The organism is Streptomyces sp. NPDC055243, assembly GCF_044544025.1.
Taxonomy (GTDB): Bacteria; Actinomycetota; Actinomycetes; order Streptomycetales; family Streptomycetaceae; genus Streptomyces.
In genome coordinates this window covers 110,497-221,704 of record NZ_JBITWR010000005.1, presented here as the reverse complement: position 1 = coordinate 221,704, position 111,208 = coordinate 110,497, and the positions used below count along the sequence as shown (strand labels likewise).

The window sequence follows — 111,208 nt, the reverse complement described above, 5'->3', positions numbered from 1 at the left end:
ACATGTCGAAGCCTGACGAGCTGCTCGTTGACGTCGCCGCCCTGGTGGAATCCGGGCAGAGCAACCAGATGTCCCTGACCGTTGTCACCGGTGGTGCTGTCATCACCGGCCGCCTTGCTCCCGAAGCGGTGTGGAGGCAGCGGGTGTCGGAAGTACTGACGGACTCGGACCGCCTGGCAGACTTCTCCGCCGTCTTCGACGCCCCCGCGAAGAGGGACGGGCCACCCACGTATCTGCACTTCCATGTCGCCCGGATCCTGCAGGGAACCGTGGGGATCCCCGAGACGGGCGGGATGTACCGCGTGGCGATCGAAGACATCAACGCCTGGACCGTGGGCGACTTCAGCTACTCCGACCACTGAACAGCTACTCAGCAAGAACCCACTGCACGCAGTGTGGGCCCGACCGGCTCGCGCCGGTCGGGCCCACACTGCTGCTGTCCAGGTACCGGCTCGTACCTATTTCCTCCGTTTCAGACGGATACAGGAGTGCCAAGCATCGCGGAGACTTGCTGTACCGAGTTGAGCATGCGTACGGGTGCGGCCGGTGCTGCCGTGGGGAGGGCGCGGCAAGTGAAGCCGAGCTGAGCCATGGCCCGAAGGACTTCGGCGGCCCTGAAGTCACGCCGGTCCTGGCGGGTGATGATCTGGCCGACTTGCTTGACGGGGTAGTGGCGGCGACCGATGATCACCGAATCGCCACCGGCCCGTTCAGGCTTGAACCCCTTCATCGATTCCAGTACGCCGCTCTTGGTGAGGTCGAAGGGGAAGCGGGCGATGACACAACGCATGTGACCTCACAGGGAGAAGGAGCGAACGGTCCGACCTGGGAAAGGCAGCTCAGCGGGAGCAGGCAAGGACGCCCAAGGCGCTTCCCTGCCCCTCGACCACCGGCAGCGCCCCGAGCGGGCGGGAGCACGACACGTGCTCGGCGCCGGAGGCAGCAGTCACGGGTGAGATGGACGGCCAGTGATCGCCGATGATGTCGCGCAGGAGCACACGGTCCGTGTAGGCGGAGTCCTCGTGGACGGCGGTGAGTTCGCTCCGGATGACCAGGCCGGTGCGCCGGCCGTCCTGATCGCAGACGACTAGCCGGCCCGTGCGGGCGGCGGTCATGACGGAAAGCGCCAGCTCGACACTCATGTCGTCACAGACCTGCGGTCCGGCCGCGTCCCTGGCCTCGACCCTCGTGTCGTGCACGGGGTCGGCGCTCGTCGGGCGGGGCTGCATCTGAACCAGCGTCAAAAGGTGCCTCCTGCAGAGATGGGTCAGCTTCCTGATCACGAAGGTTCTAGGCCGCCGCATCGATGACGGGCCGGCGTACGGGTGCGCGCCGGGCCGCCGAACCGGGGCGGCGCCGGCCTCGGGACGAGGAGGCGCTGCGCCTGGGGCGTTCGGCCACCGGTGCGGTGATGACGACCGGGATGCCGGACGGGGTCTGGGCTCCGGTGATCCGGCTCAGCGCCTCCTCGCCCGCACGGACTTGCGTGGTCTGCGGCCGGATTCCGGCATCCGACATGAGGCGGACCATGCCGCGGCGCTGGTTCGGTGTCACCAGGGTGACAACGCTGCCGGACTCGCCCGCGCGGGCCGTACGGCCGCCGCGGTGGAGGTAGTCCTTGTGGTCGGTGGGCGGGTCGACGTTCACGACTAATTCGCCGGCAACGGGTCGCCCCAATCCAGGGGACCCAGATGCGGCCTTCGCCGTCTACGCGGAGCTGGCACGTCCGGCGCAGGGAGAGCAGGATACGGCCGAACCAACTGCGGTCATACACCGACATGAGCTCCGTCAGCTCCACCGTCGTGCGTCCCGGGTTCCCCTGCACCAGGGTGAGCACCCGGCGGCGCTGGGAGTGGGTGATGCCGTCCGCGCCGACCTGCCGAGCGGCCGCCGCCGACGAGGCCGAACGCGGTGTTCGATCGCTACCGCGACCCGGCCTCGCCATCATCGTGTGCGTGCTGGCGGTGAAGCTTGAGCATTCGCGCGCTTCGGCGGCGGAGACGGCTGTCCGCCGGGGCCCGGTGGCGTAAGCTCCCGGGCCCCGGCGGAGTGCCGGGTGCCTACAGCGCGGGGTAGGCGTTCTTCATGAGCTCCTGGAACTGGGCGGAGAACCAGTGGCCGGAGAGCGGCGCGTTGGGCAGCGCCCCGGACATGTTGTTGTTGTTGCGGGGGTTACCGGTGTACGTCGGGTCGCACATGCGGTCGAAGCCCTTGCCCTCGTCGTTGTCGATGGCGGTGCTCGAACCGTCGGACTCCCCCGGCGGCTTCATCCACACATAGGCGTCGATGCCGGTGGCGGGGTTGGCCTGCGGCCGCTCACCGAGGCCGGCGCCGGACTGGTTGCACCAGTTGCCCAGGTGGATGCGGCGGTCGTAGCGCCCGCCGTCCACGTAGGTGTTGACGTCGGTGGTGGCGCCGGGTCCGGTGGGCCGGGCCGTGCCGCCCCATCCGTTGCGGGAGGTGTCGATCAGCATGCCGAGGTTCTGGTCGAAGCCGAGCGAGACCAACTTGGTCCGCATGGCCTGCGCGTAGGACAGCTCGTCGGTGTAGCGGTTCCAGTCCACCCACTTGGACTCGCGCACCGACTTGCCCGCGACGGTGTCACCGATGGCGAAGTTGTTCTCCTTGAGTGCGCTGTAGTTGGCCGTGTTCACGATAAAGCCGTGGACGTCGGACAGCTTCGCTCCGTTGCCGGAGGCGGTCGTCTTGAACAGTTCGGCGGAGGGGCCGAAGTTGTCGTCCCAGCCCAGCCAGCCGTGGTGGCCCGCGTCGATGTAGTTGTAGACGTTCTTGATGTCGCCGAGCTTGTCGAGGGCGTAGCCCACGCCCTTCTGGTAGTTGCCGTTGGCCTTCATCACGTCGCAGTTGGGCGTGGCCGTGGGGCGGCCGGAGACGTTGGTGACGAGGTTGGGCAGCGAGTCGATCTCGATCGTGGTGACGATGCGCAGGGCCGCGTACTTGGGGTCGGCGAGGATCGCGGCGATCGGGTCGATGAAGTCCGTCTTGTACTTGTCGATCTCCGTCGGGCCGAGTTCACCGTTGGAGGCCAGGGCGGAGCAGTCGCGGCCCGGCAGGTCGTAGACGACGAGCTGGACGACTTGTTCGCCGCTGCCCTTCTGGGCCAGGGCCGCGTCGAGGTGGTCACGCAGTCCCATGCCGTCGCCCACGCCGTTGATGGCGGCGATGCGGTCGAGCCAGACGCCGGTGGGCTGATTCGCGATGCGGGAGCCGCCCGTTTCGGCCTTGGCCTTGGCGGACCACTCGGGGTTCACGTACACCTTGGCGCCGGCGTAGGGATTGTCCACGCGGTCACCGGGTTCGGTCGGGTCCGTGGGATCGGTCGGGTCGGTGGGGTCGGTGTCCCCGTTGCAAGTGACGCCGTTGAGCTTGAAGGTGGCGGGCAGCGCGTTGCTGCCGCTGTAGGAGGCGTTGAAACCGAACGAGGCGGAGGCCCCGGTGGCGAGCGTGCCGTTGTAGGAGGCGTTCTTGGCGGTGACGGCGGCGCCGGACTGGGAGAGGTCCGCGTTCCAGCCGTTGGTGACCTTCTGGTTGCCCGCGTAGGACCAGGTGAGGTTCCAGCTGTTCACCGCGGCGCCGTTGTTGGTGACGGTGACGGCGGTGGTGAAGCCGCTGTCCCACTGGTTTTGCACCTTGTAGTCGACGGTGCAGGCGGCGGCCGCGGCACCGGCGTCGTCGGGCATCGCGGTGGCGGTGCCGACACAGGCGGCGCCGGTGAGGGCGAGGGCGGTGAGCACGGCGGTGCCGGCTCTCGATCTGAAACGGCTCATGGGTTGCGGTGTCCCTTTCCTGAGATGAGGAGGGTCGTACGTGCAGACGTGGTCGCACGTACAGGGGTGGTCGTACGTGAAGGGGTGGTCGTAGGTGAAAGAGCGGCCGTGCGGTGCGGGGCGGTCATCCGTTCACCGCGCGCAGGTGATCGCGCAGGCCGGCTCCGAACGCGGTCGGTGTGCCGTCGTAGGAGCTGATGAGGGACGGACCGGAGGAGCAGTCCCAGGTGTTCCAGGTCCAGCCGAGGTAGGACAGCTTGCGGTCGTCGAACCACTTCATGACGCGGTCGATGAACCCGTGCGAGCAGGTGTTCTCGCCGATCTCCCCGGCGACCAGCGGCACTTGGGCCGCGACGGGCGCGAGCGTGGAGTCCCAGCAGCTCTCGGTGGAGCAGGTGTTGAAGTTGTAGACGTGCCAGGCCGCGGCGAGATTGCCGGTCGGGTCCACGGGCCGGTGGGCGAGCCACTGGCCCAGATCGTTGGAGTAGGCCAGGCCGCCCGCCAGGATCACGTTCTGGGCGCCCGTGGAACGGACGGAGTCGACCAGGTCCTGCATGCCGGCGACTTCGTAGCCGATGCCGGGGCAGGTGCCGCCGTCCTTCCAGCAGGCCCACGCGTCGGCGAGGTTCGAGGTCGCGCGGTCCGGATAGGGCTCGTTGAACAGATCGAAGACGACCGTGGGATCGTCCTTGTAGGCGCCTGCGACCGAGGACCAGAAGCCGGGTGCGTAGCGGGCGTCGGGCATCGGTTTCTGGCAGGTGGCGTGGATGTCGCTGCAGCCGGCCGAGTTCCCGGTGTACTGGCCGTAGGACCAGTGCATCTCCAGGATCGGCGTCATGCCGTGGGCCTTGACCTTGGTGACCAGCTCCTTGATGGCGCTTTGGTAGTGGGCGCCGGCGTATTCGGGCTTGATGTTGTCCAGGCCCAGCCAGCACTCCTCGTTGAGCGGGATGCGGACGGCGTTGGCCTTCCAGTCGGCGATGGCCGCGACGGAGGCGTCGTCGACGGGGCCGTCGAAGATCCCGTGGCCCTGTACGCACATGAACTCGGCGCCGGAGCGGTTCACGCCCAGGATCCGGCGGGTGGCGCCGGAGGCGTCGACGAGCTTGTTCCCGGAGACCTTCAGCTCCGGGGCCTTGCCCTCCCCGCCCGGATCCGTCGGATCGGTGGGGTCCGTAGGGTCGGTCGGGTCGGTGACATCGGTGTTGCAGGTCGTGCCGTTGAGCTTGAAGGCCGTGGGCGCGGTGTTGGCGCCCGACCGCGATCCGATGAACCCGGCGGAGACGCTTGCGCCGGAGGCAAGCGCACCGTTCCAGGACTCGTTGGCCGCGGTCACGGTCGCGTCGGACTGGGACCACTTGGCGGACCAGCCCTGCGTGACCTTCTGTCCGTCGGCGAAGGCGAAGGACAGGCTCCAGCCGTCCTTGGCCGCACCGTTGTTGGTGACCTTCACGGCGGCCTGGAAGCCGCTGTCCCACTGTCCGGTGACGGAGTACTCCACCGTGCAGGCGGGGGCGGCCGCGGACGCGGCGTCGGTCAGGGGGACGAGCGTGGCCGCCGAGACGGCGCACGCGAGCAGGGTTGCTCGTAACGCATGACGCGGGGGGTGGCGCATGAGCGACTCCTTGCAGCTCGGGCGCGACCGGCACATGGCCGGCGCGTCGACTGGTGGAACCGCTCCCACTGGTTGCTGGTGGACTGTAGAGAAGGAACTGCCGTCAAGCAACAGAGGAGTTCCGAATTGCCCTTGTCGAATTAATTCGACTCTTCAAGCCTCTTGACCCTCAATTCCCCCGTCCCCATCCTTGGGAGCGCTCCCACTGGTTCACAGGTTGTGACGCCACATCACAACCCCGCCCCTCGCTCTCCGACACGCAAGGAGGAATCAGGGCCATGCCACACAGACGGGCCCGGCGGCTGTGGACCGCTGTCGCGGCCACCCTGGCACTACCGCTCGCCACCCTGACCGCGCTGCCAACTCCCGCCGATGCGGCGGCAGTTGAGTGCAGCGTCGACTACAAGACCAACGACTGGGGCTCCGGCTTCACCGCCGATCTGACCATCACCAACCGCGGCAGCGCGGCGATCGACGGCTGGTCTCTGACCTACAGCTACAGCGGCAACCAGAAACTGGCCAACGGCTGGAATGCGGCCTGGTCGCAGTCCGGAAAGTCGATCACTGCGAAAAGCCTCGCGTACAACGCGAAGATCGCACCCGGTGCCGCCGCCACGACAGGCGCGCAATTCACCTACAGCGGCGCGAATTCAGCGCCCACCGATTTCGCCGTCAACGGCTCTACATGCGCGGGCGCCCATCAGCCGCCGATCACGGTACTCACCAGCCCGAAGGCCGGTGCGGTCTACTCGGCCGGCGACGCCGTCCCGCTCGCCGCCACCGCCGCGGCGGCCGACGGAGCCGGCATCGACAAGGTCGAGTTCTACGACGACACCACCCTGCTCGGCACGGACACCACCGCGCCGTACGCACTCAACGCGGACAGCCTGACGACCGGGACGCACTCCTTGTACGCGAAGGCCTACGACAGCCAGGGCGCATCCGGCGAGTCGACCCCCGTCGGCATCACGGTCGCGGCGGGCCCCGCCCTGGTCGCCACCCCTTCCCAACTCGGCATCCAGCAGGGCAAGTCCGGCACCTTCGACGTGAAGCTGTCCACACAGCCCGCGTCGAACGTCACCGTCTCCACGGCCCGCGCCAGCGGCAACACGGGCCTGTCCGTCTCCTCCGGCGCGAGCCTTACCTTCACCCCCTCGAACTGGAACACGGCGCAGAAGGTGACCATCGCGGCCGACGCCTCCGGCACGGGCGCGGCCACCTTCTCCGTGACGGCCCCGGGCCACACCAAAGCCGCGGTCACCGTCACCCAGCTCGCCGCGTCCAAGACGTACGACGCCCGCTTCCTCGACCTCTACGGGAAGATCACCAACCCGGCGAACGGCTACTTCTCGCCGGAGGGCGTGCCCTACCACTCCGTCGAGACGCTGATCGTCGAGGCGCCGGACCACGGCCACGAGACCACCTCGGAGGCCTACAGCTACCTCCTGTGGCTCCAGGCGATGTACGGCAAGGTCAGCGGCGACTGGTCGAAGTTCAACGGGGCGTGGGAAATCATGGAGAAGTACATGATCCCCACCCACGCGGACCAGCCGACGAACTCCTCCTACAACGCCTCCAAGCCCGCGACGTACGCGCCCGAGCACGACCTGCCCTCCCAGTATCCGGCCAAGCTCGACCCCTCGGTCTCCGTGGGCAGCGACCCCATCGCCGGGGAGCTCAAGAGCGCCTACGGCACGGATGACATCTACGGCATGCACTGGCTGCAGGACGTCGACAACGTCTACGGCTACGGCAACGAACCCGGCAAGTGCGAGGCGGGCCCGACTGCCACCGGCCCCTCCTACATCAACACCTTCCAGCGCGGCGCGCAGGAGTCGGTGTGGGAGACGGTGCCGCAGCCCACGTGCGACGCCTTCAAGTACGGCGGCAAGAACGGCTATCTGGACCTGTTCACCGGCGACTCCTCCTACGCCAAGCAGTGGAAGTTCACCAACGCCCCGGACGCCGACGCCCGTGCGGTGCAGGCCGCCTACTGGGCGAACGAGTGGGCCAAGCAGCAGGGCAAGGGCTCCGACGTCTCGGCGACCGTCGGCAAGGCCGCCAAGATGGGCGACTACCTGCGCTACTCGATGTACGACAAGTACTTCAAGAAGGTCGGCAACTGCACCGGGCCGACCAGCTGCCCGGCCGGCACCGGCAAGGACGCCTCGCACTACCTGATGTCCTGGTACTACGCCTGGGGCGGCGCCACCGACACCTCGGCGGGCTGGTCCTGGCGCATCGGCTCCAGCCACACGCACGGCGGATACCAGAACCCGCTCGCCGCCTACGCACTCTCCTCGGCGGCCGACCTGAAGCCCAAGTCGGCCACGGGACAGGCGGACTGGGCCAAATCGCTCGACCGGCAGCTGGAGTTCTACCGCTGGCTGCAGTCGGACGAGGGCGCCATCGCCGGCGGCGCGACCAACAGCTGGGGCGGCAGCTACGGCACCCCGCCGTCCGGCACGCCGACGTTCTACGGCATGCACTACGAGGAGGCGCCGGTCTACCACGACCCGCCGTCCAACCAGTGGTTCGGCTTCCAGGCGTGGTCGATGGAGCGCGTGGCCGAGTACTACCAGCAGACGGGCGACGCCGACGCCAAGACGGTCCTGGACAAGTGGGTCGACTGGGCGCTGTCCAAGACGACCGTCAACCCCGACGGCACGTTCCGCATCCCCTCGACGCTCCAGTGGTCGGGCAAGCCCGACACCTGGAACGCCTCGAACCCCGGAGCCAACACGGGCCTGCACGTCACGGTCGCCGACTACACCAACGACGTCGGTGTGGCCGCGGCCTACGCCAAGACCCTGACGTACTACGCCGACAAGTCCGGTGACACACAGGCCAAGACGGTGGCCAAAGCGCTGCTCGACGGCATGTGGGAGCACCACCAGGACGCGCTGGGCATCGCCGTGCCCGAGACCCGGGCCGACTACAGCCGCTTCGACGACCCGGTCTACGTGCCGAGCGGCTGGACGGGCACCATGCCCAACGGAGACAAGATCGACTCCGCGGCCACCTTCTCCTCGCTGCGCTCCTTCTACCAGGACGACCCCAACTGGTCGAAGATCGAGGCCTACTTGGCGGGCGGCGCGGCGCCGACGTTCACCTACCACCGGTTCTGGGCCCAGGCGGACATCGCGCTCGCCATGGGTTCGTACGCGGAGCTGCTCGAATAGCGCCCCGCTGACGGCAGCTCCGCGCACACCGGGCCGGGCGGGCCCCCTCCCCGGGGTCCGCCCGGCCCTCAGCGATCAGATCCGCACCGACCGCTGTGCCGGCGCGGTTGCGGACGCCCCTCTCCGCCCTACCGGCCATCCGGCTCACTCCGGCTCATGGGGTCGGATCACCGGATGCCGATGGAGCGTTCGTGATGCGCAATGCTGTGGCCATGAGCGATGAATCCGAGGAGCTGGCGAAAGCTCTCATCGAGTTCCGGGAGGCCGAGGGGATCTCCGAACGGGAGCTTGCGCACCGCACGCGGTTGAGTCGTGCGACCATCAGGCTTCACGAGAGTGATCGCGGAGCCCTGCCCCTTCCCTTCGCGGCCCGCCGTTTCGAGGAAGTTCTCGGCTGGGCGCCGGGCAGCATCGCGACCCGGTCGCGCGAGACGACGGATCTCGAACTTCCGCCGGACTCCGGCGCTGTCGCCGAGTAGGCCGAGCAGCCAGGACCGGCGGCGGCGCGTCGTGCGGCGCGTCGTGCGGCGCGACGTCCGGCGCGACGTCCGGCGCGCCGAGGACGACCAGTCCCCTCGCGGGGCTCGGCCAGGATTTCCCGCCGCCGAGAGAGACGATCACAGGGAGCTGGACCGCCCGGCGATCCCACCGAACACGGCGGGCCGAGGTGGATCACCATGGGGCGGAGTACGGCATCGAGCCGGGTCAGCTTCGCCTCGTGCAGGTCGGCACTACGGAGCCCCTATACCGATCGGTGTACGGTGGAAGATGTAAACCGATCGGTATACCCGTGGGAGGTTCAAGCAATGAGTACGCCCCAGTTCATGCGTGCGGTGCGAATCACGGGGCACGGAGGGACGGAGGTTCTTGAACTGACGGATGTCCCCGTCCCCGCCCCTCAAGCCGGCGAGGTGCTCGTCCAGGTCGCCGCGGTGGCACTGAACAACACCGACCTGTGGACCCGGGAGGGCGCCTACGGTCTGCCGGGAGACCCGAAGGCGACATCGGGCTGGCGCGGCCCGATCGACTTCCCCCGCATCCAGGGCGCCGACGTGGCCGGCCAGGTCGTGGCCGTCGGGGCCGGAGTGGAGGGAAGGCTGGTCGGACGCCGCGTGGTTGTCGACCCCGCGATCTACGACAGCGAAGGGCCGGACGCCAACCCGGTGGGCCGGATGGGCAGCGAACGTGACGGCGGGTATGCCCAGTACGTGACAGCGTCGGCCGAGCGCGTCCACGACGTCACGGAATCACCTCTCACCGACGACCAGCTCGCGACGCTGCCGACCGCCTACGGCACGGCGCTGGGCATGATCGAACGAGGCCGGCTCGGGAGGGGCGAGACCGCCCTGGTCTCGGGAGCCTCCGGCGGCGTCGGTATCGCGCTGGTGCACATCGCCCGTGCGCGCGGCGCCCGGGTGGTCGCCATCAGCAGCGGAGCCAAGATCGATGCGGTGCGCGCGGCAGGCGCGCACGAGGTCATCGACCGCGCGGGGGACATCGCCGGGCAGCTCCGCGCCGCCGCCCCGGAGGGCATCGACGTCGCCCTCGACGTCGTGGCCGGCGAGCTGGTCGGCGAGGGGCTGCCGCTGCTGCGCGAAGGCGGCCGGTGGGTGATCGCCGGCGCACTCGGCGGATACGACGTGACCTTCGATGTGCGTCGCCTCTACCTGCACAACGCCCAGGTCATCGGGTCCGCGATGCACACGCCCGCCCACTTCGGTCTCCTCATGGACCTGGCGCGTCGGGGCGAGGTGCAACCGGTCATCGCCGCGACCTTCCCCCTGGAACAGGCCGCTCAGGCGCAGGAAGAACTCGCCCGCAGGGGGCACGTGGGCAAGATCGTCATGCACCCCTGAGTCTCCGTCCGGCGGGTCACGGGAGCAGCTACCAGCGGAAACTGGCCAGACTCAAGCCCCACCGACGTCCTAGCGTTCCCACAGCGTGGCGAAGTCCGGGCGCTTGAGAAGCAGTTCGCTCTCGGCAAGTGGGTCGGCCCGGTGCGGCGTCGCGTATGCCCGTCCGCGGCATTGCCGTCCAGTACAAGAGGAACAATGAGCAGCATGAGCATGGTGAAAGACGTCGATGCCCGCGGCATGCAGCACTGTGAGACGACGGCCCTGGGCGTGCTGCTGCGCCGTGAGGGACTCGACGTGTCCGAGCCCCTGCTGTTCGGCCTCGGCTCCGGGCTGTCCTTCATCTACTGGGACACCAAAGCGATGGGCTTTCCCTTCCTGGGAGGCCGGGTCAAGCCGTTCGAGCTGACCCGGAATCTGGCCAACGTACTGGGGCTCGAGCTGGTGGTCGCGGAGACCACCTCGCCGCGCAAGGCATGGCAGAACGTAACGGCCCCCCTCGACGCCGGCCGGCCGGTCGGCCTTCAGCTCGACAGCTACCACCTGGATTACTTCACCACCAAGGTGCACTTCGGCGGACACGTCGTCGCCATGTACGGCTACGACGACCAGAGCGCCTACCTGGTGGACACCGCCCCGCAGGGCGGGGCCGTGACGACCAGCCTCGAAGCCCTGGCCCGCGCCAGGGCCGAGCGCGGCCCCATGACCGCCAGACACCGCTCCTTCACCATCACGGCGCCCGGCAGCCTGCCGCCGCTCCAGGACCGGATCGTCCCCGCGATCAAGACCTGCGCCGACGCCTTCCTCCACCCGCCCATCGCCAACCTGGGCTACCGGGGCATCGAGAAGGCCGCCCAGCTCGTCCCGAGGTGGCTCCAGCGCAGCGACAATCCGCGGGAGGACCTGCCGCGGGCGGCCGTCCTCATGGAGAGGGCCGGCACCGGCGGCGCCCTGTTCCGCAACCTCTACCGCGACTTCCTCGCCGAGTGCGCCCAGTTGATCGACAGCAAGCACCTGCGCACCGGCCACAGCCTGTACGGCGAGGCCGCCGGCCTCTGGTCGCAGGTGGCCGCACTCGTCGCAACGGCAGGCGACTCCGGAGAGACGACGCACCTCGTGCAGGCCGGTTCACTCCTGCACGAACTCTCCCGCATTGAAGGCGAGGCCATGCAGGCGCTCAGCATGCTCTAGACGCTGCAACGCACCCCCACCACGGACGTGTTGGCCGAACTCGCGCAGCATCCGCATCCGCGTCGACGGGCTGCAGCTGTGCTCGGCGAGGGCTCGGCCCTGCGGCATACGCGGCACGGGAGCGGTGAGGCGTCGCCCTGTCGCGGCGCGGGTGCGGTGCCTTCGGGTGCCGGCCGGTCTCCTGTACGGCACCCGTTCCTCCGGCCAGTTCGCAACCAGCCACCCAGTTGGCCAGACAGTCCAGCGCCGCAGACGGCAGGATATCGGTCATGTGAACGAGGCGCCGCTGCCCGTGAGTTGAAGGCGCGCGGCAGAGCAGGGCACGCTGTGGCGCAGTGTTCGGGAGGGGCTTGGTGGGGGCACGGAACAGGGTCTGGTTACGGGGTGTCCTGGGCCTCGTGGTCCTTGCCGGCGCGTCAATGGTTCCGCCGGCGAACGCGGCCCCGGGGTCAGACTCCTACGGCTATGATCCCGACGCGCAGACCGTCCGCGGTAGTTCCAGCTTGCTCAGCGCCCCCGAGCTAGCCACAGGGACGCCGTATCGCAGCACGCTCTCGGGCAGCGAACCGGTCTACTTCCGCGTCGCGCTCGATGCGAAGTCACACACGTACGTGTCGGTGGTGGGCATCCCCGGTCCGGGGACCGAGCGCACGCCGACAAACTCGCTGCAGGTCACGCTCGTCGACGCTGACGGCAACCGCTGCGACCGTCAGGGCGCGGGGTTCGCGATTGGATCCGCGCAGCCGCTCGCCGCCTCCGCGAGCCGCATGATCGCGCCGACCAAGGGCGCGGCGGAGGCCAAGTGTCAGCGGGCCGGCCCGTATTTCGTGGCCGTCTCCCGCTACCGTCAGCGCGCCGGAGCTGCCCCGTGGGGGCTTGATCTGCGTGTCGACGCCGAGCCTCCGCTGAAGAAGTCGCGAGGCGACGGCCCCGCTGCGCGCAGCCCCCGTCCCTCCGCGCCGGACGGCAGCCCGACCCCAGTGGAGGGCGGGGCAGGATTCGCGGTCGCGGCACGGGTGCGCGAGGGCGCGGTGACCGGTGAGATCACCCCTGGGCAGTCCCGGTTCTACCGGGTTCCGGTCGACTGGGGGCAGCGGCTGACGGCTGACGCAGAGCTCGCCGGGCAGAAGAAGGGGCCGTACGTGGCGAACGGATTGTCGGTCACGGTGTACAACCCGGCACGGATGAAGGTGGAAGGCACCTCGACGAGCTACCACGGCCAGCCGGCCACCGCCGGCCTGGACGCGCTGCCGCCCGTGGCGTACGAGAACAGGAGCGACCGAGAACGCAAAACGGCAGCGATGCGGTTTCCCGGCTGGTACTTCGTGCAGGTGACCGCCTCCCCTGAACTCGCCCCCACGTGGGGCAGGAAGCCGCTGCGACTGACGGTGCACCTGGACATCGAGGGCTCGGCCCGCAAACGACCCGTTTACGCCGGCGACCCGGGCGTCTTCGAGGTCCCGGGCGGGCAGCCTCCTGCGCCGACGACTGGACGCCCCGCGGCAACCGAGACTGCCGACGGGGGCGGGAGGATGATGCTGGCGACCGGCTCGTTCACCGCTGGTGCGCTGCTCCTGGCCGTCTCTGCCGGCCGCGTGCTGCGCGCGCGGCGCCGGACGGCGTAGCGTTCAGGCCAGCCAGGCCCAGATGCCCAAACCGATCAGGAGCAGGCCGAGCACGGTGAGTATGCCCGTCCCGGATGGCACGCCGGCGGGGCGGAGCGCTTCGCTCGCGTCGGATGCGAGGGGCGGGGGCAGCGGCCGTGGCGGTGGAGTGACTGCGGCAGTCGGCGGGTGTGGCGGGGCGGTCACGGACTCAGGCCGCGAGGCGATCGGCACGGGTGCGCGTCGGCGTAGGTGCATGGTGTGGGAGGTCGGCTGCGGCGTCGCGGCGGAGGGCGGCGCCGGCTCGGTAATGATCGGGCCGGTGGGGCCGAAGCCGTTGGGCAGGGGCGGGAGTTGGTCGAATACCTCGATCGCGCTGTCGCTGTCCGGCTCAGGCAGCCGCGGTGCGATCGCGGCGAGGGCCTTGCGGGCCCGGGTCGCGCTGGCGAGGCGCAGCCGCGGATCTGGGTGCAGCAGCCGGGCAAGCACCTGCCACCACGGATCAGGAACCTGCTCGGGGGCGGCAGGTGGCGTGCCGCCGTCTTCGAAGGCCTCCGCGAGGGCGGGGGCATCCAGGTGTTCTCCCAGGAGCAGCTGGAGGGCGACCACACCCACGGCGAAGAGGTCGAACCGCGGGTCCGGCTCGGCACCGTCGTAGCTTTCGGGGGCAATATAGCCCGGGGTGCCGATGACCTGGTGGGCCTGGGTGATGCGGATGTCGCCGACCTGGTGCGCGAGACCGAAGTCGCCGATGCGCACCCGCGGTTCCTTCCACCCGGTGGCCTCCAGCAGGAGGTTGCCCGGTTTGATGTCCCGGTGCACGATCCGCTGCGCGTGGACGGCTTCGAGTCCGGCGAGCACCTGGTCGACGAGCGTGAGTACATAGCGGGGCGGCAGCGGCCCATAGTCACCGACCAGACTCGCCAGCGTGCCGCCATCCACGAGGTCCATGACGATCAAAACCCTGTCGTCGGCTGCGGCCCAGCCGGACGGCGTCACGACGTGGGGGTGCTCGATGCGCCGGGCGCCCTCGCGGACGAACCGGAGCAGATTGTGGGCCCGGGACTGCTGCAGCATCTTGGCCGCGACGTACCGCTGTTCACGGATGTCCCAGGCGCGATAGACGAGCCCGAAGGCGCCCCGTCCGAGTTCATCGACCAGCACATACCGCCCCGCGAACAGTGGGCTCCCAGTCATCCTCTCCCCCAACTCCCCTACGGCCGTTGCTCGGTCATACGCGGCGCACCACCCGGGATGCAACCCGCCTGAATCCTGTACCCGACCCCCACCCAACCACTTGAGTTTGCTGACGTAAATACATACGCTTCCAGTGCGCCTCACGGAGTCGGCCAACCACCCTTGAATTGACAGGATCTGGAGTCACGCATGCTCAGACGACACAGTGACATTCCCGTTCGCAATCCATCTCGCGGTACGGATGATGCCCAGCAATCCGCCCGTGAGGGACAGTGGCCCGCCCGTACGCGCAGGCTCACCCGCCGCGCAGGTCTCATCCGATTAGAGGGCCCCTTCGACGACGCCGACCTGCAACGCGTACGCGCCTCAGCACCGGCACGGCAGGTGACCCGTGACGGAGAAGTGATCCTGATCTGGCCGCCGGGGACCGCGAAGGTCACGCTTCACCTCACCGGTGTGATCACCGCGACCGGATACTTCGAGGGCGACGAGATCGCGGCACTCCAGGAGTTCCTTGCGGGCCGCACCGTCACGCACACAGGAGATCAACTCACCGTCTGGCCCACCGGAGTCCGCTCGGAGGATTCATGATTCGGTGCCTGCCGGGCCGCGGTGCCACGTGTCGCCCGGGAGGCGGGCCAGCGGGTGCCAGCCGGTCTCCCCACCCCGTACGGGCTGGGGTTCTCCCTACCCCGTACAGGCCCGCTGACCGCACCGGGCACAGACCAGCTGACCGGATGGTTCCGCTCCTCTTGATCGCGGAGGCTGAGCACGTCGCACCTGCCCCTTGATCGGAGAACCCGTGTTCAGCTCGAATTCCTCGCGCCGCACAGCGGCCCGTACCGCCGCGGTGGCCCTGGCCGCAGCGGCCTGCGCCGCCATGATGGCCCCCAGTGCCGAAGCCATCGTCAACGGGAAGGATTCCACGCAGCGTTACCCCGCCATGGTGTCGATCCCGGTGACCGGCGCGGACGACCCCACGTTCAAGGGGGTCTGCGGAGGTTCGCTGATCGATGCGCAGTGGGTGCTCACCGCTGCCCACTGCGTGGATCCGGCACTGGTCACCCTGGACGGCACCGTCCGGATCGGCAGTGAACACAGGACGTCCGGGGGCACGGTCCGGTCCATCGCGAAAACGGTGTCCCATCCTGGCTACCGCAACGGCGAGAACGCCGGCCCCAACCGCAACGACCTCGCTCTGATCCGCCTGAACCGCCCGGTCGCCGAGAAACCCATCCCCCTCGCCGGCAAGCCGGGGCGGCCCGGCACCCCCACCCGGATCCTGGGCTTCGGCACCACCGACGACACACCCGACCCCACCGGCTGGGTCTTCCCCGACCGCCTCCAGGAACTCGACACCCGCAGAGGCGCGCCTTCCCAGTGCGCACCCGGCTACGCCGACAGCACCCGCCTGTGCACCATCAGCCAGGTACCCCACGCCATGGCCTGCAACGGCGACTCGGGCGGCCCCCAAGTGCAGAAGAGCCCCAACGGGCGCTGGGAACTCATCGGCGTCACCTCGGGCCCCGGCGCCCCCGGCGTGCGCTGCAGTCAGGGCCCGGGGCTCTACACCAGCGCACCCGCCTACGCGAACTGGATCCACAAAACGACAAACCACCACCACTGAACCCGGACATTCCCGCGAACATCGGCGCCTACGCCATCAGAACCGGGGCCATCCCCGCGGGTGCGGGGATGGCCCCTGCTCAACGCCCGCCCTGGGACGACACCGTCAGACGCCTGCCAGCGGGGTCAGGGTGAAACCGCGGTATCCGTCCAGGGCGGCGGCGTCGCACTGTTTCCGGTAGCGGTCCAGGCCGCCTGTGTAAGCCAGGAACACCCGGGGCTTGCCCGGTACGTTCGCCCCTGTGTACCAGGAGGCGACGGCTGGGTAGAGCGTCAGATCGGCGAGGTCTGCGACGTGCGCGCACCACTCCTGCTCGGCGTCAGCGGTGGCGTCGATCTCGGTCAGGCCGCCCTCCCGCAGGTGCGCGATGCAGTCCGTGATCCACTCCACATGCTGCTCGATGGCCACCACCGCGTTGCTGAGCACGGACGGACTCAGCGGGCCGATCACGGTGAAGAGGTTGGGGAAGCCGGCCGACAGGAGACCCAAATGGTTGCGCGGGCCGTCGGCCCACTTGTCCTGGAGTGTCGTGCCGCCCTTGCCGACGATGTCGATGGCCACCTGTGATCCGGTCATGGCATCGAAGCCGGTGGCGAAGACGATCACGTCGACGGTGTGGTCCCGCTGCGCGGTTCTGATGCCGCTCGGTGTGATCTGCACGATCGGGGTCTTGGCGAGGTCCACGAGGCTGACATGCGGCTTGTTGTACGTGGCGTAGTAGCCGGTGTCCAGGCAGGGGCGTTTGGTGCCGTAGGGCAGGCCGCGCGGTGACAGCGTCTCGGCCGTTTCGGGGTCGGTGACGATCGAGCGGATCTTGGAGCGGACGAACTCGGCGACGGTCTCGTTGGCGTCCGCGTCGACGAGGATGTCGTTGTACGTCCGCAGCAGTCCGCTGAGCAGGCCGGACTCCCAGGCCTCCGCGTAGGTGGCGGTGCGCTCGGCGTCGTCGGCCTCCAGAGCGGACCGGGTGGGCGGGGCGAAGACGGTGCCGCCCCTGGACTGCCGCTGGGCGGTGCGGAACTGCGGGTAGCGTGCCTTCAGTTCGGCGTTCTCCTGGGCGGACAGCGGACGGTTGTGGGCGGGGAGCGCGTAGACCGGGGTGCGCTGGAAGACGGTGAGGGCGGCGGCCTGCTCGGCGAGGAGCGGGATGGCCTGGACGCCGGAGCAGCCGGTGCCGATCACCGCGATGCGCCGGCCGGTGAGGTCGACGCCCTCGTGGGGCCAGTCGGCGGTGTGCAGGGCCCGGCCCTCGAAGGCGGCGGCGCCGGGGATGTCCGGCTCCTTGACGGCCGACATGCAGCCGGTTGCCAGGATGACGAACCGGGTGGTGAGCTTCTCCCCCGTGTCGGTGGTGACCTGCCAGAGGTGGTCGTCCTCGTCGTACACCGCACGCGTCACGCGGGTGCGCAGCGTGATGTGCTCCCGCAGTCCGAAGCGATCCGCGACGTGGTGGAGGTAGCGCAGGAGTTCTGGCTGCGTGGCGTACCGCTCGCTCCACTCCCACTCCTGGTCCAGCTCGGGCGAGAAGGAGTAGGAGTAGGACGTGCTCTCGATGTCGCAGCGCGCGCCGGGATAACGGTTGCGGTGCCACGTACCGCCGATGTCGTCGCACGCCTCCAGGACGCGGACCGTCAGGCCCAGTTCGCGCAGGCGGTAGAGCTGGTACAGGCCCGAGAAGCCCGCCCCCACCACGACGGCGTCGAGCTGCGGGACAGTGGGCGATGACGAGGACGGGGGGACGCTGGGCATGCCGTTCTCCTGACGGATCGCTGGGGGCGGGGCCGACGCACGCGGCTGCGGAGGTGCGTCAACTCGCGGTCGGGCGTGGGGCGGTGTGCCGGGGGCGGGCGGCGAGGGCCGTGAGGGGGATCACGGCGAGCGCGAGCACGCCGCCGCAGGCGGCCAGCAGCGGGTAGCCGCCGCCTGCCACGACAAGGCCGGAGACCATGCCGCCGGTGGCTCCGGCGAGAGACATTCCCACGTCGACGAGACCCTGCGTGGAGGCGCGTGCCTCGGCGGGCGCGGCCTCGGTGACCATCGCGGTGCCGCTGACCAGCGCCATGTTCCATCCGATGCCGAGCAGCACGAGGGCGGTGCCCAGCAGGGCGGTTCCGACGGCTCCGGTGGGCGGCGCGAGGGCGGCCAGGAGTCCCGCGATGAGCAGTACGCCTCCGGAGGACGCGGCCACCGGCAGGCTTCCGATCCGGTCCACCACCAGACCGGTCAGGGGCGAGGGCAGGAACATGGCGCCCACGTGCAGGCCGATCACCATCCCGGCCGTCTGTGTGCTGTGTCCGTGGTGGGTGAGGTGCACCGGGGTCATCGTCATGATGGCGATCATCACGAGCTGCCCGCTGATCATCACGGCTGCTCCGGTGACGACCCCGGTCCCGATGCGGCCCACGCGCTGCCCGCCCACCTGCGGCCCAACGGCATCCTGCTGGTGTCTGCGGGCGAGCAGGAGCGGATCGGGGCGCAGCCAGCGGGCGACGACGAGGGCGGCGGCCGTGTAGGCGACCGCGGCCAGCAGGAAGGGGCCGGTGAGGCGGGGCAGGCCGAGAGAGTGGGCCAGGGTTTGGGTGGGGCCGACCAGGGCGGGCCCGGCCACCGCGCCGAGCGTGGTGGCCAGGAGCACGGTGCCGGTGGCGCGGCCGCGCTTCTCGGGCGGTGCGAGGTCGGTTCCGGCGTACCGGGCGAGCAGGCCGGTGACCGTGCCGGCGCCGTAAACGAAGAGGGCGAGCAGGAGCAGCGGTACGGTGCGGGCCCAGGCGGCGGCGATCACGCCGATGCTGCCCAGGGCGGCGGCCGCGTGCCCCAGGGCGAGCCCGGGGCGGCGTCCCCACCGCTCGGAGATCCGGCCGATGAGCAGGGCGCCGAGGGCTCCTCCCGCGGTGAACAGGGCCACGGGCAGTCCGGCGAGGCCGGTGGAGCCCAGGAGGTCCTGTGCCAGCAGCGCGCCGACGGTGATGCCCGCCGCCATTCCGGCGCCGCCCAGGGCCTGCGAGGCGACGAGCACGGTCAGGATGCGGCGTTGCACCTCGGGTGCGGCGAACGGCGGGGTGCGGGCCGCCGAGGTCATGCGGTGGTTCCGTCGGAGGGTTCCAGGGCGGAGATCTCGGCCAGGCTCATGCCCAACTCCTGGTACAGGAAGCGGACGATGGTCCAGTGCGGGAGCGCGTCCTGGTCGAAGGGGCCGAACGCGGCGGTGTAGAGCGGAATCCAGCGCAGGGCTTCTTCCGCCGCGACCTGGCGTCCCTCGTCGGCCCGGTCGCCGCCGCCCTGGTAGTCGGTGTAGGCGATGCTGCGGTGGTGGATGAAGTGCCCGCCGGGCAGGCGCTGTTCGCACAGTTCCCGGTACTCGCGGGTCTGCAGGATAAGGAAGTGCCAGATCTCGTCGATCTCCTGCTCCACCGGCAGGAACAGTCCGCCGAGCCGCTCGGGATGGCTGGAGACCAGGTACAGGCAGCGCAGACACTCGCGCACCTGGTGCTCGACATGGGTGCGGTGATGCTCCGTCTTCGCGGTGAAGTAGTCGACGGCCTCCCCGTGCAGCGCGCTGCCCAGGAGGTCTTCGGCGGTGGGGGCCGGAATTGCTGATGTGGTCACGGGGCGGAGTCCTGTTCGGGCGTGGGGCGACGGTGGTCAGCGAAGGAGGGCCGAAGAAGAGCCCGCCGGCCTGGAGGTGGGCGTACGCGGCGCGGTGTGCGCGGCGCGGTGTGCGCGGCGCCGGTCAGGAGGGACGCGCCAGCCAGACGTACTTGCCGGAGCGGCCGATCGGCAGGTCAGTGCGGTGTTCCAGGGTGCAGGGGCGGCCGGTGAGTTCCCCGACGGCCTCTTCGAGATGTTCGGTGTGCGCCGTATCGAGCGGGGTGCCGTCGAAGGTCGAGTAGCGCAGGGTGGCGTCGTCGGCGCCGTCGTCTGGTGCGGACAGGCGCAGTTGGGCGAGGAAGACGCGATCGGACGCCTCGTGGACGCGGGCGTCGAGGTCGGCCTGGGCGACGGGTCCGCCCGGTGCATCGAGCAGTTCCTTCTCCCGGCCGCAGAAGGCGGTGATGCGCCCGGGGTCGGCGGAGCCGTCGGAGGTGCGCACGCAGTCGCCGGAGCGGTAGCGCACGAGCGGCATGAAGGGGTTGCGCAGGCTGGTGACGATGAGGCAGTGGATGCCGCTGCCGGGGGCGACGGGGATGAGCTCGACGCTCATGTCCTCCAGGTGCGGCCGGTAGCGGCCGGTCTGGGGGGCGCTGGAGTAGAGATAGCCCAGTTCGGTGCTGCCGAAGAGGTCCACGACGGGGCAGTCGAAGTGCCGGTGCAGCAGGGCGCGTACGTTCAGCGGGGTGTACTCGTAGGCGTGGACGATGCTGCCCGGTTGCGGGAACTCGTCCCACAGCCCCCAGGCTTCCACCTTCTGTACGAGGTGGGCGAGGTGGTAGCCCGAGCAGTCCAGGTGATAGGTGCCGGTGGGGTGGGCGTCGCTGATCGCGCGGATTTCGGCGAGCATGCGGCGGACCTCCGCGCGGTCCCAGTCGGCCGGATCGAGGGTGTTGTTGAGGTAGAGCGTGCGGTCGTCGAGCCAGCGCTCTCCCGGGGTGGCGCCCGGCTTCTTGGCGTTGACGCGGGCGACGTGCTCGGTGGCGAGCACGGTGGTCAGGGAGATGCGCTTGGCGCCTGCCTCCCAGGTGGCGCGCAGGTCGGGGTGTTCGCTCCACAGCCGGTAGTAGGAGCGGAGCAGGAAGTACGGCGGTCTGATCAGCTGCATCCTGGCGTGGTTGGTGCCGGTCGACAGGACGTACTCCGCCTCGCCCGACTCCAGCGCCGCGGCGAGGCCGGGCGTCATCCAGTTGTCGGGGAAGCCACGGGCGATCTCGGTCTTCTCCAGGATCGGGAAGTCTCCCCGGGCGACGGACTCGCGATAGACCGGGATGTCCCGGACCCGGTCGACGACGTGCGGGCTCGGCAGCGGGCTCATGTGTTCTCCGAGGGGGTGGCGGGCCGGGGCCGCCGCCGAGAAGGGGCGGCGGCCCCGGCGTGAGCAAGGCGTGGGTCAGGAGATACAGCCGCTCTTGCCGGCGACGCTGATGCAGCCGTCCTTCGGGGTGGCGCTGATGCAGCCGTCCTTGGCGCCCTGCGCCGAGTTGGCGGCCACCCATTTCGACCAGTTGGTGTCCTGGGTCATCTGCTTGATGAGCTTGTCCATGACGGACCTCCTCGAGTGCCGGGATATGCGGAACGGGCAACGAAATGGATCTTCATCGACCGCAGATCGAAGGTAAAGATCAAGTCAATCAACTGTCAAGGGATAGTCAAGTCGGGTGGCTCGAAATGGCTACTCGTACCGCTCGGCCCACCATGGGCAGGGCGAAGCATCCCGTCGCGAACGAACTCCCGTCGGGCCCGTCACCTGCAATTTCGCACTCCGTAGTGCGGCGCTCCTGAGATCAGTCACGTCCCCCATCGGGTGGTTCTGCCAGATGGACGTGGCCTGACTCCACGGCTCCTGCCGCCGGATCGGCACCCACACTCCCGCCCGGCCCGGAGGTCAGGCGGACGGGCTCGGTCCCGGCGTCGTTGTGCCGGACCGACCAACTCTCCAGCGTGGACCGGCAGGCGTGGTCGAGGTGGTGCAAACCCGTGAGGTCCAGCTCGATCGGACGGTCCTTCGGCAGCGCCTCCAGCGTCTCGAGAATGCGCGGCAACCGCAGGAAGGTGGCGTACCCCGTCAGCGCCACCACCAGCCGCCCGCCGGTCAGTTCGCGTACGTCGACCTGGACGTGCGAGGTGTCCCACGCCGACTTGCCCATCGCCATCGCCAGGCCCAGCAGGACACCTTCGAACAGGTTGGCCACCACGATCGCCACGGCGGTGACGCTCAGGATCACCGCTTCGCCGCGGTCCAGGCGCACGAGCCGGCGGATCTCTTCGACCGGAATGAGCTTGCAGCCCGCGTGCACGAGGACGCCCGCCAGGGCCGCGAGGGGGATGACGCCGAGCGCCACGGGCAGCAGCGCCGTGAACAACAGCAGCCAGGCACCGTGCAAGATGCGCGAGAGTGCCGTGCGTGCGCCCGCCTGCACGTTGGCGGAACTGCGTACGATCACCGCCGTCATGGGCAGTGCGCCGAGCAGCCCGCACACACTGTTGCCGACGCCCTGGGCCACCAACTCCTTGTCGTAGTGGGTACGGGGTCCGTCGTGCATCCGGTCCACGGCCGCCGCGCTGAAGAGGGACTCGGCGGAGGCAATGAGGGTGAAGGCGATGACGGTCCCGATGACGGCCACCGCACCCAGCGCGGCCACATCGTCCAGGCCTGGAGCCTGAAGGGTGCCCAACAGCCCCCGCACCGTCACGTTCGCCACGTCCAGCCGGAACGCGGCGACCGTGCCGGTGGCGAGCGCGACGGCCGCCAGCGGCGCGGGCACCGGCCGCGCCCGCGCGGGCAGCCTGGGCCACAGCACGAGCACGGCGACGGTGCCCAGGCCCACGGCGGCTGAGGCCAGGGCACCGCTGTCCCGCAGCGCGTCAACGACCAGGCGGGGCGCGTTGAGAACCTTGTCGAGGCCGGAGCGAGGCTGCTGCAGACCGGCCATCGTGTACAGCTGCCCGAAGATCAGAACGAGCCCGATGCCGGCCAGCATGCCCTGGACGACGGAGACGGAGATCGCGCGGAACCAGCGTCCGCAGCGCAACAGGCCGAGCGCGATCTGGAGCACGCCCGTGAGGAGCACGATCACGCCGAGCATCCCGAGGCCGAACGCCTGCACCGCCTCGAAGACGAGCACGGTCAGTCCGGCCGCAGGGCCGCTGACCTGGAGGGCACTGCCGGGCAAGAAACCCACGACCAGCCCGCCGACGATGCCCGTGACCAGGCCGAGTTCGGCCGGAACACCGGACGCCACGGCCACCCCGACGCACAGCGGCAGCGCCACAAGGAAGACGACGAGCGAGGCGAGCACGTCCAGGCGCAGGACACCCGGCCTGCGTAACTCACCGAAGGTGTCACGCAGGTAGGAGCGAGTCGAAGCCATGAGTGGGGGTTCCTTTGTCGGCGTGAAGGAACGGGCCAGTACGGGGGGCCGCTGCTACGTAGGGAGCACCTCCGGGGCACGGCGCGGCATGGCCGGGCAGCCCTGCCCGGCCGAGGACAAGGCGCGGCTTGCAGCGGTACGGAACTGGGGCGCTCAGGCAGGTCCGGTACGCCCGGACGACATGCGCGGACCGGGCTGCAGGACTGTGCGGCATGGGCCGGAAGCCGGTGAGGATCTCGGTGCGCCGCCCGAAGCGCCGTGGGTCTGGAGCCGGTTGGCCGGTGCCAGGGTGCTCGCAGGCGCGGTGGCGATCCTGCGGTCTTCCGTCGTGCGCGGCGACAAGGCCAAGTACGGCCCCGGTCGTGTCCGCCGTCGCGTGGGGGCGAGCGGTGACTTCATGATGGCCTGCCTCCTGCGCCGGAGCAGCGTCGGGCGCCGGCACGGTGTGGTCGGGTCAGGTCGGGTCGGAGAGGAGCAGCACTGCGGAAAGACGGATCAAGCGAACTCCGGTACGCGGCACGTCCTCGGCGGCGCCCATTTTGCCATCACATTACTCAGAAGCGAAAGATTGCATTCCGGCCAAGGCGTGGGCAATAACATTCGCTGACCTGCGATTTGGTGAACACACAACAGGCAGAGCGAGGGGCTCATAACCACTCTCGACAACGGCTGGCGATGGTTTGCAGACCGGACGGCAGAGATCAAGAAGCCTGCCGGTTGCGTCTGGAGCACGGTGGGCGGGGGCTCAGTTGCCCATTGCCGCATGGCCCAGGGCGTCAGCCAGCCACAGACGGCGCGGGGCCAGCAGGCCGTCTGACTGGGGTGGCGACTGCCCCCTTCCTGGGACGGAAGTCGGTTCCCATTCCGCGGCAGTAGCAGCCCGGATAGATACGCGCGAAGCCCCCGCCGCGCGGGCGGATTGTGGACGCTCACGCGATTGGCTCTGCCAGCAGTTCCGTCAGACCTGGCCATGACGTCGGCGATGGCAGCGACGAGGTCGGACTTCTGGACCCCACTTCTCGCCCCTCGGGCGGAGGCGGATCGTTCGTGAAGTGGATCCGGGCTCGTGAGTTGCCCAGCCACAGTGGACGCATGACAACCCACACGGTGCACCTCGACACGACAGCGACACAGCGGCCCGTTCCCCGGTGGGCTGTTGCCGCAGCCCATGCCATGCCTCTGGTCGCACTGCCGGTGTGCCTGTGGCGCCTGCCCATCGCCTTCGGCTACGGCATGGGCGGGGAGATCTTGTCTCCGTCACCGTGGAACATTCCCTACGTCGTCGGACTCAGCGTTCTGTCCGAGATGGTCGCCCTGGTCAGCTTCGGTTTGGTTCGCTCGTGGGGCGAAGTTGTGCCGACCTGGGTCCCCAAGCTGGGGGGCAGACGTGTGCCGCCCTTCGCGGTGATCCTCCCCGCGACGGCAGGCGGCCTCTTCTTCTCCGCCCTGCTGGTCCACTGGGTGTTCGGGGCCTTTCGCCTTGGCGGCGCTGACGGCTTCCCGTACGCCGCGGGCTGGGACGTGCTGGCGATGACGGTCAGCGGATTGTTCACCTTGTGGGGCCCGCTGTTGCTGGCCTTGACGGTCGCGTATCACCGTCGCCGCCGCTCTCACTGAGCTGGTGCCAACGCTCTTCAAGGCGCGAACTCGCCCTCGCCATCGCGAGGTTCAAGCGGTCCAGCGATTTCCTTGTGGCCGGTCGCGTGATTTCCCAGCCAGAAGTTCGCGTGATTCCCCAGGCTCCCTACGGGCGGGGGGGGGGCAGCGCCAACTCTGGGTGAAACGGCAGCGAGACCACAGGGCAGCTTGTGACGCACGGGAGACGCACGGGAGACGCGCAGGAGGCCCGCGCGGGGATCCCGCGCGGGCCGTGGGTATCGCGCTACCGCCGTGTGGTGTCTGTTGTCTCACGGCTTCCGCTCTTGGCCAGTCCACGGCTGATCAGGTAGCCGATCGTCAACAGGGTGACGTACAGCCATGCCTGGTCGGCGGGGAAGCGATCCACCCCGTCGGAGCCGTCACCGACCGCCAGCGAAGCGATGAGGACCGCTATCACCGACGCGGCGTAGACGAACATCTCCGAGGTCTTGAAGGAGGGTTTCGTCTCGGATTGGGTTTGGCGTGCTGTGTGCGTGTCCCGGGCTTGGCCGGATTCCGCTTCCGGATACCGGGCGGACGAAGCTGCGGTCATCTTGCTCTGCCTCCTGGGTGGGGGTTGTTCGGCCTTCAGGCAGGCGACCGCGTACCCGAGGCACGGGCTCCAGAACGCTTGGCCGCGCCCGCTCGTTCGCCGCCCCTCACTCATCGGCCAGGCACCCGAGGGGCAGCGGAGCAGCATGCGCCGGGGAGTACCGAACCAGGTGGCCGGTGTCGGCCGAGGGGTGCCGTGGGGCTGCGCGTGACTGCGTACTGCGACCGGAACTGCGCGCTCCGATGAGTCGGCGGTCGGCGCGTGCCGTCATCAGCCGGCCGATCGTGTCCACCAGCGTGAGGGTGTCCTCGTGGAGCAGCGTGGATCTCTGGCATCCGAGGGACGCGCGGCCTGTGGGACACCGGAGCGGGTATACGGGCCACGTGAAAGCACCCCCTGACCAGTCAGAGGCGTCCCAGTCCCCGACGTCGCTCAAGAAGGCGCTGACCACGCCGCTGCTCTACTTCTTCATCCTCGGAGACGTCCTGGGAGCAGGCGTGTACGTCCTGGTCGGGCAAGTCGCGGCCGACGCCGGCGGTGCGGTGTGGGCCCCACTGATCGCCGCCTTGTGTCTGGCGCTGCTGACCGCCGCTTCCTACGCCGAGCTGGTCACCAAGTATCCGCGCGCGGGTGGTTCGTCCCACTACGCGACCCTGGCGTTCGGTCCGTTCGCCGGGTTCCTGACCGGGTTCTGCATGCTGGCCGCCGGTGTCGTCTCGGTTGCCGCCTTGGCGCGGGGGTTCGGCGGTGACTATCTGGCGGAGTTCGTCACCCTCCCCATCGTGCTCGTGCTGATCGTGTTCCTGGCCGCGCTGGCGCTGCTGAACGCGCGCGGGATCAGCGAGTCGACGCGGGCCAACGTGGTCGCCACCGTCATCGAGGTCGGCGGATTGCTGCTCGTGATCGGGCTGGGCTGTTGGATCGTGCTGCGTGGCGACGGGGACCTGGGGAGACTGACGGACCTGGGTACTGCGCAAGAGGGCCCCGTGGCGGCCTTGTTCAGCGGGGCGGTGCTCGCCTACTACTCCTTCGTCGGCTTTGAGACGTCCGTCAACGTGGCCGAGGAGACCCAGGACCCTCGCCGCTCATACCCCCGAGCGCTGTTCGGCGCCCTGATCACCGCAGGCGCGGTGTACGCGCTGGTCGGCGCGGCCGCGGCCGCAGCGGTACCCACCGGAAGGCTGGCCGAATCGAGCGGGCCGCTGCTCGAAGTCGTCCGGGTGGCCGGCGGGGTCCCCACAGAACTCTTCAGCGCCATTGCTCTGGTGGCGGTCGCGAACGGCGCCCTGCTCACCGGCATCATGTCCTCACGCCTGGCCTACGGCATGGCACAGGACGGCCTCCTGCCCCTCTTTCTGACGAAGGTGCTGCCCGGCCGGCGCACACCCTGGGCGGCGATCGCCGCGACGACTGCGCTCTCCCTGCTCCTCGCCCTGACCGGCGACGTGGACACCCTGGCCTCCACGCTGGTCCTGCTCCTCCTCGTGGTGTTCTTCCTCGTCAACACCTCGCTCCTCGTCCTGCGCCGCGACACCGTCTCGCGCGACCATTACCGAGCGCCGACCGCGGTTGCGGTGCTGGGCGCCGCCTCCTGCGTTCTGCTCGCGACACAGATCGAACGGGACGTCTGGGTCAGGGGGCTCATCGTCCTTGCCGCCGGCGCCTTGCTGGGCGCTGTCGCCGCGGTACGAGTGCGTCGCAGCCGTTGAACGACAGCTCCTGCCCGTGGACGCCCGCGAGGCAGGCTCGCGGTGGCTCGCGGTGGCTCACGGAGACAGGAACGCGGACCCTTTGGAGCTTCTCGCGAAGTGGCGGCGGCCGGTGTGCTGTCGGATGCTGGGCTGTGGAAAGCGCCTGCCACGCCCTGCCGAGCCGGCCCCTGGTCGGCTCTCGGCAGGTACACCGGCCGAGCCAGGACGAAGGCGTCGGCGGGCAGAGCATCTTCCGGGCCAGAGGGAGATGGGATCACCCGCCGAGTACCGGGGCTGAGCCACCGGCCCGCACCGCGCGCCGCCGGACAACTGCGTTGTGGTGAGAGCAACCCTCGACGAAGGAGGCAGGAGGCCGCGTGATCGCCATGCCCCCCGGAACACCCGACCGCCTCCGCACGCCGGAGCGGCGTACGGCAGACCTGTTCGCCGCCTTCGTCGATCGCGAGGCGCCCCGCGTTCCCCTGCCGGGCCGGTCCACGGCACGCCGTTTTGCCGCCCTCACCGCTCTGGGGCGGCAGGACCTGTCTCTGGCTCGGCTCGCCGAGGGACACCTGGACGCTGCGGCGATTTTGAACGACCTGGCTCACCCCCTGCCCGCCGAAGGTGAGCGGTGGGGCGTCTGGGCCGCGCGCCCGCCGGGGCCCGGAACGCACGCCACTCCGGCCGGCCAGGAGTGGACGATCAGCGGGGTCAAGCCTTACTGCTCCGGTGCTCGCAGCTGCACCCACGCTCTGGTGACCGCAGACGCCGATGACGGCTACCGCCTGTTCGCCGTCGCGCTGGATCACCCGGGCGCGAGGCCTTTGGAAGGGACGTGGCCGGCGATCGGTATGGCCGGGAGCGACAGCCTGGAAATGTCGTTCACCAACGTGCCTGCGCGGGCGGTCGGCGGGGTGGAGGGTTATCTGGCCCGGCCTGGTTTCCAGCACGGGGGGATCGGCGTGGCGGCCTGCTGGCTCGGCGGCGCCCACGCGGTCGCCGCGCCGCTGTACGAGCGGGCAGCGGCGGGCCGGTTGAACGAGCACGCGGCGGCGCATCTCGGAGCGGTCGACATGCTGCTGCACACGGCCGGCACCGTGCTGCGCCAGGCGGGCGACGACATCGACGCCGACCCTCTCGACGTACGCCAGGAAGCGCGGGTGCGCAGCCTGCGCGTGCGGGCTTTGACCGAGAAGGTGTGCACCGAGGTCCTTGACCGCGTGGGGCGTGCCACGGGCGCCGGACCGCTGTGCCACGACGAACGGCACGCCCGCGCGGTGGCAGATCTGACAGTCTACGTACGCCAGCACCACGCCGAGGCGAACCTGGCCGAACTGGGCCGCCTGGCGGTCACGGACTCCGGGCAGGAGGCGGCGCGATGAGCACGCCGAAGACCGTCGGCGCCGCGCGGCTGGCCGCCGCTGCGGCGATTGACGCACAGGGCACCGACGAGGCCGAGTGGCGGCGAGCACGGCTGGCGGAGCACCTGCCGCGCGTGGCCCTCCCCACCGGTCCCGTCGTCGTGGTGGCGGCCCATCCCGATGACGAGGTCCTGGGATTCGGCGGCACCATCGCCGCCTTGGTCCAGGCCGGGGTGGCGGTCCACACGTTGTGTCTGAGCGACGGGGAGGCGTCCCACGGGCCCGCGACCCCACCGGCCCGGGCGCAGCTGGCCGCCCGGCGCCGCGGCGAACTGGCCGCGGCGCTCGGCGAGCTCGGCGATCTGCCCGCCCCTGTGCATGCCGGTCTGCCCGATACGGCTCTGGACGCGCACGAGAAGAGGGCCCGGGTGGCGATCGGCGAGCTCCTGGACGCCGTCGGGGCCGCCGTATGCGTGGCGCCGTGGGAGGGCGACCTGCACAGCGACCACGAGGCCGCCGGCCGGGCCGCCGCGGGCGCAGGCCGCGACACCTCCACGCCGGTGTGGTCCTATCCGGTGTGGATGTGGCACTGGGCCCGCCCGCACGACCCCCGCGTGCCGTGGCACCGGTCCTCGGTCCTGCCTCTCGGCGAAGCGGCGCTCGACCGCAAGAAGGCAGCCCTGGCACGGTTCACCAGCCAGCTGGAGCCGCGCGGCCCAGGCGTCGCGGCGGTGCTGCCGGCGCAGGAGATCGCCCATCACACCCGCACCTTCGAGACGGTGATGCGTTGAACACCCCCGCGGGCTACTTCGAGGGCCAATACGCCCACAGCGCCGATCCATGGCACCTCGGCGAGCGCTGGTACGACCGCCGCAAGTACGCCCTGACCGTGGCGGCCCTGCCCCGCCCCCGCTACGCGCGAGCCTTCGAGCCCGGCTGCTCGGTGGGCGTGCTGACCGAGCTCCTGGCCGCCCGCTGCGGCCGGCTGCTGTCCACCGACCGCATGGCCTCGGCCGTCGAATCCACGGCTCGGCGCACCACCGGGCTGGATCACGTGGCGGTGCGGCGGATGGCAGTGCCCGAGCAGTGGCCCGAAGGGCTCTTCGACCTCATGGTGCTGTCGGAACTCCTCTACTACTTCGACGCCGGCACCCGTGCGCGGCTCCTGCGCCAGAGCGTGCGGAGCTTGAGCGAGGGCGGCCATCTGGTCACGGTGCACTGGAACCACCCGGTGGCCGAGCACACCTGCACGGGCCGCGACATCGCCGGGCAGCTCGACACCCTGACGGCACTGAGCCCACTGGCCCGCTACGACGACCCCGACTTCACCCTCACCGTCCACGAGCACGCCCCAGGCCCGGGGCCGGTGCTCTCCGTGGCCCGCGCGGAAGGTCTCGCGTGACACCCTCAGCCCTGGCCGTGGTCGTCCCCGCGCACAACGAGGAACGCCGCATCGCCGCCTGCCTGCGCAGCGTGCGGGTGGCAGCCGCGCGGGCTGCGCCGCTGCCCGTACTGATCGTGGTGGCGGCGGACGCGTGCACGGACGCCACGGCCGCCCTGGCCGCCCACGGCGGAGCGCAGGTCGTGGAGACCCGCGGCCGCAACGTGGGAGCCGCGCGGGCCGCCGGCACCGACCGCGCACTGCAACTGCTGGCCGCTGCCGGTCCGGACGTGTGGCTGGCCATGACGGACGCCGACACCACCGTGCCCACGGCCTGGCTCACTCACCAGGCCGCCTGGGCGCGGCGGGGCTATGACGCCGTTCTGGGGTCCATCCGCCTCGCTCCCACCACGGCCGGATCCCTCCTGGTGGCCCGGCACGACGCCGCCTGCTTCCTCACCCGTCGGCTCGGTGAGGCCGACAGCAGGTGGGAGCACCCGCACGTGCACGGTGCGAACCTGGGTGTGTCGGCCGCCGCCTACCTGCGGGTGGGCGGCTTCGCTCCGCTGCCCACCGGCGAAGACCGCGACCTCGCGGTCCGGCTGTCCGCCGCGGGGCTCCGCGTCGCCCGTACCGACCAGCACCCCGTGCACACCTCGGCCCGCCTCGCCGGGCGAGCCCCCGAGGGCCTCGCCGACCTCCTGGCATCCCTGCACTGCGCGGCATGGCATCCGTCCGCTGTAACGGGCGGCCCCAGGCCACCGGCCCCCGTAAGGCGGCCCTGATGCCAGACATGCCCCGGACACCATGCACGTCGACCGGTTCGGATGGGACTGCGGTGATTGCGTGCGCCGATCACGGGTACCGGGAGGCGGCAAACCCGCACAAGACAGGAGAGATGACGATGACTTCCAAGGCCGCCACCCCCCGCTACACCGTCCCGGGTCTCACGGTGCAGGACGCCGGCACGGTCATCGAGCTGCTGCAGCAGCGTCTGCATGCCCTCAATGATCTCCACCTGACGCTCAAGCACGTCCACTGGAACGTGGTGGGCCCGCACTTCATCGCCGTGCACGAAATGATCGACCCGCAGGTCGACCGTGTTCGCGACATGGCCGATGACGTCGCCGAGCGTCTGGCTGCCCTCGGGGGCGTCGCCCACGGCACTCCGGGCGCACTGGTCGCGGAGCGCGGCTGGGAGGACTACAGCTTGGGCCGCGCCGATGCCATCGCCCATCTGGGCGCGCTCGACCTGGTGTACACCGGCATACTCCAGGACCTGCGGGCCGCGACCAAGACGGTCGGTGACATCGACCCGGCCACCGAGGACCTGCTGATCGGGCAACTGCGTGACCTGGAGCAGTTCCAGTGGTTCGTCCGGGCGCACCTGGAGACCGTGGGCGGCACCCTCGCCACGGCCGGCGCCAGCACCGAGACGCAAGCCGCGAAGCAGTCCATCGACCACTGACACCACAAGCAGGGGGGAACGAGAGAAGGGTGTAACACCATGTCCGACACGCCGCTCAACGGCCACCGGGTGCTGGTACTCGTCACCAACTACGGAGTGGAGCAGGACGAGTTGCTGGTGCCGGTCCGCCGGCTGCGGGAGGACGGCGCGGATGTCACCGTCGCAGCCGTGACCGCAGATCCTGTCCAGACACTGGTGGGCGATCGGGATCCCGGTGAGACGTTGGAGCCCACCACCACGCTCGAGGCCCTGGATTCCGGCGCGCACCAGCTGCTGCTGATCCCCGGCGGCACCATCAACGCCGACCAGCTGCGCCTGCAGCCCAAGGCCCTCGAGACGATCAAAGCGTTCGCGGCATCGGGTCGTCCGATCGCGGCGATCTGCCACGGGCCCTGGGCGCTGGTGGAAGCCGACGTCCTGAACGACAAGACCCTGACCTCTTATCCCTCGGTGCGCACCGATGTCCTCAACGCAGGTGCCAAGAGCTGGGTCGACGAAGCCGTGGTGAGCGACGGCGCAAACGGCTACACCCTGGTCACGTCCCGGACGCCGAAGGACCTCGACGATTTCCTCGGCGCCGTCAACAAGGCCCTGGTCGGCTCCTGAGCAAGGGGCATATCCAGCGTCAAAGATCCTGGGCGGGGCGGGACGGACCGTGGGTGGTCCGCCCGCCCCGCCATGTCGTTCGCTCGCTCGCTCGTTACGGGAGGCTGTGCACCTTGGGGCCGACGGAGTTCGACCAGGTGTTGCCCGCCGTCGCGTCCCAGTTGGTGGACCACGTCATGGCGCCGCGCAGCGCCGGGTAGGTCTTCGACGGCTTGAAGGATCCGCAGCCGGTGCCGCGGGTCAGGCAGTCGAGGGCGTTGTTCACGACCGACGGGGCCACGTATCCACTGCCCGCGCCGCGCGTCGAGGCCGGGACGCCGATGCCGACCTGTGAGGGGTCGAGGCCGCCCTCCAGCTGGATGCAGGCGAGTGCGGTCAGGAAGTCCACGCTGCCCTGGCTGTAGACCTTGCCGTCACAGCCCAGCATGGAACCGCTGTTGTAGTACTGCATGTTGACGACCGTGAGAATGTCCTTCACGTTCAGCGCCGTCTGGAAGTACCCGCCGGACGTGGACTGCATGTCGATGGTCTGCGGCGCCATCGTGAGCACCATCTTCGGACCCGCCTTCGCGGAGAGCTGGCGCAGTGCCTTCGTCATGTAGGTGGGGTTGAGGCCGTTCTCCAGGTCGATGTCGACGCCGTCGAACCCGTACTCCTGCATCAGCGCGTAGGCGCTGTTCGCGAAGGCCGTCGCGGAGGCGTCGCTGTTGACCGAGATGGTGCCCTTCTCTCCGCCGACCGAGAGGATCACGGACTTGCCCGCGGCGTGCTTCGCGGCGATGTCCGCCTTGAAGTCGGCGGTGGAGGAGTAGCCGACGGCCGGGTCGAGGTTGAAGGTGATCTGGCCCGGTGTGGTGGTGGCGTCGGCGAAGGAGACCGCGATGATGTCGTACTGCGACGACACGTCCCGCAGCTTCTGTACGGTCGCGCCGTTGTCGAAGTTCTGCCAGTAGCCGGTCAGCGCGTGCTTGGGCACGGTGCCGCCGTCTCCGCCGCCGCCCTTGGCGGTCCGTGCGGACACCGCCGTCGACTTGGCGGACTCACCCGCCGCGTTCGAGGCGCTCACCTGGAAGCTGTAGGCGGTGTCAGGTGTGAGACCGGTGACGGTCGTGGAGGCGCCGCCGACCGAGGCGACCTTGGTGCCGTCGCGGTAGACGGTGTATCCGGTGGCCGTGGACACCGGGGTCCAGGACAGGTCCACCGACGTGGACGTCGTCGTGCCCGCCGCGAGGCCGGTGGGCACGGCCGGTATCTCCACCGGGTCGGTGCCGCCGCCCCCGTCGGGCCCAAGGACGCTCACGTCGTCCACGTAGTACGCGCTCTGCCCGTACCAGCCGTGCGTGTACACGGTGACCGACGTGGTGTTCGCCCCGGTCGTGAAGCTGGTGGAGAGCTGCTGCCAGGACGAGTTGCCCGGCGTCCAGGTCGACACGTCAGTGGTGCCGGTGCCACGGGCGCCAAGGTAGATATAGCTCCCCTGAACCCAACTGCTGAGCTTGTACGTCGAGTTGGGCTTGACCGAGACGATCTGGGAACACTCGGCGGTGCCCTGGCCCGACGGGGTGGCCTTGAGCGCCTTCGCGCCGCCGTGCACCGGGGAGGTGACGGCGACACCGCTGTTCGCGGCGCAGGTCCAGTTACTCAAGTCCGCCTCGAAACCAGCGTTCTTGGCAACGTTGACGTCCGCCGCCTTGGCATCAGCCGCGGTGGCGTGCGCCGCTTTGACGTCCGCCGACTGCGCGGGCGCGGCGAGTGCGGTGACGGCAAGTGCGGCGGCCGCACCGACGGCGATCGCCGCGCCGATTCTCCGGCGAACGCCGGGTCTGCCCTGACGTACACGGTCCACGGAATGCCTCCAGGGAGGAGCGAAGGACGGAAGTGAACAACGGTGGCCACCGTCACTGCGCGCTAAGCTGGTCCAGACCAATCGAGTTGTCAAGACCTCTGGCGAAACGAGCTGACCCCGCAGGGCCGGGTGGCCGGCCTGCGAGGGACCACGGCGCTGCGGTCCCGGGTGCTCACGGGACGAATGTCACTGCCGGGAAGGCCGGGGACGGCCCGTCGAGCAGGTGGCCCCGACGGTGGCGCAGGTGCTCGTCGAAGAACGCGAGCGGATACGCCTGCTGGATCTTCACCGCCTGATCGGGATCGAGGGTGCCGATCACGTCCTGGAGCTGCTGCCTGCTCCATCCCAACAGCCTCGCCACCTGCGGGAACAACGCCTCGTTGTCACCGCAGGAGATGTGGGCGGCACCCTGGGCCTGAATGTTCAGCCGCCAGCCCCGCAGGTGCGACCAGAATGCGGCGACCTCGGGATCCGTGGCCCGGGTGAACTCGGCGGACAGCAGCATGAACGGCCGGTCCAGGTCGCCGGTCAGCGGCGGCTTCATCTGCATCGGGCCGTCGAGGCTCAGCCCGGCCCGGATGCGCTCGTCCGCGAGCGTGGCGCAGGCGGTGGCCGTCCCGCCCTTCGACCAGCCGAACGCGCCCGTGCGCCGCGGGTCGAGGGAGCCGAGCAGTCCGGCCGGCAGCTCCTTGCGGTCGACATCAGGATTGCGCCCGGCGGCGAGCTGCTCGACACAGTCGAGGACGAAGCGCAGGTCAGCGGCGAAGTCCCCGGGCATCGTCGGTGCTTCCCTGTCGTCGAGCGGGACGGCGATCCGGCCGTCGGGGAACTCGGTGTACGTGTCGTACTGGTGAGCCACCGTCACAGCGGCGTACCCGTGGCTGACGAGCTCCTGGACCATGACCGTGTGGTCGCCCTGGTGGCTGTGCGCGCCGTGCGAGAACACGACGACGGGCAGCCGTCGGCCCGTTCGCCGCACCGGAGCCCCCACGTGGCCGGCGGTCAGCGGCCCCAGGGATGCCAGTTCGCTGAACCCGGCGTCGGCGAGGAACGCCTGGAAGGCGCCGGCCGGCATCCAGGGCGCCACCGGGTACCGCTGGACGTTCCGGGCGGGGTACCAGACGGTGGCCATCAGCTCGCGGAAGTGCCCGGGGCCCGCGATGGCGTCCGGACGCGACCGGTCGACGAGGTGCAGCTGGACCGTGCCCACCGGGTGCGGCCCGGTAGGCGCCGGGAGCATGAGCCGCCGCCTCGCGGCGGGGGCGGCCGTGACCGGGCTGGCCCAGGCGGGGCGGGCGACGGCGGCGAGCGGCACGGCGGCCCCGGCGGCCAGCGCGGCTCCCATCATGCTGCGGCGTGTCATGCCCTTCCGGCTGCTGAACGGCGTGGTGGTCATGGAGCCTCCCCTAGTGACGGGTCGTCTGGTGACGGGTCGTCAGCCGTGCCGCGCGGCCGGTCCGTGGGCACGGAGCGACGCTGTCACGTGCCCCTCCCCCGCAGCATCGGCCCACCGGTTACCTGCCGGCGATCGCATCAGCCCACGGGTTTACATCCCGGGGCGGATGCGGTGGGCGGTGCCGACCGGTCGCGAGACCATCCCGATCACCCCGGGTGCGGCGGCGAAGTGGGCCACTTCCTCGACCGACCGACCGCCAGGGGTTCCTCGAACAAGGACCGCGTTCGGGTCTGGCCGATGACTGCGTTCGGGCGCGGCCCAGGACTGCGTTCGGCCCCGGCACACGCCAGGCACCGCCGGACGCGGGCCGACGGACCCGCGTACGGATGGATCCGGCCCGACGCAGACCGCTGAGAAGACTCAGAAGGCCTCGCCCGCGTACGCGGTCACGTCCTCCACCGATGCGTTGCCGCCGCAGATCACCAGGCCGAGCCTGGTCGCTTCGCCGGTCTTGGCCAGGACGCGGCGGGCAGCGGGCAGGAGGCAGCCCGCGGCCGGCTCCGCCCATACCTTGGCGTGCTCTGCCAGTTCGAGCACGCCCGCGTAGGCCTCCGACTCGGGCACGACCAGCACCTCGTCGACCAGGTCGCGCACCATGGTGTAGGTCAGTGGGGAGACCATGGGCGCGCTCAGCGTGCTGATGCGTGAGTCCACATCCACCTGGACCGGCCCGCCGCAGGCCAGTGCCCTGGACATCGCCTCGGCGCCGGTCGTCTCCACGCCCCACACGCGCACGCCCGGCCGGCGTGCCCGCAGCGCCGCCGCCACACCGGCGATCAGACCACCGCCGCCGATGGAGACCAGGACGTCCGTCAACTCACCGGCGTCGGCGGCGAGTTCGAGTCCCACTGTGCCCTGTCCCGCGATGACCACCGGGTCGGAGAACGGGTGCAGCAGCGTGAGCCCGTCCGCCTCCAGCCGGTCCATCGTCGCGAAGGCCTCGGCCATGGTGGCGGTCAGCCGTACGTCGGCTCCGGCGGCCCGGGCGGCCTGCACCGAGCGTGCCGGTGCGGTGCGCGGCATCACCACGGTGGCGTGCACGCCCAGAGCGGCCGACATCTCTGCCACGGCGACGCCATGGTTGCCGCCGGAGACCGCGACCACGCCGGCCGCGCGTTGCTCACCGCTCATCGTCAGGAGCTTGGAGACCGCTCCCCGGGCCTTGAACGAGCCCGTGCGCTGCAGCAGCTCAAGCTTGACCGTGACCGGCACCCCGAGCAACGCGGTCAACCCCGGGCTGGGCAGTGTGGGAGTGCGCACCACATGCCCGGCAATCCGCGCCGCCGCGTTCTCCACGTCCTCAACACCGACCATGGCGCCCCTCCGGGATGTCTCGTACGCCGTATTGCTCTGCACCCTACGTGGGCGATCGATTCCGGTGACGATGAGGATCGGGTGCGTGAACCGTTTGCGTGTGAACGGGCAACAGGGGTGTGCACGCCAGAAGACGCCGCCCACCCGGCACCCGCGTAGGCGAAGTGCACTTCGCCTACGTGCCGTACAGCCGGCAGGCCGGGCCAGGTGAGCGCCTGCCGGCTGTACGGCAGGGTCCGGGAATTTCAGGCGCCGGTGTACTGGTTGGCGTACTCCTCGCTGGGCGGAACGACGGTGATGACATCGATCAGTACACCGTCCGGGGCGGCCACGATGAAGTGGCGCTGGCCGAACTCCTCCGTGCGTAGGGGCAGGACTTCGGGCAGGCCGGCCTGCGTCACGAGCCGCTGATGCTCGGAGTCCACGTCGTCCACCTCGAAGTTCAGCAGCAAGCCGCCCCGGATCGCGTTGCGGTGGCCCTCGGGGACGGTCGGGTGGGCGTGGTCCAGGAAGGCCAGCTCGTACTGCGGGGCGTCGGGGCGGCGCAGGCTGACGTACCAGTCCGCCTCGAAGGTCGCCTCGAACCCGAAGTGGCGGGTGTAGAAGTCGCGGGAGGCCGCCACGTCCCCGGTGGCGATCACCGGGTAGAAGCCGCCGAGCTTGGTCGTGGGTGCGTTCGTCATGGGAGAGGTCCTTTCACGGCCATTTCGCATACCCTGGGTATGCGAACCGGGGGTTAGCATACCTCGGGTACGCGAAATGGAAAGGGCGGTGCGCTCGATGGCGGTCAACCGGGCGGAGCAGCGGGCGGCCACGCGGCAGGCGCTGCTGGCCGAAGGGCGGCGGGGGTTCGCCGCTGACGGGTATCACCATGTGGTGCTGGCGGAGGTGGCGCGGGCCGCCGGGGTCACCAAGGGCGCCGCCTACCACCACTTCGACAGCAAAGCGGGGCTCTTCCGGGCCGTCGTCAGCGAGGTCCAGCGGGAACTGGGCGAGCGGGTCGCGGCCGCGGCCGAGCAGCATCAGGACCTCTGGGAGCAGCTCCGGGCCGGCTGCCGGACGTTCCTGGCGGCGGGGACCGACCCGGCGGTGCGCCAGATCCTGCTGATCGACGCCCCGACCGTCCTGGGGTGGGACGAGTGGCGGACCGCGGACGAAGAATCCTCCGCCCGGCATCTCGCGGAGGCTCTGACGGCGCTCGCTGATGCCGGGATCATCGACGAACAGCCCGTGGAGCCCCTGGCCCGGCTGCTGTCGGGAGCGATGAACGAGGCTGCGCTCTGGATCGCGCGGGGCGGGGACCCCCAGGCCGGCGAGCAGGCGCTCGACCGGCTTCTGGCCGGGCTGCGCACTCGGGAAGGGCGCAGCTGAGGCGCAGCGAGAGCCTCGGCGCTGACGTCGTCGGCTGCGTCGGACCCAAGGCGCGCCCGCATCGTCTGTCCCTGCCTCTGCTCGCCGAACGGCGTCGAGGAGGCGCATCCCTCGATGTGTCTCAGTTCACCCAGGCATTCCGGCCGGCCCGGAACATTCGTGTACGGGTCATCGTTCATCTAGGTGTGGCTGCGGAGGGGACAGTGTCCCCGGGCCTCACCTATAGCCCATGGGGAAGATCGTTCGGCTGAAGCCCCATGGAGCCTTTCGCCGAGAGGCGACCGCCCTCCGCCTGCCACGCCCTACCGCCCCGGCTGGTCTCCCCCGTCCAGCCGGGGCTTCTTGCATCTCTACGGACCACCGGGTGAGTTCTGGCGCGTTCGCCTCGCTCAGACCTGAAATGACGCTCACCACAGGACCTCGCCACTCCCAAGCGTCCGGCGGACCCGGGGAGGGTGTCTCGCCGCTCCCCCGCGCCGCGCCCAGGGCCCCCTGCTGTCAGCGAGCAGGGCCCCCTGGCATCGGCTGTTACGGGGAGATGAGGGGAACAGTGATGGTGAGGTGACCCTCGCCGCCTGGTCGAGGGTTGCCGAGTGCGTTCATGCGCGGGGCCAAGTGCCCCATGACCCGGCTGGTCAGTGACTCGTCCGGCGTGGCCGTGCCGTCGGGGGGCAGACGGGTTTCCTGCTCGCTCGGAGGGGTGTTGCCGAAATACCGGGCCGTGTCCATGTTGGTGGTCCAGCAAGCGAGCGAGACGTCGGCCTGTGCGGGGGTGGCTGGGCGGAGGCGCACGTGTGCGTACATGGTGAAGCCGTCTCCGCCGAAGCCGACCGTCGTGGAGCGCTCCTGGCCGTCGGTGCACTGGTGCATCAGCTCGTGCACGGCCGGCTCCACGACGGATCGCGCCATCGGCTCTGTGTAGACCATCTGATCCCCCCTCACACTCGGAAGGGACCCGTGCAGGCCCCTCAACGGCCATGCATATCAGAGCAGCGGGCGGATGTATCCCGCTCCGGTGACACCCGCCCGCTCAGCGGCCGGGCCGTCTTCGGGCGCGCGTTGCCACCGGGCCTGTCGCTGCCTGTAGTTGCTCAGTCGTTGAGCAGCCGCCACGTGGTGAGGGTGCGAGAGGTCTGTATCTGGCCGGTGAGCGCGGCGAGTTCGCTGCTCAAGGTGATGATGTCGGAGCTGACGACGATTCTGGAGAAGGCTTGACCCGCCTCTTGGCGGGCCCGGTCCGGGACAGTGCCGGGGCCAGCCAGCGGTTGAGGAAGGTGCGGAGCTGGTCCTCGTCGTGCGGCGGCTCGCCCGGGTGCTGCAGCAGTGACGCCAGGAGGCGCATGATGATCTCGGCGAGGCCTTGGAGCTCTTCTTCCTCGATGCCGGCGGCGCCCCAGTCGACGGGAAAGCGCTGCAGCATCTTGGCGCCGTAGGTGATGGTGTCCTGGGTGGTGGTGCCGCGGCCGAAGGCGGTGGTGTCTTCGAGTTGCAGCAGCAGGCTCAGGCGGGGCTCGGCGGGGATGGTTCGTACGCAGAAGATCATGCCTTCGACCACGGCTTCGGCCGGGTCGTCGGTGATTTTGTGCAAGTGCGCGATCATCAGGTCGACGAACGACTCGGCGCCCTGGGCCGCCACTTCGCCGATGATCTCGCTGATGCGGCCGAAGTGGCGGTAGACGGTCTGGCGGGTGACGCCGAGTTCGCCGGCGACGTCGGACAGGGTGGTCTTCGTGACGCCGTGCCGGTCGATGCAGCGGGCGGTCGCGTCGACGATGCGCTGCCGGGCCTCCGCGTCCGATGCGGGAGGCCTGCCTCCCCAGCCGTGGTGCCCCATGGCCCTAGGATCGCACAGGCTCCTTTGTCCTTCGGGACGTGGTCGCGCGCAGTACGGCCGCGATGAGCCCGGCCGCGGCGAGGGTGCACAGCACGGTGTACCAGAGGCTGCCGATGGGGGTGCCCTGCTCGGTGATGCCGTCGTCCGCCGCGAAGTAGGCTGGCAAGGCGATCAGCCACAGAACGATGTGGACGCCGAGGTACAGCGCCGGATAGATCCGCGCGAACTGCGCTGACGCCACCGGGGGCTGATCGGCCCGCGGCGCGCGCCAGGCGTCCGCGAGGAGGATGAGGCCGACGACCCAGACCAGGGCCAGTTCGGTGCCGAGGATGGCCTGCTGTATCCCGAGCTGGTCGCCACCGCGGAAGAGGTTGCTCGGCACGCCCGCGATCCCCATTGCCAAGGGGGTCAGGGCGCCGGCCGCGATGGTGCGCAGGCTGATCTGCCGGCCGGTGAGTGCGCCCCGCCCTTCCTTCGCGCCGACCAGCCGGACGACGAGGTAGGTCATCGCGCCGAACGACACCGAGGCGAACAGGAACATGCTGTTCATCGGGACCGAGGCGAGCGCGGGAGCGTTGATCATCTCGTTGCCGGGGTTCCAGGCCCACCACTGCAGCTGGGGCCCGAGCTGATCGAAGATCTCGTAGAACGCCTGGCAGGTGAACGCGACCGCCAGGGCCCCGGCCAGGGGCCCGCGCCGCGTGAAGACACCGAGGACGCGGATCAGTTCGTAGGCGAGCTGGGACAGTGCCGGATAGAAGGCGACGATGTAGAGAGGCAGCCGGTCGTACATGAACTGCACGGTGAACACGTTGTGGGAGAAGATGAGCCCGACGTGCTCCTGCAGGCCGAACCAGCTCGGGAAGTAGAGCGGCGGCTCGATCACCGCCAGGTAGACGATCGAGGCGAACCACAGCGTGATGTTGACCGGGTCGCCGTCGCGGTGCCACCGCCGCCACGCATGGACGAGGGCGAACACCGCGCCGCCGATGACGAGCAGTTCGAGAAACGGCATGGTGGCGTGCTCGAGGCCGAACGGATTGCGGAAGTCCACGACGGGTTCGGCATGGTGACAGGAGTGGCCAAGCCTCTCAGCCAGGCGTTCGGCCGCCGCGTCGCATGAGTAGCCCATTGCTTGCTCCTGGGGTCAGCGGTCGACGAGGCCGGACGCGGCGGGCGGCTTCGTGCCGGTGTGGGTGTGGGTGTGGTTGCTGAAGTCGGTGCCGGGCGGGTCCTGCTGATCGTCGAACCCGCCGGGTACGACCGTGCGTCCGAGCCGCTGACGCACCTTGTGGCGCACGATGCCGAACCAGAACCGCGGGTCGGTGGCCATCTGTCGGAGTGACTTGTCGAGGTTGAAGACCTGGGCGAACGTCCGCTCGACGTAGGCGTCCTCGCGGCTCGCGGCGGTGATGGCGTTGAAGACCGGCCAGCTGAACCGCGCGGCCAGCCTGCGGCGCCAGGCAGCGACGACCTCGCTTCCGGTCGCGAAGTCATAGGCCTGGTCACGGGCCATCGCGAGCATCCACGGCACGTCGAGGGACTTCTTCTGCCGGGCGAGGAACTCGTGGAAGAAGGCGGTATCGAGGACGTCGTGGCCCGGCAGCATGTCGGCGAGGATGAGGGCGGAACGGGCCGCCGAGCTCATTCCCTGGGCGTAGAAGGGGTTGAACGCACAGATCGAGTCGCCGACGCTGACCAGCCCGAGCGGGGGCTGTTCGAGGAGGTCGAAGCGGCGCCACTTGTTGCCGGTCGAACGGGTGAGGTGTACCTCGGAGGTCGGCGTGCAGGCACGCGTCGCCTCGCCGAAGGCCGTGGCTCGCACGCGGTCCACCGAGGATTCGAAGGTGGCGACCTCGCGCGGCATCCGGATGCCCCACGATCCCATGCACACGATGGCGCGATCCCCCTCGATCGGGAAGAAGTTGCTGAGGAACTCGTGTTCCTCGGGCCGGTCGCGGGTGTCCTGTGCCGGAGTGACGACCAAGTGCTTCCACCACCATGAGGGCGGACGCCGGTCGGCGGGGGGCAGGTCGTACCACCGCGAGGTGTAGGTGACCTTGGCGTCGAGGGTCTTCTCCGGCGGCGGTGGCCACCCCGCCGTGTGCAGCCAGTCGGCGACGGATGAGCCACGCCCCAGGGCGTCGACGACCAGGTCGGCGGAGAGATGGACCGCGTCGTCGCCCCTGCGGTACTCGACTCCTTCGACACGCCCGCGCGCGGTGCCGCCTCCGCTGGAACGAAGTCCGGTGACCGTCACGCCTTCGCGGATCTCGATGGCCGGGAGCTCGCGCACGCTGTCCCGCAGCACCCGCTCGATGAGCACGCGCGAGCTGTAGACCATCGTCATCGACCCGGTCTTGCGCGGGGCCCAGCCGTCGTTCTCGCAGTACGCCGCGTCCACCGACGGCATCAGGTGCATCCCGCCCGCGGCGATCAGCCTCTCCTCGAACCCGGGGAAGATCTCACCGATCGCCCGGCGCCCGGAGTTGAGCAAGAAGTGCGGATGTTTGCTCTGCGGCACGCCCCGCCGGTGCTGCGCGCCGGGCGGGAGCCGGTCCCGCTCCAGGACGATCACCTCGTCGAAGTGTCTGGCGAGCACTCCCGCGGCGCACAGCCCCGCCACGCTTCCGCCGAGCACAACGGCCCTCTGTCCCCGCATACTTCCTCCATTCATACACACCTTGCGTGAATGTATGATCAGTGGCAGGGGAGGCTAACAGGGGCGGCCCCAACGAGCCAGGCTTTCAGCGAGATGCCGGAGGCGTTGCAGGTGGGCGAGGCCGCCGCTCGCGCCTGCGGGTTGTCACGATCATCAGGGCCTTGAGAGGCTCGCCGCATGTGGCGCGAACGGATGCTCGAAGTGATGGCAGGTGTGGAGCTCGCCGAGCCGGCGACCAGCGAGGCCTTGGCCGAGGCCGAACGCGTACTGGGGCAGCCGCTTCCCGAGGATCTCGCGTCCCTGCTCCGCGAGTGCAATGGAGTGCGCGGGCACTACGGCACGGACGTGGTGTGGAGTGCTGAGCGGATCACCGAAAAGAACGCCGCCTTCCGCGCCTCGGCGGACTTCACCACGCTCTACATGCCCTTCGAACCCCTGATGTTCTTCGGCGACAACAGCGGCGGGGATCAGTTCGCCTTCATCAGGATCCCGCCGCGTGACGACGTGTTCGTCTGGGATCACGAGACGGACGGGCGTTCATGGGCGGCGAACGGTCTTGACGACTACCTGCGCCGGGCCCTGGAGGACTCCGGGGACTGGTGGCGGGGCTGAGCACTCAGTTCGCGAGGGCGTCCACGCACGCCTGGGTGTGAGCACCCCGCGCCTCTGACGGACCGCTACTGACGGACCGCTGCCCCTTGCCGTGCGCTTCCGGCTCTCAGTTGAAGATGTCCAGGATGTCCAGCCTGGAGCCGCCGTCGGCGGCGGGGCGGGGCCGTATCGGGCGCGGATCCGGGTAGGTCTCCGCTGCTGCCCTCGCGCGGACGATGTCCGGCCCGCCGCAGGCCTCGACCGTGAAAGCGCCGAAGACCTTGGCGAACGCGGCCGGGTCGCGGAACTCCACGCCGAGCGCCCGGCCGTCCCGCAGCGGCACCCACACCACCCGGACGAGCCGTGGCCAATCCCGCACCGGCTGGTCGTCCAGGGTTGACCGCCCCTCCAGCCACAACCGCGCCACGTGCAGCAGGTTCACCTTCTCCATCGGCAACCGCTTGCGTCGCAGCCGCAGTTCACGCTCCGTCAGCGCGAACCGCTGGTCCTTCTTCGAGTACCAGACGATGCCGACCCCGAACGGCACCCACAGCAGGATCCCGATCATCGGCCAGACCAAGGCGTCGCCCCATGACCGGAGCCACCCGCCGTCCAGCAGGTACAGGGCCCCGAAGACCAGGACCCACTTCGCCGTCATCCGCCAGAACCCGCTGCCTTGCCGGTACAGGACCCGCCGCTTCCCCGCTATCGCCATGCCCGCACGCTATCCGCCGCCCCGCAGCTCGCCGCAGGCGCCCGTCGATACCGCGGGCCGAGCAGGCGCTGGCCGAACGGAAGGCAGCCGACGGCTGGTCCGGCAGCATGCGGCAAGGGCCCCGAACCGGCGCACGGTTCGGGGCCCGGCGTGGTGCGGGGTCAGCGGACCTCAGCGGACCTTCGTCAGCTCACCCTTGTCCTGGAGGGTGGCGATCCCCCTGGCCCAGAGGCTGTTGACCCGCTGGCGCTCCTGCGCGTTCGGGTAGGCGTTGGTGCAGGACGTGCCCGGGCCGCCGCCGGACATCAGCTCGCTGCACGGGCCCGAGTAGTGGTCGGGCAGACCGAGGACGTGACCCGTCTCGTGGGACGTCACGCGCGTGGAGTTGTACTGCTGGTTCTGCCGGTAGTCCAGGAAGATGTAGCCGTGGCCGCGCCCGTCGGTGGAGGCGTACGAGCCGCGCGAGTCGTTGCCCTCGCGGTACTCGAAGTCGGCGGTCGAGGTCGTCTCCTGGAGCTTCACGTTGCTCACGGAGGAGTTCCATATCTGCGTGCTCTGCGCTATTTGGCTGCGGAAGCTCGGGGCGCGGGTGGTGCGGTACCGGACGGTGACGACCTGGACGCCCGGCTGCGCCGCCTGCTTCTTCAGCGCCGACTTCATGACGGCGTCGAAGAACTCCCGATTGGCGGCCTCGTTCTCGGCGGAGCCCGCGTACGCCGCCACGGCGTTCGTGGACAGGGGCTTGAAGGTGTCGGGGGCGGGCGCGGCGAACGCCGACGGGGCGGCGGCGAGCGAGCCGACGAGAGCGGCGGCGCCGAGGACGGCGAGAAGGCTGGTGCGGGATCTCTTCATGGGGGGTGTGTCCCTTCCAGATGTCCGATGGCCTGGATGGCCGGGCGGCCGGGAGTTTCGGGGCACGGGGGTGCCCGCGATCCCGGGACCGGGGCCTGCGGGTGCGGCCTCTGGTCGGGACGAGTATCCGGAAGGCGGGGCTGGTTGGTACCGATGCCATTCGGTGATAGCCGCAGAGCATCAACTGGTATGCGCAGTAAGGGAGTTGAAACCTTACATGCCCGGTTCTGCACCTGTTGGAGGCGCCCGATCCGGGGGATGTCGCGCGGTGGGCCTGGCGGGCAGCAGGCGGTTGAGGTGCTGCGGGGCACAGGCCGGGAAGCTTGGAGGCAGCGTGCTTGTTGGTTGCCCCGAGGCCGCGATCACCTCAGAGGCCTCCGGGACCTCAGGGACCTCAGGGACCTCAGGGACCTCAGGGACCTCAGGGACCTCAGGGACCTCATCGTCAGGAGCCGAACGGCCACCGACCGCCCGCACCCGCGGTCACTTCTGGCAGAACTCCGCCTCGACGGTCGCGTCCTCCAGTTTCTGCTCGCCCCAGTCGCCGTTGCGGTTCATGGTGAGCACGTGCCGGCCGTTCACCGAGGCCATCGTCCGGGTCGCGGATCCGGGGATCAGGCCGCCGTGACCCCAGGCCCAGCAGTCCTCCGTGAGCTTGAAGTGCCGAATACCGAGGCCGTAGACGTCCTGCGGGCCGCCGTGCCCCTTGTCTCCGTCGACAGGCACCGCGTCGAGCAACTCCCGCTGCTGGGCGGCGGGCAGCAGGTCGCCGCCCAGCAGCTTCGACAGGAAGGTGTTGACGTCGCCGACGGTCGAGATGATCTGTCCGGCCGAGAAGGCCACGGTGGGGCTGAACTTGGTGACGTCGTAGATCTGCGCGTTCGGCTCTTCTTGGAAGAGCGTGGAGTAGTGCGTCGCGTGCGGCCGGGGAACCTTGGGCGAGGAACCGGGCACGCGGGTGCCGTGCAGGTGGAGCGGCTTGATGAGGAGCCGCTCGACCGCCTCCTTGTAGGTGCCGCCGGTGACCTTCTCAATGATCATCCCGGCGAGTAGGTAATTGGTGTCCGAGTAGTCCCACTTGCCCGGCCTGCCGGGCCTGCTGCCCTGCTCGGGCTGGAAGTTCGGCGGGTGGGCCAGCCCGATGTCCACGAGATCTCTGGGCGCCCACCGGGTGTAGCGGTTCTTGTCGAACTCCGCACCGGCGTACTTGGCGCGGAATTCCTCGTCCATGTTGTAGTCGAAAATGCCGCTCGTATGGTTGAGCAGGTGCCGAACAGTGATGGCTTCGGGCCTGTATCCCGGAGCGCGCACCACCCCGGGCAGCCATTTCTGGAGACTGTCGTCCAGGGACAGTCTTCCCTTGGCTTCGAGCTTGAGCAGCACGGTGGCCGTGAAGGTCTTGGTCACGCTGGCGATGCGGAACTTCTCGCGCGTGCTGCGCTGGTCGCTGCGGGAAAGGTCGCCGACACCGGCCCTGCCGTTCCATACGCCGTGGCCGTCGCGTACTTGGGCGATGACACCGGGCGTGCCCTGCTCCACGATCTCGTTCAAGGCAGCCTGGGTCTTGGCGTGTAATCGCGAATCCCCGTGCCGGGAATCAGCAAGGGCGGGGACAGCAGCAAGGAGCGACGCCGCCGCGGTGATGACCGCGAGCAGAGGACGCGAGGACTGGAGGTTTCTCATGGCAAAAGCTCACCAGTCAGGCAAAGCGCGCACCATCGGGGATGCCCCGGAAATGTCTCAGGGACGCGGCTCAGGGAATATTCGGGGGGCGGCTGCGACCTAATGGTGGGACCGTTCCCGGCACGCCCGGAAACAGGCCACGCGGATGCCACACGAAACGCCCCGCGCGATCACGAGGGGCGTTTCGTGTTGGTGCGCACTGTTGGCGCTCAGGCTGGACTAGTCTCGCAAGACGCAGCTAAGGACTGGCCGAATGCGACGGGCGCAACCCCGGCCACTACAGCAAGCACCACTGCCAAGAGTTGCGCGTCGATCCAAGGGGCAACACCAGCTAGCAGGATGACGACCACTACAGTCAACCGCCGATACCGGCGCCGACGGATCGTCGCCGACACACAAGCCCCATGCCTCTCAGCAGGTCGTGTCTCACGTGCACGCATGTTGACCTACTTCCGTTCTGTTCGAGTGGGTTTAGGTCGGCGCCGACCCGTTACTCAGTGTGAAACACGAAGGCCGCAAGGCGAGACGTCTGCGGTGAGGAGATTGAACAACGGCGCAGGTTGCAATCTTTTCGCCTCGCGGTAATCGCCACTCCTCCTCAAGGATGAGGAGAATACGTAGTCAAAACTACGCATTAGGCCACCCCATCAGCGGTTTCGATGCAACGGGGTTGGAGCATGGCCCGCGCCATCCAGCGCAGCCCCTCGACCGTGTCGAAGATCGCCACAGCCTTCGAGCCCCCGCTCAGCTTCGACCGCGCCCCACAGGTCGAGGCCGCCGCCCGCGCCCGCACCGCCGACCTCGCCGCCCGCCGCCCGCCGCCCGCCGCGCCACCCTCGCCGTCGACCTACAGGGCGACGCCGAGCACCTACGCACTCAGCTATGGGCGCCCACCGTGCACGGCGAGTTCGCCGGCCACTTTTTTGGCGAGTGGCACGAGACCCACCTACCGCAACCCCGCTTCGGCGACCAACGGGCGATCGTCGCGTCGGTACAGACCGCCGTCGGGGTCTCCCTACGCCTCGCACCCGTCGAGGGCGGAGAGAACGCCGAGCAGGTGCGTTCGATGCTCGGAGCGCTCGGCGAGGCACTGACGCAGGCCGCCGACGACGACCAGGCCCACGACGACGGGGGCGCCGCCGGGGGGGGGTGAGCCGTAGTGCTCGACCTCGGCAATCTGCCCCTGTCCCTCAAGCAGCTCCGCAAAATCGGACAGGCAACCGCCCGTATCAGCCTGTGGCACGGCACAGCGGCGAGACGATCGCCTCGCTACTGGCGTTCGTGATGGCTGTCGCCACGGCGGGGCCGTCCGGGCTCAGCCTCCAGACGTTCGAACGCAACATCCTGGAACCCTTCCAAGATCGCGCGTTGTTCGGTCCCCTCGCACAGCACGTCGTGCACACCCACGGAGCGACGACGGCGACGATCTCGGGCGCACCGTGCACCTGATCGGCGCCGCCGACGCCCGCGCCGAGGGCCGCCTACGTGGCCTCACCGTGCAACTCGCGTACGTCGACGAGGCCACCCTCCTGCCCGAAGCTTTTTGGGTCCAGCTTCTTGCTGTCCGTGCCCGGCGCGCGCCCGTACGCCACGACCAACCCCGACTCACCGCGCCACTGGCTCAAGACCAGGTATCTCGACCGCGCGGGCAAAACTCAACCTGCGTGCCTGGCACTTCCGCCTCGCCGACAACCCGAGCCCGTCGCCCGAGTACGTTGCCGACCTCGCCGCCGAGTACGTCGGCCTGTGGCGCCGCCGCATGATCGACGGCGCGTGGGTGGTCGCCGAGGGCGGCATCTACGACATGTGGGACGAGCCCCGCCACGTCGTCACCGAGCAACCCGACATGCGTCGGCACCGGCTTGGCGTCGACTACGGCACCACCAACCCCTTTGCCGCGGTCCTGCTCGGCGAGGGCGCCGACGGCCGCCTGTACGTGTGCGCCGAATGGCGCCACGACTCGTGCGAGGGCCTGCTCGCCGAAATGCCCGGCTAAAGCTGGGACCCCAAAGCTACCGAGCGCGGCGACGACGCCCCGATCAAGGTCGACGACCACAGCGCCGACGCCCTGCGCTACGTCGTCCATTCCACCGCGCACGAGTGGCGCCACTTGCTCACCGAACGCAGAACTCTATAACACGCAGCAAATATATCCGACATAGCGCGACAGAACCTATTTCGGGAAAGCACTGTAAGGCCAGTCGCTCTTATTGCAGTAGCGACAATATTTCGTCTTTTTCTTTTTCTTGTGGTTCTGCTTGTGTGCCCTTCGAGTCCAACCGATACCTGCACACGTGTCGCACAGCATGTTGATATTTGATAGGCTGTGATACCTCCCATGCTGCGCGGTCGCCTGCCCAATGGCACGGTCGATGACCTTTTCCCGGTCGTACGCCTTGAAGACCCGATTCAGTTCATCGATACCTTTGCCAGCCAGAAACTGACCTACAGCAATGATCACACTTTCGATCATAGTATCCCCCGAGTGTTGTCAATGAGGTATAGCACGGTGCGATACATGATCGGAACGTCTCGACGAAATTCGGATCCTCTAACGCGAGCCGCAACAGGGCCCGCAAGGAATTACTTACTCCCCAAATTTATCCACGGTCTCACCCATCGTACTGATGTGCAATTAGGAGGTGGCCCAGATGCCACTTCCTGAGCCCGGCGCCTCATGGCCGCCCCCGCAATGGGCCCCGTACTACGCCGAGATGCGCCTCGACGACGCGTGGTACTCCGGTGACCGGCGCCGCGCGCAGACCTCCCGGCCACGTCACCGACTGCACGTGCCGTTGCCGTCCGACATCGCCGCCGTGAGCGCGCACCTATTGTTCAGCGACATGCCATGAGCGTCGAGGACAAGGCCACACAGACGCGTCTCGAAACGCTGGCCGACGAAGGCCACGAACAGCAGGTCTTGTACGGAGAAGCCGAGCAGGACGCGGGCCTTTCCGGGGTGTATCTCCGTGCCACGTGGGACTGCGACCTGATCGAGTCGAGCCCGATGGGGCGTTCCCATTTCCAGGGCATCCGGGACGTGTTCGAGGCCATCGACGACGTGTGGACGTCGTGGATGCGCGACATTCGCCTCGCCCGCGCACGGCTGATCGCCCCCGACGGATACCTGCGGGGCCCGGACAGGGCGCAGGGTTCGACGACGATCGCGAGGTCTGGCATTCGCTGAAGATGCCGCCCAACGAGGGCAGCACGATCACGTTGAGTCAGTTCGAGATCAGGGTCGAGGAGCACCAGTGGAGCATCGAGGCACTGACCAGGCAGGCCGCCCAGTCGGCCGGCTACTCCGCGCAGAGTTTCGGCCTCGACGCCCACGGCGGCCCGATCACCGCGACAGAGGTCGACAGCCGCGACGCCCTGTCCATGGTCACCCGGAAGAAGAAAACCGGGTACTGGCGCCAGCATCTCGCGCACATACTGCATGTCTGTTGCAGTCGACGCCGTGCACCTTCGGCCGACCGATCAAACCGGAACGGCCGCGCGTCGAGTTCGGCGACGGCGTCGCCGAGAGCGAGCAGAGCACGGCAACCACCCCCGATCTGCTCGCCCGAGCGGGCGACGTGTCCACCGGGACCAAAGGCCGTTGGCTGCACCCCGATTGGGACGACACCGCCGTACAGGCCGAGGCGGCCGCCATCCTCACAGAGACCGGAGCAGGCGCGCCCGATTGGTGGGCCGAACACGGCAGGCTCACGCAAGCCGAGTTCATCGAGCAGGTGACCGGCAAGCCGTAGCGATAGGCCGACGGCGCCCGGCACAACGCGTCGGACCACCAGAACAAGAGGTGGGTGACATGGGCGCGCGCGAGGGCATCGTGAGAGCAGTCACGGCAGGCCGCGAGGCAGGCCGCAGGGGCGACGCCCAAACCACGTGCCCGCACCCGAGCGCGTCGACGCTGCGGAGCCCGTAGATACGTGGCTACGCTACAACTCGCCCCATTCTTGACTTTGCCGTACCTTCCGCGCACCAGGTGCAACCCGGAGTTAGGCACCTGCTGACACAACTGCCCGGTATTCTTCGTCCGCGAGAGATACGAAGCGCTTGGTTTTCGAGGAATTTCCCGCGTGCGCCAGCTCACTCCATCCAGCACGCGCCCTGTCCCAATACGCTCTAGAAATCTCCCCCTCGAAGAAATGGCGGAATAGCAGGCTGACTTGCTGGTCTGTCGTTTCTTTAATCATGTAAGCAGAGTGCCACCACGACACGATGAGGTTCGAGAACAGCATCTGTCGCGCTACGACTTCTGGAAGCTCTGACAGGGGACTTCCCCAGCAGGGCCGCAAAATCTCGTCATTGATGGACATCACCAACAGCTCTCGGTGTGACGCCCTCATGTTCTCTTCTCGGGACAGACGCGTTTGTCGGGATTGATAGATCAAAGACATTGCGACGCCCACTAACGCAGCAGCCGAGATGATCAGCGATAGCACGGTCATCGAGCCCCCTCCGTGCCCATAGACGCTGCTGTCCGGTAGCTGGTTCCTCCGAAACAACTCATCACAGCCCGCTCGGCGCGGGCTCCTTTTCGTTTGCCCGCATCCGGCCGAGCGCCAGGCGCGCACGGCCCCGGACACCGTCCCCGGAGGACCCACGTGTCGACCCCGCCCCCGGCCACCGCACGCGCCCCGCCCCCGGCGCACCGATCGGCACCCCGCCAGCCCCCGGCACCGGCCGCACCAAGCACCAGCTCGACCCCGCAGACCCCTGGCCGCGCCGCCTGTCGAGACCACCGAGGGCGACGTGACCCGCCTTGCCGAAGTGGGCACAGCAGGCGCTCACCGTCAGCTCGACCGCCGCCCGACGGGCCGCCGTTCAGGCCGCCGTGGTCCAGGCCGCGCCGGCCGTAGGCACCGACATCGCCCGCCTGCTCGACTCCGCCAGCTTCACGGCCGCCGTCGCGCACATCGACCCGACCGACCTGGGGCTGGTGGGTTCCTGGCTGCTGGTCGATCGAGAGTGATCGAACGCTTCAAGTTTCATGGGGCGTTGAGTGGCAACACGGACTGCATGGCTGAAGAGAGAAGAAGAACCTCTAAGGCAACAGCCGCCAAGGAGCGGTCCACTGCGAGTACAGGAGCGCGCAAGGTGAACACCACTGCACAGAAGGCAAAGCAGGAGTCGGCCGAGGCTGCCGAAAAGGCGAAGGGTTCCGCCGGGGAAGCGGCCGACGCCGCCAGTTCTGGTGCGCACACCTTCGGTCTCGCGACTCAGCGTGCAAAGCAGGCGGCAGCCGCGGGTATCGAAAGTGGCGGCAAGACGGTGGTGTCGGCCACCGGCAAGGTCGCTTCAACGGCCGTCGCCGGCTGGACCCTGGTGAAGAACCGCAAGGCCATTGCCGCAGGGGCTGCCGCCGGTCTGGTCAGTGTGGTCGGTGTTTCCTTCACCGCCGGGCGCCGGACGGCGAAGATTCAGGGCGGTCCGCTGACTCGGCTGACGCATGGCCGCCTCTGACATCTGCCGCATAGACCAACCACACCAGACGCCAGGGTGGAGAGGGCTGAGCCCTCTCCACCCTGGCGTCTGGTGATGTCACTGGCCCGCCCGCCGGCCGAACTCCTCGCCACGGGGCCGCTGTCCGGATACTACGTAGCGGATTCGGGTGCCCTGATGCCCCCGAACCACGCTCTGGTTCCCGGCACGCTACTGGTGCTGGGGTGAGACTCCCCTGCCAGGCCAGCAGCCACAGCCAGGGCGGGCTACGGCTACCCCGTGACCTCCCTTCCCCTGCCACTCCCGCTGGCGCTGTGCCGTCCTGTCGAACAGTCGCTGGCGTTCGGGGCTCAGGCATGACAGGAGTCAGGGCTCGGAGCCCCAGCGGACATCGGCCAGCCCCAGCGGAAGATCACGAGGCTGGAGCAACACACCGTTGAACTGACGTCCGCGTTGGAGGGAGCCCGATCCGATCTCGATGCCGCGAGCAGGCCAACCGGGACTTGACCAGAGCGCTGGACCAACGCGGCCGACAATCCTCGTAGGGGCGTGGTCGGTACTGGTTGAGGGGATCACCGGCACGCCACCGCTGCTTTCCGATCAGCCGCGTTCGAAGCAGTGCGAGTGGCCGATGACGGAGAAGCCGCGACGCTCATACCACTGGCGCGGCCAGTCTGACGCGTCGGCGGTCAGGAACCGGGTACTGCAGTCCTCATCGGCAGCCATGCGCAGGGCAGTGGCCAGGACGGCATCCGCGTAACCGCGCCTGAGGTGAGCCTCGGAGGTGATCAGGTCCTCGATCTGGGCTATGCCAGTTGCCGGGTCCACATAGAGGTCGGCCCATGAGGCGACCTCGCCTTCCTCCGTGAGAGCACCGATGAAGCGAACGATGTCAGCCCCGCGCCGACGAGCCTCGCGTCGGTCGACAAGGTGGCTTATTACCTCGTCGCCGACGCCCGGAAGGAGGCCCCGCCAACGTCGGGTGAGCGGAGTACGTATCGCATCGAGGTCTACCTCGCCTGCGGGTCGGCCTGCCGGCACTGGGCCTGCGTGCAGCATCACCAGATAGATGGAGTGGCTGTATCCAGCCCGTGTCAGCGGCTCCGCACACGCCATTCCAACTTCGTCATCAAAGACGGAGATCAGCCGGTGTGGCAGATGACCCAGTGCTTCCTCCGCGATGGTGGGCAGCGTCTCCGGGTCGACGGCCATATCGATGATGACCTGGTTGTTCGCTCGGGAATGGTGAAAAGCATCGTCATATACAGCAAAGCCGCCAGGAAGGTCGACGATGTGCGCGGCCTGGCGGCGGGCGAAGGCGGACAGGAAGGCGTTGATGCCCTGAAGGTCTGAGCCTGGAAGGTCTGAGCTTGGCATGCAGGGAGACTACGGAGCGATGGCCATGACTGCCTTCGAATTGCACCGCGGCAAGAACACTGCCCCGGAGCCCTTCGGTCGTCCGGTCATCCGGCTGCCGGCTCACAAGTTCAAGTGGCGCCACAGGTGTTGCACGCACCGCGAAGACGGCCGGCAGGACCGGCCCAACCGCGACCGTGCCACCACAACCAGGGCCAGGCGATCGCGACCCGTGACGAGCAACTCCATCCGGCCACCACGGACTTCGCGCGCTACCCGACCGGGGGGCGCGAAAGCCCCCGGCCTTCCCGGCTCCGAGCCGTACCACGCCGACTCGCGCCGAGTGTTCCTCCGCGTTCCACGCAAAGCCGGGGGGCGGCTATCTGGTGTGCGACGGGACCCGGGGATGTCATATGGTGGACGGGTCCCTGTGCCGAGGTGTCGGTGGCAGCGACCGGATTTCTTGTTCCATCTTTTTCGATCTTGAGGTGACGTCCTATTAACCAGGCCATGTAGTCGTCCGCGTTCCCCGCGTGCTGATGTGTCGCACGTGTCCGGGGGCGGACGTCGCGCTGGCCTGAGTTGCGTCACCCCTCCCCGCAGTTTTCCTTCCCGGGTGCAGCTCTGCCGTCTGCCCCGGGCTTTGGTGTTTTCCGGCCCCGGTGCGGCTGTCGGCTGGGCTCCCCCGATTCCTTTGGATCAGGAGTTCCCGTTTTGTCTTCCCCCGCGCTCGACAACGAGCCACAGCACACCACCACCCAAACCCCAGGCCACCCATCAGCTGGACCCTCGAAGGCGGCCTTGGGAGCCTGGATCGCCCTCCTGGTGCTGCTGACCGCCGAGCTGATGAACATGCTCGACCAGTCGGTCGTCCTGACCGCCCTGCCCGCGATCCAGGAGTCGACCGGCGCCGGACCGGTCGCTGTGCAGTGGCTGACCACCGCCTATTCCCTGCCGGTCGCCGTCGGGCTGATCACCGGCGGACGGCTCGGTGACATCTACGGCCGACGCAAAATCCTGCTCATCGGCACCGTCGTGTTCACCGCAGCCTCGCTGCTGTGCGGTCTGGCCACCGGCCCGGGCGTGCTGATCGGCGCCCGCCTGCTTCAGGGCGTCGGCGTGGCCGTGATGATCCCGCAGGTCCTGGCGACCATGCACGTCACCTTCGAAGGCCAGAACCGCAGCAAGGCGTTCGGCCTGTACGGGGCCGTCCTGGCCATCGCCAACGTCCTGGGCCCGGTCCTGGGCGGCGTGCTCACCCAGGCCGACCTGTTCGGGCTGTCCTGGCGGCCGATTTTCCTGGTCAACGTGCCCGTCGGGCTGGCCGTACTCCTCCTCGGACGCACCTTTATCCCCGAATCGACCGTCCGCAAGGCCGACCGGCTCGACCTGGTCGGCATGCTGCTGTCCGGCCTGGCCATCGTCCTGATCCTCTTCCCGCTCACCGAGGGCCATGCCCACGGATGGCCGCTGTGGAGCTTCGTCATGCTCGCCGTCGGCCTCCTTGTCCTGGGTGTCTTCCTGCGCCACCAGCGGCGCAGGCAGGGCAACGCCCCGCTGGTGGCCCTGTCCCTCTTCCGGGTCAGGCAGTTCTCCGGGGGCATGGCCGCGGACCTGCTGCACGGCCTGCTGTGCGGCCTGTTCTTCATGACCTGGACGCTGTACCTGCAGCGCGGACTGGGCATGAGCCCGCTTGAAGCGGCCGTGGCCTTCGTACTGCTCTCCGTGGGAGAACTGGGCGGCGCGACCATCGCGGCGAAGACGGCCGGACGTTTCGCCCGCCGTCTGCCGCAGGCCGGAGCCCTCATCGCGACCGCTGCGATGGTCACCTACGGGCTCCAGATCGGCAGCCACCAGGCCGACCTGACCCTGCCGGCGATGACCGCTCCGGTGGTGCTGATCGGCTTCGGCCTGGGCATGGTCTCCGGCCCGCTCACCGATCTGTCGCTGGCCAAAGTCCCGCACGAGGACGCCGGTTCGGCCTCGGGCCTGTTCAACACCGCCATTCACCTGGGCATCGCGCTGGGCACCGCGCTGACCGCCGTGGTGTTCTTCGCCATCACCGGCGGCTCTCCCGACGGCGCGGTCAACCGCGACGCGTTCGTCACCGTGCTGTGGTGGGTCGGCGGCCTCCTCGCCCTGATGTGGGCCCTGATGTTCTGCCTGCCCAGGCAGGCCGACCACCAGGCAAACTGAGCCACCCCCAGGTCCCGGCCGGCACGTCGGCCGGGACCTGGGCCCGCAGCTCTCCTCGGCCTCCCGCCCTCGGCGGCATCGGGGTCCCGAGGGGTGCAAGCCCCGACCCGGCCCACAGCCGGTCCAGCAGAGCGAAGTTGAGGCCCACGAAGACGCCCTCCACGGTGGCGTCTTCCCGGTCAGCCATGTGGTCCCGCAGGACATCCCAGAACGGCCCAGTCCGGGCACACAGAGCGGACGACTGCGCGCTCGGGAATCTCGTCGGGTACGCGTCCCGCGGCGCCCGCGGTGGACGCCCGTCCAGCGAGCGGGAGACTGCACCGGCATGTCCCGGATATCCGGAACTGGGCGTGTCGCCCGCGGTGTCGGGAGCGGTTCGATACGCGGCGTGACAAGAGTCGCACCTATGTGTGCGATCAGTGACGGCCCTGTGGGCGTGCAGCCCGGTGAACTCGGGCTCTACTGTTCGGTAACCCTCACAACAAGCGGTTTTCGTGCCCCCTGGCGGGAGATCCACTGCGTGCTAGCGTCCCGGGTCGCCGGGGGGCCGACACAGCCAAGTGAGAGGAATCCCGTGGGTCACATGCACCACATGGCAGGGGGCTGGGCCACTCCGGTCCTGTCGTACGCCATGGCCGTCGTCGGCGCCGCGCTGGGACTGCGCTGCACCGTGCGCGCTCTGGCAGCCGGGGGGCGGTCCAGGAGGAACTGGCTGATCAGCGCCTCGGTCGCGATTGGCGCCGGCATCTGGACCATGCACTTCATCGCGATGCTCGGCTACACCGTCGACGGCACCGCGATCCGCTACGACATCCCGCTGACCCTGCTCAGCCTGGTGGTCGCGATCACCGTGGTCGGCGCGGGCGTCTTCACCGCCGGCTACGGCAGCTCCCGGGCGCGCTCCATCGTGCTCGGCGGCGTCGGCACCGGACTCGGCGTCGCCGCGATGCACTACATCGGCATGGCCGCCGTCCAGCTCAACGGCTCGATCTCGTACGACCCCGCGCTCGTCGCGCTCTCCGTCTTCATCGCCATCGCCGCCGCCTCCGCCGCTCTGTGGGCCGCGCTGTCCGTGCGGGGGCCGACCGTCGCGGCTCTCGCCTCGCTCGTCATGGGTCTGGCGGTGAGCAGCATGCACTACACGGGCATGGCCGCCGTCACGGTGGATGTGCGCGCCGGGACCGCGCCGCTGCAGGGCGCGAGCGCCACTTCCTTCATCCTGCCGCTCGCCGTGGTGCTCGGCTCGTTCCTCTTCCTGACCTGCGCGTTCGTCGCACTGTCCCCCACTGCGCGTGAGCGCGCCGAGAGCGAGGCCGCCGCCCGCCCGCTGCACGAGGTCGAACTCCCGGTCTCCTGACCGCGGCCGGGCCGCCCCGGCCGCCCCTCTCCCCACCCGCGGCACGCGCCCCGTCACGCACGTCGGCGCCCCGCGTACTCCCGGGGCCGACGCATTCCGCGCGCCCCCGCACTCCTGCACCGCCAAGGAGACCCTTCGTCATGCCCGCACGCCCTCTGCTGCCCGAACGCTGGCGCCCCAAATCGATCCGCGCGAAGGTCGTCACTCTGCTGACCGTGCCGGTCCTCTCGCTGATGGCCCTGTGGGGACACGCGGCCGTCACCACCGCCTCCCAGGTCTCGGCCACCGAGCAGCTGCGCCAGATCGACTCGACCCTGGTGCGGCCCGTCGCACGGTTCAACTCCGCGGTGCAGGACGAGCGGGCCGCGGCCCTGAAGTACCAGGCCGCGCCCGGCGGCACCGCCCGCGCCGACTTCGACGCCGCGCAGGCCCGCACGGACAAGACCGTCACGGCGCTGCGCGCGGGCATCCGCTCCGGCAGCACCGACCTCGCGGCACTCGACGCCGCGCTGCCCGGCCGCGTCCGCTCCCTGCTCACGAGCGCCACGTCGCTCGGTGAGCGGCGCGAGAGCACCCGCGCCGCCTCCGCCGTGCTCTCCGACTACGGCAAGGCCGTCGACCGGGCCTTCGCGGTCCGCTCCGGGCTCGCGGGCGCCGACCAGCCCGACCGCGCCTCCGCCACCCGTACCGTGCTCGAACTGGCCCGCTCCCGCGACGCGTTGAGCCGCCAGGACGCCGTGCTCGGTGCCGCGCAGGCGAGCGGGACCATGTCCGGGGCCCAGTACCGTACGTACGTCGGCGATGTCGCGAAGCAGCGTGCCTTCGCCGACGCGGCCGTGTCCGACCTGCGGTCCCAGGACGCCGCCGCCTACCGCAAGGTGCTCGACTCGCGCTCCGCAGCCGGCCTCGCCACCGCCCAGGGCGCCGTCCTCGCCGCCGGCCCCGCCGACGCCGCCACGGCGGTGAGCGCGAGGCACTGGGACTCCGTCGCCGGTCCCACCCTGTCCGGGCTCGCCACCGCGGAGCAAGGAGCGATCGACACGGGCGCCGGGGCGAAGCCGTACTCCCTGTCGAACCTGGGCAGTTCCGGCCTCGCCGTACTCCTCGGTCTGCTCGGTGTGATCCTCTCGCTCCTGCTCTCCGTACGCATCGGACGCGGCCTCGTCGACGACCTGACCGGACTGCGCAACTCCGCGCTGGAACTCGCCGCCCGGCGGCTCCCGGCCGCCATTCGCCGCATCCACGGCGGCGACGGCCTCGATCTGGAGAAGGAGGCGCCGCTGTCGCAGAAGCCGGTCCGGGACGAGATCGGCCAGGTCGGTGCGGCGCTGACCACGGTGCAGCGTGCCGCGCTGCGCGCCGTCGCGGGCCGCGCCGCCGTACTGACGGGTGTCTCCGGTGTGTACGTCAGCCTCGCCCGCCGCAGCCAGTTGCTGCTGCACCGTCAGCTGGAACTCCTCGACACCATGGAGCGCCGCACCGAGAACCCCACGGACCTGGAGGACCTCTTCCGCCTGGACCATCTGACGACGCGGATGCGCCGCCACGCCGAGTCCCTGCTGATCCTCTCCGGCTCCGCGCCCGGCCGCGCCTGGCGCAACCCGGTCCCGCTGATCGACGCCGTGCGCGCGGGCATCGCGGAGACCGCGGACATCGAGCGGGTTCAGCTGCACGACATCCCCGATCTGCGCCTGTCCGGCTCGGGGGTCGCCGACCTCATCCACCTGATCGCCGAACTCACCGAGAACGCGGCCTCCTACTCGCCGCCGCACACCCCCGTGGTGGTGCGCGGTGAGGAGGTCGGGGCGGGCGCCGTCCTGGAGATCGAGGACCGCGGTCTTGGCATGGGCGACGAGGCGCTCGCCGCGGCCAACGAGAAGATCCGGGCCGCGGACGTCGACCTGCTCGACTCGCGCCAGCTCGGCCTGTTCGTGGTCAACCGCCTCGCCGAGCGCCAGCACGTCGACGTAACTCTGCGCCGCTCGGTCTACGGCGGCATCACCGCGGTCGTCTTCCTGCCGCAGCAGCTCCTGGAGGCCCCGCACCCGGGCCTGCGCCCCCTGCCGGAACCGGAGCCTTTGCGGGCGGTGGAGCCGGGCCCCGCACCGGACCTCGACCCGGCCCTCCCCCATGTCCCCGCCCAGCGGCACCACAGCCGGGCACCGGCGGACGCACCCGAGACGGAGCCCCGCCCCTCGCACGGTGCCCCGGCGCCCATGCAGCTGCCCGGCCGCGCCCGGCACGCCGCGGTCCAGCGGCCCGAGACCCCGCCCGCCCCTACCGGGCAGCCCACCGACGCACCCGACGGACAGGGACCGGACGGGCAAGACGCGGAGGACGGACTGCCGCGCCGGGTGCGCCAGGCCAGCCTCGCGCCCGAACTGCGCCAGGACGACGACGCGAGCGCGGGCCCGCAGCCCGCCCAGAGCCCGACCGTCCGCTCCCCGGAAGCCGCCCGCGCCACGATGGCGTCGCTGCGCTCCGGACGGCGCCGTGCCTCCGTCACCCGCGACGAAACGGCCGGCCCCGGCACCCCGGGCCCCTCTCCCCACCACCACGCAGCGAACGACGAAGGGTTCCGAGACCGATGACGCCGACCTACTCCGTCACCTCCGTGGGCAGCCAGATCGACGACCACGGCAGGCGAGGCATCGACTGGCTCCTGGACGACCTCGTCGACCGCGTCGCGGAGGTCCGGTACGCGGTCATGCTGTCCACCGACGGCCTGTGCGTCGGCGCCTCGCTCGGGATGGGCCGCGACGAATCGGAGCGTTTCGCCGCCATCGCCTCCGGCTTCCACTCCCTCGCCAAGGGGGCGGGCCGGCACTTCGACGCGGGCGGCGTCGTCCAGACGATGATCGAGCTGCAGGGCGGCTTCCTCTTCGTGATCGCCGCCGGAGACGGCTCCTGCATCGCCGTGTTCACCGACGGGAACGCCGACATCGGCCTGGTGGCGTACGAGATGGCCCTGCTGGTCGACCGGGTGCGCGAGCACCTGACCGTGCCCGTGCGGACGGACGGCGCGCCCACGCCGGACGGCGAGGCCTCATGACCGACCGGCCATCCAACCGCCGCAGGGGCGATCCGGGCGACGGCTTCGCCGAAGCGTGGACCGACCGTTACGACGACGAGGCCGGGCCCCTGGTCAGGCTCTACGCCATGACCGCCGGTCGCGCCCGCACCGACAACGGCGCGGAGCGCGTCGACCTGATGGCGATCGTCCGGCGCACCGGCACCGCCCCGCGCGGCCCGCTCCCACCTGAGCAGCGAGCCCTGTTGGCCCTGAGTGCCCCTGGCCCGCGCCCGGTCGCGGACCTGGCGTCGGACTCGGGACTGCCCCTCGGTGTCGTCCGGGTCCTGCTCGGCGACCTCACGGCGCAGGGCCTGCTTCACATCACCCCGCCCCAGTCCACCGCCAGCGGGAAAGAACGTCCTCCCGCCCACCTCCTGCGAGAAGTGATCAATGGCCTCCGTGCACTCTGACCACCCGCGGCCCGCGGTGTCCGCCGACTTCACCGCGCTCAAACTCCTGATCGCCGGCGGCTTCGGCGTGGGGAAGACCACGCTGGTGGAGTCGGTCAGCGAGATCCGTCCCCTGCGTACGGAGGAACCCCTCACCGAGGCGTCACGCCCGGTGGACAGCCTTGAGGGGGTGACCACGAAGACCACGACCACGGTCGCCATGGACTTCGGCCGCATCTCCCTGCACGACGATCTCGCCCTGTATCTGTTCGGCACGCCCGGTCAGGACCGGTTCTGGTTCGTCTGGGACGAGTTGGCCACGGGCTGCCTGGGCGCGGTGGTCCTCGCCGACACCCGCCGGCTCGCGGACTGCTTCCCCGCCGTGGACTACTTCGAGAGCCGCGGCATCCCGTTCATCGTCGCGGTGAACTGCTTCGACGGAATCCGCAGCCACTCCCCGGAGACGGTGGCCCGCGCGCTCGACCTGAACCCGCACACGCCCGTCCTGCTCTGCGACGTGCGTGACCGGGAGTCCGGCAAGGAGGTCCTGGTCTCCCTGGTCGAGCACGTCCTGAGCCGGGAGCTGGTCGCCCGCTGACGCCGTACGACAGCAGGGCCCGGACCGCACGTCGCGGTCCGGGCCCTGCCCCGTACGGTGCCGCCCTGCGGCGGCGGTGCGTCAGCTCTGCGCGGCGTCGTCGCTCGTCTGCCCGGCGTCGTCGCTCGTCTGCCCGGCGCCCTCGGCTGTCTTCTCGCGCATCTTGCGCACCAGCTCCGCCTTCTGGTCGGCGGCACCCTGGCGGTCGAGGTTGCGGTGCGGACCGTTGTTCTGCCGTTCGGCGCGGGACAGCTTCTTGCGCTTGCCGCCGCCCATGCCCACGGGGTTGTTGATGTTCTTGCTCACGGGTTCTCCCGGAATGATGTGAAGTGATCTACGGATTCATCGGTGGGGGACGGGCGCGGCGACGTCTAGGGAGGTCAGCAGGGGCCCGTCACACTCTCACTCGTAAATCAGCGTCTGGAAGAACATGACCATGCCCATGACGTTACCCGGTCCCGACGGCCCCGCACACCACGTTTCCGTCCTCCCGGCGTCGGCCGAGTGTGTAACCTCCGGCGGTGATCATTGAACGAACCGCCGCAGCCGCACCCCCTCGCTTCGCGGACGAGGCGTTGCGCAGACTGGTGGAAGACGGCTTCCGGGTACACGCATCCCTCTGGCCGAGGTTGTCGCAGCGGGATTCGACACGGGAAGCGAGGTGACGGCCGCGATGCCCGCACCGGGAACGACGGCTGTGCTGGCCCTGCTGCCGGACGCCGAACCACTGCTGGAGCTGGCCTCCGAGGTGGACGCGCGGGCGGTGCGGCCGGAGGTGCCCGCACACGCCACGCTGCTCTACCCGTGGCTGTCGGCCGACCGGATCGATGCGAGGGAGCTGGAGCGGTTGCGGGCCGCACTGCTGCGGGCCGCGCCGGAGGGCGGCCGGATTCCCGTCCGGCTGGCCGAGGTCGAGCAGGCCGGTGCGTTCGCCGGTGTGCCGGTGCCCGAACTGCGCGCCCTGGCCACCGCCGTTCGCGCCGCGTACCCCGAACAGGTCCCCTACGGTGGCCGGTTCGGGCAGGATCCGCCGGTGCACGTCACCGTGTCGCTCGACGCGACAGCCCACACGGCCGCCGAAATAGCACGTCACGTCACCGGCCGCCTGCCGATCTCCTCCGAGGTGTCCGCTGTGCACGTGGTCGCCCTCACCCCCGACGGTTGGCAGATCCTGGCCGAGTTGCCGCTCACCGCTTGACCGGGCGGAGTTCCCGATTGGTCATCGGTCGGCCCCTCGGCACTGGGTTGCGCCCGGTTACCGGGCGCGTGTTGGCCTGGCCCCGTCGAGAGCCTCCCGCAGCGCGAGCAGCCCGGGAAGATCTGCCTGCGCCACAAAACGTTCCAGCAAGTGGCCGACGCGCCACTGCCGCCCCTCCTTCACCGCTCGCACGATGTCGGTGATCGCTCGGAGTTGACCATCAGAAGGTGAAGCGTTCAATCAAATTACCCCGCAGAAGTTGCCGGTACCGAACCCGGTCCGGCACTCCAACTCTCCTCCGCCCGACCGGCCAAAACCCCTCCCCCGCACAAACGGTTACGAACTGTCCCGAGAACCGAGAATCGAGAGCCGAGAACCGAGAACCGGCCTGCACAGCGGCACACGCGATCCGATCTCTGGCTCGCACAAGAGGCACTCAGCACGCCCGCAAATAGACCCGCGCCCGATCGGACTTGAGAGACTGGATGTGGATCTCGATCCACTGCACCTTCTTACGCCGGTCGTCGTTCACGCACGGCGGGCAGACACCCGCCCAGCGCGTCCCCTTGGTCATCAACGGCCCTCCTGGTCCCCCTTCGGCCCTCCAGGCGTGAACGGCCCGGTCGCGGGGGCTACGCAGGGGTCGATGACGGTCTGCTCGCCGGCCGCTGAGCCCTCCAGGCAGAGGCGACCGCCCTTGTCACGCAGATCGAGGAAGAACCGTGTGCTCGCTCCGGCCTGCCTGAGGTCGTGGATACGGTCGTCGACGTAGCCGAGGTCGTGCAGGATCGTCCTCACCTTGGCGGGGGTTGGGCCCTTCAGATTCCACAGCGCCTGGGCGATGCGTTCCTCATGGCGGGCGCTCGCACACCAGTCGCGAGCGTTCAACTCCACTTCCGGCCCGGCCGTGGGGGCGATGGGCTCGACGTCCGCTTCCACCGAACCCGGCAGCGTCTCCGCCGGTTCGGTCGGCGGTGCCTCGGGCGGGGCGCTCGGGGGACACGGCTGTGCGGCATGATCCAGCATCTCTGTGAAGGCCGCGTCGCTCTGGCCTCCGGCGGTGACTGCGGACTTGGCCCGCTCTCCGCCGGCGTCGGCCTTCTTGCTGCCGCACGCGCCGAGCGCAAGGACGGCAACGGCTGTCATCACGAAGGTGAGCTGCGGGCCCCGTGAGGGGCGGGCGAAGGTGCCGACTGGGACAGGGATGCGTGTCATGCGCACAGTCTTGGATCGAGCGGCCCGCCGCACGTGAGTACGCGTACTCACCGTGCGGCGGGCTCATTGCTCAGCCGTCCCTGCGTTGCTGTGCGCGAGGCGGGCGGTGTAGCAGCGGCAGGCCGACATGCGGGTGATCCGTCCGGCTCAAGACGCGATCACCCTCAGCTCAAACGGTCACGACTATCTTGCCCCGGGGATGGCCCCTCTCCAGGTGTTTGATCGCGGCGACGGCTTCGGAGAGCGGGTAGGTGCGGTCGATGGCCGGTGCGATCGTGCCGGTCTCGGCGAGCCTCTTGAGGGTCAGCAGGTCCTGCTGACGCACCCTGGCGATCAGGCTGCTCAGCGTCTGGCCGAGGAACGGTGAGAGCGCGTAGCCACGGAGCTGGCGGCCCAGGCCGCCCACCCAGTCGCCGCCGCCTTCACCTCCGGCCATGACCAGGGCGCCCTTGGGGGCAAGTGCGCGGCGCAGCAAGGACAGTGGGCGGTTGCCCGCGGCGTCGAGGATGATGTCGAACCGGTGTTTGCTGTCGGTGATCTCCTGGCTGGTGTAGTCGATGACGTCGGTGGCGCCCAGGGCCCGGACGAAGTCCGCCTGGCCGGGGCCGCAGACGGCGGTGACCTCGGCTTCGTACGAGACGGCGAGCTGTATGGCGTAGGTTCCGATGCCGCCGGAGGCGCCGATGACGAGGACGCGCTGCCCCGGTTTCGGGCGCGCCTTGCCACTGAGGGCCTGGTAGGCGGTGACGCCGGAGACGGGCAGAGCCGCGGCTTGTTCGAAGGTGAGATTGCCGGGCTTGGGCGCGAGCTTGTCGGCCTTGGCGCAGGTGTACTCGGCCAACGAGCCGTCGCCGCTGCCGAAGACTTCGTCGCCCGTCTTGAACCCCGTCACCTTCGCACCGACCGTCTCGACCACTCCGGCGACGTCCCAGCCCCGAACCGGGTTCTTGGGCTTGCGGATTCCCAGGGCGAGGCGGGCGATGTAGGGCTTGCCCGTCATGAGGTGCAGGATGCTCGGGTCCACCCCGGCCGCACGCACCTGGACCAGCACTTCGTCGTCGCGAGGCGCGGGACGGCGCAGGTCGCGCAGTTCCAGGCTGTCGACGGTGCCGTACGGGCCTTGGGCGATGGCCTTCATGGGTCCCCCTGGTTGGTGCTGCCACCCCGTAGCATCCCGCCAGTTCGAACCACTGACCAGACTCCGCTCAGCGGGGTTGGCCTCTCTTGCTGAGGCGAGCCGTGGCCGGGAGGCCGATGAGGAGCAGGAGACCGGCTGCCACGGCGTAGGTGAGGTGGTGGCCGGTCAGCGACAATCCGTACGCCGCGCGTGTTCAGCAGGTTCCGGTCCAGCAGGACCGCATCCCCGCTGCGGGTACGCCCACGGCGCCACCACAGGTATCCGGTGGCCGCGGCGGCCGCGGCCATCGCTGCCGCGAACAGGCGGCCCCCGGGCCGGGACGCCGCCGGCGTCGTTCCCGCACGGCGCGCCGCCTCTGTCAGCGGCGCGCCGCCCGCGTCACCGGGGTCTCAGCGCCCGAGTATCTGCCCGTAGTACAGCGCGCCCCGCAGCCCGAACAGCCGTGGCGTCAGCGCCTTGGAGCCTGCCCCGGCGCCGTTCGGCAGGGTCCAGACACCGCCTGTGCTGAGGTTCTGCTCGTACTCCGCGCTGTTCTCGTTGTAGACGCCGACCGTGACGTCGCCGTCCCCGTCACCGTCGTAGTCCCCCAGGGCCAGCGCCGAGCCGAACTCGTCGTTGACCTCCGACGTTCCCGGGACCCCGGTGGAGTCCTGGTGCCAGGCCGCCGACCTGGCGGTGCCCGAGGCGTCGAGCAGACCGTCCGGGCCCGAGGTCAGCACGGTCGCCGAACCGGCGCGGTCCGCCGTCCCGATGGCCTCGGCGGGCGTGCCCGCCACCAGGTCGTCCCGGCCGTCCCCGTTGAGATCGCCCGCGGCCAGCTTGATGCCGAAGTTGTCCGCCTGCTCCGCCGTGCCCGCGACGCCCGGGGTGTCCTGGTTGAACGTCTGGTTGCGGGTGCCGAAGCCCTCGGCGCCCCCGCCTCCGTAGAGCACCCGCACCTTGCCGCCCTTGGCCAGTTCGTCGGGGCCGCAGGCCTCGGTGGGCCGGTCGGCCTCGGCGATGATCAGGCAGTGCCCGAGGGCCAGGTCGTCCACGCTGTCGCCGTCGAAGTCGCCCGCGGCTACGGCGTAGCCGGTGGCCGGGGACTTCCAGTACTCCTGCAGGGCCGAGCCGTTCCAGCGCCACAGGGTGGTGCGCGAGTAGTCGTTGGAGTACGAGGAGATCGCCAGGTCGGTCTTGCCGTTCCCGTCGAAGTCCCCGGCCGCCAGCCTGCCCGCGGTGCCGCCGAAGCCGGTGTCGAGCAGGTGCGTCAGCGGCTTGTCCTCGGTGAGCGGGCCCGGGCGCAGGGTGACCTCGCCGAACTCCCCGTGGGGCAGGCCCACCGCCACGTCCACGGCGCCGTCCTGGGTGAAGTCGCCCACGGAGAGCGAGGCCCCGGCGCCGCTGCCCCTCGAACCCTGCGCGATGGTCCTGCCACGCTCGAAGCGGCCACTGGACGAGCCGTACAGCACGACCACCGCGCCGTGGCCCGTCGCCTCCGGGTCGCTGCCGACGTCCTCGCCGCTCACCCCGACGACGACGTCGGTGAAGCCGTCGCCGTCCACGTCGGCCGTCTCGACGGAACTGCCGAACCGGTCGTTCTTCTCGCTGGTGCCGGGGACTCCCGGGCTGTCCTGGCTGACCGAGGCGGTGGAGGTGCCGGCCCCGCTCGATCCGCCGTAGAGCACGTGGAGGTAGCCCGCGGACGTCTCGCCGTCGACGTCCCCTCGATAGACGCCGACCACGGAGTCCGCGTATCCGTCACCGTTGAAGTCGGCGCCCTGGACGGCCGCCGGTGCCGCGCCCGCCGCAGTGGCGAGCCCCGCCGAGGCGAGGACGGTGGCGGCGCCCAGCAGGGCGGCCGAGAGTCTCTTACTGCGCACAGATGCTCCACATCGCAAGGTGGGAAGGTGGGTGGCCGTACTGGAGGACAGGCAGCTGCCTAGGAGCCCAGCACTTCGCCGTACTTGATGGCCCCGTTGGGCAGCGCGAAGCCGAACGGCGTCAGCGACTTGCCCAGCGGGTAGGTCTCCTCGGTGCTGCTCGGCGCGAACCAGACGCCGCCCGAGCGGGGCTCACCGGCGTTCTCCCCGGGCGCGCTCACCGCGGTGTCCCACAGTCCGTCGCGGTTGTAGTCGCCGACGGCCACCTGGGCGCCGAAGCGGTCGCCGGCCTCGGCCGTGCCGGGCATGTTCGGGGTGCTCTGACTGCGGGCCAGGCCGCCGTAGGGGCCGTGCTCGGTGCCGTTGAGGGTGACGTAGCCGCCCGCGTCCTTCACGGTGCCCACGTCCTCGCCGGGCACGCCGACCACCAGTTCCGGACGGCTGTCGCCGTTCAGGTCGCCGGCGGCAAGCGCGGCGCCGAAGTCGTCGCCCGACTCGGCGGTGCCGCCGACGTCCGGGTTGGACTGGGTGATGCACTCGTTCTCGGTGCCGAAGTGCGCGGTCTTCGAGCCCTTGAGCAGGAGCACCGCACCGCCGAGAAGGTCCTCGCAATGCGTGGTCTCCGACTCGCCGTTGGGCATGACGAGGCCGACCGCGAGGTCGTCCGTGCCGTCCCGGTCGAAGTCGGCGGTGGCGAGCGCGCTGCCGCGGTCGGCGTCGGCCCACCACTGGGCGGGCTTGGCCTGGTCGTCCCAGCGCGTGATGAAGGTGCCGGAGTCCTCCATGGCCTTCCAGGTGGTGGCCAGATCGTCCCGGCCGTCGCCGTCGAAGTCACCGGTGGCCAGGTCGACGGTGTTGCCGCCCATGCCGTAACCGCGCAGGGTGGTGGTGGGCGCCGGGTCGGCGGTGAGGGGGCCCGGACGGAACCGGAGTTCGCCGCGCTCCTCGCCGCTGTCGTTGTACGCGAGGTCGATGTCGCCGTCCCCGTCGTAGTCGCCCGCGGCGATGGTGTCGCCGATGCCGCTGAACTCGCTCGCGCCCCTGGCCACGGTGGTGCCCTTGACGTTCCACTCCGAACCGTCCAGGACGGTGATGGTGCCCTCGTTCCCGAGCTGCTCGGAGCTGAGCGACTCGCCGCTCGCGCCGACGACGAGTTCGAAGACGCCGTCGCCGTTCACGTCGACGGGCTCCACGGAGGAGCCGAAGCGGTCGCCCGCCTCGGGGGTGCCGGGGATGCCGGCCTCGGCCTGGCTGATGACGCCGGTGGACTGGCTCGGGCTCTGCGGGCCGCCGTAGATCACGCTGATGTAGCCGGCCTTGGCCTTGCCGTCCACCGTGGCGTTGGGCATGCCGACCGCGATGTCCGCGTATCCGTCGCCGTTGAAGTCGAACCGCGGGGTCGTGGCGGCCGCGGCGCTCCCGGCGAGCGGCAGGCTCAGACCGGCCGCGGTGAGTGCCGCGACGACGGCAGTGGCGGTCAGGGTACGTGCACGCACGGTGGAACTCCCGTTGTTGAAGGGGGAAGTGAGGGGAAGGGCTTGCGGGAGTGTGACGCATGAGGCGTACGAAGGGTTGTGCGAAAGTGGCTGCCCGGTGAACGGAACGTCCTTCCGCCCGAGTTGACCGCCGCCTGCGCGCCGCCACACGGCGGGTCACCGCCCGGCGCTGACAGCCGGCCACCGGCACGCGTTTGCGCTCTCCGGCAGCCGGCCCCTGGTCCCCCGCGGCCTCGTGACCACTATGCGGACAATCGGACGAGCACATTCCGGTTGGTGCCTACGATCCGTCGGTACGTCCCTGCACGGCTTCAACCAGGCCGTGCTGCGCCTCGGTTCGACGCTGACGCTGTTCTTCTTCCCCGTCCTCAGCAGCGGCCTCGGCACGCACGTCTACTGGGTCATTCTCGCCGCCCCCGCCCTCGGCTTGATCACACTGCTGGCCAAGCGCTGGGAGCCGGTCGGCTTCGACGCGGACGCGGAGGAGCGGATGCGGGACATGGACGCTCGTCAGCCCTCCAGGTGTCCGCGAGATGCTGCTGCGCCCGTGGCGCGAACCTGACGCTCACCCTGAACCTGAGGTTGAGACATCGACGGCAGCACCACTCGATGCGACCATCCGACCCCACTCCATCTGTCCACAGCACGCGTCCATCCAGCGCACACGCACAGCAGCAGACAGCATCCGGGCCACTCGGCTGCTGAGGAGGGTGCGGTCAGGCGGACTGCCGCTCGACCAAACGCGTCGGGGTGACCACGGAGGACAGCGGAGGGCTGTCCTCTGGCGACGCGGGCTCGCCCGTCGTCCGCTTGAACAGCAGCCGGGCCATCAGGCGTCCCATGCCCTCGATGTCCTGGTTCACGGTGGTCAACGGTGGCTCCGTCGCCTCGGCGATGGTCGCCAGGTCGTCGAAGCCGACGACCGCCACGTCCTCGGGTACGCGGCGCCCGCGCACCCGCAGCACGCCCAGGGCACCGGATGCCATCAGGTCCGAGGCGACGAAGACCGCGTCCAGGTCGGGGCACCGGTCGAGGAGCGCGGCCATGGCGTCGGCGCCGCCCCGCAGCGTGAAGTCGCCCTCGGCGATCAGCTGGGGCGGGGTGTCGAGGAGTACGTCGCGGTAGCCATCGAGGCGGTCGATCGCCGAAGCCTGGTTGAGCGGGCCGGTGATGGTCCCGATGCGTCGGCGTCCCAGCGCTACGAGATGCCGGACGGCTTGCCTGGCTCCGCCGCGGTTGTCGGCGTCGACGTACGTGTAGCCGTGGCCGCGACGGCCGGTGCCCACGGCCGGGCGACCGCCGAAGATGGCAGGCAGGCCCATGTGCTCGACCATGGCGGGCAACGGATCGTCGGTGCGCAGCGAGAAGAGCAGGGCTCCATCGACGTGGCCACCGCCCAGGAAGTTCGCGACGCGCGGATAGTCGTCCTGTTCCTCGATGAACAGCAGTACCGGCTGTGCTCCTTGGTGGACGAGTTCCTGTCGGATGCCGCGCAGGTGACAGTCGAAGTAGGGGTCCACGAAGAGCCGGTTCTGCGGTTCGGTGACCACGACGGCGACGGCGTTGTTGTGCCGGGTGACCAGGCTCCGGGCGGCTTGGTTGGGTACGTAGCCCAGTTCGTCCACGGCCTGTCGGACGCGTTCCGCGACCGCGGCCCGCACTCGGGGCTCGCCGTTGATCACACGGGACACCGTGGACTTCGATATCCCCGCACGGCGCGCTACATCCTCGAGTGTGGGGCGATGTCCGTTCAACCGTTCCGTCAACAGCTTCTCCGATGCGCGCAGTTCCTCGATCGCTGGACACGTTAGCCCTCGGCCGCCGGGAGTCGCAGGTGTATCAGGGCGTGTGATCGGGCCAGGGGACATCTGTGGCGACCGGCGCCGCGTAGTCGATGCCGGGCACGGAGAATCCGTAGAGGCGTCGGATCTCGGCGCGGAACCAGTCGAGGTCGGCCAGGTCGGCGATGTTCGCCGTGGTGGCGGCCTCCCAGCGGTCGGCGACGGCCGCCTGGACGTCGTCGGTCAGCTCGAAGGTGTCCAGACGTATCCGGCCCGCGTCGTCCAGAGCGAGCGGGGCGGCGCCGGTGAGCTGGTCCCACAGGGCGGAGAGCTGGCGGATCGGCGGGACGAGGGCGTCTCCCAGGACCCCCCGCAGCAGGCCGGTGTACAGGGCGATGCCGGGGATCGCGGTGGAGGACTGGGTGACGGCCGCGGCGTTGACGGAGGTCACGGCTCGCCCTCCCACCATCTTGTCGAGCCGCTCGTTCAGGGCACGGGCGGTGGCCTCCAAGTGTGTCTTGGCCGCGCCGATGGTGCCCTGCCGGTAGATCGCCGCCGTCAGCGACGAGCCGATGTAGGACAGTGCGGCGGTGGCGAACCGGTCGGCGAGCAGCCCCCGTCCGGCGAGGTGGTCGATCCAGCGTTCCCAGTCCGCGCCGCCCATCACGGCCACGGTCTGCTCCACGTCGTCGCCTTCGGCCGGCTCGGTCTCCACCTCGCGGACCTCGGGCACGCCCTCGTCGTCGAAGACCAGGGTCTTGGTGCGGTTGGCCCGACCGATCGGCTTGAGGACCGAGGCGTAGGTGGTGCCGGTGGTGGGGTCGGTACGCCGGGGCGCGGCCACCGAGTAGATCAGGTAGTCGAGCCGGCCGCCGAACCGCTGCTCGATGAGGTCGGCGACCTGGTCCTTCATCGCGTCGGAGAACGCGTCGCCGTTGAGGAATACCAGGTCCCTGCCTGCGGTGCGGGCGATGTCGGCGGTGGCACTGGTGCGGTACCAGCCGGCCGTCGCGGTGCGCCTCGCGGTGGGAGCCTTCTCGAAGCACACGCCTATGCCGCGGATACCGGCACGCTTGAGTCCGGCGAGCGTGGCCGCGAGCCCGTATCCGGCGGAGGAGCCGATGATCAGCGCGACCGGCCCGTCGCCGTCCGGCAAGCCGGCGGGGGCGGGGCATGCCTGCCACATGTCGGCCACCAACTGCCCGCACCCGGCCGGGTGGGAGTCGAGGAAGAGGAAGCCGCGATTGCGGGGAGTCAGAACGCGCTCGTTCACGGTGGCAGTCCTTGGGTCGGCCGAGACAGGGATACGGCGGCCGGCCTGGCCACCGCGTTCTGCAAGTCTGTGCCAACTCGGACGTGGGCAGTTGCTCTGCCCACCACAATGATCACGAGCCAGTCTTGGAGTGTTTCCCCACTTCCCGCCGAGCACGAAGCGGCCGCGGCCTGCGCGGCATCGACAGAGCGCTTCGATCTCGCCCTGAGCCGCCGCGATCTTGGCCAGACCGGATTGCGGCGGCATCGCCTGGGCACCGGGCACTGGTACGCAGGAACTTCCTGCCGACGTACGACGGGCGAGGCGGGCGGGGCATGGGCACGGCGACGACGGTTCCCGAGACACGGGACATGCAGGGCGAGGAACTCTCCGGGGACGAGGCGTTCGTGGCGCTGCGTCACTACGGCAGCTGGCGGCTGCTCCGCGACGCCTTCGTGCGGTTCCGGTACGCCGACGGGTTCAGCCACTCCCGGGCACTGGCGCTGCAGACGGTCCTGGCGGTCGTCCCGCTGGCGATCGTGTTCGTCGGCCTGTCGACCGTGCTGCACACTCAGGGCATCGGCCGGTTCGCCGAGGTGGTCATCCACCGCATGGCACAAGGGCCGAGCGCCGATGTCGTCGACGAGGCACTGACCCGCAGCCGCCGGACCGCGGGCGGAGGCACGCAGGTCGCCCTCTGGTTCGGGCTCATGTTCTCCCTCGCCAACGTCACGACGGCCATGTGCCAGATCGAACGCGGCGCCAACAGGATCTACGGCAACGAGCGCGACCGTCCCTTCCACCGGAAGTACCTGCGCGGCATCGTCATGGCCGTCACCGCGGGCCTGCCCCTGGGACTGGGCTTCGTCGTGATGGTGGCGGGCCGTGACCTGGCGGCCGCGGCGGTGACGGTCTTCGGCATCGGTCCTGAGGTGAGCGCCGCGTTCGGGGTGGTGCGCTGGCCGTTGGGCTTCGTGCTGGCGCTTGTCTCGGCGAGCGTCATCTTCCGTCGCTCGCCTCGGCGGCGCCAACCCGGTTACACCTGGCTGGCGTTCGGCGCGGCGGTCTACCTCCTCCTGTGGACAGGTCTGACCGGTCTGCTGAGCCTGTACCTCTCGGTCAGCGGCTCCTTCGACACCGTCTACGGCCCGCTCAGCGCCTTCATGTCCCTGCTGCTGTGGGCCTACCTCACCTCGATCGCCCTGTTCCTGGGCTTGTCCTTCGCGGCCCAACTCGAGGCGGCCCGGGCGCTGAAACCCGGCCCCATCGAGGCGGATCCGGGCGTGTGACGGGCGGGCGCACCTCCTGACAGCTGGGATCTCCTCACCGCTGGGATCGCAGCACGTCGACCTCACAGCCCGGCGCGGTCGGGTCGAAGCCGTGCTCGACCAGCCAGCGAACTCCCAGCAGGCTCCGCACCGACCACCAGGCGCGGATCACGTCGAGGTCGACGTCGGTGCCGTATCCGGCGACGACGTCGCCCAGGTGCTCCGCGTGTCCGAGCGTCAAGGTGGCCAGGTCGAACAGGGCATCGCCCTGGCCCGCCTCGGACCAGTCGATGATTCCGGTGATCTCGTCACCCTCGACGAATACGTGAGCGATCTGCAGGTCGCCGTGGGTGAACACCGGAGTCCACGGCCGGAGCGCGGCCTGGGCGATCCGGAGGTTGCGGGTAACCAGGTCGGCGGGCAGCACGCGGTTGGTCACGAGCCACTCGCACTCGCCGTCGAGATCGGCCGCCAACTCGTCGAGGTCCCGGCCGCCCCGCCCGGTCCAGGCCGGCAACGCCGTCTCGTGCAGCTTCCGTACGGCGGCGCCCGCCGCGGCCCACGCCGCCGGCGAGGCGGTCGAGGGCTCGCCCAGGCGGCCCAGCGCCGTCCCCGGAAGCGCGGCGATCGCGAGCACGGGCGGCTTGCGCCACAGCACCTCCGGGGTCGGAACCGGCGCCCATGCCATCGCCTCGACCTCGACGTCCACGCGCGCCTGATCGGCGTCCACCTTCAGGAACACATCGCCGACGCGCAGGGTCGCACGCTCGGAATGGGCGACGACGACCTTGACCTCATCCATGGCCGCCCAGTATCCCGAATGCCCCACGACGCCACCGGCATTTATCGCGGGCGACTGCCCGGCTGACCCGTCCCGCCACAGCTGACAGCGGGAGAAGCGGGCGGGCGCCGGAGGCTGTGCGCGATGTTCACACGGTGATTCCGGCCGCCACCGGCCGGTGATCGCTGCCGGTGGCCGGCAGTACCCACGAGCTGTCGGGCTGCACGCCCCGGACCAGGACGTGGTCGATCCGCGCCATCGGGAACTTGGCCGGCCAGCTGAGTCCGAAGCCGTCCCCCGCCGCGTCCTGAGCCGAGCGCAGGTGTGAGGTGATGCCGGCGAACGCGCGGTCGTCCATGGTGCCGTTGAGGTCACCGAGCAGCACCACCCGCTTGTTGTCCTCGGCGCCGATGGCTTTGGCGAGTGCCTGCGCCCCGTCGTCCCGCTGGCTCGTCGCAAAGCCCGTCCGGGGATTCACGCGTACGGAGCCCAGGTGGGCCACGTACACCGCGAGCGGCCCCTGACGGGTGGCCACCGTGGCGCGCAGCGCCCGGGGTGTGGCCTTCTTCTCCTCTGCCGAGAGGTGCTCCGCCAGCGGCCCGACCATGCCCTGCATCGCGACGTCGACCGTCCGGATGCCCGACAGCGGCAGCTTGCTCCACAACCCGACCGTGCCCCGCACCGTGTGGTGCGGGTAGGCCTTGGCCAGCTCCTTCTCGTACGCGCCCTGGGCCTGCGGGGTGATCTCCTCCAGGGCCAGTACGTCCGCCTGGGAGGCGGCCAGGTCGCGGGCGGTACCGGCGGGGTCGGGGTTGTCGGCGCCGACGTTGTGGCTGACCACGGTGAGGTCGCTGCCCGCGTGGGACTTGTCGGTGAGCAGCGGGCCGAACAGGCTCAGCCACACGCCGACCGGCAGCAGCAGCGCGACCACCGCGGATGCGGAGCGGCGCCAGAGCGCCGCGGCCAGCAGCACCGGGATGAACAGGCCCCACCACGGCAGGAAGGTCTCGACCAGGCTGCCCAGGCCCCCGCGGTCGGTGATCTGCGCGTGCAGCAGCAGGAGCAGGCCCAGCAGCAGCGCCAGCGCCGCGAGCACCCGGCCGCGCTTCCAGGGCCCGGGCCGCCCGGCGGTGCGGATCGCCCGGCGGATGCCCGCGCGCCAGGTAGCGGATCCGGTGTCCCGGCGGGCGGCGCCGTCCTGGCTGTTCTGCTCCATCGCGCCGGTGGTCTGCGCCGCCGTGTCGGTCGTCTGCTCCGCCCCGCCGGTGGTCTGCTGTGCCGTGCCTGCCTGCACGGTCGTCTGTCCTGGCTCGCTGCCGGTCACGGTCACTTCTTCATCCTCGGGTCCTGGGTGGGATCGGCGTACATCGGCGGGCAGCCGTGTTCGATCGCTGCGGTGCGCAGTTCGTAGTGCCAGGGCTCGTTCCGGTAGATCTGGCAGAGCCCGTACCGGGCGCCGTGTTCGGTCAGCCACGCCGTCGCGTCGGAGCGTCCGACGTCGAGGGCCTCCCCCGACACATGAGGCGACGTCGTGGCGGTGGCCACCCACCGGGCGGCCTCGGCTTCGGAGCCGTACCGGGCGATCGCCTGGCGCAGCAGCAGGTTCTGGTACTGCGGCGAACGCCAGCCGCTGTTGACGTACAGGGCGACTTGGTCGCCGCCGGCCTCCTTGGCGGCCCGGCGCAGGGCCTTGCGTAAGTCCGGGCGGAGGTTGGCCACAGCCGGAACATCTTCGTCGAAGACTGTCGTGCCCTCGGGAACGGCACCCCCGGCCTCGCCTAGCGCACCATGGTGCTCGCCGCGAGGACCCTTCGAGGGCGGTGCGGCCGATGAGGACGAGGAGGACGAGGAGGACGAGGAATTCTGCGCCTGACAGGCGAGGGTCGCGGCGATCGCCGCGATGACGGCCACCGGGCCGGCGACACGACGCCGATGCGTGGGGCGGACTGCTGTCCGTGCTGATGGCGGAGTGTGGTTCATGCCGCCAGTCAAGGCAGTGTGCTGTTGTCGGCACGTATGGGCTTTTCGATACGTCGGCGATATGTGCCGACTCGTAGCATCAAGAGCATGCGTGTACTGGTCGTCGAGGACGAGCCCTTTCTGGCCGAAGCCATCCGCGACGGCCTGCGCCTGGAAGCGATCGCGGCCGACATCGCGGGGGACGGTGACACCGCCCTGCATCTGCTGGACGTCCACGCCTACGACATCGCCGTCCTGGACCGCGACATCCCCGGACCCTCCGGTGACGAGATCGCCCAACGCATCGTCGCCTCCGGCAGCGGCATGCCGATCCTCATGCTCACCGCGGCCGACCGGCTGCACGACAAGGCGTCCGGCTTCGAGCTCGGCGCCGACGACTACCTCACCAAACCCTTCGAGCTCCAGGAACTCGCGCTCAGGCTGCGGGCGCTGGACCGCAGGCGCGCCCACAACCGACCGCCCGTGCAAGAGATCGCGGGCCTGCGCCTCGACCCCTTCCGCCGCGAGGTCTACCGCGACGGCCACTACATCGCCTTGACCCGGAAACAGTTCGCCGTCCTCGAAGTCCTCATCGCCGCCCAAGGCGGTGTCATCAGCGCCGAAGAACTCCTGGAACGCGCGTGGGACGCCAACGCCGACCCGTTCACCAACGCGGTACGCATCACCGTCTCGGCCCTGCGCAAACGGCTCGGCCGGCCCTGGATCATCGCCACCGTGCCGGGTGTCGGCTACCGCATCGAGGCCCAGCCGCAGACCGGACAAGACTGAGGCCGGCGACTCACGGTCCGCGGCCCGGCCGTCGCTCTCACCGGGTGGCGTGGCGAATTATCCTGCGGTGGCCGCGGGACAAGAAGATTCCCGCGGCCGGCGGGATGTTGCGCCGGTACTACACCGACGACCGGATGCTCGCGTGGGATGAGAAGTTGGAGCAGTCCGAGCAGAGCAACGACCGCTTCTGCATGAACATCCAGTAGGCGGGCCGCCGCGTCCTGCGGATACCGCAGGAGCCCAGGGAGCTCCCCACCGCCGGGCGGTGGGGAGCTCTTGGTTTCCAGGGTCCTGCCCGCTTCCCCCTCCGTCATGTTCGAGGTCGATTACCTCACCGTCGAATACGCGTATATCTGTGTTGGCCGGAGTAGACATTGGATGTCGGTGTCGTTATGGTTTCTCTCATAGCCGACATCAACGAGGCCCGGCAGTGCCCATCTGCCGGAAGAGCGGAGGGGCCGAGCACCATCAGGATCGCCCGGGCGGACGTCGTGAGTCCGGGTACCGCAGGACATCGACAGTGAGGTGGTCTCCGGTCGAGCAACCGCGATCCCCGCACCCCCGGCAGCACGTCGGCCGGGTCGGCGGAAACAGGAAGTCGGCGCGGCATCAGGGCCGACGGATGGTGTAGCAGTTCCTTCGGGGCCCTGGTGGTCATGGACGCCAGGGCCCCTCCACAGAGAGGTTCAATGTCAGCAGACGACTCGCTCGGCCGCCTCGACGACGATGACCGCCCCGCCTACACGATGGCTCGGGCCGCCGAATTGCTCGGCACCACCCAGGGCTTCCTCCACGCCATCGGAGAAGCCCGCCTCATCACCCCGCTCCGCTCCGAGGACGGCCACAGCCGCTACTCCCGCCACCAGCTGCGCATCGCCGCCCGTGTCCGGGAACTCGTCGATCGGGGCGCCCCCATCGAGGCCGCCTGCACCATCGTCACCCTCGAGGACCAGCTCGAACAGGACCAGCGCATCAACACCGAGCACCGCCGCTACGGCGGCTGAGACCTGCAACTCCCCCCGGAGCGCACATCGTGCACGCGCCTGATCCAGGCATCGCACCAAGGTGCCGGACACCGGCTACCACGCCCACGGTGGGAAGTTGGGAAATGTCCGGCTACAGCCGCGCGACTGCGGCGACGGCCGGCTGCGCGTGCGACCGTGGCTCCCCCGCGATCGGTCCTCGCGCGAGACGCTCTCCAGGCGGCAGGGGCCGCGGAATCGAAGCCCTGTTGGTCGTCACACCCGGGAGGGCGACGGCTGGAGCCGTGTTGTCGGCGATACGGCTCCAGCCGGTCTCGTGAAGGCATACGAGTCCGTCACGGCTCGGCGGCTTCCGGAATGGGCCTGCTGCCAGTCTTGTTGCTCCCGCCGCGCTGCGCACCCGTCAGCCAGCGGCCAGACTCTCGCGCGCCGCGGTCATGAACGCGGCCTTGTGTGTCTCGAGATGCTCGTTCACTGCGGTGTCGCCGATGTCTCTCCACACCGCCTGGTTGAGCGCGTACCCGTAAAGGCGCACTGGCTCGTGCAGTGCTTCGTCGCACAGCAGCATCACGTTGCCCGACGCCGTCCACAGCGCGGTCATCACGGGCCCGGCCCCCGTCATCCAGCCGTTCTCGTCATCGCCCCACGGCTCAGGTCGGCTGTAGGCAACCCGCTCGGCCTCCTGCGCTTTCACGACGAACTCCTTGAGCACCTCCAGCTGTTCCGCCCGCCGGCTCTCCGCCTCGGCCACCGCTTGTCTGCGTTGCTCGGTCCGCTCGGCGGACCGCTGGGTGGCACGCTGGGCAAACGCCGTCAGCCCGCCCCCGAGCACAACGCCGGCGAGCGACAAGACCGGTCCCCAGACGTCGCCTGACACCGTGACACCCCTCCAAGATCACACCCAGGAGCATGGGTGTGCCGCGAAGACGACACACACGGTGCAGGAACATAGCTGATCGCGTTCACACGCACCTCGGTGGGCCCTGTCACGTACGCCGACAACAGCTCATCGACCGGTCGCTCACCGGTTCCCTCGACGAGGACCGGGACCAGGCCGCCGAACTGCGGGTGCGTGAGCCGTACCGGGGCGGGGCCTCACGGCGGCAGGGCAGCAGGGGGATTCGGTCGGGAGGAGGCCGGTGCGGAGCATGGCGAGGGTGTGGCTGAGGAGGCGGGAGACGTGCATCTGGGACAGGTGCAGTTCACGGCCGATCTCCGTTTGGGTCATCTCCTGGCCGAACCGCATTTCGATGATGACCCGTTCCCGCTCGCCCAGCTGCGCCAGCAGCGGGCCCAGTGCGTGCAGATCCTCGAACAGGTCCATGGCCGGATCGAGATCTCCCATGGTGTCCGCGTACTTCCGCCCCTCTCCCTCTTCATCGTCACCGGCGGGAGAGTCGATGGATCCGGCGACGTAGCCGTTCGCGGCGACAAGACCGTCGGTGACCTCGGCCTGGGTCAGGCCCAGGTCGACGGCCAGTTCCTGCACCGTGGGCGTGCGGTCCAGCTGGATGGCCAGCGCCTCCTGGCTCTTGGCCAGCTCGACGCGCAGTTCCTGCAGGCGCCTGGGGACATGCACGGCCCAGGTGGTGTCGCGGAAGAGGCGTTTGATCTCACCGAGGATGTAGGGGATCGCGAACGAGGAAAGCTCGACCTCACGTGTCAGGTCGAACCGGTCGATGGCCTTGATCAGACCTATGGTGCCGACCTGGACGATGTCCTCCATGTCGCTGCCCACGCGGTTGCGGAAGCGGTGGGCTGCGAAGGCCACCAGAGAGACGTTCATCTCGATCAGTGTGCTGCGGACGTACTGATACTCGCCGGTGCCCTCTTCCAGGGCCTGCAGCCGGTCCAGGAACAGCCTGGACAGCACGCGCGCGTCCCGGGGAGTGACCTTGGCCGCATCCTCGATCCACGGCAGATCAGCCATGTGCTCTTGCATTCCCGTACGGAAAGCCGATGTTGCGGAGGCGCTCACGGAGGGGTACACGATGCCGCCTCAATCGGGAAAGCAGGTTGATCCCCTTCTGCCCCCTCCGATGTCATCTATGTAGAGATGGCAGTGATTCTTACCGTTGTCGGGATTGGCTCTCCCCCTCAGCAGCCCGGCGTCACGCAGCTCCTCCTTGTGCTCGACCAGGGCCTGTCCGGCTGATCAGATGCTGCCGAACAGGCCCCGGGCCGGAAGGACTCAGCGCTTGAGCGGGAAGGTGAAGTCGCCCGGGAGCCTGCCGATCAGACGCACCGGCCGCACAGGTGTCCGCGTCGCACAGCGGGCCGAGATCTGGCCGTCACCGGCGCAGGCACCCACCGGCCGCGGTGCGCCCGGTGCGGCGGCGGACCGTACGGCGACTGCCAGGCCGGCCGCTCGGGTCGCACGGAAGGCGCGTACGTCCGCTCCAGGACTGTTTGCCTGGTGGTGTTTCCGCGCCCGGAGGCGCACCCAGGGCAACGACGGAGAACATTTTGCAGGCAGGTGGGCACGACCACCCTGTTTTCTGACACAGACATACACCGGTTCCAGTGAGAAGACCGCAGCGAAAAGGAGCGCGGCGCACAGGTGCGACGCGCGACGGATCAGCGCTCGGGGAATCTCACTTGGTGTACAACGGCACGTCCTTGACAGGGCGACTATGGGCGGGAGCACGCTAACGGCTCGCAGGAGTGCGGTTCCACTGCTTTTTCAGGCAAGGACCCGGAGGGGGGCGCTCTTCAGTCGCGATGCGCCCGATGGACACTGACGGCATAGCCGCCGCCCTCGTAGGGGTGGGCGTCCCATGTCGCGAAGCGGTCGACGAAGGTGAGGCCGGCCGCGGCGCAGTAGGCGTCGTACTCCGGCAGCGTGATGGCGGGCGGCACCGGCAGGTGGGCTCGGTCCAGGCCGAACCCGGCGACCATGAGGCCACCCGGGCGCAGGGCGGCGGCCAAGCGGCTGATCGCCGCAGCCTCAGTACCTGCGGCGAGGAGCGGGAAGATGTTGCCGGCGGCGACCACGAGGTCGAAGTCCGCGACGACCTGAAGCTCAGCCGGGTCGAACGTGGCCAGGTCGGCCTGGACCCAGGGCAGTTGTGGAGCCTGCCTGCGCGCCACGGCCAGCATGGACGCGTCCAGGTCGACCCCGACACAATCGTACCCGAGCTCAGCCAACCGGATCATGACCCGGCCGGTACCGCACCCGGCATCCAGCACCCGCGCCCCGGCGGGCACCAGCGCGGCGCAGAACTGCGCCTCACCGTGCATGTCCTTGCCGCTTCCGGCCAGGGTCGCGAACCGGGCGGCGTAGTCCTCTCCGGACGTCCCACCAGTCAACTCTTCCCAACGGTTCATGACGCACAAGGTACGTGAGCGGCACGAGTGCTCGCTCCTTGAAGGCGGCGTCGGCGCCGGGCGTGTGGCCGACACGACGCGAGCCGCCCGCCCGGTTTCCCCGGGCGGGCGGCTCGCGTCGGTTGTTCAGAGATCAGACTCGGCGGCGGCGACGTAAGCGTCCTTGGCCGCTGGACGACACCGGCCAGGGCCGGCGACGGGATTCGAACCCGCGTTGCTCTCTTGGCAGGAGAAGTAGCCGCAGCCTGCGCACCTGAACAGTCATCACCCTAGCCACCGGCTCCGCGGCGAGCATCTGAATTGCGCGCTGACGCGCCCTCAGACTGCTCACTGCGTCGCGGCCCCGACGCAACTTTAGGCGGGGACGGAGGCACATGCTTGGCGGCGGCGGTGGCTGCGGCGCACGATGCGGGGTCGGCGAGTAGGGCAACCGTACTGGTCGAACGTGCCTTGGGGACTGTTCAGTCGCGCAGGAACCGCATGAGCGGCAAATGGGCTCTGGCCGCGGGCAGTTGGTGTCAGGTGGTCGGCGCGGGCCACCGCGTCGACCCCCTAAGGGGCCACGGCTGACTCGGCTCCGACCGCTTTCCGTGCCGGCCCCATCGCCGCCCGAGGCGCGTCGCACGGGCAGCCCTGCCCGCCACCAGGCCTGGCCGGCCCTGCAGTAATGCCTGGCGAGTGCAAGGGGCCGTCGGACGCCCCGCCCTTCCGCGCTTGATCCCGGAGTTCGAGCTCCGCGCCGCTCGAGCCCTCCCGCCGCGCGGGGGCACGCGGGCACCACTGCCCACCTGCGATTCCTTCTACCCGCCTTGCTCACGCACCGCTCAAGCCCCCTGTCTCGGCGGGACACTCCAGGCGACGGGACATGGAGAACCCCAATCATCGCTTCCCTGACAAGGGTCGGGCGAACAGGCATCACCCCACTCCGAGAGGGATCTCATGGGCCGCATCCGCACCATCTCAGTCACTGCCGGGGCAGTCGCCCTGGCCGCCGCCAGCAGCATTCTGCTCCCGACCTCTGCTCATGCAGCCGTGGCCTGCAACGAAACCGCACTCATCGCCGCGATCAATGCCGCCAACACGGCCGGCGGCGGCAATGTGGTTCTCGCTTCGGGCTGCACCTACACCCTCACCACACCCCATAGCAGCGACGGCAACGGACCCAACGGCCTTCCGGTCATCACCACCGCCATCACCCTGACCGGCGACAACAACATCATCACCCGCTCGACAGCACTGCTCACCCCCGCCTTCCGCATCGCCAAGGTCGCAGGGACCGGCAACCTGACCCTCAAGGGCAACGTCACGCTCAACAATGGCAAGGCCGCCACGAACGGCGGCGGCATCCTCAACTTCGGCGCGGTGACCCTCACCGCCAGCGCGCTCACCGGCAACACCGCTCTGGGCAAGGGCGGCGGACTGGCCAATGCGGATATCGCCGCCCCCACGACAGGGGCGACGGCGACCCTCACCGGCAGCACAGTGTCAGGCAACACCTCCGTCGGCCGAGGCGGTGGCATCTACAACGGTTTGCGCGGCACGCTGACGACCACCAGCAGTTTCGTCAACGGGGCAAACACAGCCTCCCAGGGCGGCGGCATCGCCGCCGTTGACTCCACCGCGACCACTCTGACCAGCACCCCCGTCAGCGCCAACCATGCCCTCCTCGCAGCGGGCGGCATCTACCGCCTGAACGGCACCATGACCGTCACTACGTCCCCCATCGGCAGCAACACCCCCAACAACTGCACCAGCAGTTCCCCCGCAGTCCCCAGTTGCGTCGGCTGACCGTCCCCGCTCCGGCTCGCTGGCGGAGCGCCCCACACAACAAGTGACCGGGCCTGTGCCCGTCCCCCGAAAGGGACGGGCACAGGCCCGGTGTTCGTTCCGAGGAACGACGCGAGGTGGCCTCTTGGTCCCGCAACTCGAAGTGCGAAGCTACGGGTTCCGACCAGTCGGGTCGGGTCGGGAACGTCAGGGAGCCGGGACGCCCGGCACTACACAACCCGCGGCGGCGGCTGCGGTCTTGAGCGCGGCAGCGGCCGCGTCATTGGCCGTCGCCTGCGCCTTGAGGGCTTCCGCTGCCGTGGCCTGGGCAGCGGCCGGGTCGGCCGCGATGACCAGAGCGGCAGCCATGGAGGCCGCCGCGGTGACGTTGGCCGCCGCATGAGCCGCGGCCGCGGTACCCGCGTCCTTGAGCAGACCCACACAGGCCGCCGCATCGGGCGGGCCGGGATCGGCAGCAGCGGCCGACGGAGCGCTCAACAGCCCACCGCCGATCACCAGAACCGAAACCGACAGAGACATGGCAGCCGTACGACGAAGCTTCATGGCCGAACTCCTGACGCATAGGGGGACAAGCCCACACAGGGCAGAACCAATACCGGAGCCTCGACTACCGGACCCACAGCCACACGACAGGCAACACGAGATGCGCTGCCCGTCCTGCGGCAAGCCACGACACGGCGTCCCACCAGAGCCGACCACGCCCCCGCCCCATCCGCCCCCTCAAGCAGGCCGAACGAGGCCCGGGCTCATGCCGGACAGCCGCGGCGAGGGTGGCGTGCTAGCGGGCAAACAGGGCAAACCGTGATCTATCAATCACCAGCGCCGAGGCCACCCGCAACAACCAGCTCGCGACTGCTGAATTCACCGGTGAGCATGGGCATGGCGGCAGCGATCGCTTCCTTAGCCTCGGGCAACCGCAGAGATGCGTCGTGGTGGTCCTTCGACTGCCAGACCTCCATGACCACGATGGTGTCCGGGTCATCGGCGGCCACGCTGACAACGTAGCTTTTGCAGCCGAGCTCGCGGAGACTCTCGGCTCCGGAGAGCAGGATCGCAACGACATCGTCGCGCTTGCCGGACTGGGTCTTCATCGTTCCGATGTAGCCATAGGCCATGCCATGCCGCCTTCGTCGGAGCTGCTGTTACTCGGCACCATCATGGCCGACTCCTGGAAAGCCGGGAAAGATCCTTCAGGCACCACCTGGACCCATCCGATTCGAAGCCGTCGACTCGGACTCGTTCGGCTTCACGACCTTCGAGCTCATCCGGTCCGCGGAGGTGGCCGACCGACTCCGAGAGCCGACGAAGCCGGCCAAGCGGCATGCCTGAGCGAGCTGCTGAAGATCTCCGACAGCGAGGGCGTCGACAGTGTCTCGTGTTTCCGTTCGCGCGTCGGGCCATGGGCCAGGGAACGCGTCAGACGTCCCGGGCGCTGTCCGTCGCCGGCGGTGTGTCGTCGGTGCGGAGGTCAGGGGTGTGTCTGGCGGACAGTTCGGGCGGGGTCTCCCCCGCGGCGAGGTGCTCCAGGACTTCCGCCAGTTCTCGACAGGCGCTCTGCACCGAGCGTCGGGTGGCGCGCTGTTCGGAGACCATGGAGGACAGCAACAGTGCCGTCAGCGCGGTGGCACCGTTGAACGCCTGGAGTTTGGTCATGACCTCGATGGCCGACAGGTGGAGGAAGGCTCCTTGCTGCGTACTCGCCTCGAAGGTGGTGAGCACGGAGGCGAACAGCGCGCACAGCATGCTCCCTGCCAGCTGGAAGCGCAGCGCCACCCAGATCAGCAGTGGGAAGACGAGGAAGAGCAGACTCAACTCGCCGAGCACGGCCAGAGGTACGACGATCAAGGTCGCGAGAGCCAGGAACAGCATCTCCTTCCAACGCCTCAGGCGCAGGGGTCCAGCGGCTCCCAGCAGCACGAGCAGGAGTGGGGTGACCAGCAGGACCCCCATCGCGTCGCCCACCCACCAGGCCAGCCACACGGACCAGAACTCCCCTGTGGCCAGTTCGCCGGTCACCACCTGTAGCCCGACGCCCGCCGTGGCACTGATCAGCATGGCTCCGAGCCCGCCGAGGAAGACCAGGGCCAGTCCGTCGCGCAGACGGGAGATGCCGACCCGGAATCCGGCCCGTCGCAGCAGCAGATAGGCGCAGACCGGGCCGAGGGTATTGCCCGCCACGGTGACCAGCGTGGTGAGCTGCGGGGTGGTGAGGGAGGCGATGAGGAGGAGCGAGCCGACGGCGATCCCGGGCCAGACCGACACGCCGTAGACGAGCAGGGCGGCGAGGGCAACGCCGGTGGGCGGCCAGATGGGTGTGACGATCACTCCTTCGACGGTGAGCCTGCCGAGCAGGCCCAGACGCCCGGCTACGTAGTAGCAGACGGCCACGGCCAGTGCCTTGAGTACTGCCTCCCAGGACAGCCGGGACCGCCGAGTCACCAACACAGCAGTCATCAGACACCGCTCCGGCCATTTCGGCCATGCGAACGCCGCTGAGCTTGCCTCTTGCGGGGTGCGGTGGGCGCGGCTACGGGACGCCGCCGTCGTGGCCGACGATGAGAACGGCGGCATCGTCCTCGTGTCCCACCGTGTCCGCCAGCCGCATGACACCGCTTGCCAGGGCGTTGATGCCCAGTCCGGCAGCGGTGGTGATCTCGGCCAGGCGCGTCACCCGCTGCAGGCCTTCGTCGAGGCTCAGTGACGGCCCTTCCACCACGCCGTCGGTCAGCAGCACGACGACACCTCCCGTGGTGAGCCGGTGGCACGTCACGGGGTACTCGGCGCCTTCGAGTACGCCGAGCGGGGGGCCGCATTCGCCTTCGTCGACACCGGACCGGCCGTCGGCGGTGGCCCAGATGTGGGGGATGTGGCCTGCCCGAGCGCACTCCAGGACGCCGGTGGCCGGATCGAGCCGGAGGAAAGCGCAGGTCGCGAAGAGGTCCGCGCCCAGGGAGACGAGGAGATCGTTGGTGCGCGCGAGCAGTTCCCCTGGGTCGCCCGTGACGGAGGCCAGCGCACGCAGGCCGACCCGGACCTGCCCCATGAACGCGGCGGCCTGGATGTTGTGTCCCTGGACGTCGCCGATGGACAGGCCGATACGGCCGTCGGGCATGGTGAAGGCGTCGTACCAGTCTCCGCCGACGTTGAGCCCGTGCGTGGCGGGCATGTATCCCACGGCCAGCCGGACGCCGGGAGGCTGGGGAAGATCATGGGGCAGCATGCCGCGCTGGAGCGCCACTGCCAGCTCGACCCGGGAGCGCTGCATCTCCGCGAGCTCCCGGGCCCGGGCAGTGAGGGCTCCGAGCCTGGCAAGCAGCTCGTCACCGTCGTCGGCCGCCTGCGTACGGAACATTGTTCGCCCCGGGTTCCGCGAGAGCACCCCGCTTCAGTTCAGCCGTTGTCCGCCACATGCACCGCTGGCACAACCATGCGTTCAAGTGTGCCCGCAGATCGCGGCGGTCGCACCCTGTCGCGTTGCCCCCGGAGTTCGGCACCGAGTCGCCGCCGACGCCCGGACTCCTGGCCGTGGCTCGGTCCCGGGGCGCTCGTTCAATCGCGGCTTGGGGTCTGTTTCCTGGACCAGGCGGTGGCGTCGGCTCCGTATCGAGTCAGGAGCCGTGCGAACTGGGTCCGCTCCTCCGGTGACCAGGCGACAGTGATCTCCAGGAACGCTTCTCGCTGTTCGACGGCGAAGCGGTTGCGTTCGGCCTCGCCGTGCTCGGTGAGTTCGAGCACGGTGCGGCGTCCGTCGGACTGGGATGCCGCCCGCCGCAGCAGCCCGTCCGCTATGCAGGCGGCGACGGTCCGGCTGGCCACCGGCTGCACGACCCCCATCTCGGCGGCGAGCCCACCGACGGTCGTCTCGCCCGGCGCGTCGGCGATGACGTTGAGCACGAGGTTGCGGGAGAGGTCCTTGCCCGATGCCGGTGCGCGTCGCCGCAGACGGGACAGCGCCGGGCCGATCTGATCCAGCGTCCGGTCGTCGGGAGGCTGCTCGGAGGAGGAGGTGCTGCTCATGTGCCGAGTCTAGGCCCGGCCAGCACATTTGCATACCATTCAACAAGTACATAGCATCAGGTATGTAAATATTGAACGAGCCAGGAAATGAGGCGGACCGCCATGGCGCTCACCGCGATCACCAACGCGCAGATCTTCGACGGGGAGAAGGCGGTCGGCGTGCAAACCGTGGTCATCGACGGCGGGAGGATCGCCCGCGTCGGCGGCGACGCTCCCGAGGGCAGCGAGATCATCGACGGCAGCGGCGCCACACTGCTGCCGGGACTCATCGACGCCCACGTCCACTCCGCCCCGGGCTCCCTGGCGCTCGCCCTGCGCTTCGGGGTGACGACCGAACTGGAGATGCAGGGGATGAACACCCGGGAGAACCGGGGGGCCATCACCGACGACGACACCCAGGCCGACGTGCGCTCCTCCGGCTTCGCCATCACACCGCCCGGTGGCCACCCGAGCGAGCTGATGCCCGAAGGGTTTCGGCCCAAGTGGGACCTTCCCCCGGTGATGCCCCTGATGCCGTTCTCCACCACACCCGAGGAGGCCGCCGCCTTCGTGCCGCAGCTCCTCGCCCGGGGGTCCGACTTCATCAAGTTCATGATCGACGACGGCAGCGTAGAGGGACACCCCGGGCTGCCCGCGCTCGACCGGGCCACCGTGCACGCCGGCGTCGCCGAAGCCAAGAAGTACGGCGCACTGACCGTGGCCCACGCGCTGACCGTGGAGGCCACCAGGACGGCCGCCGAAGCCGGCATCGACGGCCTGACCCACGTGTTCATGGACCAGCCGCACACCGCCGAGATCATCGGCCTGATCAAGGACGCGGGCATGTTCGTCATCCCCTGCGTCACTCTCAACGCCTCGATGATGGGGATCACCGGCAGCGAACTCGCCGACGACCCCCGGGTCGCCGCACGCCTCGACGCCGACTGGGACCGGACCCTGCGCTCCAGCTATGACCGCTACCCGCAGGGCAAGCTCCACGACGTGTACGACACCGTGCGCGCACTGGACGCTGCCGGTGTCGACGTGCTCGCCGGCACCGACGTCTCCATGCCCGAGACGTTCTTCGGGGGCCTGGCACACGGAGCGAGCCTGCACCACGAGCTGCAATACCTGGTGGCGGCCGGCCTCACACCCGCAAGGGCCCTGCGCGCGGCCACGGCGACCACGGCCCGCCGCTTCCGCCTCAGCGACCGGGGCCGCATCGCCGAGGGGCTCCGCGCCGACCTCCTGCTGGTCGACGGCGACCCGACCAGCAACATCAGCGACACCCTCAACACCCGTGCCGTCTGGCGCCGCGGCACCCGAATGGCGGCATGAGCGCAGTCCCTCCCCTTCGAGGGAGGGAGCTGATGTTCCCGCTCAGGGAGACACCCTCGCCACCAGGGCGGGCAGCGCCTCCCCCAGGGGCAGTTCCACGCGCTGGGTGGCCCACCGGTCCCCGCGGGTCGGGCCTTGATTGACGATCAGGACCGGAGTGCCGGCCTGCGCCGCCTGGCGCACGAACCGCAGCCCGGACATGACGGTGAGGGAGGAGCCCAGCACCAGCAGGACGGCAGCCTCATCGACAAGGCGGCGGCACGCCGCGACCCGCTCGGGAGGCACGTTCTCTCCGAAGAAGACGACGTCCGGCTTGAGGACCCCGTGGCCACAGGCCGCGCACGCCACCACCTGGAACTCGCGAACCGCCTCGTCGGGCAGTTCGACGTCACCGTCCGGATTGACGCGCGCCGCACGGTAACGCTCGGCGGCGGCCTCGAACCCCGGGTTGACCGCACGCAGCCGTTGGTCGAGCTCCCCGCGAGCGCTGCCCTGCCCACAGGCCAGGCACACCACCCGGCTCAGGCTCCCGTGGAGTTCGATGACGTCCCGGGCCCCGGCGGACTGCTGAAGCCCGTCGACGTTCTGTGTGATCACGCCGGTGACCAGGCCTGCTTCGGCCAAGGCGGTCACGGCCCGGTGACCGGCGTTCGGCCGGGCGCGCGTCATGGCCCGCCATCCCAGCTGGCTACGGGCCCAATACCGCTGCCGGGCCTGCTCGGCGCCGACGAACTCCTGGTACGTCATGGGAGTGTGCCGACGCAGGGAGCCGTGCTCTCCGCGGTAGTCCGGGATACCCGACTCGGTGGACAGCCCGGCCCCGCTCAGCACCGCGACGTTGCCCGCGCGCACCGCCTCGACGACAGCCGTGAGATCGGTCGAGGCCGGGAGCAGGCCGCCAGTAGGCTCCCAGGTCAGCGTGGGGCGCGTGCGCATACCTGCCAGCTTACGTTTCTGGCGCCCGTGTACCGCGATCCCTTCCGACATCCGCGCGACCGGACGCGTCAGGACGAGGAGGCGGCCTTCAGCGCGAGTTCGGCGCTGGACGCCACCTGGCCGAAGCGGGGCAGGTTCAGCGTGATCGCCGCCTGGTGCTCCGCCGAGGTGAGAGCGGTCATCGCGTCCTCCGCGAAGACCAACTCGTAGCCGTAGTCGGACGCTGCGCGGGCCGTTGATTCGACGCCCATGTTGGTGGCGATGCCGGCAAGGACGAGGGTAGAGACCTTCCGTTCCTGCAGGAGTTCGTGCAGGCCGGTGCGGTGGAATGCGCCGATGGTGCTCTTGACGACTGATTCGTCGGCCAGGGCCGCCACCCGCTCATGCAGTTCGCTGCCTGGCGGCTGCTCGGCAGCATGGGGCCGATCGACCTTCACGGCGACCACCGGCGCGCCGACGGCTCGGAATCGCTCGGCCAGAGCGCAGGCGGCATCCAGCGCCTCAGCACCGGAACGGGGGCCGAGCGACAGCTCCATGATCCGGGGCATGAAATCGACCAGGACGAGAGCCGTGCCGACGGGTTCCAGAATGACCATGGAGCGCAGCCTACGCATGCCTTTCGTGGACCGCCCCGGGGTTCGTCGAGTCGGTCCCGAGGCCGGCGATGGCGCAGTTGGTCAGGGCGAAGTCGCTAAGGACGACCCGAACTTCGGAGGTTGCCGGTTGCCGACCCGGCCCCCACCGACCGCGCCACAGCAGGGCGTTCACCCTGGCGGTACATCAACGGCAGGCGGGAACGATCCGCTACTCCCACGCCCGCCCAGGTCGCCAGCAATAGCGCCAGTGCGGATCGTGCGGGGCGATGCCGCCCGCGGTGAGCTCGTACACGGCGTCGGAGCGCACCATCCATGTCGGCAGTGGATCCGGACCCCGGTAGGTCTGCCCGTCGAAGGGCCCGCCCTCGAACCCCAGCGTGTACGTCACGCGTGGGTCAACGGCGTTGAGGGTGAAACGTCACGGCGGGGTCAACGCGACGCACCCTCTGCGTTGCATGTCCCGGACACAACCGGCACTTTCACTCTTCGTAACAGTTGCGTCACTCACTTCCTGGAGCTGGCTTTCCGGGGCGTCTCACCACTTACGGTCATCTGGCACCAACTGACCCATGGGGGACGCGTGTCGGACAACCAGCAGCCTGCCCAGCCGCCCTTCCCGGGGCCCTTTCAGCCGCAGCCGTCCGGCAGACCCCGATGGGCACGCAAACGGATCATGATCCCGGGTGCGCTCTTCATCTTCTTCTTCGGTATCGGCATCGGCTCTTCCGGCAGCAGCAGCCAGGAGAAGACGAGCACCGCAGGTGAGACCGGGCCTCAGCCCGCCGTCACGGTCACAAAGACCGCCGCGGCGGAGCCCGCCAAGGCCGACAAGCCGGCGAACAAGCCGACCAAGGACGACAAGCCGGCATCCGATGAGGACAAGAGCGCGACTGTGCCCAACTTCGTGGGTATGGGCCTGCAATCCGCGCAGGACAAGGCGCAGGAGTCCGGCTTCTACGGGCTCGCTTCGCACGACGCGCTCGGCCGGGACCGGATGCAGGCGTTCGACCGAAACTGGAAGGTGTGCAGCCAGAACGTGAAGGCGGGCGCTTCGAAGCCGACGGACACCAAGCTCGACCTCGGCGCGGTGAAGCTGGAGGAGAACTGTCCGGCGAAGGACGAGAAGCCGCCCGCCTCCAAGGGCGGCAAGATGCCGAACTTCGCGGGCAAGTCGGTGAAGGCGGCCCGCGCCGCACTCGATTCGGGTACGTCCGTCACGGTGAAGGATGCGCTGCCGGACGACCGCTGGGTACTGATGGAGTCGAATTGGAAGGTCTGCTCACAGGAGCCGTCCGCCGGGGCCTCGTTGAAGGGGCAGCCGGTGACGCTCGCGGCGGTCAAGTTCGAGGAGAGCTGCCCGTAGCTGGCTCCTCGTGCCCGACGGTCAACTCGTGCGTCCCATGGAGCTGTTCCACCGCTCGGCGATCGTGTTCGCGTGGGCGAAGTCCGCGGCGGCGTCCCGGTCCCTGTTCAGGAGGCGGGCCAGGTGGCCGAGGGTGTGGGCGACGGGCGGGATGGCCACGGTGAAGCCCGCGGTGAGGGGCGGGGCGTCCCGGTACGGCGACAAGGCGGCGTACAACTCCGCGGCGCCTTCCCGCAGGCCCAGCGCGGCCATCGTACGGACCCGGAACGTCGCGAAGGCGGTGAAGAAGAAGTCCGGGCGAAGGGGCGCGGCTTCGGCGAGGACCCGGCCTGCCTCCTCGTGCTGTCCGGCATCGGCCAGGGCCGCGGCGAGGACGTCGGCGACGAGCGGGCCGTAGTCGCGGAAGACCTCGCGGGCCCGGGGCACGAATGCGGCAAGGCGCCCCTGGGCCAGTCTGACGGCGGCGACCGCGATGACCAGGTATCCGTCGGCGTGCGGCGATCCCTGCGCCGCCATCTGTACGCTCGCCCGGGTGTAGAGCCGTTCGGCGTCGTCGTAGCGCCCCTCGATGAGAGCGAGCGTGGCCAGGGCGCATTCGCTGACGGCGAGCGGGCCCGGCATCCGGTAGGCGCGGGCGAGGCTGAGGGATTGGCCGGCGAGACGGCGGGTCGCCGCGACGTCGCCCTTGACGGCTGCGGCCCCGGCCTGTTGGAAGAGCCCGAACCAGCTGTGGATCGGCAGATCGTGCGCGGTGCCGAGCCGGTGGAGTTCGGCGCTCAGGTCGGCGACCTGACGTGTCTCGCGGTCGACGTCGAGCTCGCGGGCGAGCGTCGCGAGCGCCAGCGCCTCCAGGGCGGGATCGCCAAGGCCCCTGGCCAAGGTGAGCGCCTCACCGGCCGCGGCGCGCACGCGCGCATCCTGCGTGTTGGAGAGCTCCGCCGAGTAGGCGTCCAACAGGCGGCAGCGTACGGCCGGTTCGAGGCCGGGCCGGGTCAGCAGCCGCTCCAGGGCCGCCACGAGGGGTTCGTCGACGGTGCCATAGCGCCGGGTCTGCCAGGGCGTCGGCTCCGTCCATGCCGTGAACGCGCGGATCAGCAGGTCGTCACGGGTCGCGGCGGCCGCCCGGTCGATGGCCTCCTGGCGCGTGGCACGGGCGGCCGTGATCGCTCCCGCCCGCACCTGGGCGCGCAGCAGCCTGCCGAGCAGGTCGATCCGCTCGGCGTCGCGGTCCTCGTACGTGTCGGCCGGTGTGTGCTCGAAGCGTTCCAGGGCCTGGCCGAGCAGGTCGGCCGCGGTGTCGTGGGCGTAGCGGGACTCCGCCAGGGCAGCGGCCCGGACGCAGTAATGGACGGCCTTCGCCGCCGTCGCCGTCGAGGCGGCGTGCGCATAGTGGTGGGCCAGTGCCGACACGTCGTCGCGGCCCAGGCGCTCCATGCTCGCCGCGATCCGCCCGTGCGTACGGGTGGCGCGCAACCGGCTCAGGTCGGCCAGGAGGGTGTCGCGGACCAGGGCGTGCACGAACCGCACGTGCCCTGGGGCGGGTTCGGTGAGCAGCCCGGCGATCAGGCCGCTCTCCAGCGCGTCGAGGACCGCGTCCTCGCCGCTGTCGGCCGCCCCGGTGAGCACTTCGACATCGGCCTCGCGCCCGGCGACCGCGGCGATGCGCAGCACGGCGACCGTCGCGTCGGGAAGCCGTCCCAGCCTGCGGCGCAGGACGTCGCGTACGCCCTCCGGCACTTCACCGAGGGCCACCAGGGCCCCTTCGCTCGCCAGGAGCCGGGCGCTCTCGCGGAGGTAGAAGGGGTTGCCCGCCGTGCGCTCGGCGAGCGCGGCCACCGTCGGGGTGTCCACCTCGGCCCCGCACACGGCGCCGACCAGCTCGGCGACAGCGCCATCGCCGAGGCCTTGCAGCGGCACCCGGAGCGGGGCCTGCCGGGCGAGAGCGGCGAGCGTCTCCCCCAGGGGCCCCTCCGTCTCATCCGGACGGTAGGCGCCGACCGCCACCAGCCGTGTCCCGCCAGGCAGTTCACCCATGCCGCTGAGCAGTGCGAGGGTCTGGGCGTCCGCCCAGTGCAGGTCGTCGAGAAGGACAGCCACCGGCCGCTGACGCGCCGCCGCCGCGAGCCACGCCCACACGGCCCTGCGCAGCCGGAACCGTCCCGCCGCGGCGTCCGCGCCCGGTGCGGCGGCTGACGCCCGCTCGGAGAGCAGCGGCGCGAGAACGTCGGCCGTGTCCGGCGGGGGCGGCAGCACTTCGGCGACCGCCTGTAGGGCCTGCGTCCAGGCCCAGGCGGGCGGCGCTCCCTCGGCGTCGGTGGCAGTACCCGCCGCGACGAGCCACCCCTCGTCCCGAAGTCGTCGGCCGAACTGCTCCAGGAGCGCGGTCTTGCCCAGCCCCGCCTCGCCCGTGACCAGGGCGATCGACGGTCCTTGGGTGCCGGCTTGGCGCGCGGCGCCTGCCAGGAGAGTGAGCTCGGCGTCACGGCCGAGGAAGGGGGTGGCGCCAAGGCCATCGCCCTGCGTGTCGAAGGCGGTCTGGGCTCCTACCGACCCCTCCACCGCGTCCTGCTGCGGCTGCGGCTGCGGCTGCGGCTGCGGCTGCGGCTGCGCGAGGGTGTCGTCCCCCTGCGTCGGGGCGCCGGTCGCCTCACGCAACGCGTTCAGGTCCTGGGACAGCAGGGCCTGTTCGAGTGCGGTCAGGGCCGGGCCGGGGTCGATGCCGACCTCTTCGGCGAGGGCGGACCGGGCGCGACGCAGTGTGGCCAGCGCGTCGGCCTGACGGCCGTCGGCCCACAGCGCGAGGGCGTGCAGCCGCCAGCCTTCCTCGCGCAACGGCGCCTGCCGGGTGAGGAGTTCGGCCTCGGGGACGGTCGCCCCGACTGGGTCGGGGCAGCGCAGTTGGGCGGCGATGTGCAGCTCGCGGGCGACCAGGCGCAGCTCGTCCAGGCGGGCGACCTCGGGCCCGGCCCACGGCTCGTCGGCCACCTCGGCGTAGGCGGGTCCCTGCCACAGCGCCAGAGCCTCGCGCAGGAGGTCCCGCGCCGCGACGGGCCGCGCGGTCAGCAGGTCCCGCCCTTCGCGCAGCAGCCTCTCGAACCGCCAGGCGTCCACCGCGCCGTCGGGCAGCCGCAGCGCATAGCCGGGCGGGGCGCTGATCAGGAGCTTGGCCGGGGTGCGCGGCGCCCTGCCCGGTTCGAGGAGGCGGCGCAGATTGGAGACGTACGCCTGGAGGGAGGTGATGGCCTGGGCGGGCGGCCGCCCCTGCCACAGGTCCTCGACGATCCGGTCCAGAGGGACCACCTGGCCGCGGGCGGCGACGAGCAGCGCGAGAAGTGTGCGCTGGCGGCGGCCGCCGAGCGGCACGGGCTCACCGTCCCGCTCGGCCGTGAACGAGCCGAGCACGCGTACGCAGACCATGTCGGTAGAGCCTAGCCGCAGAAAGATCGTCCAAGTCCGGTTCCCGCGGCGAATGTTCGGCCACCGCAACCCCGCCTTCGTGTCCCGGCCTCATCCTCCAAGTCGCTTCCAAGTGCCTTCCAGGAGCCCCGGGCCAGTCTCCTCACATGAACACCAAGCCGAACACACGGACAGCGGACGAAGAACGCCCCGACACCCGGGAGATGGTCATCATCCACCGCGGACTGCGCCGCGAGGCACGCCTGTTGGTGGAGCTGATCGCGGCCGTGCCGCCCGGCGACACCGCGCGTGCCACCGTCCTCGCGGGCCACTTCCGCGACTACCGCCTGGGACTGCACAACCACCATCACGGCGAGGACCTGCACCTGTGGCCTGCGCTCCTGGCCAAGGTCGATCTCGAAGCGGACGCCGTGCTGCGCATGGACACCCAGCACGAGCGGATCGCACAGACCCTCACTGCTGCCGAAGCCACCCTGCCCGCCTGGGAGTCCACGGGCGGCGAGCAGGAGCGCGACGCACTCGTGGCGGCGCTCAGCGAGCACCGCGCGGTCCTGGTGGAGCATCTAGACGAGGAGGAGCGGGTGCTGCTTCCTCTTGTCGCACGCCACCTGACCCAGCGGGAGTGGAAGGCGATGGGCGACCACTTCCTGGAGAGCACGCCCAAGCCGAAGCTGCTCCTCTTCCTCGGCATCGTCCTGGAGGACGCCGACCAGGCCGAACGCGCCGCGGTACTCGCCGGTCTGCCCCTGCCCGCGCGCCTGGTCTGGCACGCGGTGGGCCGCCCCCTCTACCGCCGCAGGACCCGCCTGGTGCGCGGCTCCCGCGCCTGATCCCCCGACCGACGCCCTGCCGCGTGCCACTTCACCTCCGTCACCTCCCTCACCTCTGGAGACATGCCATGAACACCAAGCACATAGCCACCGGTCTCGCCGTCCTGGGCGGCGCCTTCATCGCGTACATCGGAGCCTGTTATCTGCTCGACCCGCAGGCCACCGCGTCCGGGTTCGGCCTGCCGTCCTGGCCCCGGAGGGAACAGGACGGCACGGGATTCCTCGCCGTGAAGGGCGTGCGGGACCTGGGGTTGGCTCTCGTCGTCTTCGCCCTGCTGTTCACCGGTCAACGCAGGGCGCTGGGGTGGGCGTTCCTCGCGATGGCGTTCGTCCCCGCCGGGGACATGGTGATCGTCCTGAGCAGTGGTGGCTCCGCGGCCACCGCGCTCGGGGTCCACGGCGCGACCGCCGCGGCCGTGGCAGTCACCGCGGTGCTTCTGCTGCGCGAGCGAGCGACAGGGCAGCCGCAGGGCGTGCGCCCCACGGACAGGAACCGCTCGTCACGGGTTTCGTGATCGTGAAAGGGTGGCGCGCATGACGACAGAGCGATTCGAAGTGCAGCGTCAGATAGCCGCGGCCCCGGAGAAGATCTTTGCCTTGTTGTGCGATCCGGCCGGGCATGTGGCGATCGACAGTTCAGGAATGCTCCAGTCCGCCGAGGGAGACGCGGTGCGCGGGGCGGGCGACGAATTCGTCGTCCACATGGACCGTGAGTCGTTGAACGACTACCCGCTGGGCAAGTACGACGTCACCGTGATCATCACGGAGTTCGAGCAGGACGCCCTGATCGAATGGACGATCTCCGGCCAGGTGCAGCCTCCCATCCGGCACCTCTACGGTTACCGGCTCAAGGCGAGCGAGGGCGGCACTCTGGTCACGTCGTACTACGACTGGAGCGAGATCGAGGAACGCTACCGGGAGGCGGGCATCTTCCCCGTCATCCCCGAGGCGGGCCTTCGCGCGACGCTCGGGATTCTGGCGCGGAACGTGGAGTAGCCCCCGACTCGCGGCAGGTCGCCGCCCCCGGCCGTCGTGGCCCGGGGGCGGCGGTTTCACCGGGTCAGGACCAGATCGTGAAGGTGACGGCGACGGAGGCCTTCTTGCCCGTCGCGTCCGTGACAGTCAGCGTCGCGTTGCGAAATCCCCAGCTGGTGGGGGTGCCCGAGATCAGGCCCGTGGTCGGGTGGACGGTCAGTCCTGCCGGGAGGTTCGTCGCGGTGAAGGTGTACGGGGCCGTGCCGCCGGTGGTCTTCAGCGGCAGGCTCATCGGCTTCCCCACGTAGCCGGTCTGGCTGCCGGGATCGGTGAGCTTGGGTGTGCCTGTGCCGGGGGCCGTCACCGTCCACGCGAAGGATGTGGATCCCTTCTTTCCGGCCGTGTCCGTCGCGGTCAGCGTCACCTGGTGGGTGCCCGCGGCCGTCGGGCTGCCCGAGACGGTGCCGGTGGAGGCGTCGAGGGACAGCCCTGCGGGCAGGCCGGTGCCGCTCCATGTGTAGGGGGCCGTGCCGCCCTCCGCGCTGTTGCGCAGCTCCACCCGGCTGCCGGTGACGGTGGTCTGCGCGGACACCGCGGACACAGTCACCTCGCCGGGCTGCGGGTTCGACGTCACCAGCTGGGCGTTGAACTTGGTGAGGGCTTCGTTGACCGGCTGGAAGATGGTGTACTTCTCGCCGCTTCCGCCGCTGCACGTCGCGCTGCCGCCACCGGAGTGGAGGCCGACGGCCCGTCCCCCGGCCGGCGTGACGTAGCTGCCGCCCGAGTCGCCTCCTGCGGAACAGGCGCTGGAGTAGGACAGCCCGTCGATCACCACGTTGCCGTAGTCGACGCTCTGGTTGACCTTGGTGACCTCTCCGCACCGGTATCCGGTCGTCTGGCCCGAGTGGCACACGGCCGTGCCCACGACGGCTTCGGCCGAACCCGTCACGGCGACATCTCCCTCGCCCCAGCCCGCGACCTTGGGTGCCAGGGCCCAGCCCGCCTGGTCGACGTCGACGATGCCCATGTCGCCCTCGCGGGCGTTGACCGACCCGGTGCCGTTCTTGTTCGAGGTGCCCACGCGCGTGCCGTCCTTGCCGTACGCGGGCTGGCCGACGTCGTTCGTGCAGTGCCCGGCGGTGAGGAACGCCTTGCCCGCGCCACTCGTGCGCGTCACGGGAAAGCCGATCGAGCAGGGTGACTCGCTGCCGGGTGTCCACTTCTCGCCGCCCACCACGTCGCCGCCCTGCTGGCGGGGTACGTCGCGGGACTCGACCACCCGTATGAGACCGCCGAGGGAGGCGAGCTTGGCCCGCAGGGCCTGGGTGGCCGCGGTGGATGCGGTGGGGTCGACGACCACGTCGACCCGTCCCGCGCGGGCGTCCGGACCCCATGAGCGCACGCCGGGCACCCCGCGGCTCCACTCACCGGCCTGCCGCGCCGCCGCCTCCAACTCGGCGCGTGTACGGCGCACTTCGTGCGCTACCGCTCCGGCGTCCCGCGCGGCCGCAGCGGCCCGGGGCGTGGTGACGGCGGCGTGGAGGCGGCCGTCGGCCGCGTCGAACCACAGGGCGGTGGCCCGGTCGCCGACCGTGGCGCGGATCGCGGTCGCCGCGCGCTGGGCACGGGTCTCGTCGGCCAGGCGCTCGGCCACGCCCGCGCGGCTCATTCCGAGGTCGCGTGCCAGGGCGGCGCGGAGTTCTTCCGGCAGCGGCGTCTCGGCCGTCGTTCCGGGGGCCGGGGCTTCGGGGGTGCCCGCGTGGGCGGGCAGGGCGGCCAGGGCGGTGAGCGCCACCGTGGCCACGAGGCCGGTCAGGAGCGGCCGTTGGGAGAGGGCTCGCATGGGGGTGTTCCTTTCGGGGAGGGGTCGCCGGTGACGGAGCATCACCAGCGGTGTGGTGCGTCCGGGGCGGGTGTGGGCGCACCGGTGGGTGCGCCTCCCGAACGGCCCACAGCGTCCTGGCGTCGGGGCGTCGGCGGTATCCGGGAAGGCCCCTGTCACGCACGACCCGGGAGCCGGGCCGGGCACGGCGGCGCTCGCCGGGAGGGTGGGCGTGTCAGGGAGATCCCTCGTCCGGGACGCGGGCCGTGCACGGGCGTTGTGGTGGGGCAGGCGGGCGCCTACGGTGCCCGGTGTGCAAGGACGGACGGGCGCGGACGGCGAGGCGTGGGCGGCGCAGGACGGCTGGGCCGCCGTGGTCCGCGATGCCGTCGCGCTGCTGGAGCGCCACGGCCGCTTGGCGGTCAGCGGTCCGTGGGGTGCGGGCAAGAGCGCCCTGCTGGACGCGCTGGGCGAGCAGGCGTCAGGGGTGCAGGACGCCGGGGTGGCGCGGCGCTGTCTGCGGGTGCGTACGCAGGAGGGCGACGCGGAGGTCCGCTACGGGGCGCTGGTGCAACTGCTCACTGCGGCGCGGATGCCGGGGGCCGGTACGGCGCGGACGCCGGGAGCCGGTACGGGGCGCTGTGGACCGCAGGGTCCTGGGGATGGCGCCGACCGTGCGGGCGGCGCGCCTCCCGCTCCCTCTGTCGCGTCACCGGACTTCCCGGCGGCCGTACTGCTGCCAGGGTCCATGGCGCGCGCGGAGATCGCGGAGGCGCCTGCGGCCGGAGGGGCGCGGAGTGTTGCGCGGGACAGTGTGTGGAGCGGTGGCTGGCCCTCGGGCGCCGGTGACGATCCGCTGAGACTGCGTCTGGACTTGACCCGGCTGCTCGCCGAGGGGCCTCCGGTCCTGCTCGTGATCGACGGTGCGCAGTGGCTGGACCCCGCCAGCGCGGAACTGATCGGCTATGCCGTCCGCACCTTGGGTCCCGATCGGCTGACCGCCGTGGCAGCCGAACGCACCAGTGGCCACCCCGCGGCGGCGGCCGCGCTGCTCGGCGGCCACCCGGCGGTGCTGCCCGTGCCCTCCTCCGGTCTCACCGAGACCGTCGCCGCCTGCGCGCGCCTGGGGCTGCCCGCTCGGTGGGCGGCGCCCGTCCACCGCTACTGCGGGGGCCACCGGGGCCTGCTCGACGCGTGGTTCCGGTTCCACCCCGCCGCTGCGCGGTCCGCTGACGCGGACGGCTGCACCGGGCCGCCGGAGCCGCCGCGGCAGGTGCGCGACCTCGCCGCCGCCTGGCTCGCCTCCGTTCCAGCCGACGTCCGCGGCACGCTCCAGGTCGCGGCGCTGGCCGGCGGGTGTGACGCGGACCTGCTGCGGCACAGTGGGTGCGGCGGTGCGGAAGAGCATCTCGCCCACGCCCTCGACGCGGGCCTTGTCACCGCGGACGGCGGCTCGGGCCCCCTCCCGGCCGGTGTGGCCCTGCCGTACCGGTTCGCCGCGACGGCCCTGGCGGACGCCGCGGCCGCCACAGTGACCCGGGAGCGGCGCACCGCGATCCACCGTGCCCTGGCCGCCTGCTGCCACGGCCCCGTCACCCGCGCTGTGCACACCGCCCTGGCCCAGGAGTTCCCGGACCTGGCCGTCGCCGCTGACACCGCGCACGCGGCGGCCGCGGCCCGCGCGGCGGGTAAACGTCTGCGCGCGGCCGAGCTGTTGTTCCTCGCCGCGCGCCTGACCCCCGCCGACCGGCCCCGGCTGCGTCTGGACCGGCTCGCCGAGGCCGCGCGGGAAGCCGCGGCCGGGGGATCTGCCGTTCTGTCCCGCCTGGCGGCGGACCGGATCGTGGCGGAGCACGGCACGCCCGCACAACAGGTGCACGCTCTGCTGTCCGTCGTGGACGCACACGGCCAGGACACCGCCGGTACGCGGCCGTTGCTCGCCACCGCCCGCAGGACCGCAGCCGAGGACCCCGCGCTGCTCGCCGCCGTCGAGCTGCGCGCCGCGGTGCAGGCGAACATCTCCGGCGAGGACTTCGCCCGTGCCCTGCACCACGCCCAGGCGGCCACCGACCTGGCCCGAGCGGCGCGCGCCGTGCCGCTGGAGGCCGCCGCGCTGACGATGACCGCGCGGATGCAGCGCGTCCTGGGCCGTCTCGACACCGCCACGGCCACCTTGGACCGCGCCCTTTCGCTGGCCGTGCCGCCGACGCGGCTGGGCATCCGCAACAGCCCGCAGTATCTCGCCGCCCGCCACGCGGTGTTCGACGCCCGCCTGCCCAAGGCCCGCGCTCTGCTGCTGCAACTGCTGCCCGCGGCCCAGGAGTGCGGGGAGCCGGAGGACCTGGTGGATCTGTGGCGCAGTCTCGCCGAGGTCGACGCGGGACGTGGTGCGTGCGGTCAGGCCCTGCTGTGGTCGGCCCGTGCCGTCGACCTCACCGCGGCCGCCGGTCTGTCGCCCGGTCCCGCCTGGTACACCGCCGCCATGGCCGAGACGTGCGGCGGCAGTTTCGCCCAGGCACTGCGCCACGCCGCCCACGGCGTGCGGGCCTCTCGCGAGGAGCAGGACGCGCTCCACACCACACGCGGGCTGTGGGCCCTGGGCGCCGCGCTCTTGCACACCGGTCGTGTCGAGCGGGCCGCTGCGACTCTGGCAGAGGTCGCGCAGCTGGAGTCGCGCTCCGGGGCGGCCGATCCGTCCGTGCTGCGCTGGCAGGGCGACGCGGTGGAGGCGTTCGCGCTCTGCGGTCGCACGGACGAGGCCCGCGACCTGCTGGAGCGCATGCAGGAGCGGGTGGGCCCGCATCCCGCACACGCCGCTCTGCGCGCCGCGCTCACCCGGGCCCGCGCCCTGTGCCGCTACCTCGACGGCGCCGACGCCGTCGAAGAGGCCGCGGAGCTCCTGGCGGACACGGCAGGCGTCTTCGCCTCGCTCGGCCTGCCGGTCGAGGAGGGCCGCACCCAGCTGCTGCGCGGCCGGGTCGAGCGCCGCCGTCGGCGTGCCGCGGCTGCGCGCACCGCGTGGGAGAGGGCCCGCGTGCTCTTCGAGGACGCCGAGGCGCGGCCCTGGACCGCGCTGGCCAACGATCACCTGGCCCATCTGTCGGGCCAGGCCGCCACGTCCAGCGGCTCGGCGGGGCCGACGGCCCAGCGCCTGACCGAGCACGAGCTGCGCCTGGCCGAGCTCGTGCGCACCGGCGCGACCAACCAGGAAGCGGCCCAGCAGATGTTCATCTCGGTCAAGACGGTGGAGACCGTGCTGAGCCGCATCTACCGCAAGCTCGGCATCCGCTCCCGGACCCAGCTCGCCGCCGCGCTCACCACATGACCGGCGGCGTCCCCGCCGTCGAGCATGCCGGGGGACCTTCCCGCGCACGGTGAGCACGCCGGGACCGTCTGCTCCTGATGCACATGAGCAGCGTAGAAACTGCGTACATCCGTGCCACACCGCGCGTGCTCCGCACCAGCGTGGGAACCAGGGCTACCTCGCCGGGCGGGCCGCACCCCTCGACGGCGGTGCCGCATGCCAGAGCGCCCGCTCCGCCCCATCGACAGCCGCCTGAGCGGCGTCTTACGGAAGTGAGTCATGTCGCGACAGAATGCGTTTCACGACTTCGGTGCTCTGCATTTCGGCCGCCGGGCAGAGTTCGATCAAGCCGAGGTGCAGAGAGTGCACGAGGCTGTGCATGACAGTGGGATTCGGGACCTCTACGTGCTGGTACACGGAGCCCAGAACGATGAGGCGGTGGCCAAGGCCGCCGACGACGCGTTTCGCGAGATGCTCGCCGACGCGTGGGCAGACGCCTCGGACGCGGCGGGGTGTCTCCAGGTGCGGTGGCCGTCGCTGTGTTTCAGGGACGAGGGCATCCCGGGTGTCGCGGAACACGAGACGCAGCGGGAACGTGATGCGTTCCCCGGGATCAGCCGGGCGATGAGCGACGATCTGGTGCGGCATCTGCCCGACAGCGCGTCCCCGTTGGCCGAGATCGCCGCGTTGCTGAGCGACCGGCCCCTGCACGAGGGGGCGTTCGACGACCTCGGGTCGGCGCTGCGTCGGCTTGCGGAGACCCCCTTGCAGGACCCGGTGACCGAATTCGCCGCCGACACCGAGGGCGAGGTGCTGCCGCAGACCGACCCGCTGATGCTGTTCGAGGACACGAAGACGATGTGCAGCGAGTTCGCGGGCGCGCTGAGTGACTTGACGGGCCCCGTGGACGACAAGCCGGGCGAGCCCGCCCGTCACGAGGCCGGAACCGGCGATTCCGAGACCCCGGTGTCCCGGGCGGGCACCCTTCCCGAGATCCGGGTGGCGGGGCACCGGCCGGCCACGCCGCTCAGCCACCGGGTGAGCGAGACCGGCACGGTTGCCGCCGGCGGCCCTGTGGGGCAGGACCGCGACCGCCAGGATTCCGCGGACCTGTGGCGCGGGGCTCATGAACTGTTTCGCCAAGTGGTGCGCCATGTGCTGCGCCGCCGGGCGGGAGTGGTGGGGCAGGCAGGGCTGGGGCCCTGCCTGGCTGCGCTGGCGGACGCGAGCGAGACGCGGATCCATCTGGTCGGCCACGGGCTGGGCGGCCGCCTGGCCGGGTTCGCGCTGCGCGGCCTGGAATCAGCGGGGTCGCATTCGGCCATGCTCGCCTCACTGACGCTTCTGCAGGCCGAGATGTCCCACTTCGTCTTTGCCGACAGCCTGCCTCAACAGGTCTCCGGACATGGCGCGTTGTGGGATCAGCGGCGCCTGGTCAGCGGGCCCTTGCTCTGCACGTTCTCCCATCTCGACACGCACCTGGGCGTGATGTATCCGCTGTCGGCTCAAATGGTCGGCGACTCGGCGGAGCTGGCCACCATGAGCCGCAAGTGGGGAGCGTTGGGCTTCGACGGCATCCAGGGCATCAACGGCCCTCCCACCATCACCTGGAACGACGCGGAGGAGCAGGATCTGCGCGAGATGCCGTACACGAACCTGGACGCCTCCTCGCTCTTCCGGTCCGACAACGTCCCGATGGGAGGTCATCATCACGTCGTCCACAAGGAGGTGGGCCGGCTCCTACGGAAGGTGGCAGAGAGCTGCGCCCAGAAATAGCGCAGAACCAGCCCAGAACCAGCGCTGTGCACGCCGGCCCCCGCTTCGCGGTACTCCTGGCCGGCGGCCGCTCAGGTGCGCAGCAACCGCTGGGTCATCTCTCGGTACTGCCGCATGGCGTGCCGCAGGTCGTTCGCATGCGTTTCGGGGTCCTGGTCCTGCCGACCCTCGTGAAGCGCGCGCCGCCGTTCCGCCAGAGCGCTCATCAGCTGGGCGGCGGCTTCATCGAAGACGCTCTCGGCCTCTTCCAGCGCCTCGAGCGGGCTGTCGGTGAAGTTGTTGAGGGCTTCCTGGAGGCGCAGGGCGAGCCGGTCTCGTTCGTCCGACGGGACAAACGGCTCCTGGCCCGGGGCGCGGCGTTCGGTGGAGCTGCGGCCTTTGTCCGGCGGCTGCTGAGCACGTGCCTGGTCGTACATCATCGTGTGTCACTTTCCTGTGCGTCGTGTCGACGGAAGGGGAACGGGCGGCGGGGCCGATGGGCCGTGGGCTCCGGTCAGGAGCCTTGGCCGGCGAGCGGTTCGGAGTCGTCGAGGAAGGCGCGGGCCACGTCGGACGGGCGACGGTGGTGGAAGCCAGCGTAGTTGCGCAACCGGTGAAGGCCCACCACCTGGCGATACCTGGCCTGCGGCCGGCCTCCCTCGGCGTCGGTCGGGTGGCCTCGGTCGGGTGCCTCGGTCGGAGCAAGTGACCGATTTGATCGTCCTACGGCCGGGTAGCAGGGCGACATGGTCACCGACAGCGCCACTCCCCCGAGCGGCTACGTACAGCCCGCGATCGACGTCCAGGCTCTCGCCGAGCTGCTCGACGGCGAATACGCGGAGGTCCGCAGCCTGGTCCGCTCCAATCTGACGACGTACGCAGGCGTCCTGGACGAGGCGGAGCAGCTCGGCTTCGACGCGTTCCGTGAACGTGTGCGGGAGGTCGTCGTCGAGATGGCGGCGACGGGCCAGACCGGCATGGGGTTCCCGAAGGAGTACGGCGGTGGCGGCGACATCGGCGCATCGATCGCCGCGTTCGAGACACTCGCCTTCGGCGATCTGTCGGTGCTGGTGAAGGTCGGCGTGCAGTTCGGACTCTTCGGGGGCGCCATCCTGCACCTGGGCACCGAGCGCCACCACGAGGCCTATCTGCCGGATCTGATCACCGGGAAGCTGATGGGCTGCTTCGCGATGACCGAGACCGGACACGGCTCCAACGTCCAGGCGCTCGGCACGGTGGCCCGGTACGACGCAGGCAGCCAGGAGTTCGTCATCACCACCGGCGACGACCAGGCGCGCAAGGACTACATCGGCAACGCGGCCCGCCACGCCGAGCTGGCGGTCGTCTTCGCCCAGCTGGAGGTGGGCGGCGAGCACCAGGGGGTGCACGCGTTCGTCGTACCGATCCGTGTCGACGGTGAGGTGGCCCCCGGTGTCCGGATCGAGGACGACGGGCGCAAGATGGGTCTCAACGGCGTGGACAACGGCCGGATCTGGTTCGACGGCGTACGCGTGCCGCGCGAGGCCCTGCTCAACCAGTTCGCCGACGTCACTGCCGAGGGCGTCTACCAGAGCCCGATCGACAACCCCGGCCGCCGCTTCTTCACCATGCTCGGCACGCTGGTGCAGGGGCGGGTCAGCGTCGCCGGCGGTGCCATCAACGCCAGCAAGGTCGCCCTGGCGATCGCCATCACGTACGCCCTTCGCCGACGGCAGTTCGAGGCGGCATCGGACACCGAGGAGCAGGTGCTGCTCGACTACGGCATGCACCAGCGCCGGCTGCTCCCGCTCGTCGCGCGCACCTACGCGCTGCATTTCGCCCAGGACGTGATGCGCACGCAGCTGCACGAGGTCTTCTCGGGGCTCAAGGGCGACGAGCAGGCACGGCGTGAGCTGGAGTCTCGGGCCGCGGGCACCAAGGCGCTGGGCACCTGGCACGCCACGCGGACGATTCAGGAGTGCCGCGAGGCGTGCGGGGGCGCCGGATATCTCGCCGTCAACCGGTTCGCCGCCCTGAAGGCCGACAGCGACGTCTTCGCGACGTTCGAGGGCGACAACCACGTGCTGCTGCAACTGGTGGCCAAGGGGTTGCTCACCCATTACGCGAGCGAGTTCGAGAACATGGACCAGCTCGGCATGGTCCGGTACGTCACGAACCTCGCCGTGGAGACGGTCATCGAGAAGACCTCGGCCCACAAACTGCTCGAGCGGGTGCGCGACTTGCTGCCCGGGGGCGATGAGTGGGACCAGGAAGCGGGTCTGCTCGATTCCGAGTACCAGCTCGCCATGCTGCGCTTCCGCGAGGAGCACATGCTCGCCGGTGTGGCACGGCGGCTCAAGCGTGGGATGGATCAGAAAGCCCATCCCGGCGTCGTCTTCTCCCAGGTGCAGGACCACGTCATCGCGGTGGCGCACGCGCACGTCGAACGGCTGGTGCTCGAGGCGTTCGTCGACAAGGTGCGTCAGCTGCCCGCCGGGGACAACAAGGTCGCGCTGGGGCTGCTGTGCGATCTGTTCGCCCTCTCCACCATCGAGGCGGACCGCGCCTGGTTCATGGAGCACGGGCGGTTGACGGTGCAGCGTTCCAAGGCGATCCGCCGTGAGGTGAACGACCTGTGCCGCAAGGTCCGGCCGATCGTCGCCGATCTCGTCGCTGCCTGGGGCATTCCGCAGCAGATGCTGCGCTCGCCCGATCTGGTGGGGTGAGACGGAACGAGGGAGTTCCGGCCCGACGGCCGGAACTCCCTCGCGTGCTCGGCGCTCAGAGGGACCGGGCTGCGGTTTCCCAGCTCGTTGTCGCCACATCAAGGCCCGTGCGCACCCCGTCGACGATCTCGCCGGGATTGTCGGGGATGTTGATGCCGTCGTGGCTGGATTCCTCGCCCGCGTGCGCGGGGGCGGCCACAGCGAGGGCTGCGGCCGCGAGGGTCAGGGCAGCGACGGCGTGCTTTGCGTTCCTCATCATGCCCACCTGAACGATCACGCGGTTCTCAGGTTGCGCTCGTCGCCCGGCTCGGGCGGGCCCCCGGGCCGGCAAGCACTCGTGTGGCGCAACGACGCCGGGAATGCCCCCCGCCCGGCTCGGGGTTCCAGACAGGGGGCTTCCCGCACCTGCCCGTGATCCGCGCGGGGATGCACGGACCACCCGGTCGGAGCAGTCCGCGCATATGGTCCGAGCAGCACCGACGGGTGCGTCAGCGGCGGCTGTGGTCGATCCAGGTGCTGGGCCGCTCGATCTGGCCGGGGCCCGGTCGGGCGTAGTCGCAGACGCCCTTGGGGAAGGCCACGCGCAGCTGCGCCTTCTCGGTCTTGGTGAAGCGCACCCGGTAGTCGGCGAAGTCCACCGGTTTCAGTGCGCACTTGAGCGTGGACTCGGCCAGCGGCTCGCCGGCGCGCAGTCGCGGGTCCGCGCCGATGGAGTACTCCTCGGCGCACGGACCGCTGGCCGGGTAGGTCAGCGGAGCGTGGATGCGCTTGTCGGGGGTCAGGTAGCAGCCATCGGAGAGGCCGGTGGGCTTGTTCGCGATGACCTTGGCCTGCTTGCCGCGTGCGGACGGGTCGGCTGCGATGTCCGACGACCAACGCCACACGATCCGCCGCATCCAGCACGACTTCGTGGCCGAGTGGGTCGAGCTCCTGTCCGCCGTACGCCCCGAACTGGACCACGCGGAGGCCCAGTTGACCGTGCACGGCGTACTCGGCATGATCAACGACGTACTCAGAATCACCTGCTTCCGCGCCCGCCCACGGCTGACGGAAGGACTGACCGGCCTGTCCCGCCTGCTCCTGGGCGCCCCCTCGGCCTGACCGCTCACGAAGCGCTCTTCACCGGCCCACCGGTGGCCAACTAGGGTGTCCTGTACCCGTGTTGGCCGCAGACGGCTTGCCGCTCGTCCACCTTCCCCGAGGAGCTCTCGTATGCACCAGCCGCAGATCCTGGTCCTGGATGCCGCCGGGAGCGACCGGCACGCCGAGGATGCCGAGCTGCGCTCGCGCGGGCCGGCGGCCCGCGTCGATGTCCTGGGCGTCGAGGCGTGGGCGGTGTCCGACCCGGCCCTGCTCAAGGAGCTCCTCACCGACCCGCGGGTCTCCAAGGATCCGCGGCGGCACTGGCCGATGTTCCCCGACAAGATCGTCGGCACGTGGCCGCTCGCGCTGTGGGTGGCCGTCGACAACATGTTCACCGCTTTCGGCGGCGACCACCGGCGGCTGCGGCGGCTGGTCAGCCCGGCTTTCACCGCACGCCGGATCGCGGCCCTGCAGCCGCGCATCGAGGAGATGTCCCACGCGCTGCTCGACGAGCTGGCCACCGTCCCTGCCGGAGAACCCACCGATCTGCGCGAGCGGTTCGCCTATCCGCTGCCGATCCGGGTCATCAGCCAACTCATGGGGCTTCCCGAGCACTCCCAGTCCGACTTCCGCCGTACCGTCGACGGCGTCTTCGACACCACGCTCAGCCCCGCTCAGGCCGCCGCCAACACCCAGGAGGTCTACCGCATTCTGGCCGACCTGGTCGCGGCCAAGCGCGCCGAGCCCGGCGAGGACATGACCTCCGTCCTCATCGCCACCCGGGACGACGACGGCTCCGCGCTGACCGAGCAGGAGCTCCTGGACACGCTCCTCCTCGTCATCAGCGCGGGCTACGAGACCACCGTCAACCTCCTTGACCAGGCCATCGCCGCGCTGCTCACCCACCCCGACCAGCTCGCCCTGGTCCGCGAGGGCAAGAGTCCGTGGACAGACGTCGTCGAAGAGACGCTGCGCTACGAGGCGCCCGTCGCGCACCTGCCGATGCGGTTCGCGGTCGAGGACATCGCGCTGCCGCAGGGACTCACGATCCGTCAGGGCGAGGCGATCCTCGCCTCGTACGCGGCAGCGGGCCGTCACCCCGACCTCCACGGACCGAGCGCCGACTCCTTCAACGTGACCCGGGCCAGCAAGACCCACCTCGCCTTCGGCCACGGCGTCCATGTCTGCCTCGGCGCCGCGCTGGCCCGGATGGAGGCCGAGACTGCGCTGCGGGCGCTGTTCACCCGCTTCCCCGACCTCGCCCTCGCCGTCCCGGCATCCGCACTGCGCCCCGGGGAGTCGTTCATCTCCAACGGACACCGGGAACTGCCCGTCGTCCTTCGCCCGGCCACCGAGAACTGACCCGGCCCTCCCCCACCGGGCCGGCTGAGTGCGCGTACTCATGCGCGCCCTGCCACCGGCCCGGCAAGGTGAGGCCATGACATGTGCTCTCACGGAACCTCGACGTCGACGCAGATGGCCCTGGTCGAGCAGGACGTCACTGCGCGCGGACGTCTCCATGGGCCTTTTGCTGTTGGTGGTTGAGGTCGTCGTCCACGTGGCGGGGAGTTTCGGTCACGGCATGGAGGTATGGGCGGCGCAGGACGACCAGGCGAGGATCGACGCGGCGCAGCGCGCCGGTATCGCATGGACGCAGTACCTGCTCATCGGCGCGCTCGTGCTGGCCGTGCTCGCGGCGCTGGCCCGTGCCCCGTGGACGATGATGCTGCAACTGCTCGCGGTCGCGGCGCTCACGGTGCTGTTCGTGTTTTCCCAGCACGAGTACGAGCGCACCCACCCGGGCCCCGCGCCCACCCCGAGCGCCGGATACTCGCCCTGCTACAGCGGAAGCAACCGGTGCGACTGAAGCGCTCGTACACCGGAGATGGTGGCGACCGACAACGCCTCGTACTCCGACATGGTGTTCGGCCTGTTCAAGATCCTCGGCTACAACTCCAGCACCCGGTTCCGTGACCTGGACGACCCGCGGTTTTGGCGGGCCACGATGCCCGGCGTCGAGACGGGCACCTACGGCGCGGCGCACACCGCCTCGACTCCGGCCGCCGGCGCCCTGCGGCCGTTGCGCGACCCGGATGCGTCTGCGCTGGACGAGGACGACGACGGACTGGAGTGAGTGCCAGGGATCTTCGGTCCGCTCCCGCCGCAGACCGTAGCTCCTTCATCATGCTGTCGGTTCAGAACGTCGCTCGTGGCGTGAGCGTGCAAGGTGGTGGGCGGCTCGCAGCAGTTCATGTGTTGCGGCCTGCGTGCGCTTGCCCGGGTTCACCACGGCCAGCCAGCCCAGGCTGCCGTACACGGGGTGCGCGATCACGGTGTCGGCGGCGCTGGGGTCGACCTCGGCGGAGGCCGGTTCGCGCGGCGCGTGCCCGGTCCACCGGATGAACGCGTCCTTGCCGGCGGCGATGTTCACACGGAAGGCGTCCGGCCGGTCAAGGCGGGACGACTCGTCACCGGGGTAGTTCTTGGTCACGACGGTCGCGAAGGGCTGGGACGCCGTCGGCGTGACGCCGTCGGGGGCGTAGTAGAAGAAGGTGTCGCCCCAGCTGATCTCCGGCGCGCCGTCGCCGGGTGCGGGCTTGAGGGTCAGGACGCCGTCAAGGGCGTCCACGAAGCTGATGATCTCTTCACTGGTCATGCGCTCCAGCGTTCCATTGAAGTGCTTGTGGAGACTTCTGGACGCAGACCCGCTCCGGCATAGGGTTTCCCACATGACAAGTCTCAAATCAGCAGGTATGCGCACTGCTGATGTCGCGCGCAGCGTCGGGTATTCCGTCCAGCAGATCCGCAACCTCGAACGCGACGGGGTGCTCCCGCCCGCGGCACGCACGGCCACGGGATACCGGACCTACGGCGAGGTGCATCTGCAGTGCGCCCTGGCCTACCGGGCCCTCGCCGCGGCGGCGGGGCCGGTCGAGGCCAAGAACATCGTCCGGGCCTTCCACCAGTGCCCAGCCTCGCAGGCCCTGGCCCTTCTCGACGCGGCGCATGCCCGACTCGACAAGGAGCGCGCCGAACTGGGGCAGGCCAAGGACGCCGCCCGCGCGATCTCCCGCGAGCCGATCGACGACGTACGCGCCTCGGACGCGATGAGCATCTCCGAACTCGCCACCGCTCTCGATGTACGCCCCTCGACGTTGCGGCACTGGCATGCGGAGGGCCTCGTCGTCCCCGACCGCGACCCCGTGCGCGGAACCCGACGCTACACACCGGCCCAGGTGCGCGACGCACGGATCGTGCACCAGCTGCGCAAGGCCGGATACCGCATCACGCCGCTCCAGGCGCTCATGCCACAACTCCGCAACGCCCACCGGTCGCGGGACGTCGAGTCGGTGCTGGCCGCCAGGGACGCCAGTATCACCGCGCGATCCGCGGCCCTCCTCGACAGCGCCTCGGCACTCCGCGCCGTGCTCTGCCTGCGGGAGCGAACGGACCGACCCGAAGACAGCCGCGAGGACCCCGCTCGCACCGGGGGCGCGACTTGAACCAGGACGGCCGCTCGCCGGCCTCCTGCTCAACCACACCGCCACCGAGGAGGACGCCCCTGCCCCAGGGCTGTCGGTCACCCTCGACATGCCGGACAAAGTCGTCGACTTCTGACGTACCACCGAGCTGGAGCCCGCCGAGCCGGCCGTGCTCGACCAGGCGACGACCGTACGGCGCGGCCAGGGCGTCCCCGCGGTCCCGGATCGGCCGCGTGGTCGTCGGTTTCTTCGCGGGCCCGAGGTCGTCCCCGTCGGCACTCCGGGTCAATCCGACGGTGTCGGTTCCGTGGCGATCAGGCCCTGCCGGTAGGCGACGCCCACCGCCTCCGTACGACTCGCCGCTCCCATCTTGGCGAGGATGTTGGAGACGTGGACGCTGGCCGTCTTGGGGCTGATGAACAGTTCCTCGCCGATCTGCCGGTTGCTGCGGCCGAGGGCGAGCAGCCGCAGCACGTCCTGCTCACGGGCCGTCAGCACGGCGGTGCGGTCCTGGGCGGGGACCGCCAGCCGGCCGCGACGCACCAGAGCGTCCAGCCGTTCCCGCAGGAGGGTGGCGCCGAGCCGGTCGGCCTCTTGGCGCACCGCGTCGGCCTCGGCGGCCGCCTCCTCGCGGCGGTCGGCCGCCAGGAGGGCCTCGGTCAGCCGCAGTCGGCACCGCGCGCGTTCGTAGGCGTCGCCGTAGGCGAAGGCGGTCATCGCCTTCTCCCAGGCCGCCACGTCGGGCCCGGACACCGCTCGGACCCATTCGGCTTCGGCACGAGCCAACCACGCCTGCCCCTCCGGACCCTGTGGTGTGCCGTCCTCGCCGCGCGTGGCAGAAGCCCGCGCCTGTTGTACGAGTTCGGTCGCGGTGGCCGCTCGGCACCTGGCCCCCTCCTCGTCACCGCGCAGGCGCAGTTCGACCGCCGAGTCGGCGAGTGCGGCCAGGGCGAGAACGGTGAGCCGGACCGTGACGTCGGGTGCCGTGCCCGCCTCGCTGGTGAGGGACTCGAGGGTGTGACGCATCGACCGCACCGCCTCGTCCGGGTCTCCCCGCAGGGCCGCGGCATCGGTCCGCACGATGCCGGCGACCAGCGTGTTGATCCAGTCGAACGGCCCCTCCAGCAGTGCCCGGGCGCGCTCGACAGCGGTGAAATCACCGCGCGCCAGGGCCACGTACAGCCCCGGCCCTGCGGTGTAGTCGCCCGCGCCGGACTGGGCCGCGGCCTCGGCCGCGCCGCGCGCGCACTCGTCCCAGTTGCCGAGCGTGTACTGCACCAGCAGCCACAGGTAGCGCATCTCGTGCGGATAGGGCGAGGACAGCAGTCCGGAACGGCGGGCCCGTTCCAGGCCCTCCGCGGCCCACGGCAGGCAGTCCTCCAGGTCACCGGATTCGAAGCAGCCGACGGCCAGGTTGAACAAGGCGCGCATTTCCACCGGTGCGTTGCCCGATCGTCGCGCCAGCTCCCGGGCCTCTTGCAGCTGTTTCCTGCCCTCCGGGGAGCGACGCTTGTTGTGGGTGTGGAACGTCATGGAGATCAGGAGGTCGGCCCGCGCGTCGTCGACGCCCAACTCCTCGGCCACGCGCAGGGCCTGATGGCCGATCCGTTGCGCGTCCTCGCCCGCGGCGCCCTGGCGGATGGAGGCCATCACGGAAGCCATCACGTACGTGGCCGCGGCCCACACCCACGTCGCCGAAGGGGGCTCGGCGGGGATGAGAGCGAGAGCCTCTCGGCTGTGGGCGAGGGCGGCCGGCAGGTTGTCGACGGTCAGCAGGTTCCCGGCGAGCGTGTAGCGGACTCGGGCGGCGAGCTCCAAGTCGGCGTCCTGGCCGAGCCCGGCGAGCGCGGACCGGGTGAGGGAGACGGCGCGGTGCAGTTCCCCGGCATGGGCGGCCGCCGCCGAGGCACGCAGCGTGAGCGTCACGGCGTCGGTCCCGGCGGGCCGGCCGGAGGCCTCGACCGCCGACCAGAGGTCGAGGGCGGCCTCGACGTGCCGCAGTTCCTCGGCGGGCGCCCCGACGCGCTGGGCGTGGTCGGCGGCCTCCAAGGAGGCGGCGAGCGCCGCGGGCAGGTCGTGGCTCTCGCGGTAGTGGTGGGCGCGCTCGGCCGCGCCGGCGGGCCGGCAGCCCTGCCCGGCGAGCAGGCGGGCGAACACGCCGTGCAGCCGGGCCCGTTCACCCGGCAGGAGATCGGCGTAGACCGCCTCCCGCGCGAGCGCGTGGCGGAACGCATACGTGTCACCGTCGCCG

The 111,208-nt window shown here is 70.2% G+C and carries 108 protein-coding genes, 1 tRNA gene and 2 pseudogenes (1 of these 111 cut by a window edge); 53 read left to right on the top strand and 58 right to left on the bottom strand.

What is annotated here, in order from left to right:
• Window positions 1-2 precede the first annotated feature (2 nt).
• The gene (locus ACIGXX_RS16975; protein WP_351174267.1) at window positions 3-362 is read left to right on the top strand and encodes a hypothetical protein; all 360 of its coding nucleotides are present in this window, start codon (window positions 3-5) and stop codon (window positions 360-362) included.
• Window positions 363-472: 110 nt separating this feature from the next.
• Here the strand turns inward: ACIGXX_RS16975 and ACIGXX_RS16970 are convergent, their stop codons facing one another.
• The 5 genes and pseudogenes from ACIGXX_RS16970 to ACIGXX_RS16950 all read right to left on the bottom strand — a co-directional run bounded on the left by ACIGXX_RS16970 (window position 473) and on the right by ACIGXX_RS16950 (window position 5,403).
• On the bottom strand, window positions 473-790 hold the full coding sequence (locus ACIGXX_RS16970) for an SCO5918 family protein (RefSeq protein WP_351166788.1): 318 nt from the start codon (window positions 788-790) through the stop codon (window positions 473-475).
• Between the two features lie 49 nt (window positions 791-839).
• On the bottom strand, window positions 840-1,244 hold the full coding sequence (locus ACIGXX_RS16965; RefSeq protein ID WP_351166786.1) for a hypothetical protein: 405 nt from the start codon (window positions 1,242-1,244) through the stop codon (window positions 840-842).
• Window positions 1,245-1,290: 46 nt separating this feature from the next.
• A pseudogene (locus ACIGXX_RS16960) lies at window positions 1,291-1,656 on the bottom strand (ATP-dependent helicase); the annotation flags it as partial.
• A gap of 404 nt (window positions 1,657-2,060) precedes the next feature.
• Complete coding sequence (locus ACIGXX_RS16955; protein ID WP_399976323.1) at window positions 2,061-3,788, bottom strand: glycoside hydrolase family 6 protein; 1,728 nt, start codon at window positions 3,786-3,788, stop codon at window positions 2,061-2,063.
• Between the two features lie 124 nt (window positions 3,789-3,912).
• Entirely contained in the window at window positions 3,913-5,403 is a 1,491-nt protein-coding gene (locus ACIGXX_RS16950) for a cellulose binding domain-containing protein (protein WP_351166726.1), read from the bottom strand.
• Between the two features lie 278 nt (window positions 5,404-5,681).
• On the opposite strand from ACIGXX_RS16950, the gene ACIGXX_RS16945 reads away from it, so the two are divergent.
• The 5 genes from ACIGXX_RS16945 to ACIGXX_RS16925 all read left to right on the top strand — a co-directional run bounded on the left by ACIGXX_RS16945 (window position 5,682) and on the right by ACIGXX_RS16925 (window position 13,254).
• Window positions 5,682-8,585: a glycoside hydrolase family 48 protein gene (locus ACIGXX_RS16945; protein WP_399976319.1), complete on the top strand. Its 2,904-nt coding sequence runs from the start codon at window positions 5,682-5,684 to the stop codon at window positions 8,583-8,585.
• Window positions 8,586-8,797: 212 nt separating this feature from the next.
• The gene (locus ACIGXX_RS16940; protein ID WP_351166722.1) at window positions 8,798-9,064 is read left to right on the top strand and encodes a helix-turn-helix transcriptional regulator; all 267 of its coding nucleotides are present in this window, start codon (window positions 8,798-8,800) and stop codon (window positions 9,062-9,064) included.
• 327 nt (window positions 9,065-9,391) lie between these two features.
• Window positions 9,392-10,441 carry a zinc-binding dehydrogenase gene (locus ACIGXX_RS16935; protein ID WP_399976316.1) on the top strand — a complete coding sequence of 350 codons (1,050 nt, stop codon included), beginning with the start codon at window positions 9,392-9,394 and terminating at the stop codon, window positions 10,439-10,441.
• Between the two features lie 204 nt (window positions 10,442-10,645).
• A complete protein-coding gene (locus ACIGXX_RS16930) occupies window positions 10,646-11,629 on the top strand; it encodes a BtrH N-terminal domain-containing protein (RefSeq protein ID WP_399976313.1) in 984 nt (327 codons plus the stop codon).
• Between the two features lie 398 nt (window positions 11,630-12,027).
• Entirely contained in the window at window positions 12,028-13,254 is a 1,227-nt protein-coding gene (locus ACIGXX_RS16925; protein ID WP_351166718.1) for a hypothetical protein, read from the top strand.
• Window positions 13,255-13,257: 3 nt separating this feature from the next.
• On the opposite strand, the gene ACIGXX_RS16920 is transcribed toward ACIGXX_RS16925, so the two are convergent.
• Window positions 13,258-14,430, bottom strand: coding sequence for a serine/threonine-protein kinase (locus ACIGXX_RS16920; RefSeq protein ID WP_366464300.1), 1,173 nt, complete (start codon window positions 14,428-14,430; stop codon window positions 13,258-13,260).
• Window positions 14,431-14,814: 384 nt separating this feature from the next.
• Between ACIGXX_RS16920 and ACIGXX_RS16915 the strand changes: the two genes are divergently transcribed.
• The gene (locus ACIGXX_RS16915) at window positions 14,815-15,021 is read left to right on the top strand and encodes a hypothetical protein (RefSeq protein WP_351166714.1); all 207 of its coding nucleotides are present in this window, start codon (window positions 14,815-14,817) and stop codon (window positions 15,019-15,021) included.
• Window positions 15,022-15,232: 211 nt separating this feature from the next.
• A complete protein-coding gene (locus ACIGXX_RS16910; RefSeq protein ID WP_399976308.1) occupies window positions 15,233-16,057 on the top strand; it encodes a S1 family peptidase in 825 nt (274 codons plus the stop codon).
• A gap of 105 nt (window positions 16,058-16,162) precedes the next feature.
• Here the strand turns inward: ACIGXX_RS16910 and ACIGXX_RS16905 are convergent, their stop codons facing one another.
• The 6 genes from ACIGXX_RS16905 to ACIGXX_RS16880 all read right to left on the bottom strand — a co-directional run bounded on the left by ACIGXX_RS16905 (window position 16,163) and on the right by ACIGXX_RS16880 (window position 23,079).
• A complete protein-coding gene (locus ACIGXX_RS16905; RefSeq protein WP_383824536.1) occupies window positions 16,163-17,806 on the bottom strand; it encodes a flavin-containing monooxygenase in 1,644 nt (547 codons plus the stop codon).
• Window positions 17,807-17,864: 58 nt separating this feature from the next.
• Window positions 17,865-19,136, bottom strand: a complete 1,272-nt coding sequence (locus ACIGXX_RS16900; protein WP_399976304.1) for an MFS transporter — start codon at window positions 19,134-19,136, stop codon at window positions 17,865-17,867.
• On the bottom strand, window positions 19,133-19,663 hold the full coding sequence (locus ACIGXX_RS16895) for a hypothetical protein (RefSeq protein ID WP_399976301.1): 531 nt from the start codon (window positions 19,661-19,663) through the stop codon (window positions 19,133-19,135). The genes ACIGXX_RS16900 and ACIGXX_RS16895 overlap by 4 nt, the downstream gene beginning before the upstream one ends.
• Before the next feature lie 124 nt (window positions 19,664-19,787).
• On the bottom strand, window positions 19,788-21,023 hold the full coding sequence (locus tag ACIGXX_RS16890; protein ID WP_366464295.1) for a hypothetical protein: 1,236 nt from the start codon (window positions 21,021-21,023) through the stop codon (window positions 19,788-19,790).
• 75 nt (window positions 21,024-21,098) lie between these two features.
• Window positions 21,099-21,251, bottom strand: a complete 153-nt coding sequence (locus ACIGXX_RS16885) for a hypothetical protein (RefSeq protein WP_351166702.1) — start codon at window positions 21,249-21,251, stop codon at window positions 21,099-21,101.
• Between the two features lie 241 nt (window positions 21,252-21,492).
• Window positions 21,493-23,079 carry a SulP family inorganic anion transporter gene (locus tag ACIGXX_RS16880; RefSeq protein WP_366464294.1) on the bottom strand — a complete coding sequence of 529 codons (1,587 nt, stop codon included), beginning with the start codon at window positions 23,077-23,079 and terminating at the stop codon, window positions 21,493-21,495.
• A gap of 1,092 nt (window positions 23,080-24,171) precedes the next feature.
• Between ACIGXX_RS16880 and ACIGXX_RS16875 the strand changes: the two genes are divergently transcribed.
• A complete protein-coding gene (locus ACIGXX_RS16875) occupies window positions 24,172-24,696 on the top strand; it encodes a hypothetical protein (protein WP_361473934.1) in 525 nt (174 codons plus the stop codon).
• A 265-nt stretch (window positions 24,697-24,961) separates the two neighbouring features.
• On the opposite strand, the gene ACIGXX_RS16870 is transcribed toward ACIGXX_RS16875, so the two are convergent.
• Window positions 24,962-25,270, bottom strand: a complete 309-nt coding sequence (locus tag ACIGXX_RS16870) for a hypothetical protein (RefSeq protein WP_351166696.1) — start codon at window positions 25,268-25,270, stop codon at window positions 24,962-24,964.
• Between the two features lie 383 nt (window positions 25,271-25,653).
• On the opposite strand from ACIGXX_RS16870, the gene ACIGXX_RS16865 reads away from it, so the two are divergent.
• The 7 genes from ACIGXX_RS16865 to ACIGXX_RS16835 all read left to right on the top strand — a co-directional run bounded on the left by ACIGXX_RS16865 (window position 25,654) and on the right by ACIGXX_RS16835 (window position 31,777).
• On the top strand, window positions 25,654-26,979 hold the full coding sequence (locus ACIGXX_RS16865) for an APC family permease (RefSeq protein WP_366464292.1): 1,326 nt from the start codon (window positions 25,654-25,656) through the stop codon (window positions 26,977-26,979).
• Window positions 26,980-27,347: 368 nt separating this feature from the next.
• The gene (locus ACIGXX_RS16860; RefSeq protein ID WP_366464303.1) at window positions 27,348-28,343 is read left to right on the top strand and encodes an acyl-CoA dehydrogenase family protein; all 996 of its coding nucleotides are present in this window, start codon (window positions 27,348-27,350) and stop codon (window positions 28,341-28,343) included.
• Window positions 28,340-29,113: a PIG-L deacetylase family protein gene (locus tag ACIGXX_RS16855; protein ID WP_361473941.1), complete on the top strand. Its 774-nt coding sequence runs from the start codon at window positions 28,340-28,342 to the stop codon at window positions 29,111-29,113. Before ACIGXX_RS16860 ends, ACIGXX_RS16855 begins: the two co-directional genes overlap by 4 nt.
• Entirely contained in the window at window positions 29,110-29,724 is a 615-nt protein-coding gene (locus tag ACIGXX_RS16850) for an SAM-dependent methyltransferase (protein ID WP_366464291.1), read from the top strand. The genes ACIGXX_RS16855 and ACIGXX_RS16850 overlap by 4 nt, the downstream gene beginning before the upstream one ends.
• On the top strand, window positions 29,721-30,488 hold the full coding sequence (locus ACIGXX_RS16845) for a glycosyltransferase (protein WP_399976294.1): 768 nt from the start codon (window positions 29,721-29,723) through the stop codon (window positions 30,486-30,488). Before ACIGXX_RS16850 ends, ACIGXX_RS16845 begins: the two co-directional genes overlap by 4 nt.
• Before the next feature lie 119 nt (window positions 30,489-30,607).
• Window positions 30,608-31,171 carry a DNA starvation/stationary phase protection protein gene (locus tag ACIGXX_RS16840; protein ID WP_366464289.1) on the top strand — a complete coding sequence of 188 codons (564 nt, stop codon included), beginning with the start codon at window positions 30,608-30,610 and terminating at the stop codon, window positions 31,169-31,171.
• Window positions 31,172-31,210: 39 nt separating this feature from the next.
• The gene (locus ACIGXX_RS16835) at window positions 31,211-31,777 is read left to right on the top strand and encodes a DJ-1/PfpI family protein (protein WP_366464287.1); all 567 of its coding nucleotides are present in this window, start codon (window positions 31,211-31,213) and stop codon (window positions 31,775-31,777) included.
• Between the two features lie 94 nt (window positions 31,778-31,871).
• Here ACIGXX_RS16835 and ACIGXX_RS16830 read toward each other — a convergent pair whose 3' ends face one another.
• From ACIGXX_RS16830 to ACIGXX_RS16815, 4 genes are all read right to left on the bottom strand, one after another.
• Window positions 31,872-33,623 carry a glycoside hydrolase family 18 protein gene (locus ACIGXX_RS16830; protein WP_361473953.1) on the bottom strand — a complete coding sequence of 584 codons (1,752 nt, stop codon included), beginning with the start codon at window positions 33,621-33,623 and terminating at the stop codon, window positions 31,872-31,874.
• A 172-nt stretch (window positions 33,624-33,795) separates the two neighbouring features.
• Complete coding sequence (locus ACIGXX_RS16825; protein ID WP_399976289.1) at window positions 33,796-35,019, bottom strand: alpha/beta hydrolase family protein; 1,224 nt, start codon at window positions 35,017-35,019, stop codon at window positions 33,796-33,798.
• A 420-nt stretch (window positions 35,020-35,439) separates the two neighbouring features.
• Window positions 35,440-36,393 carry a threonine/serine dehydratase gene (locus tag ACIGXX_RS16820; protein ID WP_351166676.1) on the bottom strand — a complete coding sequence of 318 codons (954 nt, stop codon included), beginning with the start codon at window positions 36,391-36,393 and terminating at the stop codon, window positions 35,440-35,442.
• 245 nt (window positions 36,394-36,638) lie between these two features.
• Window positions 36,639-37,076: a VOC family protein gene (locus tag ACIGXX_RS16815; protein ID WP_351166674.1), complete on the bottom strand. Its 438-nt coding sequence runs from the start codon at window positions 37,074-37,076 to the stop codon at window positions 36,639-36,641.
• A gap of 76 nt (window positions 37,077-37,152) precedes the next feature.
• Between ACIGXX_RS16815 and ACIGXX_RS16810 the strand changes: the two genes are divergently transcribed.
• Window positions 37,153-37,764 (top strand): TetR/AcrR family transcriptional regulator, encoded by a 612-nt coding sequence (locus ACIGXX_RS16810; RefSeq protein WP_351166672.1) that lies wholly within the window; start codon window positions 37,153-37,155, stop codon window positions 37,762-37,764.
• A gap of 528 nt (window positions 37,765-38,292) precedes the next feature.
• Here the strand turns inward: ACIGXX_RS16810 and ACIGXX_RS16805 are convergent.
• The 4 genes from ACIGXX_RS16805 to ACIGXX_RS16790 all read right to left on the bottom strand — a co-directional run bounded on the left by ACIGXX_RS16805 (window position 38,293) and on the right by ACIGXX_RS16790 (window position 42,260).
• Window positions 38,293-38,673 carry a hypothetical protein gene (locus tag ACIGXX_RS16805; protein WP_351166670.1) on the bottom strand — a complete coding sequence of 127 codons (381 nt, stop codon included), beginning with the start codon at window positions 38,671-38,673 and terminating at the stop codon, window positions 38,293-38,295.
• A 259-nt stretch (window positions 38,674-38,932) separates the two neighbouring features.
• Window positions 38,933-39,598: a TetR/AcrR family transcriptional regulator gene (locus tag ACIGXX_RS16800; protein ID WP_399976284.1), complete on the bottom strand. Its 666-nt coding sequence runs from the start codon at window positions 39,596-39,598 to the stop codon at window positions 38,933-38,935.
• Window positions 39,599-39,602: 4 nt separating this feature from the next.
• Window positions 39,603-40,730, bottom strand: a complete 1,128-nt coding sequence (locus ACIGXX_RS16795; RefSeq protein WP_399976281.1) for a hypothetical protein — start codon at window positions 40,728-40,730, stop codon at window positions 39,603-39,605.
• Between the two features lie 15 nt (window positions 40,731-40,745).
• Window positions 40,746-42,260: an FAD-dependent oxidoreductase gene (locus ACIGXX_RS16790; RefSeq protein WP_399976278.1), complete on the bottom strand. Its 1,515-nt coding sequence runs from the start codon at window positions 42,258-42,260 to the stop codon at window positions 40,746-40,748.
• A gap of 177 nt (window positions 42,261-42,437) precedes the next feature.
• On the opposite strand from ACIGXX_RS16790, the gene ACIGXX_RS16785 reads away from it, so the two are divergent.
• Complete coding sequence (locus ACIGXX_RS16785) at window positions 42,438-42,872, top strand: SMI1/KNR4 family protein (protein WP_399976275.1); 435 nt, start codon at window positions 42,438-42,440, stop codon at window positions 42,870-42,872.
• 106 nt (window positions 42,873-42,978) lie between these two features.
• Here the strand turns inward: ACIGXX_RS16785 and ACIGXX_RS16780 are convergent, their stop codons facing one another.
• The 3 genes from ACIGXX_RS16780 to ACIGXX_RS16770 all read right to left on the bottom strand — a co-directional run bounded on the left by ACIGXX_RS16780 (window position 42,979) and on the right by ACIGXX_RS16770 (window position 46,101).
• Window positions 42,979-43,566 (bottom strand): hypothetical protein, encoded by a 588-nt coding sequence (locus ACIGXX_RS16780; protein WP_399976272.1) that lies wholly within the window; start codon window positions 43,564-43,566, stop codon window positions 42,979-42,981.
• A 171-nt stretch (window positions 43,567-43,737) separates the two neighbouring features.
• Complete coding sequence (gene snpA / locus ACIGXX_RS16775) at window positions 43,738-44,418, bottom strand: snapalysin (protein WP_361473971.1); 681 nt, start codon at window positions 44,416-44,418, stop codon at window positions 43,738-43,740.
• 483 nt (window positions 44,419-44,901) lie between these two features.
• On the bottom strand, window positions 44,902-46,101 hold the full coding sequence (locus tag ACIGXX_RS16770) for a serine hydrolase domain-containing protein (protein ID WP_399976268.1): 1,200 nt from the start codon (window positions 46,099-46,101) through the stop codon (window positions 44,902-44,904).
• Window positions 46,102-46,996: 895 nt separating this feature from the next.
• Here ACIGXX_RS16770 and ACIGXX_RS16765 point away from each other — a divergent pair.
• Window positions 46,997-47,254: a hypothetical protein gene (locus ACIGXX_RS16765; protein WP_399976265.1), complete on the top strand. Its 258-nt coding sequence runs from the start codon at window positions 46,997-46,999 to the stop codon at window positions 47,252-47,254.
• A gap of 83 nt (window positions 47,255-47,337) precedes the next feature.
• Window positions 47,338-47,550: a hypothetical protein gene (locus tag ACIGXX_RS16760; RefSeq protein WP_399976262.1), complete on the top strand. Its 213-nt coding sequence runs from the start codon at window positions 47,338-47,340 to the stop codon at window positions 47,548-47,550.
• Between the two features lie 32 nt (window positions 47,551-47,582).
• Here ACIGXX_RS16760 and ACIGXX_RS16755 read toward each other — a convergent pair whose 3' ends face one another.
• Window positions 47,583-47,726, bottom strand: a complete 144-nt coding sequence (locus ACIGXX_RS16755; RefSeq protein WP_366464277.1) for a hypothetical protein — start codon at window positions 47,724-47,726, stop codon at window positions 47,583-47,585.
• Window positions 47,727-47,860: 134 nt separating this feature from the next.
• Here ACIGXX_RS16755 and ACIGXX_RS16750 point away from each other — a divergent pair, with 134 nt between their 5' ends.
• The gene (locus ACIGXX_RS16750) at window positions 47,861-48,097 is read left to right on the top strand and encodes a hypothetical protein (protein WP_366464276.1); all 237 of its coding nucleotides are present in this window, start codon (window positions 47,861-47,863) and stop codon (window positions 48,095-48,097) included.
• 177 nt (window positions 48,098-48,274) lie between these two features.
• Here ACIGXX_RS16750 and ACIGXX_RS16745 read toward each other — a convergent pair whose 3' ends face one another.
• Window positions 48,275-48,562 carry a hypothetical protein gene (locus ACIGXX_RS16745; RefSeq protein ID WP_366464275.1) on the bottom strand — a complete coding sequence of 96 codons (288 nt, stop codon included), beginning with the start codon at window positions 48,560-48,562 and terminating at the stop codon, window positions 48,275-48,277.
• 190 nt (window positions 48,563-48,752) lie between these two features.
• Between ACIGXX_RS16745 and ACIGXX_RS16740 the strand changes: the two genes are divergently transcribed.
• From ACIGXX_RS16740 to ACIGXX_RS16725, 4 genes are all read left to right on the top strand, one after another.
• On the top strand, window positions 48,753-48,953 hold the full coding sequence (locus tag ACIGXX_RS16740; RefSeq protein ID WP_366464274.1) for a hypothetical protein: 201 nt from the start codon (window positions 48,753-48,755) through the stop codon (window positions 48,951-48,953).
• A complete protein-coding gene (locus ACIGXX_RS16735; protein WP_366464273.1) occupies window positions 48,950-49,288 on the top strand; it encodes a hypothetical protein in 339 nt (112 codons plus the stop codon). Before ACIGXX_RS16740 ends, ACIGXX_RS16735 begins: the two co-directional genes overlap by 4 nt.
• Window positions 49,289-49,547: 259 nt before the next feature.
• Entirely contained in the window at window positions 49,548-49,853 is a 306-nt protein-coding gene (locus tag ACIGXX_RS16730) for a phage capsid protein (protein WP_399976257.1), read from the top strand.
• 59 nt (window positions 49,854-49,912) lie between these two features.
• Window positions 49,913-50,029, top strand: a complete 117-nt coding sequence (locus tag ACIGXX_RS16725) for an Rmf/CrpP fold protein (protein ID WP_399976892.1) — start codon at window positions 49,913-49,915, stop codon at window positions 50,027-50,029.
• A gap of 73 nt (window positions 50,030-50,102) precedes the next feature.
• Here the strand turns inward: ACIGXX_RS16725 and ACIGXX_RS16720 are convergent, their stop codons facing one another.
• Complete coding sequence (locus ACIGXX_RS16720) at window positions 50,103-50,681, bottom strand: DUF6082 family protein (RefSeq protein ID WP_399976254.1); 579 nt, start codon at window positions 50,679-50,681, stop codon at window positions 50,103-50,105.
• Between the two features lie 188 nt (window positions 50,682-50,869).
• Here ACIGXX_RS16720 and ACIGXX_RS16715 point away from each other — a divergent pair, with 188 nt between their 5' ends.
• Both ACIGXX_RS16715 and ACIGXX_RS16710 read left to right on the top strand, forming a co-directional pair.
• The gene (locus ACIGXX_RS16715) at window positions 50,870-51,079 is read left to right on the top strand and encodes a hypothetical protein (RefSeq protein WP_399976251.1); all 210 of its coding nucleotides are present in this window, start codon (window positions 50,870-50,872) and stop codon (window positions 51,077-51,079) included.
• Window positions 51,080-51,204: 125 nt separating this feature from the next.
• Window positions 51,205-51,570, top strand: a complete 366-nt coding sequence (locus ACIGXX_RS16710) for a hypothetical protein (protein WP_351166655.1) — start codon at window positions 51,205-51,207, stop codon at window positions 51,568-51,570.
• A 579-nt stretch (window positions 51,571-52,149) separates the two neighbouring features.
• On the opposite strand, the gene ACIGXX_RS16705 is transcribed toward ACIGXX_RS16710, so the two are convergent.
• Entirely contained in the window at window positions 52,150-52,926 is a 777-nt protein-coding gene (locus tag ACIGXX_RS16705) for a GNAT family N-acetyltransferase (RefSeq protein WP_399976248.1), read from the bottom strand.
• Between the two features lie 780 nt (window positions 52,927-53,706).
• Between ACIGXX_RS16705 and ACIGXX_RS16700 the strand changes: the two genes are divergently transcribed.
• From ACIGXX_RS16700 to ACIGXX_RS16675, 6 genes are all read left to right on the top strand, one after another.
• A complete protein-coding gene (locus ACIGXX_RS16700; RefSeq protein WP_399976245.1) occupies window positions 53,707-55,101 on the top strand; it encodes an MFS transporter in 1,395 nt (464 codons plus the stop codon).
• A 574-nt stretch (window positions 55,102-55,675) separates the two neighbouring features.
• Window positions 55,676-56,458 carry an MHYT domain-containing protein gene (locus tag ACIGXX_RS16695; RefSeq protein WP_351166649.1) on the top strand — a complete coding sequence of 261 codons (783 nt, stop codon included), beginning with the start codon at window positions 55,676-55,678 and terminating at the stop codon, window positions 56,456-56,458.
• 140 nt (window positions 56,459-56,598) lie between these two features.
• A complete protein-coding gene (locus ACIGXX_RS16690; RefSeq protein WP_399976242.1) occupies window positions 56,599-59,049 on the top strand; it encodes a nitrate- and nitrite sensing domain-containing protein in 2,451 nt (816 codons plus the stop codon).
• Complete coding sequence (locus ACIGXX_RS16685) at window positions 59,046-59,510, top strand: roadblock/LC7 domain-containing protein (RefSeq protein WP_351166645.1); 465 nt, start codon at window positions 59,046-59,048, stop codon at window positions 59,508-59,510. The genes ACIGXX_RS16690 and ACIGXX_RS16685 overlap by 4 nt, the downstream gene beginning before the upstream one ends.
• A complete protein-coding gene (locus ACIGXX_RS16680; protein ID WP_351166643.1) occupies window positions 59,507-59,941 on the top strand; it encodes a DUF742 domain-containing protein in 435 nt (144 codons plus the stop codon). The genes ACIGXX_RS16685 and ACIGXX_RS16680 overlap by 4 nt, the downstream gene beginning before the upstream one ends.
• Window positions 59,922-60,518, top strand: a complete 597-nt coding sequence (locus ACIGXX_RS16675) for an ATP/GTP-binding protein (RefSeq protein ID WP_361474478.1) — start codon at window positions 59,922-59,924, stop codon at window positions 60,516-60,518. The genes ACIGXX_RS16680 and ACIGXX_RS16675 overlap by 20 nt, the downstream gene beginning before the upstream one ends.
• Before the next feature lie 81 nt (window positions 60,519-60,599).
• Here ACIGXX_RS16675 and ACIGXX_RS16670 read toward each other — a convergent pair whose 3' ends face one another.
• Complete coding sequence (locus ACIGXX_RS16670) at window positions 60,600-60,824, bottom strand: DUF6243 family protein (RefSeq protein ID WP_351166639.1); 225 nt, start codon at window positions 60,822-60,824, stop codon at window positions 60,600-60,602.
• Between the two features lie 367 nt (window positions 60,825-61,191).
• Between ACIGXX_RS16670 and ACIGXX_RS16665 the strand changes: the two genes are divergently transcribed.
• Window positions 61,192-61,716, top strand: coding sequence for a 2'-5' RNA ligase family protein (locus tag ACIGXX_RS16665; protein WP_366465178.1), 525 nt, complete (start codon window positions 61,192-61,194; stop codon window positions 61,714-61,716).
• Window positions 61,717-62,152: 436 nt separating this feature from the next.
• On the opposite strand, the gene ACIGXX_RS16660 is transcribed toward ACIGXX_RS16665, so the two are convergent.
• From ACIGXX_RS16660 to ACIGXX_RS16640, 5 genes are all read right to left on the bottom strand, one after another.
• Window positions 62,153-62,290: a hypothetical protein gene (locus ACIGXX_RS16660; RefSeq protein ID WP_361474470.1), complete on the bottom strand. Its 138-nt coding sequence runs from the start codon at window positions 62,288-62,290 to the stop codon at window positions 62,153-62,155.
• A complete protein-coding gene (locus ACIGXX_RS16655) occupies window positions 62,290-62,931 on the bottom strand; it encodes a hypothetical protein (protein ID WP_366465177.1) in 642 nt (213 codons plus the stop codon). The genes ACIGXX_RS16660 and ACIGXX_RS16655 overlap by 1 nt, the downstream gene beginning before the upstream one ends.
• Window positions 62,932-63,100: 169 nt before the next feature.
• Window positions 63,101-64,069, bottom strand: a complete 969-nt coding sequence (locus ACIGXX_RS16650; RefSeq protein WP_366465275.1) for an NAD(P)-dependent alcohol dehydrogenase — start codon at window positions 64,067-64,069, stop codon at window positions 63,101-63,103.
• A 389-nt stretch (window positions 64,070-64,458) separates the two neighbouring features.
• Complete coding sequence (locus ACIGXX_RS16645; protein WP_351166631.1) at window positions 64,459-65,931, bottom strand: FG-GAP and VCBS repeat-containing protein; 1,473 nt, start codon at window positions 65,929-65,931, stop codon at window positions 64,459-64,461.
• Window positions 65,932-65,990: 59 nt separating this feature from the next.
• Entirely contained in the window at window positions 65,991-67,427 is a 1,437-nt protein-coding gene (locus tag ACIGXX_RS16640) for an FG-GAP repeat protein (protein ID WP_361468623.1), read from the bottom strand.
• A gap of 322 nt (window positions 67,428-67,749) precedes the next feature.
• Here ACIGXX_RS16640 and ACIGXX_RS16635 point away from each other — a divergent pair, with 322 nt between their 5' ends.
• A complete protein-coding gene (locus ACIGXX_RS16635; protein WP_366464986.1) occupies window positions 67,750-67,989 on the top strand; it encodes a hypothetical protein in 240 nt (79 codons plus the stop codon).
• A gap of 154 nt (window positions 67,990-68,143) precedes the next feature.
• Here ACIGXX_RS16635 and ACIGXX_RS16630 read toward each other — a convergent pair whose 3' ends face one another.
• Both ACIGXX_RS16630 and fabV read right to left on the bottom strand, forming a co-directional pair.
• Entirely contained in the window at window positions 68,144-69,193 is a 1,050-nt protein-coding gene (locus tag ACIGXX_RS16630; RefSeq protein ID WP_361468630.1) for a LacI family DNA-binding transcriptional regulator, read from the bottom strand.
• A 73-nt stretch (window positions 69,194-69,266) separates the two neighbouring features.
• Window positions 69,267-70,481, bottom strand: coding sequence for an enoyl-[acyl-carrier-protein] reductase FabV (gene fabV / locus ACIGXX_RS16625; protein WP_351166624.1), 1,215 nt, complete (start codon window positions 70,479-70,481; stop codon window positions 69,267-69,269).
• A 314-nt stretch (window positions 70,482-70,795) separates the two neighbouring features.
• Here fabV and ACIGXX_RS16620 point away from each other — a divergent pair, with 314 nt between their 5' ends.
• Window positions 70,796-71,749, top strand: coding sequence for a YihY/virulence factor BrkB family protein (locus tag ACIGXX_RS16620; protein ID WP_399976233.1), 954 nt, complete (start codon window positions 70,796-70,798; stop codon window positions 71,747-71,749).
• 34 nt (window positions 71,750-71,783) lie between these two features.
• Here ACIGXX_RS16620 and ACIGXX_RS16615 read toward each other — a convergent pair whose 3' ends face one another.
• From ACIGXX_RS16615 to ACIGXX_RS16605, 3 genes are all read right to left on the bottom strand, one after another.
• A complete protein-coding gene (locus ACIGXX_RS16615; RefSeq protein WP_366464989.1) occupies window positions 71,784-72,530 on the bottom strand; it encodes a phosphotransferase in 747 nt (248 codons plus the stop codon).
• A 127-nt stretch (window positions 72,531-72,657) separates the two neighbouring features.
• On the bottom strand, window positions 72,658-73,725 hold the full coding sequence (locus ACIGXX_RS16610; protein ID WP_366464995.1) for an endonuclease/exonuclease/phosphatase family protein: 1,068 nt from the start codon (window positions 73,723-73,725) through the stop codon (window positions 72,658-72,660).
• Between the two features lie 110 nt (window positions 73,726-73,835).
• Window positions 73,836-74,489, bottom strand: a complete 654-nt coding sequence (locus ACIGXX_RS16605) for a M15 family metallopeptidase (protein WP_366464990.1) — start codon at window positions 74,487-74,489, stop codon at window positions 73,836-73,838.
• An 87-nt stretch (window positions 74,490-74,576) separates the two neighbouring features.
• Between ACIGXX_RS16605 and ACIGXX_RS16600 the strand changes: the two genes are divergently transcribed.
• The 3 genes from ACIGXX_RS16600 to ACIGXX_RS16590 all read left to right on the top strand — a co-directional run bounded on the left by ACIGXX_RS16600 (window position 74,577) and on the right by ACIGXX_RS16590 (window position 76,261).
• Window positions 74,577-75,257 carry a response regulator transcription factor gene (locus tag ACIGXX_RS16600; RefSeq protein WP_351166617.1) on the top strand — a complete coding sequence of 227 codons (681 nt, stop codon included), beginning with the start codon at window positions 74,577-74,579 and terminating at the stop codon, window positions 75,255-75,257.
• Between the two features lie 44 nt (window positions 75,258-75,301).
• A complete protein-coding gene (locus ACIGXX_RS16595) occupies window positions 75,302-75,463 on the top strand; it encodes a hypothetical protein (protein ID WP_383824594.1) in 162 nt (53 codons plus the stop codon).
• A 483-nt stretch (window positions 75,464-75,946) separates the two neighbouring features.
• The gene (locus ACIGXX_RS16590; RefSeq protein WP_361468647.1) at window positions 75,947-76,261 is read left to right on the top strand and encodes a MerR family transcriptional regulator; all 315 of its coding nucleotides are present in this window, start codon (window positions 75,947-75,949) and stop codon (window positions 76,259-76,261) included.
• Window positions 76,262-76,643: 382 nt separating this feature from the next.
• On the opposite strand, the gene ACIGXX_RS16585 is transcribed toward ACIGXX_RS16590, so the two are convergent.
• From ACIGXX_RS16585 to ACIGXX_RS16570, 4 genes are all read right to left on the bottom strand, one after another.
• Entirely contained in the window at window positions 76,644-77,117 is a 474-nt protein-coding gene (locus ACIGXX_RS16585) for a hypothetical protein (protein WP_399976228.1), read from the bottom strand.
• 144 nt (window positions 77,118-77,261) lie between these two features.
• A complete protein-coding gene (locus ACIGXX_RS16580) occupies window positions 77,262-78,170 on the bottom strand; it encodes a SigB/SigF/SigG family RNA polymerase sigma factor (protein ID WP_399976225.1) in 909 nt (302 codons plus the stop codon).
• A 782-nt stretch (window positions 78,171-78,952) separates the two neighbouring features.
• Window positions 78,953-79,567: a class I SAM-dependent methyltransferase gene (locus ACIGXX_RS16575; RefSeq protein ID WP_399976222.1), complete on the bottom strand. Its 615-nt coding sequence runs from the start codon at window positions 79,565-79,567 to the stop codon at window positions 78,953-78,955.
• Between the two features lie 188 nt (window positions 79,568-79,755).
• Window positions 79,756-79,848, bottom strand: a tRNA-Gly gene (locus ACIGXX_RS16570).
• Window positions 79,849-80,506: 658 nt separating this feature from the next.
• Here ACIGXX_RS16570 and ACIGXX_RS16565 point away from each other — a divergent pair.
• Entirely contained in the window at window positions 80,507-81,355 is an 849-nt protein-coding gene (locus ACIGXX_RS16565) for a hypothetical protein (protein WP_351166609.1), read from the top strand.
• A gap of 186 nt (window positions 81,356-81,541) precedes the next feature.
• On the opposite strand, the gene ACIGXX_RS16560 is transcribed toward ACIGXX_RS16565, so the two are convergent.
• The 5 genes from ACIGXX_RS16560 to ACIGXX_RS16540 form a co-directional block, all read right to left on the bottom strand.
• Window positions 81,542-81,898, bottom strand: coding sequence for a hypothetical protein (locus tag ACIGXX_RS16560; protein ID WP_361468657.1), 357 nt, complete (start codon window positions 81,896-81,898; stop codon window positions 81,542-81,544).
• A gap of 266 nt (window positions 81,899-82,164) precedes the next feature.
• Entirely contained in the window at window positions 82,165-82,470 is a 306-nt protein-coding gene (locus tag ACIGXX_RS16555; protein WP_366464669.1) for a putative quinol monooxygenase, read from the bottom strand.
• A gap of 301 nt (window positions 82,471-82,771) precedes the next feature.
• On the bottom strand, window positions 82,772-83,809 hold the full coding sequence (locus ACIGXX_RS16550) for an MASE1 domain-containing protein (RefSeq protein ID WP_351166605.1): 1,038 nt from the start codon (window positions 83,807-83,809) through the stop codon (window positions 82,772-82,774).
• A gap of 73 nt (window positions 83,810-83,882) precedes the next feature.
• A complete protein-coding gene (locus ACIGXX_RS16545; RefSeq protein ID WP_351166603.1) occupies window positions 83,883-84,707 on the bottom strand; it encodes a PP2C family protein-serine/threonine phosphatase in 825 nt (274 codons plus the stop codon).
• A 197-nt stretch (window positions 84,708-84,904) separates the two neighbouring features.
• On the bottom strand, window positions 84,905-85,372 hold the full coding sequence (locus ACIGXX_RS16540) for a MarR family winged helix-turn-helix transcriptional regulator (RefSeq protein WP_351166601.1): 468 nt from the start codon (window positions 85,370-85,372) through the stop codon (window positions 84,905-84,907).
• Between the two features lie 102 nt (window positions 85,373-85,474).
• On the opposite strand from ACIGXX_RS16540, the gene ACIGXX_RS16535 reads away from it, so the two are divergent.
• Window positions 85,475-86,689: an amidohydrolase family protein gene (locus tag ACIGXX_RS16535; RefSeq protein ID WP_399976888.1), complete on the top strand. Its 1,215-nt coding sequence runs from the start codon at window positions 85,475-85,477 to the stop codon at window positions 86,687-86,689.
• Window positions 86,690-86,731: 42 nt separating this feature from the next.
• Here the strand turns inward: ACIGXX_RS16535 and ACIGXX_RS16530 are convergent, their stop codons facing one another.
• The 3 genes from ACIGXX_RS16530 to ACIGXX_RS16520 all read right to left on the bottom strand — a co-directional run bounded on the left by ACIGXX_RS16530 (window position 86,732) and on the right by ACIGXX_RS16520 (window position 88,609).
• Window positions 86,732-87,625 carry an NAD-dependent protein deacetylase gene (locus ACIGXX_RS16530; RefSeq protein ID WP_361468664.1) on the bottom strand — a complete coding sequence of 298 codons (894 nt, stop codon included), beginning with the start codon at window positions 87,623-87,625 and terminating at the stop codon, window positions 86,732-86,734.
• A 68-nt stretch (window positions 87,626-87,693) separates the two neighbouring features.
• Window positions 87,694-88,221 (bottom strand): isochorismatase family protein, encoded by a 528-nt coding sequence (locus tag ACIGXX_RS16525; RefSeq protein WP_399976214.1) that lies wholly within the window; start codon window positions 88,219-88,221, stop codon window positions 87,694-87,696.
• Window positions 88,222-88,429: 208 nt separating this feature from the next.
• Window positions 88,430-88,609 (bottom strand): hypothetical protein, encoded by a 180-nt coding sequence (locus ACIGXX_RS16520; protein WP_351166595.1) that lies wholly within the window; start codon window positions 88,607-88,609, stop codon window positions 88,430-88,432.
• 192 nt (window positions 88,610-88,801) lie between these two features.
• Between ACIGXX_RS16520 and ACIGXX_RS16515 the strand changes: the two genes are divergently transcribed.
• Window positions 88,802-89,584 carry a PASTA domain-containing protein gene (locus ACIGXX_RS16515; protein ID WP_399976211.1) on the top strand — a complete coding sequence of 261 codons (783 nt, stop codon included), beginning with the start codon at window positions 88,802-88,804 and terminating at the stop codon, window positions 89,582-89,584.
• Between the two features lie 21 nt (window positions 89,585-89,605).
• On the opposite strand, the gene ACIGXX_RS16510 is transcribed toward ACIGXX_RS16515, so the two are convergent.
• Complete coding sequence (locus tag ACIGXX_RS16510; RefSeq protein ID WP_399976208.1) at window positions 89,606-93,001, bottom strand: BTAD domain-containing putative transcriptional regulator; 3,396 nt, start codon at window positions 92,999-93,001, stop codon at window positions 89,606-89,608.
• Between the two features lie 146 nt (window positions 93,002-93,147).
• On the opposite strand from ACIGXX_RS16510, the gene ACIGXX_RS16505 reads away from it, so the two are divergent.
• The 3 genes from ACIGXX_RS16505 to ACIGXX_RS16495 all read left to right on the top strand — a co-directional run bounded on the left by ACIGXX_RS16505 (window position 93,148) and on the right by ACIGXX_RS16495 (window position 94,827).
• Window positions 93,148-93,831, top strand: a complete 684-nt coding sequence (locus ACIGXX_RS16505; protein WP_351166589.1) for a hemerythrin domain-containing protein — start codon at window positions 93,148-93,150, stop codon at window positions 93,829-93,831.
• A 68-nt stretch (window positions 93,832-93,899) separates the two neighbouring features.
• On the top strand, window positions 93,900-94,346 hold the full coding sequence (locus ACIGXX_RS16500) for a DUF4267 domain-containing protein (RefSeq protein ID WP_366464665.1): 447 nt from the start codon (window positions 93,900-93,902) through the stop codon (window positions 94,344-94,346).
• A gap of 19 nt (window positions 94,347-94,365) precedes the next feature.
• On the top strand, window positions 94,366-94,827 hold the full coding sequence (locus ACIGXX_RS16495; RefSeq protein ID WP_366464664.1) for an SRPBCC family protein: 462 nt from the start codon (window positions 94,366-94,368) through the stop codon (window positions 94,825-94,827).
• A 64-nt stretch (window positions 94,828-94,891) separates the two neighbouring features.
• Here ACIGXX_RS16495 and ACIGXX_RS16490 read toward each other — a convergent pair whose 3' ends face one another.
• Window positions 94,892-96,649 (bottom strand): putative Ig domain-containing protein, encoded by a 1,758-nt coding sequence (locus tag ACIGXX_RS16490; protein WP_366464663.1) that lies wholly within the window; start codon window positions 96,647-96,649, stop codon window positions 94,892-94,894.
• A gap of 292 nt (window positions 96,650-96,941) precedes the next feature.
• Here ACIGXX_RS16490 and ACIGXX_RS16485 point away from each other — a divergent pair, with 292 nt between their 5' ends.
• Window positions 96,942-99,953 carry a LuxR C-terminal-related transcriptional regulator gene (locus tag ACIGXX_RS16485; RefSeq protein WP_399976203.1) on the top strand — a complete coding sequence of 1,004 codons (3,012 nt, stop codon included), beginning with the start codon at window positions 96,942-96,944 and terminating at the stop codon, window positions 99,951-99,953.
• Between the two features lie 258 nt (window positions 99,954-100,211).
• Window positions 100,212-101,708 carry a hypothetical protein gene (locus ACIGXX_RS16480; RefSeq protein WP_351166579.1) on the top strand — a complete coding sequence of 499 codons (1,497 nt, stop codon included), beginning with the start codon at window positions 100,212-100,214 and terminating at the stop codon, window positions 101,706-101,708.
• A 71-nt stretch (window positions 101,709-101,779) separates the two neighbouring features.
• Here ACIGXX_RS16480 and ACIGXX_RS16475 read toward each other — a convergent pair whose 3' ends face one another.
• Window positions 101,780-102,127, bottom strand: coding sequence for a hypothetical protein (locus ACIGXX_RS16475; RefSeq protein ID WP_351166577.1), 348 nt, complete (start codon window positions 102,125-102,127; stop codon window positions 101,780-101,782).
• A gap of 306 nt (window positions 102,128-102,433) precedes the next feature.
• On the opposite strand from ACIGXX_RS16475, the gene ACIGXX_RS16470 reads away from it, so the two are divergent.
• Window positions 102,434-104,392: an acyl-CoA dehydrogenase family protein gene (locus tag ACIGXX_RS16470; protein WP_366464661.1), complete on the top strand. Its 1,959-nt coding sequence runs from the start codon at window positions 102,434-102,436 to the stop codon at window positions 104,390-104,392.
• Window positions 104,393-104,447: 55 nt separating this feature from the next.
• On the opposite strand, the gene ACIGXX_RS16465 is transcribed toward ACIGXX_RS16470, so the two are convergent.
• Window positions 104,448-104,651 (bottom strand): hypothetical protein, encoded by a 204-nt coding sequence (locus tag ACIGXX_RS16465; protein WP_351166573.1) that lies wholly within the window; start codon window positions 104,649-104,651, stop codon window positions 104,448-104,450.
• Window positions 104,652-104,880: 229 nt separating this feature from the next.
• Window positions 104,881-105,276, bottom strand: coding sequence for a DUF6351 family protein (locus tag ACIGXX_RS16460; RefSeq protein ID WP_361468692.1), 396 nt, complete (start codon window positions 105,274-105,276; stop codon window positions 104,881-104,883).
• Between ACIGXX_RS16460 and ACIGXX_RS16455 the strand changes: the two genes are divergently transcribed.
• The 4 genes and pseudogenes from ACIGXX_RS16455 to ACIGXX_RS16440 form a co-directional block, all read left to right on the top strand.
• Window positions 105,254-105,493 (top strand): hypothetical protein, encoded by a 240-nt coding sequence (locus tag ACIGXX_RS16455; RefSeq protein WP_361468695.1) that lies wholly within the window; start codon window positions 105,254-105,256, stop codon window positions 105,491-105,493. The two genes, ACIGXX_RS16460 and ACIGXX_RS16455, sit on opposite strands and share 23 nt — an antisense overlap.
• A 111-nt stretch (window positions 105,494-105,604) precedes the next feature.
• Complete coding sequence (locus ACIGXX_RS16450) at window positions 105,605-106,837, top strand: cytochrome P450 (protein WP_361468698.1); 1,233 nt, start codon at window positions 105,605-105,607, stop codon at window positions 106,835-106,837.
• A gap of 40 nt (window positions 106,838-106,877) precedes the next feature.
• Window positions 106,878-107,342, top strand: a complete 465-nt coding sequence (locus ACIGXX_RS16445; RefSeq protein WP_399976196.1) for a DUF6234 family protein — start codon at window positions 106,878-106,880, stop codon at window positions 107,340-107,342.
• A gap of 12 nt (window positions 107,343-107,354) precedes the next feature.
• A pseudogene (locus ACIGXX_RS16440) lies at window positions 107,355-107,513 on the top strand (Tn3 family transposase); the annotation flags it as partial.
• Window positions 107,514-107,657: 144 nt separating this feature from the next.
• On the opposite strand, the gene ACIGXX_RS16435 reads toward ACIGXX_RS16440, so the two are convergent.
• Window positions 107,658-108,131, bottom strand: coding sequence for a DUF6194 family protein (locus ACIGXX_RS16435; RefSeq protein WP_399976193.1), 474 nt, complete (start codon window positions 108,129-108,131; stop codon window positions 107,658-107,660).
• A 73-nt stretch (window positions 108,132-108,204) separates the two neighbouring features.
• Between ACIGXX_RS16435 and ACIGXX_RS16430 the strand changes: the two genes are divergently transcribed.
• Window positions 108,205-108,978 carry a MerR family transcriptional regulator gene (locus tag ACIGXX_RS16430; protein ID WP_351166561.1) on the top strand — a complete coding sequence of 258 codons (774 nt, stop codon included), beginning with the start codon at window positions 108,205-108,207 and terminating at the stop codon, window positions 108,976-108,978.
• Between the two features lie 264 nt (window positions 108,979-109,242).
• On the opposite strand, the gene ACIGXX_RS16425 is transcribed toward ACIGXX_RS16430, so the two are convergent.
• Window positions 109,243-111,208 carry the 3' portion of an AAA family ATPase gene (locus tag ACIGXX_RS16425; protein WP_399976189.1) on the bottom strand. It continues 995 nt past the right edge of the window, so the window shows 1,966 of its 2,961 coding nt (coding positions 996-2,961); its start codon lies off the right edge, out of view; its stop codon occupies window positions 109,243-109,245.

Coding starts and splice junctions, on each gene's coding strand:
- ACIGXX_RS16510 (WP_399976208.1), bottom strand. CDS start 93,001: ATGGTCTGCGTACGCGTGCTCGGCTCGTTCACGGCCGAGCGGGACGGT.
- ACIGXX_RS16750 (WP_366464276.1), top strand. CDS start 47,861: ATGATCGACGGCGCGTGGGTGGTCGCCGAGGGCGGCATCTACGACATG.
- ACIGXX_RS16445 (WP_399976196.1), top strand. CDS start 106,878: ATGCGCGCCCTGCCACCGGCCCGGCAAGGTGAGGCCATGACATGTGCT.
- ACIGXX_RS16690 (WP_399976242.1), top strand. CDS start 56,599: ATGCCCGCACGCCCTCTGCTGCCCGAACGCTGGCGCCCCAAATCGATC.
- ACIGXX_RS16890 (WP_366464295.1), bottom strand. CDS start 21,023: ATGAGCCCGCTGCCGAGCCCGCACGTCGTCGACCGGGTCCGGGACATC.
- ACIGXX_RS16525 (WP_399976214.1), bottom strand. CDS start 88,221: ATGGTCATTCTGGAACCCGTCGGCACGGCTCTCGTCCTGGTCGATTTC.
- ACIGXX_RS16870 (WP_351166696.1), bottom strand. CDS start 25,270: ATGACCGCAGCTTCGTCCGCCCGGTATCCGGAAGCGGAATCCGGCCAA.
- ACIGXX_RS16820 (WP_351166676.1), bottom strand. CDS start 36,393: ATGGTCGGTGTTGAGGACGTGGAGAACGCGGCGGCGCGGATTGCCGGG.
- ACIGXX_RS16560 (WP_361468657.1), bottom strand. CDS start 81,898: ATGAAGCTTCGTCGTACGGCTGCCATGTCTCTGTCGGTTTCGGTTCTG.
- snpA (WP_361473971.1), bottom strand. CDS start 44,418: ATGAAGAGATCCCGCACCAGCCTTCTCGCCGTCCTCGGCGCCGCCGCT.
- ACIGXX_RS16435 (WP_399976193.1), bottom strand. CDS start 108,131: ATGACCAGTGAAGAGATCATCAGCTTCGTGGACGCCCTTGACGGCGTC.
- ACIGXX_RS16815 (WP_351166674.1), bottom strand. CDS start 37,076: ATGACGAACGCACCCACGACCAAGCTCGGCGGCTTCTACCCGGTGATC.
- ACIGXX_RS16480 (WP_351166579.1), top strand. CDS start 100,212: ATGTCGCGACAGAATGCGTTTCACGACTTCGGTGCTCTGCATTTCGGC.
- ACIGXX_RS16680 (WP_351166643.1), top strand. CDS start 59,507: ATGACCGACCGGCCATCCAACCGCCGCAGGGGCGATCCGGGCGACGGC.
- ACIGXX_RS16785 (WP_399976275.1), top strand. CDS start 42,438: ATGTGGCGCGAACGGATGCTCGAAGTGATGGCAGGTGTGGAGCTCGCC.
- ACIGXX_RS16565 (WP_351166609.1), top strand. CDS start 80,507: ATGGGCCGCATCCGCACCATCTCAGTCACTGCCGGGGCAGTCGCCCTG.
- ACIGXX_RS16685 (WP_351166645.1), top strand. CDS start 59,046: ATGACGCCGACCTACTCCGTCACCTCCGTGGGCAGCCAGATCGACGAC.
- ACIGXX_RS16650 (WP_366465275.1), bottom strand. CDS start 64,069: ATGAAGGCCATCGCCCAAGGCCCGTACGGCACCGTCGACAGCCTGGAA.
- ACIGXX_RS16450 (WP_361468698.1), top strand. CDS start 105,605: ATGCACCAGCCGCAGATCCTGGTCCTGGATGCCGCCGGGAGCGACCGG.
- ACIGXX_RS16800 (WP_399976284.1), bottom strand. CDS start 39,598: ATGGGGCACCACGGCTGGGGAGGCAGGCCTCCCGCATCGGACGCGGAG.
- ACIGXX_RS16535 (WP_399976888.1), top strand. CDS start 85,475: ATGGCGCTCACCGCGATCACCAACGCGCAGATCTTCGACGGGGAGAAG.
- ACIGXX_RS16600 (WP_351166617.1), top strand. CDS start 74,577: ATGCGTGTACTGGTCGTCGAGGACGAGCCCTTTCTGGCCGAAGCCATC.
- ACIGXX_RS16430 (WP_351166561.1), top strand. CDS start 108,205: ATGACAAGTCTCAAATCAGCAGGTATGCGCACTGCTGATGTCGCGCGC.
- ACIGXX_RS16875 (WP_361473934.1), top strand. CDS start 24,172: ATGACAACCCACACGGTGCACCTCGACACGACAGCGACACAGCGGCCC.
- ACIGXX_RS16655 (WP_366465177.1), bottom strand. CDS start 62,931: ATGACACGCATCCCTGTCCCAGTCGGCACCTTCGCCCGCCCCTCACGG.
- ACIGXX_RS16555 (WP_366464669.1), bottom strand. CDS start 82,470: ATGGCCTATGGCTACATCGGAACGATGAAGACCCAGTCCGGCAAGCGC.
- ACIGXX_RS16950 (WP_351166726.1), bottom strand. CDS start 5,403: ATGCGCCACCCCCCGCGTCATGCGTTACGAGCAACCCTGCTCGCGTGC.
- ACIGXX_RS16920 (WP_366464300.1), bottom strand. CDS start 14,430: ATGACTGGGAGCCCACTGTTCGCGGGGCGGTATGTGCTGGTCGATGAA.
- ACIGXX_RS16780 (WP_399976272.1), bottom strand. CDS start 43,566: ATGGCGATAGCGGGGAAGCGGCGGGTCCTGTACCGGCAAGGCAGCGGG.
- ACIGXX_RS16905 (WP_383824536.1), bottom strand. CDS start 17,806: ATGCCCAGCGTCCCCCCGTCCTCGTCATCGCCCACTGTCCCGCAGCTC.
- ACIGXX_RS16610 (WP_366464995.1), bottom strand. CDS start 73,725: ATGGAGCAGAACAGCCAGGACGGCGCCGCCCGCCGGGACACCGGATCC.
- ACIGXX_RS16945 (WP_399976319.1), top strand. CDS start 5,682: ATGCCACACAGACGGGCCCGGCGGCTGTGGACCGCTGTCGCGGCCACC.
- ACIGXX_RS16795 (WP_399976281.1), bottom strand. CDS start 40,730: ATGGGCTACTCATGCGACGCGGCGGCCGAACGCCTGGCTGAGAGGCTT.
- ACIGXX_RS16705 (WP_399976248.1), bottom strand. CDS start 52,926: ATGCCAAGCTCAGACCTTCCAGGCTCAGACCTTCAGGGCATCAACGCC.
- ACIGXX_RS16940 (WP_351166722.1), top strand. CDS start 8,798: ATGAGCGATGAATCCGAGGAGCTGGCGAAAGCTCTCATCGAGTTCCGG.
- ACIGXX_RS16660 (WP_361474470.1), bottom strand. CDS start 62,290: ATGACCAAGGGGACGCGCTGGGCGGGTGTCTGCCCGCCGTGCGTGAAC.
- ACIGXX_RS16880 (WP_366464294.1), bottom strand. CDS start 23,079: ATGGCTTCGACTCGCTCCTACCTGCGTGACACCTTCGGTGAGTTACGC.
- ACIGXX_RS16900 (WP_399976304.1), bottom strand. CDS start 19,136: ATGACCTCGGCGGCCCGCACCCCGCCGTTCGCCGCACCCGAGGTGCAA.
- ACIGXX_RS16725 (WP_399976892.1), top strand. CDS start 49,913: ATGGGCGCGCGCGAGGGCATCGTGAGAGCAGTCACGGCAGGCCGCGAG.
- ACIGXX_RS16575 (WP_399976222.1), bottom strand. CDS start 79,567: ATGAACCGTTGGGAAGAGTTGACTGGTGGGACGTCCGGAGAGGACTAC.
- ACIGXX_RS16735 (WP_366464273.1), top strand. CDS start 48,950: ATGAGCGTCGAGGACAAGGCCACACAGACGCGTCTCGAAACGCTGGCC.
- ACIGXX_RS16495 (WP_366464664.1), top strand. CDS start 94,366: ATGACGACAGAGCGATTCGAAGTGCAGCGTCAGATAGCCGCGGCCCCG.
- ACIGXX_RS16465 (WP_351166573.1), bottom strand. CDS start 104,651: ATGATGAGGAACGCAAAGCACGCCGTCGCTGCCCTGACCCTCGCGGCC.
- ACIGXX_RS16770 (WP_399976268.1), bottom strand. CDS start 46,101: ATGAGAAACCTCCAGTCCTCGCGTCCTCTGCTCGCGGTCATCACCGCG.
- ACIGXX_RS16885 (WP_351166702.1), bottom strand. CDS start 21,251: ATGGACAAGCTCATCAAGCAGATGACCCAGGACACCAACTGGTCGAAA.
- ACIGXX_RS16615 (WP_366464989.1), bottom strand. CDS start 72,530: ATGGATGAGGTCAAGGTCGTCGTCGCCCATTCCGAGCGTGCGACCCTG.
- ACIGXX_RS16860 (WP_366464303.1), top strand. CDS start 27,348: ATGCCCCCCGGAACACCCGACCGCCTCCGCACGCCGGAGCGGCGTACG.
- ACIGXX_RS16590 (WP_361468647.1), top strand. CDS start 75,947: ATGTCAGCAGACGACTCGCTCGGCCGCCTCGACGACGATGACCGCCCC.
- ACIGXX_RS16955 (WP_399976323.1), bottom strand. CDS start 3,788: ATGAGCCGTTTCAGATCGAGAGCCGGCACCGCCGTGCTCACCGCCCTC.
- ACIGXX_RS16545 (WP_351166603.1), bottom strand. CDS start 84,707: ATGTTCCGTACGCAGGCGGCCGACGACGGTGACGAGCTGCTTGCCAGG.
- ACIGXX_RS16790 (WP_399976278.1), bottom strand. CDS start 42,260: ATGCGGGGACAGAGGGCCGTTGTGCTCGGCGGAAGCGTGGCGGGGCTG.
- ACIGXX_RS16665 (WP_366465178.1), top strand. CDS start 61,192: ATGCCCGCACCGGGAACGACGGCTGTGCTGGCCCTGCTGCCGGACGCC.
- ACIGXX_RS16550 (WP_351166605.1), bottom strand. CDS start 83,809: ATGACTGCTGTGTTGGTGACTCGGCGGTCCCGGCTGTCCTGGGAGGCA.
- ACIGXX_RS16740 (WP_366464274.1), top strand. CDS start 48,753: ATGCCACTTCCTGAGCCCGGCGCCTCATGGCCGCCCCCGCAATGGGCC.
- ACIGXX_RS16970 (WP_351166788.1), bottom strand. CDS start 790: ATGCGTTGTGTCATCGCCCGCTTCCCCTTCGACCTCACCAAGAGCGGC.
- ACIGXX_RS16930 (WP_399976313.1), top strand. CDS start 10,646: ATGAGCATGGTGAAAGACGTCGATGCCCGCGGCATGCAGCACTGTGAG.
- ACIGXX_RS16490 (WP_366464663.1), bottom strand. CDS start 96,649: ATGCGAGCCCTCTCCCAACGGCCGCTCCTGACCGGCCTCGTGGCCACG.
- ACIGXX_RS16580 (WP_399976225.1), bottom strand. CDS start 78,170: ATGGCTGATCTGCCGTGGATCGAGGATGCGGCCAAGGTCACTCCCCGG.
- ACIGXX_RS16540 (WP_351166601.1), bottom strand. CDS start 85,372: ATGAGCAGCACCTCCTCCTCCGAGCAGCCTCCCGACGACCGGACGCTG.
- ACIGXX_RS16500 (WP_366464665.1), top strand. CDS start 93,900: ATGAACACCAAGCACATAGCCACCGGTCTCGCCGTCCTGGGCGGCGCC.
- ACIGXX_RS16825 (WP_399976289.1), bottom strand. CDS start 35,019: ATGACCACCACGCCGTTCAGCAGCCGGAAGGGCATGACACGCCGCAGC.
- ACIGXX_RS16530 (WP_361468664.1), bottom strand. CDS start 87,625: ATGCGCACGCGCCCCACGCTGACCTGGGAGCCTACTGGCGGCCTGCTC.
- ACIGXX_RS16475 (WP_351166577.1), bottom strand. CDS start 102,127: ATGATGTACGACCAGGCACGTGCTCAGCAGCCGCCGGACAAAGGCCGC.
- ACIGXX_RS16810 (WP_351166672.1), top strand. CDS start 37,153: ATGGAAAGGGCGGTGCGCTCGATGGCGGTCAACCGGGCGGAGCAGCGG.
- ACIGXX_RS16470 (WP_366464661.1), top strand. CDS start 102,434: ATGGTCACCGACAGCGCCACTCCCCCGAGCGGCTACGTACAGCCCGCG.
- ACIGXX_RS16975 (WP_351174267.1), top strand. CDS start 3: ATGTCGAAGCCTGACGAGCTGCTCGTTGACGTCGCCGCCCTGGTGGAA.
- ACIGXX_RS16605 (WP_366464990.1), bottom strand. CDS start 74,489: ATGAACCACACTCCGCCATCAGCACGGACAGCAGTCCGCCCCACGCAT.
- ACIGXX_RS16840 (WP_366464289.1), top strand. CDS start 30,608: ATGACTTCCAAGGCCGCCACCCCCCGCTACACCGTCCCGGGTCTCACG.
- ACIGXX_RS16935 (WP_399976316.1), top strand. CDS start 9,392: ATGAGTACGCCCCAGTTCATGCGTGCGGTGCGAATCACGGGGCACGGA.
- ACIGXX_RS16505 (WP_351166589.1), top strand. CDS start 93,148: ATGAACACCAAGCCGAACACACGGACAGCGGACGAAGAACGCCCCGAC.
- ACIGXX_RS16675 (WP_361474478.1), top strand. CDS start 59,922: ATGGCCTCCGTGCACTCTGACCACCCGCGGCCCGCGGTGTCCGCCGAC.
- ACIGXX_RS16835 (WP_366464287.1), top strand. CDS start 31,211: ATGTCCGACACGCCGCTCAACGGCCACCGGGTGCTGGTACTCGTCACC.
- ACIGXX_RS16620 (WP_399976233.1), top strand. CDS start 70,796: ATGGGCACGGCGACGACGGTTCCCGAGACACGGGACATGCAGGGCGAG.
- ACIGXX_RS16855 (WP_361473941.1), top strand. CDS start 28,340: ATGAGCACGCCGAAGACCGTCGGCGCCGCGCGGCTGGCCGCCGCTGCG.
- ACIGXX_RS16805 (WP_351166670.1), bottom strand. CDS start 38,673: ATGGCGCGATCCGTCGTGGAGCCGGCCGTGCACGAGCTGATGCACCAG.
- ACIGXX_RS16455 (WP_361468695.1), top strand. CDS start 105,254: ATGTCCGACGACCAACGCCACACGATCCGCCGCATCCAGCACGACTTC.